The sequence below is a fragment of the Streptomyces sp. NPDC042002 genome (assembly GCF_055588305.1).
In genome coordinates, this window is sequence record NZ_JBVJCT010000013.1 from 132823 (window position 1) to 233292 (window position 100470).

The window sequence follows — 100470 nt, forward strand, 5'->3', positions numbered from 1 at the left end:
CTCTCCCCCTGGTGGAAACACACAGGAGGGGGACCTTCCCCCCCCCCCCCCCCCCCCCCCCCCCCCCCCCCCCCCGCGTCACCTCATCGCCCGGAGAGGGGCACGGGCGTCACAGGACCTCGGTCTCACCGCGGGAGGTCTCGCCCCACAGCGTGTGGAAGCTTCCCTCGCGGTCGGTGCGCCGGTAGGTGTGGGCGCCGAAGAAGTCGCGCTGGCCCTGGGTGAGGGCGGCGGGCAGCCGGTCGGCGCGCAGGGTGTCGTAGTACGACAGGGCGGCCGAGAACGCGGGCACCGGAACGCCTCTGCGGGTGGCCGTGGAGATGACCTCGCGCCACGGGACCTGGGCGTCCTTGATCTCGGTGGCGAACCCCGTGTCGGAGAGCAGGCTGACCAGGCCCGGATCGACGGCGTACGCGGCGCGGATACGGTCGAGGAACGCCGCGCGGATGATGCAGCCGCCGCGCCAGATCTTCGCCACCTCGCCGAGGTCGATGTCCCAGCCGTACTCGGCGGCGGCGTCCAGGATCATCTTCCAGCCCTGGTCGTAGGCGATCAACTTCGATGCGTACAGGGCGTGTTCGACCTGGCTGGTGAACCGCTCGGCCTCGGTTCCGGACAGGTCCCAGTGGGTGCCGCCGGGCAGGTCGCGGTAGGCGGCACGCAGTCCGCCCTGGCTGGAGGCGGCGCGGGCGAAGGTCGCCTGCGCGATGGCGGTGACGGGGGAGCCGAGGTCCAGGGCGGTCTGCACGGTCCAGCGGCCGGTGCCCTTCTGCCCCGCGGCGTCCACCACGACGTCCACGAACGGCTCCCCGGTGGAGGCGTCCGTGTGCGCGAGGACCTCGGCCGTGATCTCGATCAGGTACGAGTCGAGGCGGCCCTTGTTCCAGCGCCGGAAGATCTCCGCGATCTGCGCCGGCGTGTACCCGCCGACGCGGCGGAGCAGGTCGTACGCCTCGCCGATCAGCTGCATGTCGGCGTACTCGATGCCGTTGTGCACCATCTTGACGAAGTGCCCGGCGCCGTCCGTGCCGATGTGCGTGGCGCAGGGCTCGCCGTCCACCTTGGCGCTGATCGACTCGAACATCGGGCCGAGCGAGGCGTACGACTCCGGGGAGCCGCCGGGCATGATGCTCGGCCCGTTGAGGGCGCCCTCCTCGCCGCCGGACACACCCGCGCCGACGAAGTGGATGCCGCGTTCGCGCAGCGACTGTTCACGACGCCGGGTGTCGGTGAAGTGGGCGTTGCCGCCGTCGATGATCACGTCGCCGGTTTCGAGCAGCGGGGCGAACTCCTCGATGACGGCGTCGGTGGCCGCACCGGCCTGCACCATGATCATCAGACGGCGGGGGCGCTCCAGCGCGGCCACGAAGTCCTCGGCCGACTCGGCCGCCACGAAGGCACCCTCGTGCCCGAACTCCTCGACCAGTGCCTTGGTGCGCGCTGGGGTGCGGTTGTGGACGGCGACGGTGTAGCCGTTCCGGGCGAAGTTGCGGGCCAGATTGCGGCCCATCACCGCGAGCCCTGTGACGCCGATCTGCGCGGTCGCCTTCATGGTGTGCTCCTTGGATCCGGATCTGCCTCCCCGCGTACCTGACGGGCGGGCAGACGACTGTCGCTGTGCCGATCAGTACGCACGACAGGGGTCGAGGTGTTCACCTTTTCGGGCAGGTGGTGCGCCGGATCGCGGCCGGGGTCTCCGGGCGACGGGCGGACGCCCGCGCTCCGGAACCGCTGGTCGCGATCGGACCCGGCCATTCCGGGTCGGGATCCCGGGTGCGGCCGGACGCTCCGGAACTCCGGCCGACGGTCAGGGAGTCAGCCGTTTTGGCGCAGTCGCCACCCGTGGTCCACCGGCCCGATGCCGGCGCCGAGCGCGAAACCGGCCTCGATCGCGGCGGTCACATACTCCTTGGCCCGTCGTACGGCCTCCGGCACCGAAAGGCCCTCGGCCAGGCCCACCGCGACGGCCGAGGCGAGCGTGCACCCGGTGCCGTGCGTGTGCCGGTTGTCGTGGCGCGGCGCGCGCAGCCAGTGCTCCGCCGTTCCGTCGGTGAGCAGATCGACGGCCTGCCCCGGCAGATGGCCCCCCTTCACCAGCACCCAGCGGGGACCGAACGCGAGCAGCCGGCCGGCGGCCCGGCGCATGCCCTCCTCGTCCTTCACCTTCACTCCGGTGAGCTGGGCGACCTCGTCGAGATTCGGGGTGGCCACGGTCGCCCGCGGCAGCAACAGGGTCCGTACGGCATGCAGAGCGTCGTCGGCCAACAGCCGGTCCCCGTGCTTGGAGACGCTCACCGGGTCCACGACGACCGGGGCGCCCACGTCGGACAGCAGCTCGGCGACCGTCGTGACCAGGCCGGGCGACGAGAGCATCCCGGTCTTCACGGCCTGGACGCCGATGTCGTCGACCACACTGCGGTACTGGGCGCGTACCGCCTCCTCGGAGAGCTCCCAAGCACCCTGCACACCAACGGAGTTCTGCGCGGTCACCGCGGTGAGCACGCTCATCCCATGGGCGCCCAGCGCGAGCATGGTCTTCAGGTCGGCCTGGATTCCGGCGCCTCCGCCGGAGTCGGATCCGGCGATCGTCAGGACGCGGGGCGGCGTGGTCATACGAGGTGTTCCTCTCGGGTACGGGTTCGGGCGCGAGGCCCTCGACCGGCGGAGCGACGGACAGCCCTCAGGCGCGGCGCCGCAGTCGCAGCGGGGCGTAGAGGGCGAGGGCGACGAGGAACGCCACGTAGTAGGAGAGGTCGGCGCCGTGCAGCGCGTCGGCCACCGGACCGACGTACAGGCCGGTGTCCATGAACGGCACGGCCGCGCCGAACGCCACGACGAAGGCCACCGACGAGGGCCATCCGGAGCGTGGACGGGAGATCTCGACGGCGACGTCGACCGGTGCGCCGCCGCGCTCCCGCCCGCGGGCGATCCAGTCGACGACGACGATCGCGACGAACCCGGGGATCCAATAGCCCACGAACAGCAGCACGTTCTGGAACCGGGCCGTGGTGTCGGCGGCGTGCATCCACAGCACCAGCGGGAAGCCGAGCGCGGCGGCCAGGGCGGCCGCGACCGGGCGCGGTATCCGCACGCCCAGGGTCTGCAGGGCGAGCGAACCGCTGTAGTCGTTCATCGCGTTGCTGCACACCGCCGCAAGGGCCACGGCCAGCAGCCCGAACGCGCCCGCCGTCCCGCCGCCCAGCAGAGCGTCCACGCCCGCCGCCGTCTGGTCGGTCAGCACCGACGCGCCCCACAGTCCGAGGACCTGCACGGCGACGAACGACACGACGAGGCCGAGCAGGGTGCACCAGAACATCCGCGGACGGGACGTCGTACGCGGCAGGTAGCGGCTGAAGTCACCGGCGTACGGCGCCCAGGACAGCGAGAGGCTGAGCGCGATGGTGCTGGTGAGCACGAACGCGCCCGCGCGGTCGGCGCCGGTCGCCGCCCCGGTCGCGGCGGGGTGGACGCCGTCGAGCATGCGCCAGGCGATCACCGCGAAGGCGACGGCGAGCACGAAGGTCATGACGATCTGCAGGCGGTGGATGGCCTCGTAGCCGAGGACGCCGAGAGCCCCCTGGGCGAGCATCATGACGAGCACGCCGAGCCAGAACGGCCAGCCGCACAGCCGCGCCAGCGCGTCCCCGCCGAACAGCCCGATCAGCGCGTCCCAGGCGACCGAGGACAGCCACTGGAGCATTCCGGGCAGCACCACCGCCCGGCCGAACGCGAGCCGTGCGAGCGGGAGTTGGCCGGTGCCGGTGAGGCCGCCCCAGGTGCTGAGGTAGGCGGTGGGCAGCGCGCCGAGCACGGTCCCGAGGACCACCGCCGCGAGGGCGGTACGGAAGTCCAGGCCCAGCGCGATGCCGATGGTGCCGGTGAACACGCCCGTCATCGTCAGGTTCGGGGCGAACCACACGGTGAACAGGCGCCCGGCGCCGCCGTACCGGTTGTTCTCGGGGACCGGCTCGATGCCGTGTCCCTCCACCCGCAGGTCGCCGGGTGCGGCGGGCATCCGTCCGTCGAAGACGGCGGGCCGGCCGTCGGCGGGCACCCCGCCGGAAACATGCGCCAAAGGCATGGAAGACATCCCTCCGCCAGTACGAACTGGTTCAGGTTCGACGGGTGTGATCTCAGCCCTCGGACGGGGCACCCCGTGTCCGGTACGACGGACACACTAACCGTTCCCGTGGGCCGAGCGGGAGTGGGGCCGGTGGCCCCGCCGTTCCTGGGCTCACCCGTCCGGACGACGGCTCCGGCCGCGGCCCCCCCGTTTCGTCCGAGGGGCCCGAACGGTCCTTTCGCAGCGCGGCGCGTGCCGCCCCTCGGTACTGTCGGAAGTGATCGCCGCTCGCTCTCCGCTCCCGGGTTCCCGGACCCCGGTGGCCGGGCGGAAGGAGGCAGAGTGCCGTGACCGTGATCTCCCTGAAGTCAGCGCAACTGCGGTACGGGCCCACCCTCCCGTACGCCGAGGCCGGTTACCCCAGTGGTACACCGGTCGTCTTCGTGCACGGGCTGGCCGACTCCTGGTGGTCGTTCGAGCCCCTGCTGAGGCGTCTTCCGGCCTCCCTGCACGGTTACGCGCCCACGCAGCGCGGTCACGGTGACGCCGACCGGCCCCCGGAGGGCTACTCTCCCGACGACTTCGCCGCCGACCTGGTGGCCTTCCTCGACGCCGTCGATGTCTCCCGCGCCATCCTGGTCGGGGCGTCCAGCGGCGGTGTACCGGCCCGGATCGTCGCCGGCGGCTATCCCGACCGGATCGCGGGTCTGGTACTGCTCGGCGTCCCCGGCACCCTCGCGGACAAGCCGGTGGTGGCCGCCATGGGAAAGAGCCTCGAAAACCTCTCCGATCCGGTGCCCCGCGCGTTCGTCGAGGACTTCATGGCCGGGACGGCGGCACGCCCGATCGCCCGCGGTTTCATCGAGACCATGATTGAGGAGAACCTCAAACTCCCCGCGTACGTCTGGCAGGAGACCGGCCGCGGCCTCCTCGACGCCGATCTCGGCGCGACCCTCGGGGGCATCCTGGTGCCCACCCTCGTCATCTGGGGTGAGCAGGACGAGTTCCTGCCCCGGGACGACCAGCAGACCATCCTGGACGCCGTCCACGGCGCCGACTTCCTCGCCTACGAGGACACCGGCCATGTCGTCCACTGGGAGCAGCCCGAACGCGTGGTCTCCGACATCGCCGCGTTCGCCGCCCGGATCGAACACCCCGGTACGTCTTCCGGCCCCGCCTGACCTCGCCGCCCGCGGGGTGAATGGCCGGTCGGCGAAGCCGCGTCGGACGCGAGTGGCGTGTCCGCCCTGCGTATCTGTAGCCGCATCCGTAGTCCACATCCGTAATCCGCATCCGTAGTCGGGCGAAGCGAGACCGCCCACGCGGTTGACGCGGTTGATGCGGTTGACGCGATCCGTAGCACCGGCGCTCCGAGCCGCATGGCATGCTCATGCTCCCCACAGGAAGGGATCACGTGCCATGAGACCGAGCCGCCGCTCCCTGCTCGCCGCCACCGCCGTACTGGGCACCGTCTTCGCCGTCCCCGCGCCCGCCGACGCCACCGAAGTGCCCGCCGCGGGCGCCTATTTCGTCCAGAGCGCCACCACGGGACTGAACGCCGCCGACAGCTCGGGGGCGATCGTCCAGCACAACCCCAAGGGCAACGAGGACCACCAGCGGTGGACCCTCCGCCCGAACGGCTCCTCGTCCGTGCTCGAAAGCGCCGACACCGGCGGCAGTTGTCTGGGCCGCGCGGGTGATCAGGCCCGGACCGTGTCCTGTTCGAGCGCCGACGCCGCGTGGGAGGTGACACCGGCCGGAGCCGATCAGTTCACGCTCAAGGCCCCCGGAACGGACCGGTACCTGACGGTCGCGGCGAAGCCCTCCGGCTCCAACTACCCGGCGCAGTTGGCGATCGGCTCGCCGGGCGCTCTGGCCTCCTGGTACCTGACACCGGTCGAGGCCGCGACCCGCCCCATGCCGCCCCAGGACCAACGCACCCTGGACCAGGTCACGTTCCTCACCGCCCACAACGCCTACGCCAACGGTGTCGACGGCGGATTCGCCCCGCCGTTCGTCAATCTGGTGCCCAACCAGACCCGGGGTATCAACCAGCAACTCGCCGACGGAGTCAGGGGGTTCATGCTCGACCTGCACCAGACCTCCGACGGCGCGATCCTCTGTCACGACAGCTGCACGCTCGTCAGCAAGCCGGTCGCGCTCTGGGTCGACCTCCAGCGCATGGTCGACTTCCTCAAGCAGCACCCCGACCAGTTCGTCACCGTGTTCCTGGAGGACTACGTCGACCCGGGCGTCCTGCGCGCCGAACTCGCCCGCGTGAACGGCCTGTCCGACGTCCTCTACCGTCCCGACCAGACCGGCGTGCGCGAGAACGGCTGGCCGAAGCTCGCCGATCTGACCGCCGCGGGCCACCGCCTGCTCGTCTTCACCGACCACAGCCGTTCCGCCGACGAGTCCGCCGGACTCACCCGGGACAGCTTCGGCGTCATGTACCAGCGCGAGTGGACCGTCGAGAACTACTGGTCCATGGGCTCGGGCCTCGGCTCCTCCGACTGGTCCTGCTACAGCCGCTGGTACGACGCGGGCACGAACGTACCCCTCACCCGCACCGAGCCGGGCTTCCGTCCCCTCTTCGTCATGAACCACTTCCGCGACGCCACGATCTCCGGAACGGCCGGCACGGACAACACCAAACTCGCCGACCGGGCCCGCCGCTTCTGCCAGCCGGCCGCCCGCAAGAAGCCCAACTACCTGGCTGTGGACCGCTACGACCTCGGCGACCCCGCCTCCGCGGTGAACACCCTGAACACCTACGTCTATCCGTAGCCCGGGCGAGGCCGTGCTACTCGCGGCGGCCTCACCAGCGGGGGCGTGGGCGGCCGTTCCGCAAGACGTGCGGTCTCCGGAGTCCCGTTTTCCGGCGAGCGGGGTACGGTGGGGGAACCGAGGGCACGTCGTACGCCGGTGATCGGGCCGGTCTCGTCCACGGCGCAGAACGACGCCGGGTGGCTCAATCGCCCGGAGCAGGTGCCGCCGTACGACGGCCGAAGGCGTTCGCCCACCACTCGGTTCCGCGGCGGCCGGACCCACTCGGCCCGCTCGAGCCACGCTGTGCGGGCCGACGCACGGACCCTGCGGCCGACGTCCACTCCGAGGCGGAGTGTCGAGCCGTCACCCGCACTTTCGCCGATGCCTTGTCGACGACGAGCAGAGCGGCAACGGGAACGCGGCTGTCGACCGAGGGCCCGCCCGCCCTGTACGAAAGCCTCCCAGCCCCCGGCCGTTCGGCTCGCATCGGGGCCATCGGGGCGGCGGAGGCCATCGAGTTCAGCGAGTTCAAGGAGTCCTGCCCGTCGCTCGGCGCGGCCGAGCCGTCCCGCTCGCCGCCGGGTCACGGCGCGAGCCATCGGTACGCCGAGGCGTGCCCCCAGAGCGGAGCTTCCATGGCCACTGTCCTCGAACCCCTGCCCTCCCTGCCTCTCGCCCGCGTACGACTGGCGCCGCACAGCGCCCTGCCCCGGCGCATCGACGGGGCATGGTGGCCCCGCTCGCGCGATCTCCTCGGTGAACTCCCGCTCCTGATCGGCGCGTTGCCGCGCATGTGGGGACAGATCACCGCCGTGAGCGTCAACACGGCGATGTGGCCGATGTCGCCCGGACGCATGCTCGTCGCCAACCACGTCGTGCTGCTGCGCAGGTCGGCCGGTCCGCATGGCCGGCACACCATCAGTCTGCTCAGCCAGGGCCGGGGCCGCAGGGACCTGCTGGTCGTGCCGCCGGAGGTCGACGCGGCGGACGCCGAGCCGCTGATGGCGGCCGCCGCGGCCGGCACCCGCTGACGAGCCGCGGCTCCGGCCGCGCGCGCCGCACACCGGCACGTGGGATCACTGGGGCGGCCTGCGGATCCACACCTCCCGAGCGGCCGCGCCCCGGCCGGAACCAACGTCCGGTCCGGAGTCCGAAAGGGCGTGGGAGTCGAGATCGCCGAGCTTCGACCAGCCCCAGGCGTGCAAGGTCTCCGCCGCCGCGCTCGCGCGGCCGTCGTCGCCGGACCGGTCCACGGCCGCGACGACCAGATCGGTGTCGAGTCGGGACAGCAGCCACTCACCCAGGCGTGTTGCGACGCCGGCGCGGCGGTGGGCCGGCAGGACCATCAACTCGGCCAACAGAAACGTACGTCCCGAGGCGGTGAGCTCCTCGATGTCCGTGGGCAGTTCTCCTCGAAAGCTCGACCACCAGTCCCCGGTACGGGCGATCGGGAACCCGTAGGCGCAGCCGACCAGGCCGCCCATGTCGGCGACCGCCATGTCGAAGGCGGGGCGTTGCACATGCTCCTCGAAGCGGCTCAGAAAGACCTGGCGGTCGCGGTATTCGGCCCCCGCGGCCCCGTGGTAGGCCGCGACATGGACGTCCGCGACGGCCTCCCGCTGCTGCTCGGCCTGCCATCGGGACAGCCTGCGCAAGTACACCTCTGCCATCTGGGCCTCTCCCCCCGGGGCCGTGGGAAAGACATCCCCGGACTCGGCATCGTGACAGCAGGAACCGACGGGGTAAACCAGGCATCCGGCGCCGGGAGCTCAGCCGGCCCCGGCCGGCGCCCCGGCTGCCGCGCCGGGGGCCGGACAGGACGGGGCGGGCGGAGAGTCCCGAAGGTGGTTGACCGACGGCTTGTCCGGGATGGTCCTCCCGGCCGGTGGGCTGCCGGTGACCGTGACGCTCATTTCGCCGTGATCAGGAGGCTGGGCCGGGCGGCGGCGGTCCGGTAGGAGGAGGCGTCGTCCCCGTCCTCCCAGACTTCCTCGGCAGCCTGGCCCCGGTCATCCACGGAATCGCCGTGGACGGCGTGTTCCGCGGCCACGAGCGCGCTCGCGGTCGTCGCGGGGCCGCAGCTGTCGCTCGCGGCGGTCATCAGTCGGCCGGCTGCCGCCGCACTGGCCTCCGGCGGTACCACCAGCAGGTTCCAGCTGCCCGTGGTGTGGGAGAGCAGCAGGATCTTGTGGGGGTCCAGCTCCGTTGTGAACCAACGGACCTTCACCAGGTGACCGTTGACGGGCACGCTGCTCGGGACGGCCGGCCAGTACGTCTGGTTGACGGCGATCCGGGTGATCCGTCCGGACAAGGGGTCCAGTACGTCGGCCAGAGCGGAGAGTTCGTGAGCCAGGTTCCGCGAGCGGGGCCACCAAGCACCGTCGAGAGAACCTCGGGACGTACCGACGCTCTTCAGAGCGAGACGAGCGGTCGGAGCCCTGAAGGGCGCGATCCGCAGCGGGGGTTGGTGGGTGGTCGCGGACATCGCGGGCACCTGTCTCCCGGCCGCCGCTCGGGGTGGCGGCCCGGTGTCGTCACTCGCCGAGAACGACACAGGCAAGGCGGCCGGTGTGCGAAGTACTCTCGATGCCTCCACGTTACTCCGAGGCCACGTCGGACGGACCGTGTCGAGGCACCGGTTCCGAACGCCGCCCACCACGCGGCGCAACAGTTCGCCCACGCTTGGCGCGGCACCCTCACGAGGCGTGACTCAACGGCTCCGGCGCAAACACGCCGGAGCCGCCCTTCCGGGCGGTTGCACGTGAGAGTGAACCAACCCAAGACCAACGGTACTGCGGTCAGTGCATTTCGGTCGGAGCGGGCCGTACGGCTTCAGTGCTCGTCGGGTCCCGGACCGGCCGCGCGGGTGTCGTCGTCATGGGTGAGGGCAGGGTTGCGCGGGGGTCCGAAGCGCAGGGTCGGCCCGCTGCTTCGGCCGCTGTCCCGGACCGGTCCGCGTCCCACGAGTACGGCCGTCGTGGCGAGGACGATCAAGGAGGCGATCACGACAATGAGCACGGCTGCCATTCCGCACTTCCTCCCGGAGAACTCCGCGTCGGTGGCGACAAGATGATGTTCGTGCGACGGATGCACCCCTCAAGGCCTTCGCGGTCACCGCCTGAAGGCCTGTCGCGCCTTCTCGCCCGCCTGCCTCAGGTTGCCGGAGACCCGTTCGGCCTTTCCCCGCCGTTCCAGTTTCCTGTTACGGGTGGCCCGGCCCAACGCTTCGGTGATCCAGCCCTTGATCTCTTGTGTCCTGTTCTTGACGGTTCGTCCAACACTCGTGGTCGGCCTCGTCGTTGAAGGTGGACTACCCGCGGCCGCGGTCGGAACGGATCCGTGTAAGGAGAGGGATCCGTGACATCGCCGAACCTCCGGATCGCGGGAGGATTTCTTGAATCCGCGGGGGCAGGGCGGAGGGGAAGCGGGAAACGCGTCGCCGGAACCATTCAGCGAGGCATGGCCTTACGCCACTTGCTGTCAGTGAACGCCCGGTGCCCTCCAGTGTCAACATGACGTCGGTACAGGGGAGTTCCTGGAGACGGCCCGGCACCGCTGGAGTGAAGGGGGCTGGGCCGTCACATCGACGCCGGTCCATCGGCATTTCCTCGACAGGTGTCAAGTGGCCATCGCCGTCCGGCAGTAGACGATGTGTCGCGCGCCTTCGGTGTCGTCAGGCAAGGACTACGCTGTGGGGAAAGGCCCCAGTCCCCGGTTCCGATGCTGTGTTCCGCTCTCGGGGAGGCCCGCTGTGTTCTTTCTGCTTCTCGTCCTGATCGTGGTCCTGTTCGGTTTCGGCTTCCTGAACCCCATCTGGTGGGTCGCCGCGGCTGTGCTGGTCTTCGGATCCACCCGTTACGGCCGCGGGGGCCGGCTCCGAGGCCGTGGTGACGGGTCGGACTTCGCTGAGTACCAGGACTACCGGGACCGCCGGGAACGTCAGGACCGCTGGGACCGCCGCTACAGCCGCCAGCACCGAGCGCGCTGGAACCGCGAGGACCGGCGGGACCGCGGCCGCCGCGGGTGAACCGACGCGGTGTCCGGACACCCGCTGCCGGTCATGCCTGTCGCGTGCCGAAGCCGCCGCGAGGCGAGAACACGTACGTCATGCCCTGTTCCGCTCGTCCTGCAACTGCTCTAGGCTCCCAACAGGGCAGACGGGACTTCGTGTCGGGTATCGACGGAACCGGCAAGTCCCCGCCCAGGCTCCCAGCCCCCGAGTCGCAATCGAGGCCGGCCGGAGCCGCATCGTCGGAGTACGCGGCTCCAGCTCCCGTCCTCCTGGCGTTTTCCACTCGGGGTGCTCCCGCAACCCCGCCGCCGCGGAGGGCAGCGCGTGAGGACACGATGGCTGGGGGGCCTCGCGTCCTCGCGACCACGGCCGCCGCCGCGCTCCAGCGGCGGCGGCTGTCCGGCCCATGAACCGGAGTCCGTGAACCACAGCCCGCGAACCGCCCCCGAGCAACCTGCGAACCACCGAGGCACCGCCCGGGATTCGCCGACGGGCTGCGCCCCAGGTCAGGACCGCAGGCCGGGCAGGGGCTCGGAGTCGTCGATGAACGCGCGGGCCAGGTCGGACAGACGCCGGTTGTGAGCGCGGGCGTAACCGCGCAGCGTGGTGAAGGCCTGCTCCATGTCGATGCCCCGGCGTTCGGCGAGCTTTCCCTTGGCCTGTTCGATCAGGACCCGGCTGTTCAGCGCGCTCTGCAATTGCTCGTTGAGGACGGTGCTGCGGTGTGCCGTGCGCTGCTGCAGCAGGCTGATGGTGGCGACGTCGGCCAGGGCCTGGGCGAGCGGCATGGCGTCCGGGTCGAACGGGCCGGGGCCGTCGCGAAAGAGGTTCAGCGCTCCGACGACCTCGTCCCGTAGCCGCATCGGCAGGGCCTGGACCGACCCGAACCCGCTGCGCTGGGCCGCCGCGACGAAGCGTGGCCAGCGGTCGGCCTCCGCGCTCAGATCGGCGACGATCACCGGGGCACCGGTACGGAAGCTGTCCAGGCAGGGCCCTTCGTCGTTCTGCAGCTGGAAGAGCTCCAGCAGGCGCACTTGCTCGCTGGAGGCGGCCATGACCCGGAGTTCGCCGTCGCGGTCCGCGAGCAGCACGCCCGCGGCACTCGCGCCGAGCATGCCCACACAGCGGTCGGTCAGCAGGCGCAGGAAATCGATCAGGTCGAAGTCGGCGACCAGGTTGTCCGCCAGCTCGACGAAGGTCTTGGCCAGGAGTTGCTGATTCATCGTGCACACCCTCTGTCGACTCTCATCCCGGCCCGAATGCGGGGACGGGAGGCGCAACTCACTTCTTGTCCGGTTTCCCGGATCGGTTCTCGGCCGAGATTCTCGGGTTCGGGTCCTGGTCCGGATTCCTTGGCGCGGTTCCCTGGTCCGGCAAAGGCGTCAGGCCTCGTCGTCGGTCTGGTCCGTGCCCGTGCCGGCAGGGAACGTGAGCCGGTGGGCGACCACGTCGGCGGCCACCGCGGCGAGGCGGCGTCCTCTGGCGTAGGCGTGGGCCCGCAGCCGGACGAAGGCGTCTTCGGCACTGACTCCGAGCTGGGCCGTGAGCATGCCGGTGGCCTGGTCGATCTCCGCCCGGTACGCGCCCAGGTCCTCGAAGCGACCGTCCGTCGACCGTTCGTCCGCCAGGCCCGCTTCCCCGTCGATCCGGGAGTCGAGCAGGACCAGAGTGGCGGTGTCGGCGAAGGCCAACGCGTCCGCCAGCTGCTCCGCGTTCAACCGGCCCGGGTCCTCGGAGTACAGGTCCAGCACTCCGGGGCTGATCGCCCCCATCTGCAGTGGGAAGGCGAAGACGGCGCGTGCCCCGGCTTCCGCGGCCGCGTCGGCGAACACGGCCCAGCGGTACTGCACTTCGGCGGTGAGCAGATCGGGCGTCAGTACGGCAGCGCCCTGGACGAAGGCATCCACGCACGGCCCCTCGCCCAGGGTGAGCTGGAGTTCCTCCAACTGCTCGCTGACATCATCGGTGCTGCACAACGGATGGCTTGCCGCGGATCTGGACATCGCGGAGAGTCCGGCCCCGCCGACCGGGAGCGCGGCCACGGCCGCGGTGCACACGTCCACCACGCCGACCCGGGCACCTCGGCGGGCCGCGTGCTCGGCGACCAGCGCCTGGATCCGGGCCGACCTGCTGTGGGACCTCACCCCGGCCACCGGGTCACAGCACACCGCCCGAGAGGACGGGTACGGGCGGAACCGGCCGACGCGGCGGGACCGGAGACCTCGTGGCCAGGGTGTTCCTCGGGCGAGACGGCCGATGTCCGAGCGGGGGGCCCACGAACAGGAGTGCGCAGCCGACGATGTCGACCATGAGAACCAGCGTTCGCGGTGGATGGTGCAGGCGGAGCGTCCCCCCGGCCGCGGTGACGCGCTGTGAGGCGTGGAGGAAGGCGTTGAGGCCGCTGCAGTCGCAGAAGGTCACCAGGGTGAGGTCGACATCGATCGTGCGGATGCCGTCGCGCAGACACGCTTCCACTGATGCGCGTACCAGGGGCGCCGTCCGCAGGTCGATCTCACCGACCAGTGTGATCAGTGCCCGTTGTTTTCGGTCGTGACGGTAGACGGCGAGCGGCGGAAGGGGCATGACGCCTCGGTTCGGAAGACCGTCCGGCAGGGGATTCGGCGGCGCCGGGATCCAGACGCCGCCCCACCACTTCCGGCAGCGGAGTACGTTCGGCGGAGGCTGGGCGACGGTCGACTCGCCGGCCTGTGCGGCAGGACTGCGGACCCACCCGGTTTCCTCCAGGGACGTGCCGGGCGACGGGCGAAGAGCCCGCTCCCCGTGGCGATCCGTGCTCGGCAACGACGTGCCGCCGGGGTCTGGGACGTCTGCACAGCAGGGTAGTCCTCGCCCGGCGGAACGGACGGTCGGTACAGGTCAATCCCAGCATGTGGACAGTTCCGAGGCTCGGTGTCGTGCCCATGTCTTTTGCATGGCGCGGCACTTGGGAGTCGGTACGGCCGGCCCGATGCCGTGAGATGCCCTACGACCGTTCCCCACGGCTCCGCGGACGGCATGCGAAACGTCGTGCCGTTCTTCGCCATCGCGGGAAACGGCGGCTCTCTGGGCCCCGAGGGCGGCGACGAGGCGGAGGTGATCGCCGCCGCCGAGGCGCACGAGGCGACGGCCGCCCAGATCCGGCTCGCCTGGACCCTTCACCAGGGCCCGCACGTGCTCGCCATCCCCGGCACCGGCAACCCCGACCACCTGGCCGAGAACATCGCGGCGGGCGCCCTGCGTCTGACGGACGCGGAGCTCGCCGGCCTCGACGCGCTGCACACCCGGTGTATCGGGGACGAATGACGCCGAGGGAGCCATTGCCCTGCGGGGCAGGGGCTGTTCCCGCCCGGCCCCGGCCCCGGCCCGAGCCCGAGCGCGGACTCGATCAGCGGGCAGCGGCGCGGTGACCCGACCCCGTCAGGTCCGTGCACGAGAGCGTCCTCCGGTCCGTACGACCCGCCCTGCGGCCACTTTCTGCAACAGGCTGTAGGCGAGCACCGGCAGCAGGACGTGCGGCCGGTCGGGCAGTGCCGTCGTGATCAGGACGGCACTGGCGCTGCTGTTGTTCATCCCGCAGGCCAGGGTGACCGACGCGCCCGCGGGTGCGTCGAGACGCAGCGCGCGGGCGGTGACCAGGCCCAGCGCGAACGACAGCCCGCAGACGGTGGCGGCGACGGCCACCGCGGCGGTGAACAGGACCGGCTCGGGATGGGCGAGGAAGGGGCCGAGGGCTCCGCTCGCGTTGACGTACGTCAGGAGCAGTGAGGCGAGTATCGCCGCGGGAGCCGCCGCCCCGAGCAGGAGGGCGGTGGGGCGGCGGGGCAGCACCAGCCGGCACAGGATTCCGGCGCCGCAGGGCAGCAGTACCCCCGTGAGGGCGAATCCGCTGCCCGCGGTCCGGGCCGCGTCCGCCAGTGAGCCCGCGTACGCGCCGTGCAGCAGTGGGCACAAGGTCGTCAGGGTCACCGGGAAGGTGAGCGGACTGACGATCGTGGACGCCAGTACCAGGCCCACCGCCGTCGGCTGACAGCCCTCGCCTTTGCCGGTCCACACCGTGGCCCCGGCCGCGACGGGCATCGCCACGATCAGGATCATCGCCGTGATCAGCCCGCTGCCGCCGTCGCTGTCGGGGGACTGCCGCAGCGCGAACGCGACCCCCGGGATGATCACCAGGGGCGCGACGAGGTGAAGGGCGAGGCCCGTCAACAAGGCGGTGGGACGGCCGAGAAGCACCCGCAGTTCGTTCAGCGGCACCTGCAGGCCGGCGGTGAACAGGACCAGGGACAGCAGGAACGGAGCTGTCCTGAAAGGGAGTTCGAGTATTCCGGCCGGGCCGAGCCAGTGAGTGCGGCGCAGCCACAGGCCCGGGGCGGGCACTGTCGCGGCGGCCAGATAGGCGATGCCCACCGCCCAGCCGAGATGCCTACGGAGCAGAGTGAGGGGGGACGTCGCGCTGGTCGTGGGGTGCATCGTGGCGCTCTTCCGTCGTGGGGCCTGGGCGGAGACGGGGCGCCGATATCGCGGAGAGAGCGCGGGGGAGGAACCGCGCGAGGACGTAGAAGAGCAGGCTCAGCCAGCAGATGGCGAACAGCCAGCCGCCGACGACGTCGGAGAACCAGTGCACACCCAGGTAGACGCGGGAGAGGCCGACCAGCACGGCCCAGCCGCCGATGAGCAGGACGAGGGTTCTCTTGCACTGCGGCGCCCGGGTGAGCACCGCCAGGATGAGCAGTCCGCCGGTGACGGCGGAGGTGGTCGTGTGACCGGAGGGGAAGGAGAAGCCCGAGGCGTGGGTGGCCCAGTCCGACATGGGGGGCCGGGGGCGGGCGACCAGTGACATCACGGTGAACCGCGCCGCCTGCGCGGCCGCCAGACAGCCCACGCAGGCGGCGACCGCGCGGACCCGCTGACGTGCGTTCCGTCCGAGGAGAAGCCCGGCCACGACGACCAGCGCGTACGCGGTGACTCCTGTGCCGGTGTACGTCACGCCGCGTGCCAGGGCGAGGGCCACGTCCGGGCGGTGCGCGAGCGACCAGGAGGCCAGCTCCTCGTCGCCGAACAGAGGGGCACCGTCGTGGCCGGTCACGATCAGCGTCAGCAGTACGAACGCGACCAGGCTTCCCACCGCCGTCGAACCGGCGATGTCGCCGGTGTCCTGGCGTTTCACGGCCGAGCCGGAGGGGCATCGGCCTCGCGCGAGGGTACGGCGGCCGGGGCGGCGGCGGACATGGATGTGGCCCCTTTCCACGGCAGGCGCGCACGCGGCAGGACACCTCGCCCGCGCCGACTCCATTGCCGTAATCGTCTACACAACTGTAGACGATTGGGGGACCGAGATCGTTCCCGTATCGCCCAACGAAGATCGCCGCCGCGCTCCCCGACGGAGACCGCCACCCTGTCCCCGGTGGAGAACGCCGCCGTAATCCCTGGTGGAGTCCGGCCTTGGGGCACATCCGTACAGCGGTTGACGCCAAGCCGGTGGTCATGGACTTGGGGCCCGCCGTAGACGGGCCTACCGCAGCTCGGAGTTCGGGTGGGGCTGGGCCTGGAGGCGGACGCGGACGGGCTCGGGTCGTATTGGCAGGCCGTCGTCCGCCGTGGCGGCCTCGGCGTCCGCGAGGGCCCGGTGGAGCGAGGCGACCGAGGGGTGCTTGCCCGCGTTCTTCCCGGTCCTGATGGTGAGCTTCATGGCGATCTCGGGGACGGGGACGCCCTTGTCCTTGAGCGCGACGGCGAAGGTCGGCATGTCGTCGTCGATGACCTTCGGCCGTCCGCCGTGGTTGCCCTTGGAGCCGGCGATGACCTGGCCGTCGAGGGTCTTCCCTTGGCCCGGGTGCTGATCTGCTCCTGGAAGACGTTGTGGCACTCCGCGCGGTGGAGGGCTTCGAGCCGGCTCGCCAGCTCCTGCCGGGCGGTCGATGTCCTCGCGTACCCGATCCGGACCGGGCGCTCGGCCCGGGGCGCGGGCACGACGGCGAGCGCCGGGCCCTGCTTCCACGCGCGGCCCGGGTGCCGGTCGGCGGGGACGAGGATCTTTGCGAACGGCGACCCGCGGAAACGTGGTCGCTGCGGGGGCTCTCGTAGAACTCTCACAGATGAACATCTGGGAGAATGCCCCGCGGTCCGCGCTCAGACGGTAGCCGCTTCGGAGCGGGCGGTGGTGGGGCGCCTGCCGCGCCGGTCGGCGAGGAGAGCGAGGGCGACTCCGATGCCGGCCCAGATGGTGAGGGTGAGGGCGGGGAGTCCGGCGCCTGAGCTGCCGAAGAAGGCGTTGGCGCGCAGGAGGCTGCCGGAGGCGCCCGGGGGGAGGAACTGTCCCAGGGTGGCCCAGCCGGTGGGGAGCCAGTGGGGTCCGGTGGCCAGGCCGGAGAGCGGGTTGCCCAGGAGCATCATCAGCGCGCCGCCGAGGGCGAATCCGGCCATGCCGAGGAGGGCCTGGAGGCCCAGGAGGGTGGTGGACAGGGCAGCCGTGCCGAGGGTGAGGCCGAGGGCGGTGAGCCAGTAGTTTCCGTCGACCGAGTGGGTGGCGAACTGGAGGACGGCGGCGATGGCGGCGCCTGCCACGAGGGAGAACAGGAGGGCTCCCGCGATGCGGGTGCGCAGTCCGCGGTGTCCGGGGAAGACGCTGCCGAGGATGAGGGCGGGGAAGATTCCGCCGAAGATCATGGGCAGGAGTGCGGCGGTCAGTCCTGCGCCGCGGGGGTCGTCCTTGGTGAAGGGCACCAGGTCGTGGACGGTGGCCCGGCTGGTGTGCCGTGCGGCGATGCTGTCGCCCAGTGCGGTGAGGGCGGCGGTGGCGGAGGGGCCGCCCGCGGTGGCCGTGTAGACGTCGACGTGGTGAGCGGTGACGGCGAGGCCGCCGGCTATGTCCCGGTCCTTGACCGCATCTTGGAGGGCGGCGGTGGTCGGGTAGAGGCGGACGTCCCAGGCGTCGCGGTCGGTGCTCTGCCGAAGGGCCTTCGTGGCCTCTTCAGGGCCGGTGACGCCGACGGGGACGCGGTGCGGGCCGCTGTGGAGCGAGGGCAGCGCGAAGGCGCACAGCATGGTGGTGATCAGGGCCGCCAGGCCGAGGACGACCAGAGTCAGCTTGCGCCCCGTAGCGGACAGGGTGTGGTTCGACATCGTGGATCTTCCGTTACTTCGGAGAGCGCGAAGAGGGCCGCACCCTTGGTCGACCGGGCTGTGGGAGGTGGACCGTACGGTCCTGCGAGCCGGATGCGGCGAGTACGGGTGGGCGGCCCGTACGCGGCTTGCCGGTCGGACGCCGGGGCGGCCCCGGCGTCCGACCGGGGGTTTCAGGCGCGGGCGGCCGCGGCGGCGACGATCCAGTTCCGGAACTCGACGGCGTAGTGCCGGAGGTGGTGGTCCAGGACCTCGTCCGGGCAGGTGACGGGGAAGTAGACCGTCAGGTTCGCGGTGAAGCCGTCGGCGGTGTCGCCGAACTGGATCAGCGCCCGCCCGACGACGGTGCCGTCGGCCAGGAAGAGGTTCGAGGACATCTTGCGCGGGAACTCCGACTCCGGGAGGAGCTCGTCAGCGTCCTCGGCCCAGGCCAGCTCGGCCGTTCCCCAGCCGCCCATGTAGAAGTCGGCGACGTGGGGGCCGATGTTCTCCACCACGCGCGCTCCGATGGAGTCGGTGCCCATCACGTAGTGCTCGGGGTGTGCTGCGAGGAGCGCGCGCTCGTCACCGGCGAAGGCCTTGTCCATCCAGGCGAGGAAGGCGCCGGAGGTGAGGCCCTTCGCCGCGAGCACGGTGGTGCCCGCCTTGAAGGTGCCGTCGGAGGTGCGGGCGCTCTCGCGCAGGAAGGCGTTGCCTTCCTCGATGGCCGCGGCCAGGAGGTCGAGGAGTCCCTGGCGTCCCAGCAGCGTCCGGAAGCGGTCCAGGGCGCGGCGGGCGTAGAAGAGCTCGAAGTCGTCGATGCTCCCGGCGCCGGCGGGTCCGGCCTCAAGCGTCACGGTGACGAGCGGGAGAGTCTGGTCGTTGGTCATGGTCGCACCTCCGATAAGATGCGAATGTGAATTCACGTTCGCATCGTGAGAATACGCCGAGGAGTGCACCAGTTGTCAAAAGGCCCTGTTGAGAGTGCCGTGGATACCATGCGGGACATGACCGAGGAGCTCGAGCGCCCAGCGTCCTACCGGGAACCCCAGCAGGCCCGCAGTGCCGCGACCCTGGCCCGCGTACTGCGGGCGGCCGAGGAGATCGCCTCCGCCTCCGGCCTGGAGGAGATGACGATCGCCGGTGTCGCGCAACGCGCCGGCGTCGCCGTCGGCACGATCTACCGCCGCTTCGAGGACAAAGAACAGCTGATCACCGCCCTGACCGAGCGGATGCTGGAGCGCCGCGAGGAGTACGTGGCCGAGCGGCTGCGCACGGCCGAGCCCTCGCTCTCCGGCGTCATGGACACGTACGCGCACGCCCTGCTGCAGTCCTTCGCCGACAGCAGCAGCCTCTTCCCCGAGCTGCTGCGCACGCGGGGGACCAGGTCACTGGACCGCGGGGCCCGCACCATCACCGAGCTCCACCGCCTCCTGCTCGACGCCGCAGCCCCGTACACCGACCAGATCCGCCGCTCCCAGCCCCGGCAGGCACTCGACACCGCGGCCCGCGCCATCCTCGGCGCCTGCTTCCACAATTCCGTGCGCCCCGATCCCGCCACCGGCGAAGCGGCCAGGCGCCGGTACGCGGACGAGCTCGGAGACATGGCGATCGCCTACCTCCTCACTCCCGACCGGCGTCGCAGCGCCGACACCTGAGCCGAACGCGCTGCCGCACGGCTCCCACGCCGCAGAGGTCGCCTGCACCCCGGATCGTCGTACTCCTGGTACTCGTAGGTGCCCCGGATCTCCCACGCGTGCTCGTACGCCGTCGGCTTGCGCTCGGTGTACTGCTTCACGCACGAGACGTCCTCGATCCCGAGCTGCTCCGCCAGGTACTCCACCACCACCCACGGGAGGTCGAGCGGGTCGTCGGGGGAGGAACCGGCCGATGTGGCGCACGGCGCACCTCTGGAGAGCGAACCCGGGCCGGCTGTGGTCACCGCGACGCTTCGCGACCGGCTTGCGGTCCTCGTCGTCAAGGACGAAGAACCGCTCCAGCTCCGGCCGGGTCGGCTCCTCGCCGAACCTCCCGTACGAAGCCGCCTGCTCGTCGGTCAGAACTCCACTGGCGTGGACCTGACGCTATTGGCGTCCGCAGCCGCTCAGGGATCTTCCGCCGAACCCCGTCGTCGGGCCGACCGCCCCTGTTGGACGCTCAAGATCACTGGCTTGGCGTTAACCGCTGTACGGATGCGCCCCATGGCCGGAGTCCCCGCCCTCCCCTCGGTGAAAGATCGCCTCCGGACCGCTCGGCAGGATGCCGTACCCTACGTGTTACGTATAACCCTGGAGAGGTCCGATGAGACGCATCGCCCTGGTCACCCTCGTCGTCGACGACTACGACGAGGCCATCCGCCATTACACCGAAGCCCTCGGCTTCCGCCTCGTCGAGGACACCCCGAGGCCCGACGGCTCCCGCTGGGTCGTGGTCGAGCCGGGGACGGACGGCGGCAGCGGACTGCTGCTGGCCCGCGCCAAGGACGATGCGCAGCGCGGCCGGGTCGGCGACCAGACCGGCGGACGCGTCGGCTTCTTCCTCCACACCGACGACTTCGCCCGCGACCACGCCCGGATGAGCGCCGCGGGCGTGACCTTCCTGGAGGAGCCGCGCCACGAGCCGTACGGCTCGGTCGTCGTCTTCCAGGATCTGTACGGCAACCGCTGGGACCTCCTCCAGCCCGCCGGCTGACCGGGATCCGGCACACCTTTTCGCATCTCGCAGTACTTGCCCGACCCGAAATCTCCCTGCCCGAATCCACCTGCCGAGGAACACCGCACATGAGCGCGCCCCGCATCGACATCGACACCATCCGCCGCCTGCCCAAGGCGGTCCTGCACGACCACCTCGACGGCGGTCTGCGCCCGGCCACCCTGGTCGAGCTCGCGGAGAAGGTCGGCCACACCCTGCCCACCACGGACCCGCAGGCGCTGGCCGACTGGTACTACGAGGCCGCCAACTCCGGTGACCTGGTGCGCTACATAGCCACCTTCGAGCACACCCTCGCCGTGATGCAGTCCCGCGAGGGCCTGCTGCGCACGGCCGAGGAGTACGTCCTCGACCTCGCCGAGGACGGCGTCGTCTACGGAGAGGTGCGCTACGCGCCCGAGCTGATGGTGAACGGCGGGCTCACCCTGCCCGAGGTCGTCGAGAGCGTGCAGGAGGGCCTCGCGGCCGGCATGGCCAAGGCGGCCGCCGCGGGCACCCCGGTGCGGGTCGGCACCCTGCTGTGCGGCATGCGGATGTTCGACCGGACCCGGGAGATCGCCGACCTCGCGGTGGCGTTCCGGGACGCCGGAGTCGTCGGCTTCGACATCGCCGGCGCCGAGGACGGCTTCCCGCCGGCCGACCACCTGGCGGCCTTCGAGCACCTGCGCGGCGAGAGCGTCCCGTTCACCATCCACGCCGGTGAGGCCCACGGTCTGCCCAGCATCCACCAGGCGCTCCAGGTCTGCGGTGCCCAGCGCATCGGCCACGGCGTGCGCATCACCGAGGACATCGTGGACGGCAAGCTCGGCCGGCTCGCGGGCTGGGTCCGCGACCGCCGGATCGCCCTGGAGATGTGCCCGACCTCCAACCTCCAGACCGGCGCGGCCGACTCCATCGCCGAGCACCCCATCACCGCCCTGCGCGACCTGGGCTTCCGCGTCACCCTCAACACCGACAACCGTCTGGTCTCGGGGACGACGATGACCCGCGAGATGTCGCTGCTCGTCGAGGAGGCCGGCTGGGGCATCGAGGACCTGCGCACCGTCACGGTGAACGCGGTCAAGAGCGCGTTCATCCCCTACGACGAGCGCAAGGCCCTCATCGAGGACGTCGTGCTTCCCGGCTACGCCCGCTGAACCAGTCCGCGTACGTAGGCGGCCTGTCCGACGTGCTGGAGATCGTCGGACAGGACGCTGACCAGGCGTACGCCCAAGGTGACCGGGGGGTCCCAGCGTTCGTCCACGACGCGCTCGAAGTCCTGGGCGGCCAGTCCGCCGACGAACGCGAGGGTCCGCTCGTGAACGGCGTCGTAGTAGCCGAGCAGCAGGTCACCCGACTCCACCCGTACCCGGGCGACCTTCGCCGACGTGTGGCCGTACCCCGTGTCGCGCAGCGGCAGGTCGAGCCCGAAGCGCTTGGCCCAGTCGTCGGTGAGCCAGACCTGGTCGGTTCCGGCGGCGTCGGCGACATGGTCGTCCTGGACGCGGGTGAGATGCCAGACCAGCCATGAGATCGAGTTGGCGGTCTCGCTGGGGCGGGCGTTGAGCTCGTCCGGCGGGAGGCCGTCGACGGCGGCATGGACTTCTTCCCGGATGCGGCTGAATCCGTCGATGAGGATGTCCTTGGCAAGCATGGACCCACCATCGCGCATCGCGCCCGTCCCTGCGTCCGGAACCCCGAGCGTTGGGCCCGCGGACACGAGCGCGACACCGGCCGCACAGCGGGCAGGCGTGCGCGGCGCCCGCGGCAGTGACGCGCACAGGTCGCGACACCTCGGCCCACCGCGACATGCAGGCGTGCGCGACACCCGCCGCAGTCGCGGGCTGGTCTGCGCGTCACCTGCCGCACCCGCGGGCTGGCGTGCGCCGCAGCCGGCACAGCGACGCGCGGAGGTGGGGACACCTCCGCCCACCGCGACACGCAAGGGCTCGCGGTATTTGCCTCAGCGGCGCCCGCGAAGGGGCGTCCGCGCGTCCGTGAGGCCCCGCCCGGGGTTCGCGCGCCTCCGCGACGCCTCGCCCGGCTGCCGCGCGACGCGGTCGCTTCGCGCGTCGGCCGCTGGTCCCGGCGGGCTCAGACGCCTTCCCGGGAGGTGTCGAGGAGCGTCATCAGGGCCCGCGCGGCCGGGCTCGTGGCCTCCGGGGGCGGGAGCATGGCGACGGTCTCGTACGACCCTTCGACGGGACCCTTGAAGGGGAGCGCGGTCAGAGCGCGGGCCTCGCGCTTGAGGCCGAAGTGGCGTGGTACGACGGCGATTCCGAGGCCCTCGTGGACGAGCTCCAGAAGGCTGTGGACGTCGTTGACCTCCAGGGTCACCGTCCGCTGCACGCCCGCCGCCGTGAACGCCGCGTCGGTGGTGCGCCGCGGACCCCAGTCGGGGTGGAAGTCGACGAAGGCCTCCTCGCCCAGTTCCTCGGGCGTCACCACGGCGGCGGTCGCGAGCCGGTGCTCCGGGTGACAGAGCACGGTCATCGGCTCACCGGCCAGCGGAACCGACCGCAGATGCTCGGAGTCGGCCCGCGTCCGCACGGCGAAGGCCAGGTCCAGACGGCCCGCCGCGACCTCCTCCGCCAGGGCTTCGGAACCCGCCTGCCGCAGCCGGATCTCCACGTCCGGATGGCGCCGCCGGAACGCGGCGAGCAGCTTCGCGCAGTGCACGCCCGCGATGCACTGTTCGGTGCCGAGGGACAGAGTGCCGCGCAGCACGCCCTGCACGGCGGCCACGGCGTCGTGCGCCGAACGCACCTGGGCGAGGATCCGCTCCGCCTCGACGAGCAGCGCGCGACCGGCCTCCGTGAGGGTGACCCGGCGGGTCGTACGGACGAACAGCGGCGCCTGAAGCTCCCGCTCCAGCGCGCGGATCGACGACGACAGGCCCGACTGCGACACCATCAGCCGTTCCGCCGCCCGGGTGAAGTGCCGGTCCTCGGCGACGGCGACGAAGTGCTGAAGATGGCGCAGTTCCATGAGGCACAAGGGTAAGGGCCCTGGTGAGGGCGCAGGCCCCATTGAGAAGCCGGATCGCTCAATGCCATCCGATCCTCCCGTTGGACCGCTGCCCCTGGGGCGCGCGAGAGTGGAAGCCTGTTTCCCCGGCCCCCAGGAGTACGCGTTGTACACCCCACACCCCGACCGTTACGCGGACATGCCCTACCGGCGCACCGGACGCAGCGGCCTGAAGCTTCCCGCGCTGTCGCTCGGCCTGTGGCACAACTTCGGCCCCGACCGGCCCGTGGACGTCCAGCGCGCGATCCTGCGCCGCGCCTTCGATCTCGGCGTCACGCACTTCGACCTGGCGAACAACTACGGCCCGCCGCCCGGTGCCGCCGAGTCCGCCCTCGGTGACGCCCTGAAGGCCGACTTCGCGCACCACCGCGACGAGCTGATCGTCTCGACCAAGGCCGGATACCTGATGTGGCCGGGCCCGTACGGCGAATGGGGCTCGCGCAAGTACCTGCTGTCCTCGCTCGACCAGAGTCTGGGCCGGATGGGCCTCGACTACGTCGACATCTTCTACTCGCACCGCCCCGACCCGGAGACTCCCCTGGAGGAGACGATGGGCGCCCTGCACTCGGCGGTCCAGCAGGGCAAGGCGCTGTACGTCGGCGTCTCGAACTACTCGGCGGAGCAGACCCGCGACGCCGCCCGGATCCTGGCCGAGCTGGGCACCCCGCTGCTCATCCACCAGCCGCGCTACTCCATGCTCGACCGCCGTCCCGAGGAGGAGGGCGTCCTGGACGCGCTCGACGAGCTCCAGGTGGGCTCCATCGCGTACTCGCCGCTGGAGCAGGGCCTGCTCACCGGCCGCTACCTCGACGGCATCCCGGAGGACTCGCGGGCCGCGAGCGACAGCCCGTTCCTGAGCGCGGACAAGGTCACCGAGGATCTCGTGGGCCGGCTGCGCACCCTTGACGAGATCGCCAAGTCCCGCGGTCAGTCGCTGGCCCAGCTCGCGCTGGCCTGGGTGCTGCGCGGCGGCCGGGTCACCTCCGCCCTGATCGGCGCGAGCAGCCCGCGGCAGCTGGAGGACAGCGTCGCGGCCATCGGCAACCTGGACTTCACCGAGGACGAGCTCGCCCGGATCGACGCCGTGGTCACCCCGTAGGACCGTTCGGCCGAGGAGGACCAGGACGTACGGCGACGGGTGGGCCCGCGGGCCTTCGCCGAGGTCCCCGGGGCGGCCGTCCGCCTCGGGGACCTCGCGGGCGGCGGCCACCGTAACGGCCCACCGGCGCGGACGCCTCACCGGCGCCGGCGTCCCATCGGCGGGGACACCCCAGCCGCGCCGGCCACTACCCGGTGATCCGTTCCTCCAGGCGTACGGTCACCGTGTCGCCCTCCTCCTTCCCGATCGCCTTGCGCACATCGGCCTTGACCGGCAGCTTGTGGGTGCCGTCGCCGAGTGCCATGAACGAGCTGCGGAAGGGGCGGCCGTCGATCGTGCCGCTGACCTTGACCAGTCCCCGGGTTCCGAAGAAGGCGACGGACTCGGGCCAGACCACGTACGTCCAGCCGCCTTTCGCGGGGCTCTTCCGCAGCACCGCGGTGAATTCCGTGTCGAGCCTGCTCGCCGTGCTCATGTGGTCCTCCCGGTCCGGTGGCCGCCATCCGATGGTCGTCCTCTTCAAGAGACCACCGGGAGAGGGGAAACTCATCGCGAGCGGTCGGGCGCCGCCCCTGGGCTCAGGCCGGGACGCGGTCCAGGAATCCGTGCACGCTCCGGATCCGGCCCTCGCCGTCCAGGACGATCACGTCGCATCCGGCGACGGGCGCCGAGCCGTCCGTCCCGTCGACCAGCTCCCAGCCGAACCGGACCGTGTCGTGGTGGCCGTCGACCGCGCCCAGCGGGCGGAAGGCGAAGCCGGGGAACCGCTCGTGCGCCGCGGTGATCACGGCCGCGATCCGCTCGTGCCCGCGGACGTCGGCGAGCGGGTCGGTGTACGTGCCGTCCGCGGTCCAGGCGGCGGCCACCGCCTTCGTCAGCGTGTCCCCTCCGCGCGCGTTCCAGGCCTCGAAGTAGCGGGTGACGGCGGTCTCGTAGCGGTCGGTGTTCGCGGACATGGTGAACCAGCCTCCATCGAGGAACGTATCCATGGTCAAGGTCCGTATCCCGAGCCGGAGTTGCCGCTCCGGGATGCGATACGGCCACCCTGGCGGGCGCCGCTCGAAGCGTCGATTACCTGCGGGGTAAGGCCGCGGGCCAGGAGGCCCGGGACGCGGGCGGTGCCGTTTCGGCCAAACCCGGCGGTGAATATGCCAAGAGACTGGCTGGAATCACATGGTGACAGTGTGTCAGTAGTGACGATACTCAATCAGTAGGGCAATTCAGCCACGCCCGTGCACCAGCACGGTGCACCGCATACGAGCCGCAGGGAAAGTGAGGCCGGACCGGCGACGAGCGACGCCAATGGGGGAAGATCGTGCACGACGAATTCCTGTGCCATGTCACCGCGTACGGCATCTGCGGCGGTCAGCGAGTCGGCGTTCCCTTAGGCACCTATCGCGCGCCGACCCTCGCGCTGGCCCTGTGGTGGATGCGGGACCGGGCGGCCTGGATGGCCGAACGGCTCGATCCGCAGCCGGAGGACCCGACCTTTCCGCCCAACTCCATCGCGCCGGTGGGGGAGGGCGTCCCCGACGTCCCGACGATGCTGCGCGCCTGGTGCGGTGACTCCGGGCAACAGGAGCTGGTCGCCGAGGAGTTGGCCGCGGGAAAGCTCGTTCGCGTCTCCACCAACGACGACACCACCGAATACGAACTGCTCGCGGAATCGGTGGACGCGCTGCGCATGCACCGCACCGCCGCGGTGCTCGGCATCTCCGCCGCCTGACCGTTCGGGCGCTCCGGCCGCGTAACGCTGATCAGGCGCACATGTGGGCGAATCGTTAGAATTCTGGCATGGCACAGAGGCCGGTCGCGGCGACTGCACCCGAGCTCGTCCTCGAAACCGAGGCGGGCTCGACGGTCATGAGTCCGAACCACGACTACCACGTCGGGCGCGATCCCCTGTGCGACGTCGTGATCGACGACGTCCGGGTCTCCTGGCACCACGCGGTGCTGCGGCCCCAGGCCGATCACTGGACGCTGGAGGACGAGAACAGTACGAACGGCACGTACGCCGACGGCCGGCGCGTCCACGAATGGGGCGTCGGACCCGGCAGCGTCATCCGCTTCGGGAGTCCCGCCGACGGCCCGCGCGCCGTCCTCGTCCGCCGCCCGCCACCTGCCGCGGAGCGCCCCTCGGCCGTCTCCATGCCGGCCACCACCGGCACCTTCAGGCAGCCGACCACCGTACGGCCGCTGCCCTCCCGCACCGTCCGCATCGGCCGCGGCGCCGACAACGACCTGGTCATCGACGACCTGATCGTCTCCCGGAACCACGCGGAGCTGCGGGCCCGGCCCGACGGGACGTACGAGATCGTCGACCTCGGCAGCCACAACGGCACGTTCCTCAACGGCCAGCCGGTCGAGAGCGCCCCGGTCACACCGGGTGACATCGTCGGCATCGGGCACTCCGCGTTCTGTCTCGTCGGCGACCAGCTCCAGGAGTACGTCGACAGCGGCGAGGTCTCCCTCGACGTGCAGGACCTCACCGTCGAGGTGGACAAGGGCCGCAAGACACTCCTGGACCAGGTGTCGTTTCCCGTCGGCGAGAAATGTCTGCTCGCCGTCGTCGGCCCGAGCGGCGCCGGAAAGTCCACGCTCCTGAACGCGCTCACCGGACAGCGGCCCGCCGACCACGGCACGGTGCTCTACGACGGCCGTGACCTCTACCGCGACTACGCCGAACTGCGCCAGCGCATCGGCCTCGTCCCGCAGGACGACATCCTGCACGCCCAGCTGACCGTCCGCCGCGCCCTCACCTACGCCGCCGAACTGCGCTTTCCGCAGGACACGGCCAAGGAGGAGCGCCTGGCGCGGGTCGACGAGGTGATCGGCGAGCTGGGCCTGGAACAGCGCGCGGACCAGCCCATCCACAGCCTGTCGGGCGGACAGCGCAAGCGCGTCAGCGTGGCCCTGGAGCTGCTGACCAAGCCGTCGCTGCTCTTCCTCGACGAGCCGACCTCCGGTCTCGACCCCGGCATGGACCGCTCGGTGATGCACATGCTGCGCGGCCTCGCCGACGACGGCCGTACGGTCATCGTGGTCACCCACAGCGTGCTCAGCCTGGACGTCTGCGACCGGCTCCTGGTCCTCGCGCCCGGCGGCAAGGTCGCCTACTACGGGCCGCCCGACGACACCCTGGCCTTCTTCGGCTACCGGCAGTGGCCCGAGGCGTTCGAGGCCTTCGAGCGCGACACGGACCGGGACTGGGCGGGGGAGTACCGCGACTCGCCGTTCCATCGCCAGTACATCGACAAGTCCACCTCGCAGCCGAGGATGCCGGACGCGGCCACCGGAGCGCTCGTCGGACCGCCGCCCAAGGCCCAGAGCTGGGGCTCCCAGCTCCGCACCCTGGTCCGCCGGTACGCGGCCGCGCTGGGTGCCGACCGGACCTTCCTCGCCATCATGATCGCCCTGCCGTTCGTGATGGGCGCGATGGCGCGGGCGCTGGCCGGCGGCAAGCTCACCCGGGACACGGCGATGAACGCGCTGCTCATCCTGTGCGTCGGCGGCGTACTGACCGGCGCGGCCAACGCGGTGCGGGAACTCGTCAAGGAACGGACGATCTACCAGCGAGAACGGGCCGTCGGCCTGTCCAGATCGGCGTACCTGATGTCCAAGGTCGTCGTCCTCGGCACCATCACCGTGCTCCAGGCCATCGTGCTCACCCTCGTCGCCCTGTTCGGCGTCGACCTCAACGCCCCCGGCGGCAAAGGCGTACTGATGCCACCACTCGTGGAGATCACGCTGGCCGTGGCCCTGCTCGCCTTCACCGCGATGATGCTCGGCCTCCTCGTCTCCGCCGTGGTGCACAAGGAGGAGGTGACGATGCCGCTGCTGGTGCTGCTGGCGATCGTCCAGGTGGTGTTCTGCGGCGCCCTGCTGAAGCTGAACGGCGTGCCCGGCATCGAGCAGCTGTCCTGGCTGGTGCCCTCCCGGTGGGCCCTGGGCGCGATGGCCGGGACCATCGGCCTCGCCCGGATCGTCCCCGGCGAGCTGACCGGTGACCCGCTCTTCCGGCACTCGACCGGCGTCTGGCTCCTCAACATGGGGATGCTGATCGTGCTCTCCGTCGTCTTCGGCTGGCTGGTGGCCCGGCTGCTGCGGCGCCACGAGCCCGCGGTCATGCGGAAGTAGCGGCCGATGACGAGTCCCGACTTCCGCCCGACGCATGTCGTTCCGCAGGACGGGCTGCCGGCCTGGGAGTCGCCGGACCCGTCCAGGCCCACCGCCCCCCTCGACGCGCTGCTGCCGGTCGAGCTCGTCGACCGGCTCGGGGACTGGGGGCGGGTCGTCTGCGCGAACGGCTGGTCGGCCTGGGTCGACGGGCGCCTGCTGATCGCCGTACCGCAGGTACCGCCCGCGGCTACCCGGCCACTCGCCCGCACGGCCGATCCGCGCCCGCTGCTGGCCCGGGTCGAGGAGGCGCTCTCCGAGTACAGGAAGGCCGCCGAGGAACTGGCGTCCGGGCAGCTCGAGGCCGAGACCTTCCGGGCCCGGACACAGGGCAACCGGATCGGGGTGGTCGTCGACGGCGAGTCGCTGTGGCTGTACGACGGCGAGCACGAGCGCTGGGTGTACTGCGACGGGACGCGGCTGAGCACCTTCGCCGCCGAGCGCACCCCCGGGGCCGTACGACCCCGGACGGCGGGGCAGTCCCAGGAACAGGAGCCGGAGCGTGACCGGGGCCCGGAGCGGGACCGGGACAGGGAGCCGGGGCCGGGGCCGGGGAAGGCGCACGAGCACGCGGCGGACCCGACGCGGATCGTGAGGGAAGTCCCTCCCGGCGGACCTCCCGGCGGACACGAACCCACCCGCCTGGTCACCTTCGACGGTGACGACCGGGGCGAGGACTGATGGGCCGCGCCGGGCGCGACCGGGGTGACGGCTGATGGGCGAGGACTTCCGGCGCGACATGAGCGTGTTCTCGGGGCGGCCCTCCGATCTCATCGGACAACAGATCGCCGGCTACCGGATCGAGCGGGAGATCGGGCGCGGCGGGATGGCCGTCGTCTACCAGGCCAAGGACCTGCGTCTGGACCGCACGGTCGCCCTCAAGCTGCTCGCCCCGGAACTCGCCCGCAACGACACCTTCCGCGGCCGCTTCACCCACGAGTCACGGGTGGCCGCCGCGATCGACCACCCGCACATCGTGCCGGTCTTCGAGGCGGGCGAGACGGACGGTGTCCTCTACATCGCCATGCGCTACGTCGCCGGTCGCGACCTGCGTCATCTCCTCGACCGCGAGGGGCCGTTGCCGGTCACGGTGGCCGCCCGGATCGCCCTCCAGGTCGCCTCGGCGCTCGACGCGGCCCACGACCACGGCCTGGTGCACCGGGACGTGAAACCCGGCAACATCCTGGTCGCCCAGGGCACCGACAGCGACCACCCCGAACACGTCTATCTCACGGACTTCGGGCTGACCAAGAAGTCCCTGTCACTGACCGGGTTCACGAGCGTCGGACAGTTCGTCGGCACGCTGGACTACGTGGCGCCGGAGCAGATCTCCGGCAAACCGGTCGACGGCCGCTGCGACGTCTACAGCCTCGCCTGTGTCGTCTACGAGACGATGGCCGGCAAGCCGCCCTTCCAGCGCGACGACGACATGGCGCTGCTGTGGGCCCACCAGTACGACCAGCCGCCGGCCCTGACGACCAAGCGCCCCGACATCCCGGACGCCGTCGACGCCGTCCTCGCGAAGGCGCTGTCCAAGAGCCCCGACGACCGCTACGACTCGTGCCTGGCCTTCGTCAGCGCGCTGCGGATCGCCGCACGCGGTCCGGTGACGGGAGGCGGCGGGTCGCCGACGGACGCCGAGGCCACAGCGGGTCCTCCCGGGCCGCCTCCGGAGCCGCCCGCCTGGGCCCGGCCGGTGTTCCGGCACTGACACGAGCGCACCATGTCCGTCGACTCCGAGGGATCGCACCGCGTCCGCCGGGCCCGGTGTCCTCGGGCGGTCTCCCACCGAGGCGCCCCGCGCGCGCCCGGCCTCAGCCGGAGGACTTGACCTCACCCCTGCGCCGGACACCCTTCGCGAGCAGCGCGCCCAGGAAACCGGTGACCAGCCCCCACAGCACGGCGAAGCCGAGGGCGCCCCACACCTGCGGTTTCAGGAAGAGCTCCCCCTTCAGACCGCCGCCGACGTCGCCGAGACCGAGGATCGACAGGCCGTAGTGCGCCGAGATCCGGCCGAGCAGACAGATCATGAGCACCGTCAGCGCGAGCGCGACCGCCATGTGGACGGCGTGCTGCCAGGCGCGCACCCGGGCCGGTGAGCGGGCCGCCATCAGGAACGCCGCCCCGAGCAGCAGGACGGCGTCGACGGCCACCAGCCACCAGATCCTGCCGTCGTGGTCGGCGAGGGTGCCGAGGTTGACCGCGGAGACGTCCGGAGTGCGCAGCACCTCGTCGAGCAGATGCGGCATGGGCAGCCCGAACGGCCCGTCCACCCGGCCGTTCCAGGTGGCGCCCAGCCCGATGGTGAAAGCGAGCCAGACGACGTTGGGAAGGCCGAGGAGCATCACGGCGAACGTCTCGGCCGGATGTCCGCGGGTCGCCGCCACCACCAGTCCGATGACCACACCGAGGCCGACGCAGGTGAGCAGCAGGACCACCATGGCGTACGCGGCCGGGCGCACCGATTCCTGGAAGCGCAGCAGCCGGGCGGGGAGCGGCGCGCCCCGCGAGACCAGCAGCGCGATCACGAACACACCCGCGAGCCACAGCACTCCGAAGACCAGTGTCTGTGCCACGGCGGCCTTGAATCCCACCTCGGGCGTTGCGCCGAACAGGTCGCCGATGGCGCCGATGGTGCCGTTCCCGAGGTCGACGGTGAAGTTCTGGCGGGCCGCGAGCGCCAGCCCGATCAGGGCGAGCAGCCACAGGACGAGGAGCCGTCCGGCCCAGCCGGCCAGTTCCGTCGCCCCGGCGACGGCGCGGTGCCGCAGCGGCCGCAGGAATCCCGCCCCGAGCACCAGCGCTCCGGCCAGGGTCACCGACAGCGGAATCACCGTCAGGCCCGCCTTGGTCTGGGCGATGGCCCCCGCGTCGCCGGTGAACCCGATGGTGCCGCCGACCGCCGTGACGACGGTGGCCGCGACCACCCGCGGATAGGCGTTGTCGGGAAGGTCGGTGGCGCCGGACGCCCACAGTCCGAGCGCGGCGACCACCCCCATGACGACCAGCCCGGCCAGTACGGCCACGAGGGCCTGGACCCAGCCGTGACGGGCGGCAGGACGCGCACCGCTGCTGTCGACCGGCTGGGCGGACGGTGTCTGGGGACTCACGCTGCCACGCTAAGCAGCGCCGACACCGTCCGCCCCTCGGGAGGGCCGACCGCGTCGGCTTGCGGGCACCGGCGGACCGGGGCACACAATGGGTTCGCTGTGGAAGAAAGCGGTGCGAAGCGCCTGGGTGCCGCTGCATCCCTCCATCGGGAAGAAGAGCTCGTGAGCGTCGAACCGCCGTCCTCCGGCCGTCCCACCGGACCCCCTTCGGGCCCGCTGTCGGGCCCGTCGCAGCCGAGCCCGACCCAGCCCGTAAACCGCCCGCCCGCCGGACCGCCCAGCGGCGCGTCCGGCGGGGGAAGCGGAGCCGGCGGTACGGGAGGCGGCGGTACAGGCGGTGGTGGTACGGATGGTCCGTCCGGGCCCGGCGGTGGAGCCGGCGGGTCCGGCCGACCGGGCAACGGACCCGAGCGGCCCTGGTGGCGGTCCGCGCCGCGGGTAGCACTGATCACCGGTGTCGTGGCGGCGGCGGTGATCCTGGGCCTGGTCTTCACGAACAGCGGCGGCGGGTCCAAGAACACCGGCAGTGAGGTCTTCCTGCAGTCCGCGGACAAGACGGGGCCCGACCCGTTCACCGAGTCGACCGCCAACGACAGTTCCACCGCGCCCCAGACCCCCGCGACGCCGGCCCAGTCGGCGCCCGCCAACGCGACCCGCGCCGTCAGCGGTGACGCGCCCGGCCTCTACGGCGGCACCCGCGACGTGGCCAGCTGCGATGTGGAGAAGCAGGTCAGCGCGCTCCGGGCGGACCCCGCGAAGAACAAGGCGTTCGCCTCGGTGGAAGGCATCCAGCCGGACGCGGTCCCCGCGTATCTGCGCTCCCTGACGCCCGTACAGCTGCGCATGGACACCCGCGTCACCAACCACGGTTACCGCAACGGCGCCCCCACCAGCTACCAGGCGGTCTTCCAGGCCGGCACCGCCGTCCTCGTGGACGCCCGCGGTGTGCCCCGGGTGCGCTGCGCGTGCGGCAACCCGCTGCTCACGCCGGTCCCGCAGCAGGGAACCCCCAAGCCGACCGGCGACTCGTGGCCGTCGTACCGCTCGCAGAACGTCGTGGTCGTCGCGCCCTCGACGACGATCATCAACGTGTTCGTGATCTTCGACCCGGACAACAACGAGTGGATCGCCCGGCACCGGGGCGACAACGTGCACCACGACAAGAAGACGCATCCCCCGGTGAATCCCTCGCCGTCGGTCAGTGTCTCGGGCTCCGCTTCGCCGTGCTCCTCGCCCGGCGACAAGAAGTCGGCGTCCGGCGGTCCCTGCCCGTCGGCCTCGGCCTCGGCCTCGCCGTCGTCCGAGAGCCCGTCTTCGTCCTCCCCGCCGTCGTCCTCCTCGCCGTCCTCGGCGCATCCGGAGCCCCCGTCCAGCGAGCCCCCGTCGACCGCGACGGAATCGGCCCCGGCGTCCGGTTCGGCGTCCTCCGATCTGACGACGCAGTCGGCGGCCTCCTCAGCGGTCACCCCCTCCGCATAGGCCAACGGCGTTCCGTCGCTTCACCGAGAGCGGAACGCCGGTCCCTTCCCGTACGGCCCGGCGCTTCTAGGCTGAAGGGGTGAGCAACCACGCGCCGAACGAAGCCCACGTCATCCCCCTGCGCCCGGCGGCAGCACGGGAGCCCTTCCGGACCCAGGCGGTGGCCGACGCCCCTGCCCGGGCACCGCGTCCGCCGGTCCTCGCGCCGCACCGGGGACCGACAACCCCCGCGGCTCCCGCTCCCAGGGGCAAGGAGCCGTTGTGGCGCGACCTGGTCGGCGACGTCCTGCGGCGTGAACGCCTGGCCCAGGAGCGCACGCTCAAGGACGTGGCCGACGCGGCCCGTATCTCCATGCCCTACCTCTCCGAGGTGGAGCGCGGCCGCAAGGAGGCCTCCTCCGAGGTCCTCGCGGCCGCCGCGCGCGCCCTCGGTCTCGGCCTCACCGAGCTGCTGTCGCTGGCCCAGCGGGAGCTGACCCTGCACACCCGGGCCGAGTCCCACCAGGGCCGCTCCCGTTCGGCCCCGACCTCCCGGTACGACGGCATGTGCCTCGCCGCCTGACCCAGGCCGGCCCCCGGGGGTGACCCGGGGGCGACCTGGAGGTCAGAGCACGGCGAGCCGTCGGCTCAGGATCTCGTCCGCGAGCCCGTACGCCACCGCCTCCTGCGCGGTGAAGATCTTGTCGCGGTCCATGTCCGCGCGCAGCGTGGCGACGTCGTGGTGGGTGTGCCGGGACAGGACCTCCTCGACCTGCGAGCGGATCCGCAGCATCTCCTTGGCCTGGAGGGTGAGGTCCGACACCGTGCCCTGGCGTCCGCCGCTCGCCGGCTGGCCGAGCAGCACGCGCGCGTGCTCCAGGACGAACCGCCGTCCGGGATCGCCACCGGCCAGCAGCACCGCGGCCGTGGAGGCGGCCTGCCCGACGCAGAACGTCGAGATCGGCGCCTGCACGAAGGTCATCGTGTCGTAGATCGCCATCAGCGAAGTGAACGAGCCGCCGGGCGAGTTGATGTAGATCGCGATCTCGCTCTCCGGACTCGACGACTCCAGGTGGAGGAGTTGCGCGATGACGACGTTGGCGACACCGTCGTCGATCTCCGTGCCGAGAAAGATGATCCGCTCGGAGAGCAGCCGGCTGAAGACGTCGTACGACCGCTCGCCCTGCGGGGTCCGCTCGACGACGTTCGGGATCGTGTACGTACCCATGTCAGAGTCCCGTCCGTCGTCGTGACGCGGCCGGGCGGACATCGTCGAGCGACTCCACGACCCGGTCCACCATGCCGTACTCCTTGGCCTGTTCGGCCGTGAACCAGCGGTCGCGGTCGCCGTCCCTGGAGATCGTCTCCTCGCTCTGGCCGGTGTGTTCCGCGGTGATCCGTTCGATGGCCCGCTTGGTGAACTCGTGGTTCTGCGCCTGGATCTCGATGTCGGCGGTGGTGCCGCCGATGCCCGCGGACGGCTGGTGCATCATGATCCGCGCGTTCGGCAGCGCGAAGCGCTTGCCGCGCGACCCCACGCTGAGCAGGAACTGCCCCATGCTCGCGGCGAATCCCATCGCGAGGGTGGAGACGTCGTTGGGGATCAGCCGCATGGTGTCGTAGATGGCGAGGCCCGCGGTCACCGATCCGCCCGGGCTGTTGATGTACAGACTGATGTCGGTGCGCGCGTCCTCGGCGGAGAGCACGAGCAGTTGGGCGCACACCCGGTTCGCGGAGACCTCGTCGACCTGGGTGCCGAGCAGGACGATCCGCTGGGCGAGCAACTGCGCGGCCAGATGGTCGTCGAACCGGGTCGCGGGGGTGTCGCCCTCCTCGGCCCGCGGTGCGCGGGCCGGATCCCGGCCGGTGATGAGGGGAGTCATGGTTCCTCCTGGTCGTGACGCGGCGGGCGTCGCCGCTGACTCCACTCTCGGTCCGGTGGCGGTGGCGGTCCGGCTTTCTCGGCCCGCAGCAGATTCGCTGGCGGCAGAGCGCGAACACCGTTTACCGGGCACGAGCAGGCTCCGTGAGGAAGGCGTCGTGTTCGCCGGGGGCACCGATTGATTTCCCCGGGTGTGCCGACCGAGCCCGGGACCGTCTGCTCGGCCTTCGGCCGCGGCGGACCCCGCGGCACCGAGGATCGACTCGACCTCACCGGGCGGTACCCGTCGCGTTCGCTCGCTGAGTCCGAGGGCGACGGGCCGCACGGAGAGTCCCGTGCGGCCCGTCCTCAACTCCCGGCGTCCTGCTGAGCCGGCCGCGGGCCGCTGTCCTGTCGCGGGCGTGCGTCGGATGGAGACCCCTCGGCGGCATCATCGTTCGAAGCCGGAAAGCACAGGGCAGGATTAGGGCGCGGAAACCTCTTCGGTGAGGCGGCCGGTCCAGGGGCACCAGTAGAGGCCGGGGAGGAAGGGCCCGCCGGCTTCGTCCAGGTGGTCCTCGACGTAGGGGATGGTGGCGTCGCAGACCTCGATGGCCCCGTCGGCGAAGCTGATGGTGTCCGGGTTGTAGTGGAAGTCCCACGTGGGGTTGTAGCTGGCCGCGCGCTTGATGATCCGGCCGATGACGATCTTGCGGTCCCCGTTCGCGACGATCTCGCGGGCTTCCTTGATGACCTCCGGCCTGGTGATCTCGATGACGAAGTTGTGGCCGGTGATGTCTCGCATGTTGAAGTAGGCGGCATCGCCGGCGGCGCCGGCCTGTCCGCTCTGACCCGTGGCCAGGGCGAGCAGGGCGGTGACCGCGAGGGTGCCGATCCGGGTGGTGATTCGTCGCATGAGGGCAGCTCCGTGCCTGGGGTCGTGACGCTCACGACCGTACATCACGCAACGTAGCCGACTGACTATTCTAAGTAAACGATCACACTCGGAACCTGGCTCTTCAAGATCTTCGACGGCACCCGGAGCTCACTCCGACCCGCACCCGGAGCTGGAGCGCGCGCGATGACCGCTCTCACCCGGGCGGGCGGCCGAGTTGGCGGAAGAACGCCCGGATGTCGGCGACCAGCAGATCCGGTTCCTCCATCGCGGCGAAGTGGCCGCCCCGGTCGAACTCGGTCCAGCGGACGATCGTGTCGGCGCGTTCCGCGACATGGCGCAGCGCGACGAAGTTCTCCCCGGGGAAGACGGCGAGCGCGGTCGGGGCGGTCGACGGTTCGGGCGGTGCGCCCCGATAGGCGGCGTGGGCGCGCTCGTAGTAGATCCGCGCGGACGAACCGGCCGTGCCGGTAAGCCAGTACAGCATCACGTTCGTCAGCAGCAGATCCCGGTCCACGGCGTCCTCGGGATGGTCCTCCGAGTCCGTCCACTGGCGGAACTTCTCGGCGATCCAGGCGAGTTGACCGACCGGAGAGTCCGTGAGGGCGTACGCGAGCGTCTGCGGCCGTGTCGACTGGAGCGCGGCGTATCCCGCTTCCTCGCGGTTCCATTCCTGGCCCCGCCGCCAGGAGACGAGGGTGCGCTCGCGCTCGTCCGGGGTCAGCGCGGCCAGTTCCTCGGCCGTCGGCTCGGTGACGGCGTACGCACCGGGCAGCAGGTTGAGGTGGACGCCGGTCACCCGGTCGGGGTAGGCGCGTCCCAGCTCGCGCGAGACGGCCCCGCCCCAGTCCCCGCCCTGCGCGCCGTAGCGCCGGTAGCCGAGTCGCCCCATCAGCTCGGCGAACGCGGCGGCCACCCGGGTGAACTCCCAGCCGGTGTCCCGCGTCGGCCCCGAGAGCCCGAATCCGGGAATGCTCGGCACGACCAGGTGAAAGGCGTCGGCCGGATCGCCGCCGTACGCGCGCGGATCGGTCAACGGCCCGACGACATCCGTGAATTCGACGATCGACCCGGGCCAGCCGTGCGTCATGATCAGCGGGGTCGCCCCGGGTTCCGGCGAGCGGATGTGCGCGAAGTGCACACGCGCGCCGTCGATCTCGGTGGTGAACTGAGGCCACGCGTTGAGGCGTTCCTCGGCCGCGCGCCAGTCGTAGGTGTACCGCCAGTACCGTACGAGATCCTGGAGGTAGTCCTTCGGGACTCCGCGGGCCCAGCCCACTCCCGGCAGTTCGTCGGGCCAGCGGGTGCGGTCGAGGCGTCGGTGCAGATCGTCCAGGTCGCTCTGCGGGAAGTCGATACGGAACGGACGGACGCCCGGTGTGTCGGTGAAGGTCATGTCCGCGGATGCTAACTCGGCGGGCGGGGCGTCCGGCAGCGGTTTTCCCTGGTGCCGGCAGGTCTGGGGGATCGGTGCTACCGGCCGCAAGTACCCCTGCGGCCGGGCCTGGGAGGAGGTGACCCCGGGCCGTCGCGGGTGAGTTCGTGCGCGCGCGGCAGATGAGTTTTCGGACGAGGATCAGTCGACAGAAGTGACGATGTTCCCGCCCGAGGAGGTACACATGCCCGCCGACGGTTTCACCACCTGTCTGTGGTTCGACGGCCAGGCCGAGGAGGCCGCCAACTACTACGTCTCGGTCTTCAAGAACTCCAGGCTCGGCAGGATCGGCCGCTACACCGAGGCCGGGCCGGGCCCCGCAGGTTCGGTGCTGGCCGCAGAGTTCGTGGCCAACGGCCAGAAGTTCGTCGCGCTCAACGGAGGCCCGCAGTTCACGTTCGACGAGGCGATCTCCTTCCAGATCGACTGCGCCGACCAGGAAGAGGTGGACCACTACTGGAGCAGGTTCATCGACGACGGCGGCGCGGCGGGTCCCTGCGGCTGGCTCAAGGACAAGTACGGACTCTCCTGGCAGGTCGTCCCCGTCCGGCTCATCGACCTGATCGGCGACCCGGACCAGGAGAAGGCGGGCCGCACGTTCCACGCGATGCTCCAGATGTCCAAACTGGACATCGCGGCCCTGGAGAAGGTGTTCGCGGGGGAGTAGCCGACCCGCGTCCCGCGCGCGGCCGGGCGGACACCACCGCGGCACACGCCTGGGTCCGTCCACGCACGGCGGCGGCGCGCCCGCGCGCTCAGCTCGTCGGCGGGAGGTCGTTCACCAGTACGGCCGCCCCGTCGAAGCGGCCCGCCTTGAGATCCCGCAGGGCCGCCGGCGCCCGCTCCAGCGGATAGGCGTGCGTCGTGGCACGGATGCCGTGGCGGGCCGCGAGGGCCAGGAAGTCCCTGCCGTCCTCACGCGTGTTGGAGGTGACGCTGCGCAGCTCCTTCTCGTAGAACAGGTCGCTCTCGTAGCGCAGTGGCGGGACGTCGCTCAGATGGATGCCCGCGACCGACAGGACGCCGCCCCGGTCCAGTGCCCGCAGGGCGACCGGGACCAGATCGCCGACCGGCGCGAACAGGATCGCGCTGTCCAGCGGCTCGGGCGGCTCGTCGTACGCCCCACGGGCGGACGCGGCCCCCAGGTCCAGAGCCAGCCGTCGCGCGGCCGGATCCCGCGTCAGTACGTGCACGGTGGCGCCCTCGGCGAGCGCGAGCTGCGCGCACAGGTGGGCGCTGCCGCCGAAGCCGTACAGGCCGAGCCGGCCACCCCGCGGCAGCGCGGCCCTGCGCAGCGCCCGGTAGCCGATGATGCCCGCGCACAGCAGCGGCGCCAGGGCGATGTCGTCGACGTCGTCGGGCAGCCGGTAGGCGAAGGCGGCCGGCACCGTCGTGTACTCCGCGTAACCGCCGTCGGCGTCCCAGCCGGTGTACTCGGACGCCGGACAGAGGTTCTCGGCCCCTCGTACGCAGTACCCGCAGGTGCCGTCCGTACGGCGAAGCCAGGCGACCCCCACCCGGTCGCCGGTGGCGAAGCCGCTCACCCCGCCGCCGGTCCCCTCCACCACGCCGACGACCTCGTGGCCCGGTGTCACCGCGGGGCGGTGCACGGGCAGGTCGCCCTCACCGACGTGCAGATCGGTGCGGCACACCCCGCAGGCGCGGACGTGCACCAGGAGTTCGTCGGGTCCGGGCGTCGGCACCGGTCTCTGGACGAGGCGCAGCGGCTCCCCCTCGATCGGCCCCGGCCGGATCACTTCCCACGCCCGCATCATCCCGTGCCCCGTCCCGTCGACGGCCAGGTCGGCCCGTTCTCCAGTGTCGTGCAGCGCCCGCGCTTCGGCGCGCGGCCCGCGCGATGGCTGGCTAGCGTGAACAGCGCAACCGTTCACCGGACAGGAGAAGGTCGGGTCATGGCCGTACAGCCTGAAGGAACGCCCTGCTGGGCGGACGCGATGTTCAGCGATGTCGAAGGGGCCAAGAGTTTCTACGGGGACGTGCTCGGCTGGACGTTCGGCGAGGCGTCCTCGGAGTACGGCAACTACACGCAGGCCTTCTCCAACGGCAAGGCGGTGGCCGCCGTCGTGCCACCGATGCCGGGGCAGGAGGGCCAGTCCGCCTGGTGCCTGTACTTCGCCTCGCCGGATGCCGCCGCGACCGCCGCGAAGATCAAGGACCAGGGCGGTGAGGTGCTGATGGAACCGATGCAGGTCGGCGAGTTCGGCACCATGACGCTGGCCCGGGACCCCGGCGGGGCCGTCTTCGGCGTCTGGCAGGCGGGCGTCCACGAGGGCTTCGCGTCGATCGGTGAGCCCGGCGCGTACGCCTGGGCCGAGGTCTTCACCCGCGACACGGAGAAGTCCGACGCGTTCTTCCCGGCCGTCTTCCCCTTCACCGCCCAGCAGGTGCGCGACGACGCCGTCGACTTCCGCGTCTTCAACCTCGACGGGAAGCCGGTCCTCGGCCGGATGAAGATGACGGACGACTTCCCGCCCGAGGTGCCGTCGTACGTCAACGTCTACTTCGCCGTCGAGAACTGCGACGCGGCGGTGGCGAAGGCGACCGAGCGCGGTGCGGTCCTGCGTTTCGGGCCGATGGACAGCCCGTTCGGCCGGTTCGCCGCGCTGAGCGACCCGCAGGGCGCGTCGTTCTCCGTCATCGACATGAAGACGACCGAGGGCGAGATGCCCGAGATGGCGGACGTGTCCTGACGACGGACTCCCGCGCACGGGCGGCACGCGAGCAGACAGCCTCCCCGGCACGCGCGACGCGCGCCTTCCGCCGGTCACCGGCCATCGGCGGCGTGGCGCCGTCCCGGTCGCCGGCGGGGTGGCGCCGCACCGTCACGGCCCGCGCCCGCCGGCCGCCGCGGGGTCCGCGGGGTGCGCCCGCCCCGCGGCCCGTGCGCGGTGTCCCCGCCGGGGCGTGGCATGATCGGGGCCATGCCTGAACGCGTTGTGGCCGCCTGTGACGGGGCTTCGAAGGGAAACCCGGGACCCGCCGGATGGGCCTGGGTCGTCGCCGACGGGGACGAGACCCCGACCCGCTGGGAATCGGGACCGCTGGGCACGGCGACCAACAACGTCGCCGAACTGACCGCGCTGGAACGCCTGTTGACGGCGATCGCGCCGGACGTTCCGCTGGAGATCCGGATGGACTCCCAGTACGCGATGAAGGCCGTCACGACGTGGCTGCCCGGCTGGAAGCGCAAGGGCTGGAAGACGGCCGCGGGCAAGCCCGTCGCCAACCAGGAACTGGTCGCCCGTATCGACGAACTGCTCACCGGCCGCACGGTGGAGTTCCGCTACGTCCCCGCCCACCAGGTCGACGGCGACCGGCTGAACGACTTCGCCGACCGTGCCGCCAGCCAGGCCGCGGTCGTGCAGCAGCCCGCGGGCAGCGACCTCGGGTCCCCGGAGCCGCCCGCGTCACCCGACACCCCGGTCTCCTCCGGAGCGGCCCGCCGCCGTCCCGCGTCCAAGGGGTCCGGTCAGGGCGGGGCGAGCCGGCCGGGCACGTCGAGCCGCACCATCAAGGCCAAGTTCAACGGCCGTTGCGTGTGCGGCCGTTCGTACGCCGCCGGCGAGCTCATCGCCAAGAACGCCCAGGGCTGGGGTCACCCGGAGTGCCGCACCGAGGAGCCGGGCGGCGCCTGACGCTCCGGCGTCCCCGAGACGTGAGTGTCCCTGGGCCGCGGGTGTTCCCGTGCCGCGAGCGTCCCCGCGCCGCAGGCATCGCCGCGCTGCGGGTGTCCCGTGACGCAGACTCGCCGTGCCGCGGGCGTCCCGTGACGTTGGTGATCCCGTGCCTGCCGGGCTGCCGATGACCGGTCGGCCCGCGAAAGGGTCCGCCGGTCACGGGCGCGGCCGGGATCAGGCCGTGTCGAACGTGTAGAACGCGGTGTGGTCGAGCAGATCGGCCGGCCGGGTGTCGTTCCACGGCTTCATCGTCTCGTCGAGGTCGACGACGTCCGGGGTGCCCGCGAGCGGCAGATAGCCGGAGCCGGGGTGACGGCGCTGCCACTCGGCCCACAGCTTGTCTATGAAGGCGTGGTGGAGCCAGAACACCGGGTCGTTGGGGGATACGCCGGTGCCCATCTGACCGCCCACCCAGACATGCACCCGGTTGTGCAGATTGACGCCCCGCCAGCCTTCGAGGTGATTGCGGAAACCGTCCGAGGCGCTGTTCCAGGGCGCCATGTCGTACGTCGCCATGGCGAGCACGGACTCCACCTCGGCGCGGGTCGGCAGTTCCCGGACCCCGTCGCCGAGCGATCTGCGCAGATAAGTCCGGCTGTCGACGCGGACGTTGATCGGCCAGTTGCCGGACGCGGCGGCGAACGGCCCGTCCATCACCCGGCCGTCCAGACTGCGTCCGGTGCCGCCGAGGAAGTCGGGCGCCCACAGCGACGAGCGCGCCGTGCGGTCGCTGCTCCAGTCCCAGTAGGGCAGCGCCACCGAGGAGTCCACGGACTGCAGGGCCCGCTCGAACTCGAGAAGGAACCTGCGGTGCCAGGGCAGGAACGACGGTGAACGGTGGCCCGTGCGCTCGCCGTTGTCGGTGTCGCCCATGATGAAGGCGTTGTGCGTCGTGACCAAGGCGTCGTACTTTCCACTGCGCTTGAGCTGGATCAGCGCGTCGACGAAGCGCCGCTTCTCGTCGGCGGTCAGGCTCGCCTGGTTCTTGCGTACGGTCATGTGCGGGACTCCACGATCTGCTTGCTGGGTGGTTCAGTTGGCGGCGAGGGGCACGAGCGGCGCCCCTTGCAGCTCCACGACGGCGGCGCGGGCGGCGGCGCGCGGGGTGGGCACGGGGGCGTAGTGGCTGACGACGCTGATCCAGCTGCCGTCGGCGTTGCTCATCACGTGCAGCTCCGCGCCGTCGATGAACACGGCGTATCCGGCGCTGTGATGGTGACCGCCCCCGGTGACCGAGCGGCCTTCTATGCGGCGCCCCTGGAAGACCTCGTCGAAGGCTTCCGGGCCGCCGTGGTGGTGCCCGGCCATCGAACGGCCCGAGCCGGCAGGCCCGTTGGGTGACGCGGACGCGGAAGGCGCGGCGAGGATCTGGGCAGCGCCTGCGCCCGCGGCGAGCGCGGCGGCGGCCCCGAGGGCGCGGCGACGAGTGAGCTCCGGCATGCGGAGACCTCCTGTGATCAGTTGTGTTGATGACCCGATATGCCTATCGGATCATCAAACAGCGGGAGAAATCGGCGAATGTCGGTTGGCCGTGATCCGGACAATCGCGCACATGTCGTGCAAGATTGAACGAAGATGATCTTGCTGTCCGGGGTGCTCGCGGTGCGTCGGCGGGCGGAAATCCTCCGGCGGGGAGGTCTCGCGTCGATGATCTTGCGGTCGTGGCCGCCGGCTCGTGGCGTGGCTCACGCCCGTGATCTGGCGCGAACCGTGGGCGGGTCGCCCACTGCTACTCTTCGTGATCAATTGACCGCATTGTGCAACATAGGGGAGTGCGCGTGAAGATCGCGTGCGTCGGTGGCGGACCCGCGAGCCTGTATTTCTCGATCCTGATGAAGCTCCAGGACCCGTCCCACGACATCACCGTCCATGAGCGGAACCCGGCCGGATCGACGTACGGCTGGGGAGTGACCTACTGGGCGGGCCTGCTCGACAAACTGCGTGAGGGCGATCCGGCGTCCGCGCTCGCCGTCAGCGAGAACTCGGTGAGCTGGAGCGACGGTGTCGCCCATGTCGGCGACCGCATGACCGTGCACCCGGGCGACGAGGGATTCGGCATCGGCCGCCGCCGGATGCTCGAACTGCTCGCCGAGCGGGCCCGCTCCCTCGGCGTCAGCGTCGAGTACGAGAGCGAGATCGCGGCCGACCGGCTGCCCGACGCCGACCTCGTCGTCGCCGGGGACGGTGTCAACAGCGCCCTGCGCGAGCGTCACGCCGACCACTTCGGCAGCGAGATCAGCCTCGGGCGCAACTACTACGTCTGGCTCGGCACCACCAAGGTCTTCGACTCCTTCTCCTTCTCCTTCGTGGAGACGGACCACGGCTGGATCTGGTGCTACGCCTACCGGTTCAGCGACGACCGGAGCACCCTCGTCATCGAGTGCTCGCCGCGGACCTGGACCGGCCTGGGGCTCGACGCGGCGAGCGAGGCCGATGGTCTCGCGCTGCTGGAGAAGCTCTTCGCCGGCCTGCTGAACGGGCACGGACTGATCGGCCGGGCGCAGTCCGACGGCACCGCCCAGTGGCTCACCTTCCGCACCCTGACCAACCGGACGTGGCACCGCGGCAACCTCGTCCTGCTCGGCGACGCCGCCCACACCACCCACTACTCGATCGGCGCCGGCACCACCCTCGCCCTGGAGGACGCCATCTCCCTGGCGGGAGCGCTGCGGGAGCACACGGACCTCGAAACCGCGCTCACCCACTACGAGCGGCAGCGCCAGGCGGAGCTCCTGTCGGTACAGAGCGCGGCCCGCCACAGCGCGCGGTGGTACGAGAACCTGCCGCGCTACATCAGCCTTCCGCCGGCGCAGATGTTCGCCCTCCTCGGGCAACGGCACTCACCGTTGCTGCCGTACGTCCCGCCGCAGCTGTACTACCGGATCGACCGCGCGGCCGGGCGGCTGGAGGCGCTGCGCCGCTTCAAGCGCTGGCTCGGACCGAAGGTGGCCCGCGGCGTACAGGCCCGCGCCCGGCGCTAGATTCCCGTCCCGGTGCCCCCGAGGCGCCCCCCGGGCGCCTCGTGAGAAGCGGACCCCGCTTGGGGTGAATGACAATTCACCGCTAAGGTGAATTGTCATTCACCCCTTTGTCGCGTCTACTTCTGGAGTGCCGATGGCGGCTCTGCGCGAGCGCCTCACGATCCCCGTCCTGGCGTTCGGCGGGATTCTCATGGCCGTCATGCAGACGGTGGTCGTCCCGCTGCTGCCCGACCTGCCCCGGCTGACCGGCGCCTCGGCCGGAGCGGTCTCCTGGATGGTGACGGCGACCCTCCTCGCCGGAGCGGTGCTGACCCCCGTCCTCGGCCGCGCCGGAGACATGTACGGCAAGCGGCGTGTGCTGCTCATGGCCCTCGGGATGATGACCGTCGGCTCGCTGATGTGCGCGCTCACCTCGGACATCGGCGTCCTGATCGTGGCGCGTGCGCTGCAGGGCGCGGCGGCCGCCGTGGTCCCGCTGTCGATCAGCATCCTGCGCGACGAACTGCCGCCCGAGCGCACGGGTTCCGCCGTCTCGCTGATGAGCTCCACCGTGGGCATCGGCGCCGCTCTCGGCCTCCCGCTCGCCGCCCTCGTGGTGCAGTACGCCAACTGGCACGTCATGTTCTGGGCGACGACCGCGCTCGGCGTCATCGGGCTGGCGCTGGCCTGGTGGGCGGTGCGCGAGTCGCCCGTCCGGGAGCCGGGCCGCTTCGACACGGTGGGCGCGTTCGGCCTGGCCGCCGGACTGGCGTGTCTGCTGCTCGCCGTGTCCGAGGGCGGCACCTGGGGCTGGTCCAGCCCCAGGATCCTCGGCCTGTTCGCCGCCTGCGTGGTAGTCCTCACGCTGTGGTGGCGACAGCAGCTGCGTACCGAGCGCCCCCTCGTCGACCTGAAGCTGGCCGCCCGTCCGCGTGTCGCCCTGCCGCACATCGCCGCGCTCCTGACCGGCTTCGCCTTCTACGGCAACTCGCTGGTCACGGCGCAGCTGGTGCAGGCGCCGAAGGCCACCGGCTACGGGCTCGGCCTGTCCATCGTGGCGACCGGCCTGTGTCTGCTGCCCGGCGGGGTGACCATGCTGCTGCTCTCGCCCGTCTCGGCGCGTATCTCGGCGACCCGTGGTCCCCGGGTGACGCTGGCCCTCGGCACGGCGATCATCGCCTCCGGCTATGTCCTGCGGATCGCCGACAGCCGCGACCTGTGGATGATCATCGTGGGCGCCACGGTCTGCGCGATCGGCACCACCTTCGCCTACTCCGCGCTGCCCACCCTGATCCTGCGCGCGGTGCCCGCCGGGCAGACCGCGTCCGCCAACGGCGTCAACGTCCTGATGCGCACCATCGGGCAGGCCGTGTGCAGTGCCGCCGTGGCCGCCATCCTGGTGCACCACACGAGCCCCGTGGCAGGCGCTCCGGTGCCGACCCTGCACGGCTATCTGCTGGCCTTCGTCATGGCGGGTACCGTCGCACTGGTGGCCTGTGCCGCCGCACTGTCGATACCCACCGACCGCGCCTCCCGCGAGACCCCGCGCACCGGCCGCCGTACCGGCGCGTCCCGCGACGAGGCCCTCGAAGGAGCTTGAGCACCGTGACCACCCCGCACTCCGGTCTCACGGCGTCCCCCACCGTCCCGGGGCCGGGTGAGCGGCCGGCCGCCGCGGCTCCTCCGCACCGGGAGCCGGAGGCCGCGCCCGCCGCACCCCGCCGCGACGCCGGGGCGAGCAAGGCGGAGATCCTGCGCGCGGCCCGGTATCTGCTGGCCCGGCACGCCCACGCGGACATCACCCTCAAGGCGGTCGCCGACCGGGCGGGGGTGAGCGCGCCGCTGGTCCTCAAGTACTTCGGCAACAAGGACGCGCTGTTCGCCCGCGTCATGTCCTTCGAGTCCGACGCCGACGCCCTGCTGGACGCCCCGCTGGAGGAACTGGGCCGGCACATGGTCCGCCACCTGCTCGAAGGCCAGACCCAGCGCGGTGCCGACCCCGTCCTGCGGATCGTCTTCGCCCCGCTCCAGGGGGAGCAGGGCGAGATACTGCGCGCCAACTTCCGCGCCCAGATCAGCGACCGCCTCGCCCGGCGCCTGAGCGGAGCCGACGCGGGCCTGCGCGCCGAACTCGCCGTGAGCACGCTGCTCGGCCTCGGCGTGATGTACGGCATCGCGCGGGGCCCGCACCTGCGTGCCACGACCATCGACGACATCGTCGACCGGTACGCGCCGGCGGTGCAGGCCCAGCTCGCGCCATGAGCCGGTCGGCCCTCGCGAACGGCCGCAGGGGTCAGTCGACCCCGTCGGGGCGGAACCGGACGCTGATCCTGGGCCCCGCCGCCCGCGCCGTCCTGGGGATCGCGTGCTCCCAGGTGCGCCGGCAGGAGCCGCCCGTCACGATGAGGTCGCCGTGCCCCAGCGGGCGCCGCACGGTTTCCCCGCCGCGGAGAGGCCGCGGCAGGAGATCGCGCGGGGCGCCCACGGACACGATGGCGACCATCGTGTCCTCGCGGGCGCCCCGGCCGATCCTGTCCGCGTGCCAGGCCACACACCGTCGCGGCCGTCCCGGTATTGACGCCCTCACCTGCCCGAGGGCAGGTGATTCCGGTCCGTGCTGCTCCGCAGCACCACCATGGGTTCCTGTTTCACGGGCCTCTGCCGACCGGTGAGGGTCGGTCTTAGGTGGCCTCCGCGGGCCTGACTTCCCGCCCGTCCGGCGGTAGGTCGGACAACTCCGTTGTCCGACAAGGCGAATCCAGCCGTGCCGCTGCGGAATTCGGGTCGCTAACAGGCCGGATGCCCTTCACCTCCACCTTGAAGGGTGGGTACTGGGCAACTGTTCGACAGTGGAGCCCGGTCGTGGTGGACGCCTCGCCCGGTTCCTCGGCGTAGTGCGCCGACAGCGCGTCCCGGGCCTCGTCCAGGACCGGGTGGACGGGTGCCGTGGTCACCAGGGGACGGGGCCCGTCGCGTCGAAGTAGCCGCCGGTCGGTCCGTCCGGGCCGATCCGCGCCATGCGCACGATGATCTCGGCGCCCTCCTCGACGGTCTGCGTTCCGGTGTTGCCGTTCAGGTCGGTGGCGGTGTAGCCCGGCTCCACCGCGTTGACGCGGATGCCGGGGAACGCCTTCGCGTACTGCACGGTGATCATGTTGACGGTGGTCTTGGACGCCGGATAGGCGACGCCCGGGTAGGGGTGGGCCGGGCTCGCGGGGTCGGTGATCCGGGTCAGCGAGGCCAGGCCGCTGCTGACGTTCACCACGACCGGGGCGGCGGACCGCTGGAGCAGGGGCAGGAAGGCGTGGGTGACCCGTACGAGACCGAAGACGTTCGTCTCGAACAGCTCGCGCATCATCCCGGCGGTCATCTCCGCCGCCCCGATCACGCTGTTCCCCTCGCCGCGTCCCTCGATGCCGGCGTTGTTGACCAGGACGTCCAGGCCGCCCTCGGCCTCGACGGTCTTCGCCGCGGCGGTGACCGACGCGTCGTCGGTGACGTCGATGACGACCGCGCGCGCTCCGAGCACCTCGGCCGCGCGCCGGCCGCGCTCCGGGTCCCTGCTGCCCACGTAGACGGTGTGGCCCGCCGCGACGAGCCGGCGGGCGGTCTCGAAGCCGAGGCCCTTGTTCGCTCCGGTGATGAGTGTTGTGGTCATGCGTCCAGAGTCCGGCAGCGCGGCGCGGACAGCCAGGAGTCCGGTCTTCCTGGGACTGCCGGTACCAGGCAGGTCCGAGCGCTGGGGTGCACAGTTGGTGGCATGGCGAACACGGAGTTCGGTCGGACGGTGCGGCGCTGGCGGGACCGGGTCACGCCGGAGGCCGCCGGGCTGCCCGGCGGCGGGAACCGGCGCGCGGCCGGCCTGCGCCGCGAGGAGCTGGCCCTGCTCGCCGGCATCTCGGTCGACTACGTCACCCGCCTCGAACAGGGCCGGGCGGCCCACCCCTCGGAGCAGGTCGTCGAGGCCCTGGGCCGGGCGCTGCGGCTGTCCGGGGCCGAACGCGAGCACCTCTTCCAGGTGGCCGGGCTGGTGCCGCCCGGCCGGGGCATGGTGCCCGCCCACATCACCCCGGGTGTCCACCGGCTGCTCGACCGGCTGAACAGGACGCCCGTGGCGGTGTACGACGCCGCGTGGACCCTGCTGCTGGCCAACCCGCTGTACGCGGCCCTGCTGGGGGATCCCTCCGGGTGGCGCGGCAACGAACGCAACGGCGTGTGGCGCAACTTCGTCGGCCCCGCCGGCCGGGTGCGGCACACACCGAGGGAGCGGCGCGCCTTCGAGGCGACGCTCGCCGCCGACCTGCGCGCCACCGCGAGCCGGTACCCGACGGACCGGCGCCTGACCCAGCTGATCGACGACCTGTGCGCGAACAGCGTGCGGTTCGCGGAACTGTGGGAGTCCGGAGCCGTCGCCCGCCACGACGCGTCCCGCAAGACCATCGACCACCCCCAGGTCGGCACGGTCACCCTGGACTGCGACGTGCTCAGCGTCGCGGGCAGCGACCTGCGGATCATGGTCTACACGGCCGAGCCCGGCACGGAGGACGCCGAACGCGTCACCCTCCTCGGCGTCCTCGGCACCCAGGCCCTCGTGGAGTGAAGTCGCCTACAACACCCCCCGGTCGGCCAGCACTTCGCGGATCACGTGCTCGGCGTTGGCCGCGATCACCGGGTTCGTGCCGCGGTAGTACGGGAGTTGGATCAGGGCCATGGGCGGCCCCGCGCCCAGCCGGCGTCGTCGGCTCCCGCCGACTCCCGGAAGACGGACCGGGCTTCGGCCGGCAGGAGGTTCCAGGCGGGGATGAAGTCGCAGGCCGGATCGCCGGTGCCGAGGGTGCCGAAGTCGAGGACGGCCGCGAGGCGGCCCCCGCGGATCAGGAGGTTCATCGGCATCAGGTCCGAGTGGAGCCACCGCGCCGGGCCCGTCCACGGCGGTGCCGCGAGCGCCTCCTCCCAGGCCGCCGTCGCGGCCCGCGTGTCGATCGTGCCGCGCAGGTTCTCGACCGCCGAGCGCGTCTCGGCGTCCACCGTGGTGAGCGGAACGCCGCGGTAGGCGGTCGGGCCGCCGGGCAGGTCGATCCCGCGCAGGGCGGCGACGAACGCGCCGAGGCCGGCGGCCAGCGCGTACGGGTCGGTGAGGGCGTCGGCCACCGGGAGATCGCCGTCGAGCCAGCGCAGTACGGCCCAGTGCCACGGATAGCCGGCAGCGGGAGTACCGAGGCCCAGGATCTCGGGGACCGGGAACGGGAGCGCCGGGGCGAGCCTCGGCAGCCACGCGTGCTCCTTGGTCACGTCGTCGGCGCCGTCCGCGATACGCGGGAGACGGACGGCCAGGTCGTCGCCGAGACGGTAGAGCGCGTTGACGGTTCCGGCCGACTCCACCCGCTTCAGGGGCAGTTCGGCCCACCGCGGGAACTGCTCGGCCAGCAGGCGTCGTACGAGCGAAGCATCGATCCGTGCCTCGCCGACGTGCATCGGGGCTGCTGACACGGCGGCCTGCTTTCCGGGGAAGAGGGTCGGTTTCCGCCATCCTGCGTCCCGTTCGGACCGCCTCGCAACGTGTTTCGGGCGGCCAGGCAACCTCGCGGACACGATCGTCGTCTTGATCGGCAACGGGCGGACGGCGCGCCGACCTCCAGGAAGCAGTAATTCGCTGATGGAAATCGGACACATTATACCCTTTGTGTATACATGCTGTGTATACGTCGAGTGTATAGCTGGATCGTCGCACGTCACCGCCTTGAAGGAGCCAACTACAGCATCACCACCGGGCCATGACCGTATGCGGACGGACGGTGGCAGACGGAAAGGCATTCATGTACGGCAAGGCCTTCGCCCCGGAGTACCAGGGCGCTTTGACCACCCTGTCGGTGAACTCCTCGCTGACCGACGTCCTCGCGGCGGGCACTGAGCAACTGCGCGCCGCCGAGCGCGCCGGCGCCCACGCCGAGGCCGCCCGCTCGGGCCTCGCGGTCGCCGAGGCGCACCGCCGGCTCGGGCAGGTGTCGGACGCCGACCGGGCCTGGAAGGCGAGTTACCGCACCGCCCGGGAGGCCGGTGACGGATCCGCGATGGCGTGGGCGCTGTGGAGCGGCGGCACGCTGGCCCGCCAGCGCGGAGCGTTCCCGCTGGCGTGGCGGCTGCTGCGGCTCGCCGCCGAACTCGGCGGTCTCGCAGGGGACGTTGTCGTACGCGGCTACTCGCTGGCCGGGATGGCGGAGACCGGCCGCATCCAGGGCGACTACGCGGCCGTGACCGCCCTGCACGAGCAGTTGCTGGCCGAGGCCCGCAAGCGCGGCGAGGCCCGGCACACCGTCTGGGCCCTGGAGGGCATCGCCCAGATCCACCGCAACACCGGCGCGTACGAGCGTGCTTACGCCATGTTCGAGGAGGCGGCCGGGATAGCCGCCCGTGCCGAGGACCGGCGCGGCCACGCCTGGGCGCTGAGGGGCCTCGCCGACATCGTCTCCGTACGGGACGGGGACGTGGAGCGAGCGCTGGAGCTGCTGAGCGAGGCGGAGGTGTCCTGCCGCGCGATGAAACTGTCCGGCGCACTCGCCTACAACCACAAGATGCGCGGCAACGTCCTCTACCGGGCCGGGCGTTACGAGCAGGCCCGTGAGGTCTACGCGGGCGCCCTCGCCGAGTTCGAGGCGATGAGCGAGCCGCGTGGCCGGGCACTGTCCCGGCTCGGACTGGTCAAGTCCCTCGCCCGCCTCGGCCGCGACCACGCCGAAACCGCCGCCGAACTCGACGAGTTGGCCCTGGCGCTGGAGGGCATCGGGCTGCGGCACGCCCGGCAGATGGTCGAACGGGCGCGGACAGAGCTCGGGTTGACGTCCGGGACCGGCGAGGCGGAGGCCGAGTGATGACCTCGACAGCCCTGCACCGCTCGAAAGTCCCGTCAGGCTCGGCCGGTTCGACGGCCGGGGCCGCCCAGTCGCCGCCCACCGCCCCGCAGGTGCTGCGCCGCTGCCGTGAACTCGCCGCCCCCGCCCTGTCGGAGGCGATCGACACGCTGCACCCCTGGGTCGCCGAGATGGCCCGGTACGCGCTCGGCCGCTGCGAGGTCGGCGGCGCGCCCGCCGACCACAGCCAGGGCAAGGGCGTACGGCAGGCGCTGGCCGTCCTCGGGGCGGAAGTCGTCTGCGGCCCGGCCGACGCGGGTGTGCCGGGGGCCGTGGCCGTGGAGCTCGTCCACGTCTTCTCGCTGCTCCACGACGACATCATGGACGGGGACGCGCTGCGCCGCGGTCGCCCCGCCGTGTGGAAGGCGTACGGCACCGGTCCCGCCGTCCTCGCGGGCGACGCGCTGTTCGCGCTGGCCGTGGAGACCGTCGCGATGACTTCCCAAGCCGGTTTCGCCGTACGGCAGTTGACCACGGCTCTGGGTGACCTGGTCCGCGGCCAGGCCGACGACCTGCTGTTCGCCGACCGGCCCTGGACCGGGCCCGGGGCGGTGAGCGCGCGGGAGTACGAGACGATGGCCGAGCGCAAGACCGGTGCGCTGCTCGGCTGCGCGCCGGCGCTCGGCGCCCGGCTGGCGGGAGCGCCGGAACGCACCGTGGCGGTGCTGGACCGCGCCGGACGCCATCTCGGCGTCGCCTTCCAGATCGCCGACGACGTGCTCGGCATCTGGGGCGATCCGTCGGTCACCGGCAAGCCGGTCCACAGCGACCTGCGGCAAGGGAAGAAGACCCTGCCGGTTCTCGCCGCGCTCGGCGCGCCCGGGCATGCCGAACTGGCCGAACTCCTCGCGGCCTCCCACGCTCTCGACGACACGGGCGTCCGCCGCGCGGCGGCCCTCGTCGAGCGGGCCGGCGGTCGCACGGCGGCCGTCCGCGAGGCGCGCCGCCGGCTGGCCGAGGCGGACACGCTCCTCGCGGGCCTGCCGCTCGCCCCGGGGCCCGCGGCCCAACTGCGCACGCTGCTGTCCGCCCTCGCCGACCGCACGATCTGACCCCTGCGCGCGGTGCGACATGGGTCACATACGCGCGCCGATCGACCCCACCAGGCAACCGCCTCATTCCCCCTCACATCTGTCCGGTCGGTGCACTGTTGGTCACTCATCGATCACCGAGAAGCAAACATTTGTAAAGAGATGCCTTGAAAAGCAAGAAAAGGGATCTTCCTCCTTTACATGTACATGAGGAATCGGTGAGGGTGACGAATCGGGGCCCGACAGCCCCCGCGGCGCCCAACAGCGCCGCGCCGTATGGCGGTTGGTGATCCCGGCCGCCCTGTGCAAAGGAACTCAGTGCGTAGACCCCACATACGCCGCGTGGCGATCGCCGTCGCGGTGACGACGGCCGCCACGCTCCCCGGCCCCGCCTTCGCGTCCGCCCCCGACGGGCCCGCCCTCGTGGCGACTTCGGCCTCGTCGCCGGTGGCCGCCGCCAGGGCGGCGGCGTTCGCGCACGCCTCGGCCACCGGTGTCACCCAGGGCGACACCCTTCAGGTCAAGGACGTGATGACGGACCCGGACGGAAAGCAGCACGTCCGCTTCGTCCGCACCCACCAGGGCCTTCCGGTCCTCGGCGGCGACATGGTCGTCCACCTCGGCAAGCGGGGGGAGTACCTGGGTGTGACCCGGGCCGCCGACCACGTGGTGAAGCCGTCCACCGTCGAGGCGAAGCTGACGCCCGAGCAGGCGGAGCGGAAGGCCGAGGCCGTCGCGAAGGGTGACGCGGGCAGCGCCCGGCTCGTCGTGGACGCCCGCGACGGCGCCGCCGCCCTCGCGTACCAGGTGCTCGTCACGGACAGCGGTACCACGGAGGCGGGCGGCTCCAGCACCGTCGTCGTGGACGCCCACACCGGCCGGATCCGCAGCAACACCCCGAACACCGACGAGTTCATATCCCCGTCCCTGGCGGACACCCTCCGCAAGCGGGGCGAGAGCGCGACCCCGCGGACCGGTACGGCCGCCGGGCTGTCCGGGCTCACGAGTGCGGCCGCCGCGGGCCACTACCCGGTCAAGGCCACCGGCAGCGGGGCCTCCCTCTTCGCCGGCAAGGTGGCGCTGACCACCACCCGGACCGCGCGGACCAGCTATCTCCTCAAGGACCCGACCCGGTGGAACACCGAGACCCGGGACGCCAAGGGGCAGGAGCTGGAGTCCTTCGCGCGCGGCAAGACGTTCACCGACGGCGACAACAAGTGGGGCACCGGCACCACGGCCGCCCGGACCACCGCCGCGGTCGACGCCCAGTACGGCATCACCCAGACCCTGGACTTCTACAAGAAGGCCTTCGGCCGCAAGGGCATCAAGAACAACAGCGCCGGCGCCCGGGGCATGGTCCACTTCGGCAACAAGGTCGGCAACGCCTTCTGGGACTCGACGTGCGGCTGCATGCTGTACGGCGACGGCGACGGCGATCTGTTCAAGAAGCCGCTGGTCGTCCTCGACGTCACCGGTCATGAACTGACCCATGGCGTGGTCGACGCCACGGCCGCCCTCGAACCCACCCGCGTGGACCAGGACGGCAACCAGTACGGCGAGCCCGGCGCCCTGAACGAGTCGCTCGCCGACATCTTCGGCTCGAACGTCGAGTTCTCGGCGAACAACCCGAAGAACCCGCCGAACTACCTGGTGGGGGAGAAGCTGGGGCTCGCCCAGAAGTTCCTGCGCCGCCTCGACCACCCGTCCCTCGACGTGCTCGAGCGGACCATCGACTACTGGTCGCCCGCCGCCTACGACACCGAGGTGCACGCCGGCTCCGGTGTGTCCTCGCACGCGTACTACCTGCTCGCCGAGGGCAGCGGCCGCAAGACGATCGGCGGCGTGACCTACGACTCGCCGACGTACGACGGTTCGCAGGTGACCGGGATCGGCCGCGCCAAGGCCACCGCCATCTTCTACCGGGCGCTCACCCGTTACATGGTCTCCACGACCGACTTCCATGACGCGCGCACGGCCACGCTCAAGGCCGCCGCCGACATGTACGGGGCGAACAGCACCGAGTACAAGGCGGTGGACACGGCCTGGGCCGCCGTCAACGTCACGGTCGCCGACACCCCGGCCGCCGACCACTGACGGACAGCCCTGACAGACGACCGAAGGGTGCCCCGCCGGACGGCGGGGCACCCTTCGCCGTTCCCCGGATCAGTGCTGCTGCGTCTTCTGCGGTGTCGCCTCACTGGGACGTACGACGACGTAGCCCTCGCCCTCCAGCTTCAGCTGCACGGCCTCGCCCGAACCCCCTCGGATCATCGATCCGATCGACTGCGAGCGGTGCAGCGAGGTCCGCAGATGTGCCGTCCAGCCGACGACCGCGTCGGTGTCGACGAAGACCGGCTGGTGCTGCGAGACCGGAATGACCAGCGGGTTGCCCTCGCAGATAAGACCCAGGCTGCCGTGGCCGGTGAAGACGCTGTTGAACAGACCGCCGCCGGTGATGCCCGCGCCTTTCACGGTCTTTATCTCGTACGACAACGACGCGTCGAAGCACAGGACGTTGCGGCCGTTGACCGTGAACACATCGCCGGGCTCGATGCCCACGATGAAACAGTTCTGCGCCTCGTGCGCGAACCAGGCCTCGCCCTGCCCGCGTACGGCCATCAGCGGAAGTCCCTCACCGGTGACCGCCCGCTTGAGCATGCCGCCCACGCCCTGGCCCTTGCGCTCGAACTGGAGACTGCCCCGGTAGGCGACCATCGCGCCCTGGCGCGCGAACATCTCGCCCTGGACGGCGTACTTGATGGACTTGGCGTTCTGGACGGTCATGCCCGCCGCGACCGCGGGCTGCACCATGTGGTCACTGGAGAAGAGATCGCTCTGCATGCGGGCATCCTGTCGCGGAGGGTGACGCTCCGCCAGAGGCGTGGCGATCTTGCGACACGCGGTGACCGAGTCGCGACACGCGGAAGGCCGGCCCGGGTCGACCGGACCGGCCCACAAGGGAGTTGTCAGGCGGCTTCGGACGCGCCGACGTGGCTGTGCAGACGGTTCACGACCTCGGCGATCTGAGCGGCGACCTCGGCGTCGTCGACCGGGTGCGTCTCCGCGAAGCGGACCACGGAGCCGGGGACGGAGAGCTTGACGTCCTCCAGGACGGTGCCGCCGGCGATGCCCACGGCCTTGCGCGCCTCGTCCTGCGCCCAGACGCCGCCGAACTGGCCGTACGCGGTGCCGACCACGACGACCGGCTTGCCGGTGAAGGCACCCGCGCCGTACGGACGGGACAGCCAGTCGATGGCGTTCTTGAGGACGGCCGGGATGGTGCCGTTGTACTCCGGCGAGAAGAGCAGGAAGGCGTCGGCGCCGTTGGCCGCCGCGCGCAGCCGGGCGGCGGGGGCGGGCACGTTGCCCTCGACGTCGATGTCCTCGTTGTAGAAGGGGATCTCGGCGAGGCCCTCGAAGAGCTCGACCTCGGCACCCTCCGGGGCGACCTTGACGGCCGCCTCGGCGAGCTGACGGTTGTGGGAACCGGCGCGCAGACTGCCGACGAGCGCGAGGATGCGTACGGACATGGATATCTCCCGAAGCTGGAAACGCTGAACCGATGAAATACTGCCGCAACAAAACGGACCGAGGTCCGCTTAAAGGTGTACCACCGAAGCGGACCGCAGTCCAGTTGACCCTGTTGCCGTTACGCTGGCGCCATGTCCCATCCACTTCCGCCGTTTCCGAAGCGACCGGAATCCGCCGACGAGCCCGTACTGATGGAGCTCACCGCCCCTGATGACGCCCCGCTGCGCGCCGACGCCGCCCGCAATCGCGCGCGGCTCCTGGAGGCTGCCGCCCGGCTGGTCGAGGAGCAGGGAGTGGCCAGGCTCACGATGGAAGGCGTCGCATGCGCGGCGGCGGTGGGCAAGGGGACCGTCTTCCGGCGCTTCGGCGACCGCACCGGTCTGCTGATGGCGCTGCTCGACCACACCGAGCAGCGTTTCCAGACCGCCTTCATCAGCGGTCCGGCCCCGCTCGGCCCCGGCGCGTCCCCGGTGGAGCGGCTGCACGCCTTCGGATGCTACGTCCTGCGCCAGACCTCCGAACAGCTCGACCTGTACCTCGCCGCCGAGCCCGAGGTCACCCGCCGCTTCACCTCCGCGCCGTACCGGGTCCGCTTCATGCATGTGTGCATGCTGCTGCGACAGGCGGGCCCGGGCTCGGGCGCGGACACCGAGCTCGTCGCCCAGACCCTGATGGGATACCTGGACCCCGCCTTGATCGGTCATCTCACCCGCCAGCGCGGTATGTCGCAGGAGCGCCTCGCGACCGGCTGGCGCGACCTGGTGGACCGCAGCGTCGGCCCGCTTCCCGCCCCGCCCGCTGCCTAGCGCCGCCCCCCGGTGCAGGCGGACAATGGATCCATGGGGCATCGCCTCGAGGACATGAGCGCACCCGCCCGGCTGGCCGGCCCGGACGAGGGCGTCAGCGCCGAGGAGCTGGCTCTCGCCGCCCGGAACCACGGACTGCCGCTGGAGGCCCTGCGGTACGAGGTCACACCGCCGGGGCTGCACTATGTGCTGACGCACTACGACATCCCGTACGCGGAAGAGGTTTCCTGGCGGCTCCTTGTCGGCGGGCGGGTGCGGCGCCCGCTGCTGCTCCCGGTCGACGAACTGAAGGCGTATCCCGCGGTCAGACAGCGGGTGACCATGGAGTGCGCGGGCAACGGGCGGGCCCTGCTGACACCCCGCCCGGTGAGTCAGCCGTGGCTGGTCGAGGCGGTCGGGACGGCCGAGTGGACGGGAGTGCCGCTGCGGGTGCTGCTCGCCGAGGCCGGGGTCGAACAGGGTGCCGTGGACGTGGTGTTCACCGGCGCGGATCACGGGGTCGAGCGCGGGGTCGAGCAGGACTACCAGCGTGCCCTACCGCTGGAGGTGGCACGCGGCGACGAGCCCGAGGTGCTGGTGGCCTACGCGATGAACGGCGCCCCGCTGCCGCCGCAGCACGGGCAGCCCCTGCGACTCGTGGTGCCGGGCTGGTACGGGATGGCGCATGTGAAATGGCTCCGGGAGATCACGGTGACGAAGACGCCGTTCCGGGGATTCCAGCAGGCCGTGGCCTACCGGCTGCGGCAGGACGCCGGCGACGAGGGCGAACCGGTCACCCGGATCGCCCCGCGCGCCCTGCTGGTCCCGCCGGGCTTCCCCGACTTCATGTCGCGTGAGCGGGCGGTCCGGCCGGGCACCGTCACCCTGACGGGACGGGCCTGGTCGGGGCGTGCGCCGGTGACCGGGGTCGAGGTCAGCACGGACGGGGGGCGCTCCTGGTACCCGGCCGAACTGGACCGGGCGAACGCGCATCGCTGGGCCTGGCGCGCGTGGCACTTCACCTGGACCGCGATCCCCGGCCGCCATGTCCTCAGCGCGCGTGCCACCGACGCCGAGGGCCACACCCAGCCGCTCGACCAGCCCTGGAACCGGGGCGGCTTCGAGAACAACCTCGTCCAACGGGTCCCCGTGCTCTGCCTGGATGCCGACGGCGAGATGTGATGCCGTGGCGGCGTGCGGCGCGTGACGTCCACGAGGACCCGGTCACCAAGGGATGGGGGGCAAGTCCCGAGCGGGACCTGCCCCCCATCCCGTCCTCGGCGGAAATCCCGTCAGTTGAACGGGTCCAGCGTGACGAAGGCCTGCTGCGGATTGCCGTCGTTGACGAGGGACTCGTGGTTGCCGACGTCGTCGAACGCGAACGCGTAGGCCTTGCCGTCGGCCATCTGCGCGTGGAGGTTGCGGGCGTACTGGTTGGTCACCGCGTCCGCGTAGAAGTTGGCGGAAGTGGTGTCCGGCTGGCTGGGGTTGGTCAGCAGCGTGGTGCGGTTGAAGCCCGCGCACAGGGTGCGTGAAATGGGGCCGCGCACGAGGTCGTTGGGCGCGTCGAGCAGTTTGTAGCAGCCGAAGATGCTGTCCGCGTCGGGCTTCTGGAAGCTGGTGACGACAGCTCCGGAGCTGTTGGTGAAGTTCATGACGTTGCCGGAGACCCGGCCGAAGTACTTGGTGTTCGGCTGGTCACCGAACGGTGTCACCGTCAGGGTCGACGAACTGTACTTCTGCCAGACGCGGTTGATGTAGTCGTCCATGACCGTGGCCGGAAGCGCGCCCGACTCGATGCCGTGCCCCGGGGCGAGCGCCCGCAGGACCGTGCCGTCGGACCGGGTCTGGATGAGGTTCGCCCAGCCGCCCGGCTGACTGCGCAGCGCGTTGTAGAAACCGTTGTAGCCACCGGCCTTGAGGTGACCGGTGCTCTTCGTGGTCCCGTCGGCGAGCTTGACCCCGACGGCGTACGGAGCGGAGAACATGTCGACCTGGGTGCTGTTGAGCCACAGGCCGGAGTCGTTCAGCGTGTACTCGGACCAGTTGAAGAGGATGTTGTGGTTCGGGTCGCTCGGATTCTGCACGGCCGGCTGCACGAGACCGCCGGTCGTCACCCGGAAGTCGAGCTTCTGCCCGAACGAGAAGTAGATCCGTCCGGAGAACTTGGGGAGCTGGATCGTCTTCGACTGGCCGTTGGCCGGTCCCGCGATCGACGCGTCGGGCGCGGGCGTCGGAGGATTGCCGCCCACGGGCCACGCGTGGAAGGTGCCGTTCGCGTCGGCCCAGCCCTGCTTCCCCGTCGAGAGCTGCGTGCCGAGGTCGTATACGTAGACCTGTTCGCTGCGGCCGGAGTTGTTCGTGAACGTGAGGGGGATGGTCGCCGGGACAGCGGCTTCGGCACGGGAGGGCGCGCCGAAGGTGAGCAATGCCGCGGAGAGCGTGGCCGAGGCCAACGCCCAAGCCGGCCATCTGGTGTGTACGCGCACTCTCTGCCTCCTTGATGTGGGGGTTCAGCGAGGTGGAATACCGCGGACGGGAATCGTCCGCTTCCTCTTGAGAGCGCTCTCAGAATTACGCTCGGGTGACGTGCGTGTCAACGATTCACGCAAAGTTGGTCCGGTCCAACTTGCCGGTGCCGATGGTGAGTTCGGGCGAGATGCGGGTCCGGGCCGCCCTTCCCCGCGTCCGACGACCAGGCCTGACCCCTCGTGCGCAGGGTCTCGGCGGCGCGAGCGCGACGCAGACGGTTCGTTCGCGGTCGTCGCCCATGGCCCTTTGCCGTCAAGGGGGTTGACCGCGAAAAGCCTTCACTGGTTCAGTGGCTCATCCACTCATCCACTCATCCACTCAGCCACTTGCCCGGAGGGGGAAACGTGGAGGCTCTGCCGCGCGAGACCATCGTGGACGTCCTGGAGAACCGGCTGCGCACGGACATACTCGACGGCCGTCATCCGGCGGGGAGTTACCTTCCCCCCGAGCGACGGCTGGCCGACGGGTACGGCGTCACGCGCACCACGCTCAAGCACGCCTTCGGACGGCTCGTGCAGGCCGGGCTGCTGGAGACGCGGCACGGAGTCGGGACCCGGGTGCGGGACTACGCCCGGCTCGGCGGGGCGGATCTCCTTCCCATGCTCGTGCGGCACGACGCCGGCTGGGTGCGCGAGGTGTTCGAAGTGCGGCGCGGGGTGGGCGCGTTGATCGCCGAGCGGGCCGCCGAGCGCGGCACCCGCGTACAGCGGGCCGAGTTGAGCGCGCTGCTCGCGGCCGTACGGCGTGCCGAGGGCGCCGACGCGGTGCAGCTGGCCGATGTGGAGGTGCACCGCGCGCTGGCCCGCGCCACCGGCAACCGCGTCTACGTCCTGCTGACGAACACGCTCTTCAACGCCTACCTGCCGGTCCGGTCCCTGCTGAAGGGACCCTTCATCGACGCGGAGGCCGCCCACGAGCGGCTGGCGCCGCTCGTGGAGGCCGTGACCGCGGGGGACGCCCGGCGAGCGCACGCGGCGGCCGACGACTACCTCCGGGTCACCGAGCGCATCATGCTGGAGGGCCTCGCGTGAGGGGCACGGTGTTCACCGAGACGCTGCTCGGCACGGTCCGCCTCGACGGCGAGCCGGGGGAGCGGCGCATCCGGCTCGACCTGCGCGCCGCCGCCGACCGGGTCCTGCGCCCGCACCGGACGACACCGGCCCGCCTGGCCGGCCGGGTGCGGATCGCCGGACACGCCGACGACCGCTGCGTCGAGGGCGAGCTGGAGGTGTCGCCCATCGCCCGGCGGCGCATCCGCTACCGGCTCACGTTCACCGCCGGCGGGCGCCGTCTCACCCTGGACGGCTGGAAGTCGGTGACCCCGCGCCGGCCGATCGCGTCGATGACCGTGCTGCCGTTCACCGTGTACGAGGGCGGCGCACGGGTGGGCGAGGGCGTCCTGCGCTTCCCCTTGGCCACCGGCCTCGCCCCCTTCCTGCTCAGCTTCCGCTTTCCGCGCCGCGAGAACCCCGCGGAACACCTGGCCCCGCGATGGAACGGCGCCCCCGGCCGCACCGAGGTCTGGTACACCACCCTCACCGACCCGGCGAGCGGCACCGGAGTCTGGCTGCACCACGAACTCACCGCACCCGCCGACGGATCCGAGCCGTTCGCCCACGGCTGGGCCGCCGTGTTCCCCCGCGAGGGCGAGGTACGGCACGCCCGCTTCGGGCCCGTCCCCTGGACCCGGCCGACGGACGGATTCGCGACCGACGGCGTGACATGCACCGCCGGGCAACTGACCGGTAGTGCGGGCGACTTCCGCTGGAAGCTCGCCGAACGGCCCCAGGGACCACCGCTGTTCACCTTCCCCCGCTGGTCATGGCGTCACCCCGTGCTGCCCGCCGCCCAGATGCTCCCGGCCGCCCGCGCCACGTACGAAGGCGAATTCTCGTACGGGGGAACGACCTTGGACCTGCGCGGCGCACCCGGCGCCACGGCCCGGATCTACGGGCACGGCAACGCGCACCGGTGGACCTGGCTGCACGCCGACCTCGGCGACGGAGACGTCCTGGAGATCGTCGCCGCCGTGTCCACCCGGCCCGCCCTGCGACGGCTGCCCCCGCTCGTCTTCCTGCGCCTGCGCCGGAACGGTCGTACCTGGCCGCGGCGACCGGAGCGTTCCGCGATCGGCCGGCTGGGGCTCGGACGCTTCCGGGCCGCGTTCGGCCTGCCCGAGTGGACGGTCACGGGCCGGACGGCAATGCGCCGCATCCGCGTCGAGGTGAACCAGCCCGCGGAGCGGACCCTCACCCTCGAGTACCGCGACCCGGACGGCACCCGCGCGGTGTGCCGCAACAGCGAGTCCGCCGACGCCCGGATCGTCCTGGAACGCTGGTGGGGCCACTGGCGCCCGGAAGCCTCCTGGGTGCTGGACGGCACCGCGCACGCCGAGGCGGGCGGACGATGACCGCCGCCGGACTCGTCGCCGCGCTCCTCGCCGACGAGGGCGACGCCGAGTGGGCCGCCCGCGTGCCGCACCGCCTCGACTCGGTGCTCGCCGCACTGCCCCGGCCCGCCCGCGCCGGGATGCGTACCGCCGTCGCCGCCCTGGACACGTACGCCGTGGCGCGTACCGGAAGACGACTGGCGGCCCTCGGCCCCGACGAACGCGAGGACGTGCTCCGCTCGCTGGCCGCACGCCCCCGGCTCGCGCCGCTCCTCGACCTCCTCAAGGTCCCCGTGCTGCTGGCCGCGGGCACCGAACGGATGCCGGTCCCGCCCGCCCCCGCGCCCGCCCCGGTGGATCCGCCCCTCGACTGCACCCCGGCGGAGGAATGGCCCGCCCGCGGCACCGCCGACGTGGTCGTCGTCGGCTCCGGCGCGGGCGGCGCGATGGCCGCACGGACCTTCGCGCGCGCCGGACTGAGCGTGATCGTCCTGGAGGAGGGCCGGCACCACTCGACCGCTTCCTTCGGCCGCCGGGCACCGCTCGACCGGTTCGCCGAGCTGTACCGGGACGGCGGCGCCACGGTGGCCGTCGGCAGTCCGCCGATCCTGCTGCCGGTCGGCCGTGCCGTCGGCGGCACCACCGTGGTCAACTCCGGTACCTGCTACCGGACTCCGGACCATGTCCTGGAACGCTGGAGCAGCGCGTTCGGGTTCGGGCTCGCCGACCGCTTCGGGCCCTGCCTCGACGAGACCGAGCGAACCCTGCGCGTGGCACCCCAACCCCTCGACGTCCTCGGCGACAACGGCCTCCTCGCCCTCGCCGGCGCCGAACGCCTCGGCTGGCGGGCCGCCCCGCTGCGCCGCAACGCCCCCGGCTGCAAGGGCTCGTGCCAGTGCGTGGTGGGCTGCCCCACCGGCGCCAAACAGAGCGTGCAACTGTCCGTCCTGCCCGACGCCTGTGCCGCCGGCGCCCGGATCGTCACCGGCGCACGGGTCCGCCGCATCCTGCTGGACCACGACGTGCCGGGCCCGCCCCGCGCCGCCGGAGTCCGGGTCCGCCGCCTGGACGGCAGCGAACTGGAGATCCTCAGCCCCCTCGTCGTGACGGCGGCCGGGACCCTGCAGACACCGCCCCTGCTGCGCCGCTCGGGTCTCGGCGGGCACCCCCGTCTGGGCCGCAACCTCAGCGTGCACCCGGCCACCAGCGTCGCCGGACGCTTCGCCGAGCCGGTGACGGCCTGGCGCGGCGTGCTGCAGAGCGTCGGCGTCGAAGAACTGCACGCCCGCGGGATCCTCGTCGAGGCGACCGCGAGCCCGCCCGGCATGAGCAGCTTCGTCCTGCCCGGCCTCGGCCGGGAACTGCGGCGCGAACTGGAGGACGCGGACCATCTGGCGACCCTCGGAGCCATGATCGCCGACCGCCCGTCCGGGCAGGTCCGGGGCCGGGAACGGACGCTCGTCCGCTATGACCTCGACCCCCGCGACGGCGACCGGCTGATGACCGCCGTACGCGCCATGGGCCGCCTGCTGTTCGCCGCAGGGGCGGAGGAGGTTCTCACCGGAGTCCCCGGCGCGCCCCGCGCCCGCTCGCTCGACGCGCTCGACGAACTGCTCGCCTCGGTGGGCGCCCGCGATCTCCATGTGTCGGCGTTCCACCCGACCGGCACGGTGGCCGCGGGCGCCGATCCGCAGCGGGCCCCCGCCGACCCCGAAGGCAGGCTCCGCGGCGTCCGCGGAGTCCTCGTCGCGGACGGCTCGGTCCTGCCGGGCTGCCCGGAGGTCAACCCGCAGCTGAGCATCATGGCGGCGGCCCTGGCCATCTCGGACGCGTGGCTCGACGGAGCGCGGCACGGGGGCTGACGTGCCGGGCGCCCACCCCAATGGGCCCCCGCAGTTCGCCCTCACCCTGCGCGGCACGGAGCATGGGGGAGTCCGTACGGCAGGAAAAGGACGAGCCCCCGTGCCCCGTACGGCAGGAAGAGGCGAGCCCCCATGAGCAGACGCGTTCCCCACGGCCGAAGCGGATCACGGCGTATCGCTGCCCTGCTGTCCGCGATCGCGTGCGGCTCCGTTCTCGTCTCGTGCAGTTCGGACAACGGCGGCGGCAGCAGTACGGCCTCCATCACCCCCCGGCCGACGCCGCCGAACGCGTCCGACTTCACGGGGACGCCGCCGTCCGCCATCGCCTCGGCCGCCTCCTCGATCATCGAGTCCGCGACCGGGCGGGCGTCGTCGGCGGCCGCCTCCGTCTCGGCCAGGGCGTCGGAGTTCGCGGCCTCGGTCTCCGCCGACACCGCCCGCGCCGCCGCCACCGCCGAGAAGCAGCTCAAGAACGTCAAGGGCAGCGGCAACGCGACGTCCGACGTGAGCATGACCGGCCTGCCCACCTCGGAGACCGGCGGGCTGCGCGCCGTGGTCGTCACCATCACCAACAACTCCGGCAAGACGGCGTCGTACGCCGTACAGGTCGACTTCAAGAACCCCGACGGCAAGGTCGTGGAGACGGCGTTCGTCGGCAAGGAGAACCTCGAACCGGGCAAGAAGGCGCAGCCGGTCGTGATCAGCAGGCAGCCCGCGTCGCCCCAGCTGACCCCGGTCCTGGCCAAGGCCCAGCGGTACTGACGAGCCCCCGACGGGCGAGAGCGGCATCGGGCGCACGCCAGCGCGCTGACGGAGTGTCAGTCCTCCCGGACGAGGCGCACCGCCGTGCTGGACCAGTCGCCCGTCGGCAGGTCGAGGTCGAGCCCGTACTCGCCGAGCACCGTGGAGTGGTGCACGGCGCCGGTGCGGGCGTCGCGGTAGCGGCCCCCGGGGGTCAGACCGCGCGGCCGGACCGGCAGCCTCGGCGCGCCGTGGCGAAAGACGCGCCGGTAGGCGAGCAGCAGGGTCTCCGAGGCGTCCGCGGCGGTGTACTGCACCACGCAGACCGAGTCCTCGGCGGGCGGCGACAGGCGGTCCAGCCGGCCGTGCTGGACGAGATGGCGGACCTTCTTGTACGTGGCGACCAGGTCGGCCCCCTCCCGCAGTTCCTCCTCGGACCAGCGGGTGAGATCGCCTCCGATGCCGAGCGCCCCGGCCATCGCGACATGGAAGCGGAAGCGCAGTGGGACCGTACGGCCGGTGAGCTGGTTGGGTACGTCGGTCACCCAGGCGCCCATCGTGCGGGCGGGGTAGATCTGGCCGTAGCCCTGCTGGATCCCCATCCGGTCGGCGGCGTCGGTGTTGTCCGACGCCCACGCCTGGTCCGTGCGGGCCAGAACGCCCAGGTCGACCCGGCCGCCGCCACCGCTGCACGTCTCGATCCGCAGGGCCGGATGGTCCGCCCGCAGACGGTCGAGGACGTCGTAGAGATTGCGCACGTACACGGGGCCGAGGCGGTCGGCGCCGTCCTGCCGGTCGGGCCAGCCGGCCTCGCTGAACGCGCGGTTCATGTCCCACTTGAGGAAGTCGACGCCGTGGTCGCCGACCAGCCGGGTCAGCCAGCCGTGGGCCCAGTCGGCGACCTCGCGGCGGGCGAAGTTGAGGACCAGCTGGTTGCGCAGCTCGGAGCGGGGGCGGCCGGGGAAGCGCAGTACCCAGTCGGGGTGTTCGCGGTACAGGTCGCTGTCCGGGTTCACCATCTCGGGCTCCACCCAGAGGCCGAAGCGCATCCCGAGCCCGTGCACCGCGCGGACCAGCGGGGTCAGTCCGTCCGGGAAGCGGTCGGACGCCGGTGTCCAGTCGCCGAGGCCCGCCCGATCGCTGCGGCGCGCCCCGAACCAGCCGTCGTCCACGACGTAGAGCTCCGCCCCGAGCGCCGCCGCCCGCTCGGCGAGCGCCTTCTGCCCGACCTCGTCGACGTCGAAGCCGGTCGCCTCCCAGGAGTTGTAGAGCACCGGGGCGAACTCGTCGGCGTGGGGCAGGACATGGGCCAGGACGTACGCGTGCCAGGCGCGACTGGCCGCGCCGAAGCCGCCGTCGGTGCACAGCCCCGCGAACGGGGGAGTGGCGAACTGCTCCCCCGGCGCGAGCGGCACGGCCGTGCCGTCCTGGCCGGGGCCGCCGGTGAATCCGGCCCGCCCGTCGGGGGTGCGCTGCACGGTGACGCGCCAACTCCCGCTCCACGCGAGGGCGGCGCTCCACACCCGTCCGTGATCCTCTGTCGCCTCACCCGCGTCGAGCATCAGCCACGGGTTCGCGTGGTGGCTGGTGATCCCGCGACGGCTGGTCAACACGGTCTCGCCGTACGGCAGTCGGTCGCGGCGCAACTGGCTCTCGGCGGACCACTGGCCCGTGACATGGCTGAGCCGGTAGTCCCGCAGCGGCGGCAGGGTCCAGGCGGCGGAGTCGGCACGGAGCAGGGTGACGGGCTCGTCGCCGTCGTTGTGGACGACGGTCCAGCGCTCGATGACGTCCGTGTCCTCGTGCACCCGGTAGTGGAGCGCCACCCGCAACGGGTAGCGGCGGTCGCGGAACGACAGGGTCAGCTCGCCCTGGTCGGCATGGTGGCCGGTCGGCTGCCATTCGAAGGCGCGGGAGCCGTCCGTAAAGCGCACCCGCAGTGACGGCGGTCCGTAGCGCGTGCCGCCGTCGACGGGCAGCTCCTCCCCGACGGGCGGTCTGCCCTCGAAGCTGCTGGCCTCGGGCGCGGGTGGCACGGCGAGTTCCTCGGCCTCCGCGGGCGTCAGCCGTGGGCCCCACGCGACATGGCAGGGCGCTCCGGTCTCGTCGATCCGCAGCGCGTACGAGGTGCGCGGTGTGGACAGGAGCCAGACCCCGGCGTCCGGGGCGAAGGAGATCGGCGACATGGATCCTCGCGTTCGGGTGGTGCTCACGTACGAGACAAGGAAAAGCCAACCCTGACCTTGGATCGTGTGTCAATGGCTCCTTGCATTCCTGAATTCACAGGTCACAGATGCCTCATAGGGCATCCTCAAGGGAATCCTGTTTCTTTCATTGACAGCGGAAAATAAGGGCCATAGGTTCCGGCCATGCGCTCGGCCTCTCTCACCGAGGCGTTCCCGGCCCACACGCCGGCCGCTTCCCAGATCTTCACCACCGTGCTGTCCCACGGCCCGCTCACGCGGTCGGAGATAGCGGGGCGGACCCGGCTGTCGGCGGCGGCGGTCACCAAGGCGGTCCGGCCGCTGATCGAGGCCGGCTACCTCGTGGAGGACATCACCGAGGACGCACGGCAGCCCGTCCTCGGGCGGCCCGCCAACCCGGTGCGGGTCGACGGAGGGAGGGCCCTGTTCCTGGGGATCAAGGTGACGGGCGACGAGCTCATCGCCGTACTCACCGACCTGTGCTGCCGCATCCGGGTCGCCCGGCGCGTTCCGCTCACCTCCCGCGAACCCAAGGCGGTACTGACCTCCGTCGCGGGGCTCGTACAGGAACTGCTGACGGAGGCGGACGGCTTCGGGGTGCAGGTCCGAGGGCTCGGCATCGCCGTCTCGGGTGACGTGGACCGGGCGGCCGGGGTGGTGCGCTACTCGCCGTTCCTGGAGTGGCGCGACGTTCCCCTCGCCGAACTGGCCGCGACCACGACCGGACTGCCGGTCACCCTCGACAACGACGTTCGGGCGCTGACGGTGGCCGAGCAGTGGTTCGGTGCCGGGGTGGGACTGTCCGACTTCGCGCTGGTGACCGTCGGCGCGGGCATCGGCTGCGGTCTGGTGGTACACGGACAGGTGGTGGCGGGAGCGCACGGCGTGGCCGGTGAGATCGGGCACGTGGCGATCGACCCGGCCGGTCCCCGCTGCCACTGCGGCAACCGGGGCTGCGTCGAGGCGATCGCCTCGGACCCCGCGATCGTCGGCCGGATCCGGGAGGTCACCGGCGCGAACGTCGCCGACGTCACCGAGGCACTGGCCCTCGCCCACGCCGGCGACCCCGGCGCCCGGGAGGTGTACGCCCGGGCGGGAGCGGCGATCGGCCGGGGCATCGCGACCGTGGCCAACCTCCTCGGCCCCGAGCGCGTGATCATCTCCGGCGAGGGCCTGGCCGCCTACGACCTGTTCGCCGAGCAGATCCGTGACGCGTTCGCCGCGGCCGCCTTCGGCTCGGCCGCGGACTGCGACGTACAGACCCGGCCGCTGCCCTTCGAGGAGTGGGCGCGCGGGGCGGCGGCCACCGCGATCCAGTCCTTCATCACCTCGGACGCGCGCTGAAGAGCGCCACGCCCTTAGGGGCGGGCGCGCGCCCAACGGCACACGCACCGACCAGCACGTACTGAAGAACAGCCAGAACAGCCATGCACCTCGGCTCGGGCAAGGGCTGAGCCGCCCCAACCCTGAACCCACAGGAGGCACGACCCATGCGGTCACCCTCGTATTCCGTCCTGCCCGCACGCACCCTGAGAACCATGGTGGTGTTCGCCCTCACGGCAGGCCTCGCGGCGACCGTCCCGGCGGCACAGGCCAAGACCCCAGTGCCGCGCGAGACCCCCGCCACCACCCCCGTCGCGGCCAAGCCGTACATGGGCTGGTCGAGTTGGAGCATGCAGTCGTCGAAGTACCCGGGCCTCAACCCGGACGGCGACTACAGCTACCTCACCGAGGCGAACGTCCTGAAGCAGACGGACGCCCTCGCCGCCAAGCTGAAGAACTACGGCTACGACCATGTCAACATCGACGCCGGCTGGTGGATGGACAAGTCCTGGAAGACGGGCTTCGACCAGTACGGACGCCAGAGGCCCGACCCGGTCCGCTTCCCCCACGGCATGAATTCGGTCGCCGACCACATCCACTCCAAGGGCCTCAAGGCCGGCATCTACCTGCCCGTCGGCCTGGAGAAGGGGGCGTACGGCGACGGCGGGACGCCGATCTGGAACGCCACCGGCTGCACCACCGCCGACGTCGTCTACCCGGACCTGCGTACCACCAACGGCTGGGACAACGCCTACAAGCTGAACTTCGACAACCCCTGCGCGCAGAAGTACATCGACTCGCAGGCGCGGCAGTTCGCCGACTGGGGCTACGACTTCCTCAAGCTGGACGGCGTGGGCCCGGGCTCCTTCAAGTCCGGTGACAACTACGACAACGTCCCCGACGTCGCCGCCTGGCAGAAGGCCATCTCCGCCACCGGGCGCCCGATCCACCTCGAACTCTCCTGGTCGCTCGACATCGGCCACGCCGCCGACTGGAAGAAGTACTCCAACGGCTGGCGCATCGACACCGACGTCGAGTGCTACTGCAACACCCTCGTCACCTGGGAGAACTCGGTCGACGACCGGTGGGACGACGCCCCCGCGTGGAGCCGCAAGGCGGGCCCGGGCGGCTGGAACGACCTGGACAGCCTCGACGTCGGCAACGCCGAGATGGACGGCCTCACCAAGGCCGAGCGACAGAGCTACATGACCCTGTGGGCCATCAACAAGTCGCCGCTGTTCACCGGTGACGACCTCACCAAACTGGACAGCTACGGCGTCTCCCTGCTGACCGACAAGGAAGTCATCGCCGTCGACCAGAACGACTCGCCCGTCGCGCGTCCGGTCACCACCGTCGGTGACCAGCAGGTCTGGGGCACCGAGAACGCCGACGGCAGCCACACCGTCGCCCTGTTCAACCTCGCCGACTCCCCGGCGTCCGTCACCGCCCAGTGGGCCTCCCTCGGATTCACCGGCAACGCCTCCGTGCGCGACCTGTGGAACAAGGCGGACCTCGGCACCTACAAGAACAAGATCACCGAGGCGCTGCCCGCACACGGCTCGCGGCTGTTCACCGTCAAGCCCGGCGGCAGCACGCCGACCACCACGGGTTACGAGGCCGAGTCCGCCGCCAACACCCTGTCGGGCAACGCTTCGGTCGCCGGCTGCGACGCCTGTTCCGGCGGCAAGAAGGTCGGCAACCTCTACACCGGCGGCAAGCTGCGGTTCAACGACGTCACGGTGGAGAAGGACGGCATCTACACCGTCCAGGTCGCCTACGTCAGCGGCGACCCCCGCTCGGTGACCGTCTCCTCCAACAGCGGCAACGGCACCAGCGAGAAGTTCCCCTCCACGGGCGACTGGAACACGGCCGAGACGGTCAGCGTCCAGCTGGCGCTGAAGGCGGGCTCCAACACGATCACCTTCGACAGTGGCAGCGGATACGCCCCCGACATCGACAAGATCGTCGTTCCGCGGTCGGTCTGAGCTACGTAGTCGGTTCCGGTTCAGCAGTCCGCCCGACCCGCTTCCCGCGGGGCCCGGTGACACCACCCGGGCCCCGCGGGGACCCGCACCACGCCGACGGTCCGCAGCCGTCGTTCCCGCACGAGCAGCTCCCGGATATGGAGTGCACAACCGTGGACGTTCAGCACACCGCAGCACGCGACAACACCCCCAGCCGCAGAGGCTTCCTCGCCCTCGCCGCCGCGGCCGGCGCGGCCACCGCACTGGGCGGTCCGCCCGCCTTCACCGCCTCGGCCGCCCCCCTGCGCCCCACCGCATCGCCCATGCTGTCCGCGGCCGACGCCGCGAAGAACCAGCTGTGGTGGCAGGCTCCCGGCTCCGCCACGTCGATGATCGAGCAGGGGCTGCCGATCGGGAACGGGCGCCTCGGTGCGCTCGCGAGCAACGACCCCGCCGGCGAACTCCTGATGATCACCGACGCCACCCTGTGGACCGGAGGTCTCAACGACAGGCTGCAGAGCGACGGTCAGTTCCCGTACGGCCGCGACGACTTCGGCTCCCTGACGATGCTGGCCGAGCTCACCGTCGTCCTCCCCGACCACGACCTGGGCAACGTCAACAACTACCGTCGCTCCCTCGACCTGGCCCAGGGTCTGATCAGCACCTCGTACGACATCTCAGGCGTCACCTATCGGCGGCAGATCTTCGCCAGCCGACCCGACGACGCCATCGTCCTGTACTTCTCCCAGCAGGGCGGCGGCTTCTACACCGGTGCCGTCTCCCTCGCGGGCACCCACGGCGAGTCCACCACCGCCAACAGCGCGGGCCGCTACGCGTCGTTCGGCGCCTCCTTGGCCAACGGCCTGAAGTACGGCGCCGCCGTCACCGCGTACAGCGGCACGGGCAAGGTCCGCGCCGACGGTACGTCGATCGTTTTCAATGGCTGCAAGGACCTCACCGTCGTCGTCAGCGGCGGCACCGACTACGTGCCCGACGCGGCGACGAAGTTCCGCGATCCGTCCCTGGCCCCGGAGCGCCTCGCCAGGACCAAGGTCCTGAACGCGGCCGGTCAATCGGCGAGCACGCTGCTGCACACCCATGTCGCCGACTTCCGGGCCGTGTTCGGACAACTGGACATCAACCTCGGTACGTCCTCCGCCGCACAGCGCGAACTGGACACCTCGGAGCGGCTGCGGGCACGCCACCGGGACGACATCCCCGACCCGGAACTCGAGGCCGCCTACCTGCAGTTCGGCCGCTACCTCATGATCTCCGGATCCCGGGGCAGCCTGCCGATGGGCCTCCAGGGCCCCTGGCTGGACGGCAACGACCCGGACTGGATGGCCGACTACCACACCGACGTCAACCTCCAGATGAACTACTGGATGGCCGACCGGGCGGGACTGTCCGACTGCTTCGACGACTTCACCGACTACTGCCTCGTCCAGCTGCCCGAGTGGACGGAGGTCACCCAGCGGCTGTTCAACGACTCCAGCAACCGGTACCGCAACTCCAGCGGAAGGATCGCCGGCTGGACCGTGGCGATCTCCACCAACCCCTATGGCGGGGGCGGCTGGTGGTGGCACCCGGCCGGCAACGCCTGGATCTGCCAGAGCCTGTTCGAGCATTATGAGTACACGCAGGACCGCGCCTACCTGAAGAAGATCTACCCCCTCCTCAAGGGCGCCGTACAGTTCTGGGAGGCCCGCCTCATCACCACGACCGTCACCGACGCGTCCGGGACCGAGCGCGAGGTACTGATCGCCGACAGCGACTGGTCGCCCGAGCAGGGCCCTCTCGACGCCAAGGGCATCACGTACGCCCAGGAACTGGTGTGGAACCTCTTCGGCAACTACCGCACCGCTACCGAGGCGCTCGGGAAGGACGCCGCCTACCGCAGGACCGTCGACGGTCTGCGGGGGCGCCTGTACCTGCCCGTGGTCAGCCCCAGGACCGGCTGGCTGGAGGAGTGGATGTCACCCGACAACCTCGGCGAGACCACCCACCGGCACCTCTCCCCGCTCATCGGCCTCTTCCCCGGCGACCGGATCCGGCCGGACGGCTCCACGCCGAAGGACATCCTCGACGGTGCGACCGCCCTGCTCACCGCGCGCGGGATGAACAGCTTCGGCTGGGCCAACGCCTGGCGCAGCCTGTGCTGGGCGCGGCTGAAGAACGCGGAGAACGCCTACCGGCTGGTCGTCAACAACCTGAAGCCGTCGGTCAACGGCAGCAACGGCAGTGCGATGAACCTCTTCGACATGTACGAGGTGGAGAGGGGCCGCGGCATCTTCCAGATCGAGGCGAACTTCGGCACCCCCGCGGCGATCGTCGAGATGCTGGTCTACTCACGGCCCGGACACGTCGAGCTGCTGCCCGCCCTGCCCGCCGCCTGGGCGGCGTCCGGCTCGGTGTCCGGCGTGGGCGTCCGCGGCGGCTTCGTCGCCGACCTCAGCTGGAAGGAGGGCAAGGTGACCCGGGCCACGCTGAGGAGCGTCGGCGGACGCGAGACGACCGTCGTCGCGGGCGGTGCCTCGCACAAGATCAGCCTCGATCCCGGCGAATCCGTCACCCTGCGGGGCCTCGGATGAGCGGCGCCAGGGTGCGCCGCCGCGCCGTGGGCGTCGTATCGGCGCTGCTCCTCGCGGTCTGCGGACCCCTGACCGCCTCGGCGGCGGCGCGTCCGGGCGTCTCGTCGGACACGCCGGTGACGCCCGTCGCCGTGTCGCGGGCGATGCACTCCGTGGTCACCTGGGGCGCCAGTGCCGACCGGCAGGGCGCGGGACCCGCCGACCGCAGCTACCGGCTGGTCGTGCGTACCAGCGTCGGCGGCACGAACATGCGGATCCGGCTGTCCAACGCCTTCGGCGAGCACCCGGTGACCTTCGCGAGCGCGTACGCCGGGCTGCGGAAGCAGGGTGCGGAACTGGTCCACGGCTCCAACCGGCGGCTGTCGTTCGGCGGGGCCGCGTCCGTCACCGTCCCGGCCGGCGAGACCGTGTTCAGCGATCCGCTGCCCGGAAAGCTGGCCGCCGAGAGCGACTTGGTCGTCAGCCTGTACGTGACCGGTGTCCAGGGACCGACGACCGGCCACGGCATGGCCATGCGGACCAACTACGCGACCGCGGGCGACCACGCGGCCGAGGAGGGCGCTGCCAACTGGACCGATCCGATGGGCTCCTGGTACTGGCTGGACGCGGTCGACGTGGAGACGTCCGCGGCGGTCGGCTCGGTGGTGGCCCTCGGCGACTCCATCACCGACGGATGGGCCTCGACCACGGACGAGAACCGCCGCTGGCCCGACTATCTGTCCCGGCGGCTCCAGGCCGCGTCCGGGCTCACCGTGAAGGGAGTGGCGAACGAGGGGATCTCGGGCAACAAGGTGCTCGCGGACGGCGCCGGGCAGGCCGCCCTGAACAGACTCCAGCGTGACGTCCTCTCCCAGCCCGGGGTCCGCACGGTCTTCCTCTTCGAAGGCATCAACGACATCAAGGCCCATTCCGGCATCACGGTGGACGACATGATCGCCGGCTATCGGCAGATCATCGACCGGGCCCACGCGGCGGGCAAATGTGTCGTCGGCGCGACCGTCATGCCGTTCAAGGGCTGGTCCGAGTACGACGCCGCCTCCGAGGCCGTGCGCCAGGGCGTCAACGACTGGATCAGGAACAGCGGCGCGCTCGACGCCGTGACGGATTTCGACAGGATCACGCGCAATCCGTACGACCCGCGGCTGATCCTGCCGTTCTTCGACGGCGGCGATCACCTGCACCCCAACGACAAGGGGATGCAGGCGATGGCCGACGCGGTGGACCTCAGGAGCCTGGCGTCCTGCTGACGTCAGGCTCCGCGCGGGGCGGTCAGGGGTACGAGACCACGGTGGACGGCACCGTCGAGGTGCCCGACGTGGGTGCGCCGGTCTCGTTGACGACGTGCTCGTACTGACCCTGGCCACCCAGCGAGACGACCAGCAGATCGTGGAACTTCACGCCCGGCTTGTTCGGCGCCGCGAAGCCGTTGTGCTGGACGATCGTCGGGTCGACGTTGTAGTAGCAGTAGCTTCCGAGGCCCCAGCCCTCATGGGTGGTCACGGAGTCGGCGACCTTGTAGGCCGCGTACCCCTTGACGCTCCCGTTCTGGATCGCGGCCTGGTTCGGCGCGTCGTACGCCTTCTCGTTCTGGAAGAAGATCGTGCGGCCCCGCTGGCCGTACCACTGCACGTCGTACTTGTTGAAGTGCTCGACGAAGAGCCCCGTGGCCAGTACGTCGTCGCCGTTGACGCGGATGCCGTAGTCGGCCCGGTTGGTCTCCCAGCCGACGCCCGTGCCGTGGTCGGCCCGCCAGACCCAGGTGTGGTCGACGATCGTGTGCCGGCTGTTGACGACCATGCTGGTCGTCGCCTTGCCGGCGCCCGCCCCGCCGATGCGGACGAAGACGTCCTGCACGGTCGTCGGGTTGGCCGAGTGGTCCGCCGAGGCCCCGGCAGGACCGACCTCCAGGAGGGTCGCGGAGTTGACGGGCCCGGCGTCGACCAGGAAGCCGGCGAGCCGGACCCCGTCGACGTCGGCCGTCCTGAGCACGGTGACGCCGTTGTCCGGGACCAGCGTGGCGTAGCCGAGACCGAGGACCACCGTGCCCGCGCGGTTCACCTGGATCGGCTGGTCGAGGTGGTAGATCCCCGGTGTCAGCAGCAGGTGGAGACCTTGCGTGAGCGCGGCGTTCAGGGTAGCGGCGGTGACACCGGGCTTGGCCACGTAGAACTGGCTGAGCGGCAGCGACGAGCCGCGCGGGGTGCCGTTGCCCCAGGTGACGCCGCGCGCGTTGGTGCGCTTCTCCGGCAGGAACACCCGGTACTCGCTGCCGTTGAGGTACAGGAACGGCTTCTCGCGCGAGACCGGTGTGGTGTCGAGCGTCGTGTACGGCGGGTTCGGGAAGGACTGCGCGGGCGCGCCCTGGACGCCCGAGAACACCATGTTCCAGACGGCGTTGACCCAGCCGCCCACCGAGCTGTCGCGGGTGTACCACTGCTGCTGCGAGTACGGACCGACCGAGCCGTCGATCCGGCTGTCGGCGATGTAGCCGCCACTGGCCCAGCCGTAGCCGTTCGGGGCGAGGTTGAGACCGCCCTTGATGTGCATACGACGGAACGGGGCGGCCTGGGCGACGGCCCACCGGTTGGTGCCGCTGACCGGAGTGAGGGCGAGGTTCTCCGCCGAACGCCAGAAGTTCTGGGTGGCGTTGCCGTTGAACCAGCCGGCGTCGACGGTCACGTCCCCGTTGATCGTCGTGTCGTCCGGTGACAGGCCGAGGCCCGCGATCGAGGTGTAGAAGCCGAGTTGCGCGTTGAGGCCGCTGTACGTACCCGGCTTGAACAGGAACGCGTAGCGGCCCGTGCCGAACTGCGCCGACTCCTGCTGGTGGAAGACCTGGTCGAGCTTGGCCTGGATGCCCGGCGTCGAAGGGTCGAAGACGATGACGTTCGGGCCGAGATCACCGCCGCCGGGAAGGGCCGACGGCTGCTGGGCGGGCACGGCGGGAACAGCGGCCGAGGCGGACGCCGGTGAGGACAGTGCGAGCAGTCCGGGCGCCGCCGCGCCGGCCGCCATCGCACCGAGGACGGTGCGCCGCGCGACGGTGGAACGGCCGGGCTCCGGGACGTCTGTGGGGGTTCGAGACATGGGGGGCGACTCTCCTGGTTCAGGAAGTGAACGATGGGAGGTACGGGGGAGCGCTCTCTCGCCGATGCATGCTTCATCCAGGTGAACGACACGTCAAGACTTGTGACCGGAGTCCCCGATGTTGTTGCCCGGCCGACAGGCAACTCGGCCTGCATTTCGGATGGTTCATAGCTCTTTGTGCCCAAAGGGAGATCGGTGAGGGCCCGGGGATTGTGTTCAAGAGGTGCGCGCATGATTCGCCGCCGTGATCCTTAGTCAACTCCCTTGACACTCTCGCGCAACCGCCACAACACTCCTCAGCGGGAGAGCGCTCTCCCGTTTCCCTCGGCACATGTGATGGACCGTCACGCGGGCGGCCCCAGCGGCACTGTGCTCACCGCCGCTCCCGGCCGCCCGACCCCCACCGTCCCCATCGACGTGGCAGGAGGTCTCCATGGCACGGAGATCGAAGATCGTCTCAGGATTACTGATGTCCAGCGCGCTGGTGCTGACGTCGCTCGGTCTGGCCGGAGTCGCGATGAGCGCCGACCCCGTGTCCGGTCCGGCGTCGTCCGTGGCAGGTTCGACGACCGTCCACGCGGCTCACGCGATGGCCGCCTCGACGCTCTCCTCGCCCGAGGACCCGGACGGCGACGGCTACATCCCGGCGAACCCGCAGGTGACCGGGGTCGTCCCGTCCAAGGCGGATCCGACGCACCGCTACTTCCACGAGTTCCAGGCGAACTGCTCGGTGACCCGCACCAGGCCGGACGACCCGATCGTCTACCCCGGCCAGCCGGGCAAGTCCCACGACCACACCTTCCTGGGCAACACCACGACCGAAGCGGCCAGCACCACCGCCTCGCTCGACGCCGGTTCGACGAGCTGCAAGGCCCCCGGCGACAAGTCGGCCTACTGGATGCCGACCCTGCTCAAGGGCAACACGCCCGTCCTGCCGGTGGGTCCGCAGGTCATCTACTACAAGGCGGGCGTCACCGACTACACCAGTGTGCGGCCCTTCCCGAAGGGCCTGCGGTTCGTCGTCGGCAGCCCGACGCAGTCCGCGGCCGACTTCCGCGGCCACCCCGGGTTCGTCGAGGGATGGGAGTGCGGCAACAGCTACTTCAACGTGGACTTTCCTCAGCAGTGCCCGAACACCGCCGACGTCCAGCTCAACATCCGTTTCCAGGCCCCCAGTTGCTGGGACGGCAAGTACCTGGACACACCCGACCACAAGAGTCACATGGCGTATCCGGTGGTCAACCCCGGCACCAACAACAACATCTGCCCGGACGACCACCCGGTCGCCCTGCCGATGATCGAGTTCAAGATGGCCTTCCCGGTCAACGGTGACATGTCGCAGGTCAGGCTCTCGAGCGGCGCGGGCTACTCCTTCCACTACGACTTCTTCAACGTGTGGGACCCGCCGACGCTCAAGGCGCTCGTCGACCACTGCGTCGTCGGCGGACTCCAGTGCGACGCCCGCGGCTACGACCAGACGCACCCCGAAGCGGGCGCGGCACTCGACGAGAACTACCGGCTTCCCTGACGCGGACGCGTCCCGCCGGTCCGGCCCACACCCCGGACCGGCGGGACGACTCCCCCCACTTCACCCGCACTCCACCGGTTTCCCCCACCTCACCCGTACTCCACTTCACCCGCATCCCCTCACCCGTACACCGGACGGACACTCATGACCGGATCCCGTACCACCCGCCGCCGTATCGCGGCACCCCTCACCGCGGGCCTGCTCGCCGCGGGAGCGCTCGCCCTGCCGTCCCAGCCCGCCCAGGCGGCCGGCGGCGTCGTCAAGGTCACCGGCTCGCAGGGCAACTGGCAACTGACCGTCGACGGAAGCCCGTACCAGGTCAAGGGGCTCACCTGGGGACCCGCAGTCGCCGACGCCGGGCGCTATATGCCCGACCTGAAGTCGATGGGCGTCAACACCGTCCGCACCTGGGGCACCGACGCCTCCAGCAAACCCCTCTTCGACGCGGCGGCGGCCCAGGGCATCAGAGTGATCGCCGGCTTCTGGCTGCAGCCCGGCGGCGGTCCCGGCAGCGGCGGCTGCGTGAACTACCTGACGGACACCGCCTACAAGAACCAGGTGCTCACCGAGTTCCCGCAATGGGCCGCCACCTACAAGGACAACCCCGGTGTCCTGATGTGGAATGTCGGGAACGAGTCCGTGCTCGGACTCCAGAACTGTTACAGCGGCGACGAGTTGGAGCGCCAGCGCGACGCCTACACCACGCTCGTCAACGACATCACCAAGAAGATCCACGCCGTCGACCCCAACCACCCGGTCACCTCGACCGACGCGTGGACAGGCGCCTGGCCCTACTACAAGAAGAACGCCCCCGACCTCGACCTCTACGCGGTCAACGCCTACAACGCCATCTGTGACGTCAAGTCGGCCTGGGAGCAAGGTGGTTACACCAAGCCCTACATCGTCACCGAAACCGGTCCCGCGGGCGAGTGGGAGGTCCCGGACGACGCCAACGGCGTCCCCGCCGAACCCACCGACCGGGCGAAGGCCGACGGCTACACCCGGGCGTGGAACTGCGTCACCGGGCACAAGGGCGTCGCCCTCGGCGCGACGATGTTCCACTACGGGACCGAGTACGACTTCGGCGGCATCTGGTTCAACCTGCTGCCCGCGGGCGAGAAGCGGCTGTCGTACTACGCGGTGAAGAAGGCGTACGGCGCGGACACCTCCCGGGACAACACCCCGCCGGTCATCACCGACCTGGCCGTCGAGGGGGACGCGGGCAAGGTGCCCGCCGGACGCGACCTCACGCTCGCCGTCAAGGCCACGGACCCCAACGGCGATCCGATCACGTACGAGGTGCTGGACAACAGCATGTACGTCGACCAGAGCAAACAGCTGAACTCGCTGCCCTTCACCGACCTCGGCGGCGGCCGGCTCCGGGTGACCGCGCCGGACCGGCCCGGTGTCTGGAAGTTCTACGTCAAGGCCAAGGACGGCAAGGGCAACGTCGGTGTCGAGACCCGCTCCGTGCGGGTGGTGCCGCCCATCCCGAGCGGCACGAACGTCGCCCTCGGCAAGCCGGCCACCGCCTCCTCGTACCAGACGGGCGGCGGCGACTGCCCCTGCACCGCGGCGGGCGCCGTCGACGGCAACCTCAACACCCGCTGGGCCAGCGACTGGAGCGACCCCCAGTGGCTGCGGGTCGACCTCGGCACCCGCACCTCGTTCCGCCATGTGCAACTGGTCTGGGAGACCTCGTACGCCAAGGCCTACACCCTGCAGACCTCGGACGACGGGCAGAACTGGACCACCGTCCGCACGGTCACCGACGGCAACGGCGGCGTCGACGACCTCGACGTGTCCGGCACCGGCCGCTATGTACGGGTCAACGGCTCGGCCCGAGGAACCGGATGGGGTTACTCGCTGTACGAGTTCGGGGTCTACAACTGAATCGCGACATCGAGGGAGAGCGCTCTCCCAGGAATGAGGCCGGACAGGTGCGGAGCATGGACGACGAGGCGGAGCGCGAGCGGCTCCTCGGTAAACTCACGCTCCGCGAGAAGGTCCGGCTGCTGACCGGCGCGACCACCTGGCGCACCCGGGCCGAACCGGCCCTGGGACTGCGGGAGATGGTCCTGTCGGACGGTCCCGCCGGAGTACGCGGGCAGTCCTGGGACGAGCGCGATCCCGCCCTGCTGCTGCCCTCGGCGTCCGCCGTCGGCGCCCTGTGGGACGAGGAGTTGGTGGAGCGTCTCGGCGGCCTGCTCGCCGCCGAGGCGCGCCGCAAGGGCGTCGACGTGGTCCTCGCGCCCACCCTCAACCTCCACCGGACGCCGTTGGGCGGGCGGCACTTCGAGTGCTTCTCCGAGGATCCCGAGCTGACCGGCCGCACCGGCGCCGCGCTCGTCCGGGGCATCCAGGCACACGGCGTGGCCGCCACCGCCAAGCACTACGTGGCCAACGACTCCGAGACCGACCGCCTGACCGTCGACGTGCGGGTCTCCGAGCGGGTCCTGCGGGAGGTGTATCTGGCACCGTTCGAGGCGGCCGTCGAGGCCGGCGTCCGGGTCGTCATGGCCGGGTACAACGGCGTCAACGGCACCACGATGACCGCCAGTCCGCTGCTCACGGACCCCCTGAAGCGGGAATGGGGCTTCGACGGCGTGGTGGTCTCCGACTGGGGCGCCGTGCGCGCGGGCGACCCGGCCGCGCGCGCCGGCCTCGACCTCGCGATGCCGGGGCCGGAGAGCGCATGGGGGCAGGCGTTGGTACGCGCCGTGGAAGCGGGGCGTGTTCCGCGGGCGGCCGTCGACGACAAGGTGCGGCGGCTGCTCGGGCTCGCCGCGTCGTGCGGCGCCCTCGGCGAGCCGACGTCCGCGCCGGAGGCGGCGTCGCCGGTGCGGTTGTCGGAACCGTCGGAGCCGGCGTACGGGCCGCAACCCCCGGTGCCGGTGTCCGCGTTGGAGGCGCCGTCGTCACCTGAGCCGGCGTCGTCGTCGGTAGCGGCGGAGCCGTCGTTCGCGCCGGAACCGTCGGTGCTCGCGTCCGCGCTGGAGGTGTCGTCGTCACGCGGGCCGGTATCGGTGTCGGCGTCGTCACCGGATCCGTCGGAGCAATCGTTCGGCCCGGAGCGGCCGGAGCGGCCGGAGTCGCCGGGGGCCGTCCCGCCCGTCATCAGTCGCCGCGCCGCGCACGCGCTGCTGCGCCGCGCCGTCGCCGCGAGCGCCGTCCTGCTGCACAATCGCGATGTCCTCCCGCTCGACCCGGGCCGGTTGCGCAGCCTCGCCGTGATCGGAGCGCACGCGGCCCTGCCGCGCACCCAGGGCGGCGGCAGCGCGGGGGTCTTCCCCGAGCGGGTCGTCACACCGCTGGACGGCATCAGGGCGGCGCTCGGCGACGACGTGCGTCTCGTGCACGCACCCGGCCCCTCGACCGACGCCCCTCCGGCACCCCTGACCCCGGACCTGTGCACCGATCCGCTCACGGGCAGGCCCGGGGTCCGCCTGCGCCTGCTGGACGCGGCGGGGCTGGTGTTGCACTCCGAACACCGGCGTAGCGGACGCCAGTTGGAGCCACCACTCGAACCCGGCGCGCACACAGTCGAGATCAGTGCCCTCCTGCTTCCGGGAACCTCGGGGGCGTGGACGCTCGGAGTCGGCGGGTTCGGCCGCCTGAGTATCGCGGTCGACGAACACGTCTTCCTGGATGGGGAGTTCGGCAAGGAGACCGACGATCCGGCGGTCGTCCATGTGAACCCGCCCGTCCACTGCGTGCGGGTGCCGCTCACGGCCGGACGCCCGGCGCACGTCGTGGCCCGCCGTGAACTGGCCCCGGATACCGGCCGGGCCACCGTCGTCACCGCGGCCCCACCGCGCCCCGACGACGCGGCGGCCCTGGCCGACGCGACGGGGGCGGCCCGCGACGCGGACGCGGCGATCGTGGTCGTCGGCACCACCGAACACGGCGAGTCGGAGGGCTACGACCGGACGGACCTCGGGCTCGGCGGACGCCAGGACGAGCTGGTCCGGGCGGTGACCGCCGTCAACCCGCGCACGGTCGTCGTCGTCAACAGCGGCGGACCGGTCGAACTGCCCTGGCGCGCGCGGGCCGGTGCCGTGCTGCTGACCTGGTTCCCCGGACAGGAGGGCGGCGCGGGCCTGGCCGACGTGCTGTTCGGCCGCGCCGAACCCGGCGGCCGGCTGCCGACGACCTGGGCGGCGGCCCTCGCCGACGCGCCCGTCACCCGCACCCGGCCCGATCGCGGACGCCTCGACTACGCGGAGGGCCTGCACATCGGCTACCGAGCCTGGGCGCGCCACGACCGTGAACCGGCCTACTGGTTCGGCCACGGCCTCGGCTTCACGACCTGGGCGTACGAGGGGCTGGTCGTCCCCGAGGACATCGTGGCCGGAGAGTCGTTCACCGCGCGGGTCGAGGTGCGCAACACCGGCCCGCGCCGCGGACGCGAGGTCGTCCAGGTCTATCTCGCCGGGCCTCCCGGACCTCTGGACCGTCCGGCACGATGGTTCGCCGGATACACCGCGGTGAGCGCCCGACCGGGCGAGCGGGCCACGGCGTTGGTGCGGATACCGGCCCGCGCGCTGCGTCACTGGGCACAGGACGAGCACACGTGGCGCACACGACCCGGCCCCTACCGCGTGCTCGCCGGCCGCTCCGCGGGCGCTCTGCCGCTGACGGCCACCGTGCTGGTCCGGGCCCCCGAATGAGCGCTGGGGCGGCCGGGGAGAGCGCTCTATCCCGAGGCGGTGCCGTGCGGTTAGGGTGCCGCCATGAGCAGACAGGCTCCCACGCTGGAGGATGTCGCGCGGGTGGCCGGAGTCTCTCGCGCGACCGTGTCCCGGGTCGTCAACGGTGTCCGCAATGTCGACCCAGGGATTCAGGAAGTGGTGCGTCAGGCCATCGAGCGGACCGGATACGCGCCCAACCGGGCCGCCAGATCGCTGGTGACCCGGCGCAGCCAGACCGTGGCGCTGATCGTCTCCGGCGCGGGCGACACCTCGGGGGAGGAACAGAACGCCTTCGCCGCAAGGGTGTTCGCGGACCCCTTCTTCGGACGGGTCGTCAGCGGCGTGGTGGGGTACCTGCGTCCACGCTCGATGCATCCGCTCCTGATGTTCGCCGAGTCCGCGGAGACCAGGAGCCAGGTGCTGAGCGACCTGAGGCAGGGCAGCGCGGACGGCGCGCTCGTCGTCTCCACCCACGCCGACGACCCGCTGCCCGCGCTGCTCGCCGACGCCGGTCTGCCCGCCGTCCTCTTCGCCCGGCCCTCCCGCCCCGTGCGGCTGAGCTACGTCGATCTCGCCCACCGTGAGGGGGCGCGACTGGCGGCCGAGCACCTGCTGAACCGGGGGTGCCGGCGGATCGTCACCGTCACCGGGCCGCTCGGAGTGGCCGCGAGCCAGGACCGGCTCGCCGGGTTCCGCGACACGATGGCCCGCGGAGGGCATCCGTACGTCCCCGTGGCCGAGGGCGGATTCACCCTGGACAGCGGCATGGCCGCGATGTCCCGGCTGCTCTCCGAACACCCCGACGTGGACGGGGTGTTCGCCGCCAACGACCTGATGGCCCAGGGAGTGTGCCAGATGCTGCGGGAGCATGGCAGACAGGTGCCGGACGATGTCGCCGTCGTCGGCTTCGACGACTCCAGCGTGGCGGTGACATGCCGGCCCCCGCTGACCACCGTGCGGCAGCCGGTGGAGGCGATGGCCGCGGCGATGGCCGCGCTCCTCGACGAGCACATCCGGGGCGTACGCACCGAACCCACGTCGTTGATCTTCGACCCGGAACTCGTGGTCCGCGCTTCGGCGTAGCCGGGTGCCGCCCGTTCGGCGTGCCCTCCTGCGGCCGGCCGTGTCCCGGAGCCTCGCCGCCGGCCGTGGCGCGCGCCGGGTGGCGCCCCGCACCACGCGCCCTCCGGTCCCCGGGTTCGCCGGTGCCGGTGGCGGACACTGGACCGGTCAGGATGGACCAGTACCCGGCCGGACAGGCGGGCCGGCGACGGAAGGCAGGCGCATGACCCACCCGATCACCGTGGGCGTGGACGGATCACCCGAGAGCCGGGCGGCGCTGGCCTGGGCGGGCCGCGAAGCCGTCCGCCGGGGTGTGCCCCTGCGGGTGGTGTACGCCTGGCACTGGCCGCCGCACGACATGGTCGGCGGTGGTGACCGGAAGGACCAGGCACGCTGGGCGCGCCGCATGATCGAGGACGCGGCCCGCACGGTCACCGACCGGCACGGCGACCTGTCGGTCACGGTCGACGTGATCGACTCCGTCGGAGGCGAGGTGGTCGAAGAGCTGCTGGGCGTCGCGGCCGAGACCGGGACACTGGTCCTCGGGTCGCGCGGATACGGCGCGTTCGTCGGCTTCCTGCTCGGCTCCGTCGGACAGCGGGTGATCTCCGAGGCGCCCTGCCCGGTCGTGCTGGTGCGCTCGGAGGACCGCCCCGAAGCGGAAGCGGGCGGCCGGGAGATCGTCGTGGGCCAGCAGGGCGGTCCGGAGGACGGCGCGGCCGGTCTCCGTTTCGCGTTCGAGACCGCGGCGGCCCGTGGCGCGGCGGTGCGGGCCGTACGGGCCTGGAGCCTGCCGCCGGTGTTCGCCTACAGCCCCGGCTCGCTGAAGATGCTGGACGAGGCCGGCGGCCTGGAGCCGTACGAGAGGAAGGCGCTGGCCGAGGCGCTCCAGCCGTGGCGCGAACGCTTCCCCGAGGTGCCCGTCACCCAGCACATCGAGATGGGCAGCGCCGGCCAGGTACTGCTGTCACTCTCCGACCGGGCCCAGCTGATGGTCGTCGGGCGGCGGGCCGACCGCTCCGCGGTGGGCGCGCGGATCGGTTCGGTGGCCCACGCGGTGATGCACCACGCGCCGTGCCCGGTGGCGGTGGTCCCGCACTCCTGAAGGCCCGTCGGAGCGCGGCCGACTCGCCGCCGGGCGCTTTCAAGTCTCAAGGAAACACTGGGAGTCGAGGCCAGGTGTGAGCGGTGCCGGCGCGGTCGCAGGCGCCCGGCACCGGTTCACCACGCCCTGACGCGAGGTGACCCGGGCCGGACGTGGCGGTCACGTGTTGTCGGCGCGGGACATCCGCAGGGCGAGATCCTGGAGCAGATCGGCCGTCTGGACGTCGGTCCGGCCGGAGTCGTGGAGGTCGGCGAGTTCGGAGAAGAGGAACGCGAAGGCGCCCACCAACGAGATGGCGGCGGGCAGATAGGCGTCCGCCACCGCCTGCCCGGCCTCGGCGGGGCCGGCGTCGCCGGGCACCTCGACGCGCGGGAACACCTCGGTGACGAGCGCGCCCAGGTTGTTCTCGGCCGACTCGACCCCGTCCTCCTCGTCCTGGGCGATCCTGCGCACCATGGCGTTGGTCTCGGTGAGCACGCCGATGGCGCGCAGGATGATCTCCGTCTGTTCCATGCCGTGAGCCTAAACGGGCGAAGCCCCGCTGTGACGGGGATCTTGGTCTCGGGATGGTAGACAGTGCCCATGAACGACATCTCCCGCGCCCACCGGGCCGACGCGCGATGACCGCGGGCATCGACACCCCCGACCGCCGCGGCCGCACCGGACTCGATCAAGCGGGCCGTGACCTGACCGGCAACCCACGGGTCAAGATCCGCGACGTACAACTCCTGTCCTGCCACTGGTACGTGGAGCGCACCACCACCTTCGACCTCCAGCTCGCCGACGGAACCTGGAGCACCCAGGAGCGCGAGACCCACGACCGCGGCAACGGAGCCACCCTCCTGCTGTACGACACCGAGCGGGAAACCGTGCTGCTGACCAGGCAGTTCCGGTATCCCGTGTATGTCAACGGGCATCCGGACGGCATGCTGGTCGAGACACCGGGCGGCCTGCTCGACGAGGCGGACGAGCACCCCGAGGTCGCGGTACGGCGTGAGGTCATCGAGGAGACCGGGCACACCGTCGGCGCGGTCGAGCACGTCTTCGACGTCTACATGAGTCCGGGTTCGGTCACCGAGCGGGTGAGCTTCTACGCCGCCTCCTACGGCCCGTCCACCCATACCCATGAGGGCGGCGGACTCGACGAGGAGGGCGAGGACATCGAAATGGTCGAACTGCCCTTCCGTGACGCCCTGGCGATGGTCCGCACCGGGGAGATCGCCGACGCCAAGACCATCATGCTGTTGCAGTGGGCCGCTCTGGAGGGCCCGTTCAAGAAGGCCTGACCCGGAGAGCACTTCAGGTTCCGGACTCCCGTTCGGGCCCGGGCACTTCGGGCCCGAACGGGAGGGACTACGGGCGTTCGACACCGCGGGGTGCCCGGCGGGTGGTGAGCAGCAGGGCGATGTCGTCGGGGCGCTCAGTGGCCTGCCGGGCCTCCGCGGTGAGCAGATCGGCGGCTCGGGACAGGGACGGTCCGCCCGATCTGAGATGCTGCGGGGGGCCCGCCTCGGCCAGGGTCGCGCGAAGTGCCTCGACCCCCTCGTCGATGTCCGTGCCGGGCCGCTCGACCAGGCCGTCCGTGTAGAGGGCCAGCACGGCCTCCGGTTCCAGCATCAGATCCGTCACGGGGTAGTCGGCCCGCGGGTCGACGCCGAGCACCACACCGCCGGGCAGGTCCAGGACCTCGGTGCGGCCGTCGGGATGGCGCAGCAGCGGCTGCGGATGCCCGGCCCGCGCGGCCTGCGCGACCCCGGTCAGCGGGTCCACCCGGACATAGCAGCAACTCGCGAACTGGCCAGGGTCGAGGTCGATGAGCAGCCGGTTGGTGCCGCTCATCACCTCGTCCGGAGGATGGTCCCCGAGGGCGAACGCCCGCACCGCGCTGCGGAGTTGACCCATGGTGGCGGCGGCCTGGACACCGTGTCCCTGTACGTCTCCGATGACGAGGGCGAGCCCGTCGCCGGCCTCGACGACGTCGTACCAGTCGCCGCCCACGTCCATGCCGACGGTGCCGGGCAGATAGCGGCCCGCCGTCTGCACCAGAGGGTGCGCCGACAGCCGGTGCGGCAGCAGGGCCTCCTGGAGCCCGCGGGCGAGCGCGGACTCGTTGTCGTAGCGCCGAGCCCGTTCCAGGGACTGCGCGATCAGACCGGCGAGCGCGGTGAGGACCGTACGCTCCTCGGTGCTGAAGGTGCGGGGCCGGTCGAACCCGAGGATGCAGGAGCCGACCGGACGCCCGGAGGCGATCAGCGGAAGGAAGGCACGGGCCCCGACCGTGGCGTCCAGGTCGATGCCCGGATAGGCGGCGGCCAGCTGTTGCATCGACTCGAAGAAGAGCGGCCGGCCGCTGGTGAGCGTCTCGACCCCGGGCAGTTTGGCGTCGAGGCCCACGCCGTCGAAGGGGGCGAGGAAGCCCTGCGGGAAGCCGGTCTCCCAGGCCAGGTAGAGCCGGCGGTCCTGGAGCAGATAGATGGCGAGGCGGCGGCTGCCGAACGCGGGCAGCAGCTCGCGCATCACCACTTCGGACACCTGCCGTGCGGTCACGGCCTCGGTCAGCGCGATCGCGAGGACGATGGGCCGGTACTGAGGTGCCGTGCCCGTGACGCCGTTGTCGGGTTCCTCCAGGTCGGCCCGTACGGCCTGCGTCGCCTCCGCTTCGAACGGGGCGTTCCCGGTGGCGTCCGCGGCCCGCCCCAGCGGCATGATCTTGCAGGTCACACCGCGGGGCCCCGGATAGACGGAGAAACTCAGCCAGGTTCCCGCCGTGTTTCCCGGAGACGTCTCGGTGCCGCTCCCCAGCGGGCTCCGGGCCCGGAAGTGCACCGGGTCGGGCGAGAGCAGCGCGCTGCGCAGATGATCCTCGTACGCGGGCTGGTTCATCCAGGGCACCACGTCCCACAGCAGCCGCCCCAGCAGCTCGCTCCGCGGCCGGCCGAGCAGGCCGGCGGCGCGTGGATTGGCGTAGGTGATCAGCCCGAGCCGGTCGATCGCGAAGACGCCCTCCGGGAGCTGGTCGGCGGCTCCGTCCGCCGCCGCTCCCGGCCCCGGGTCGACGAGCGCGCCGCTGACCCGGTACGGCGGGACGCCGGCTCCTCCCGCGGTCCACAGCTCGAGGAGCCGCAGACCGCCGCTGCCGGTGCGTACGGGCATCGGATGGGGCGGCGGACGGCCGGCGGCCGTCTCGCGCAGGGCGGCCAGCAACAGCCGGGGGTCGTCGTGGGCCAGCGCGTCCGCGAAGGCCTCCGGCGTCCCCGCGAAGTCGTTCTGAGGGATCCCGAGGAGCGCCCACAGGGCGTCGTCGGCGACCAGCGTGCTGCCGCCGGGATCCCAGGTGAAGCCCCCGACGCAGCGGGTGGACGGGCCGTCGGCGGGCGGGCGCGTTCCCAGCGGCTCGCCGTCCCACAGGACCGGGGACCCGTCCTTGTCCAGCAGCGCCAGGGCGGCTCCGAGCTCGTCCGCCACCGCCGTCATCCGGTCGCGGTCCGGCAGGACCTCGGTGGCGTCCGAGGCCGACGGGCGCAGCACCGTGAGGACGCCGTACGGGGTGGAGTCGCCGACGACCGGCACGTAGAGCGAACCGAACTGGAACGGCAGACCGGCCGCGAGCTGCGGATAGCGGCGCATCGTCTCCGCGGGATCGGCGAGCAGTACCTCCACGCCGAGCCGATGGGCGTCCGCGACCGGAAACGGCCGGTCCACGTGCATCCGCCACCAGGGGCGGAAGAGCGGGCTCGGAAGCCCCGCGAGCACGGCGAGACGCAGCAGACCGGGCGTGCCGGAGCGCAGATACACACCTCCCGCGAAGCCGCGGGCGGCCCGGATCGCGTCCGTCACCGCGTCACTGAGCAGGACGGCCAGGCTGTCCAGCGCCTGGCCCTCGCGCTCGGCGCTCCCTGTCATCGGTCTGCCCTCGTCCGCCCGCCGCCAAGGGGGTAACACAGCAAGAATGCGCCTCTCAGGTCGCTGACCGCACCTCGACGTCCTCCGCGGCACCAGGACGTGAGGCCATTCTTCCCGGCCGCGCCCGGATCTGCCGAGCGTGAACATACCGGGTCGGGAGTGGTTCGGGAGCTGTCCGGAGGCGAGTGATTCAGGAAGCCGGTCCGCGCACCAGCGTCTCGTCGGCGACGGCCACCACGGCCTCGGCCAGCGCGCCGAGCGCGGGGAAGTCGAGCTTCCACTGCTGCCAGAACAGCGGAACGTCGACACCCCGGCCCGGTACGAGGTGGACCAGCCTTCCGGCGCGCAGCAGCGGTTCGGCCTGGACCTCGGGCACCATGCCCCAGCCCATTCCGGCCACGACGGCATCGACGAAGCCCTCCGAGGTGGGCACGAAGTGGCGCAGGGCGCTCGCTCCCGGACCGGCGCTCGCTCCCGGACCGCCCGTGAGCGCGCGGACGAAGTCGTCCTGGAAGTCGTCGTTGCGGTCGAAGGCCACCACGGGGGCCGAGCCGATCACCTCGCGCAGCGGGGTACCGGCCGCGGTGCCGAGCCACCGTTCGGCGAAGCCGGGACTCGCCACCGGGAGATAGCGCATCCGCCCGAGGGCGCGGACGGAGCATCCGGCCACGGGGTCGGGCGACGAGGTCACCGCCGCCATCACCGTTCCCTCGCGCAGCAGGGCGGCGGTGTGGTCCTCGTCCTCGCGGCGCAGTTCGAAGCAGAGCCGGAGTTCCGCCGGTACTCGGGAGAGTGCCGGCAGGAACCAGGTCGCCAGTGAGTCGGCGTTCACCGCGATCGACAGCCGTGTGGGCCGGCCGGATCCGGACATGCCCAGTTCGGCGTGCGCGTCGCGCTCCAGCCGGGCGAGCCGGCGGGCGAATCGCACCACGATCTCGCCGGACTCGGTCGGCCGCACCGGCTTCGTCCGCGTCAGCAGGACCCGGCCGGTGCGCTGTTCGAGTGACTTGACCCGCTGGCTCACCGCCGAGGGCGTCACATGGAGCGCCGTGGCCGCCGCGTCGAAGGTGCCCTCGTCGACCACCGCGAGCAGCGTGCGCACCTGGTCGAGGGGAAGTCCCGTCATCACGAACGCTAATGATACGTAAGAATCTTTAGCTGTACTCCTGGCGATTCGTTTTCTAGCGTCGAAGACATGACAGACGCGCTCACCACCGCGGTCGCCGGATTCGGCACCGGTCTCTCCCTCATCGTCGCCATCGGCGCGCAGAACGCCTTCGTCCTGCGCCAGGGCATCCGCCGGGACGCGGTCCTCGCCGTGGTGGGCATCTGCGCCCTGTCCGACGCGCTGCTCATCGCGCTCGGGGTCGGCGGGGTCGGCGCGATAGTGGTGGCCTGGCCCGCCGCGCTCACCGCGGTCGGGCTGATCGGCGGCTGTTTCCTGATCGTCTACGGCGTCCTCGCCGCCCGTCGGGTCCTGAAGCCCTCGGCCCTGCGGGCGGCGACCGTGTCCCCGGGCTCGTGGCGCCGCGCCGTCCTCACCTGCCTCGCCCTGACCTGGCTCAACCCGCACGTCTACCTCGACACCGTGTTCCTGCTCGGCTCGCTCGCCGCCGACCGCGGATCACTGCGCTGGACGTTCGGGTTCGGGGCGGCGCTCGCCAGCCTGTGCTGGTTCGCGGCCCTCGGGTTCGGTGCCCGGCTGCTCGGCCGCTTTCTGGCCCGGCCCGCGTCCTGGCGCGTGCTGGACGGCCTCGTCGCCACGACGATGATCGCGACGGGTGCCACGCTGATCGCCGGCGCCTGAGCCGCCGTACACCGCACCGGGTCGCCGGACACCGTTCCTGAGCGGCCGTACACCGCGCGCACCGCCGAACACCGTGCTGAGCCGCCGAACGGCCCGCCCGCACCGCCGGACACCGTCCCGAGCCGCCGTATACCGGTCGTCCGTCCGTCCCGTGAGAGCTCGGGCGCAGGGTGCCCGGTGCGCCAATCCGGTCCCCCGGGGGACACAAGCCGCTCACGCTCGGCCATAGTGATCCCCGAATCGAAAGATGTATCGAGCAATCAGGGTGAGCGTGGACACGAGCCAGAGCAATACGGACAGCGGCGCCGCGGCGCCCGACCGGAGCGCGGAAGCCGAGCGGCCCGACCGCTCCGGATGGCGCCGCTGGGCGATGGACACCCGGCCGCTGCGCCGCCCCGCCTACCGCCGGCTGTGGACGTCGACCGCCGTCACCTCCGTGGGCAGCCAGCTCACCGCAGTCGCCGTGCCCAAGCAGATCTACGACATCACCGGCTCCTCGGCCTGGGTCGGCTACGCGAGCCTCGCCGGCCTGCTGCCCCTGGTGGTCTTCGCCCTGTGGGGCGGTGCGATCGCCGACAGCATGGACCGCCGCAAACTGCTCCTCCTCACCAACACCGGCATAGCCGTCACCTCGCTGCTCTTCTGGGTCCAGGCCGCCACCGGACTGGAGTCGGTGCTCGTCCTGATGGTCCTGCTCGCCGTGCAGCAGGCGTTCTTCGGCCTCAACTCCCCGGCCCGCAGCGCGTCCATCGCCCGGCTCGTCCCGGCGGACGAACTGCCCGCCGCCAACGCGCTCGGCGCGACCGTCATGCAGACCGGCTCGGTGGCCGGGCCGATGCTCGCCGGTGCGCTCATTCCCCTCATCGGGCTGCCCGAGCTCTATCTGATCGACGCTCTCGCCCTGTGCGTCACCGTGTGGGCCGTCCTGCGGCTCCCCGCGCTGCCGCCCCTCACGGGAGCGGACGCCCGGCGCGCGGGCCTGCGCGAAGTGGTGGCCGGCTTCCGCTACATCGCCCTGCACAAGGTGCTGTTGCTGTCCTTCCTCGCCGACATCATCGCCATGGTCTTCGGCATGCCGCGCGCCCTGTTCCCGCAGCTCGCCGCCGAGACGTACGCCCCGTACGGAGAGGGACTCGCGCTCGGACTGCTGTTCGCGGCGATCCCCATCGGGGCGGTCGTCGGCGGACTGATGTCGGGCACCTTCTCCCGCGCCCGGCGGCACGGTCTGATGGTCATCGTCTCCGTCGTGGCCTGGGGCGCGGCCATCACCGGGTTCGGGCTCAGCGGCAGTCTGTGGGTCGCCGTGGCCTTCCTGGCCGTGGCCGGGGTCGCCGACATGGTGTCCATGGTCTTCCGCGGCGCGATCCTGCTCTCCGCCGCCACCGACGAGATGCGCGGGCGGCTCCAGGGCGTGTTCACGGTCGTCGTCGTGGGCGGCCCACGTGTCGCCGACGTCCTGCACGGCACGGCCGGCTCGGCGTTCGGGGCACCCGCCGCGGTCGCCGGCGGCGGCCTTCTGGTCGTCGTCGCGGTGCTTGCGCTCGCATTTGTCACACCGGCCCTGAGGCGTTACACAATCTGAATAGTGATCTGAATACGGAATGGACCTTGGTGGTTCTAGAGTGACCGCCATGGGGGACACGCGACCTACCTCGGAATTCCACGCGCAGAACGTCAGCGCGGACAGCACCGCCCGTCTGGTGGGCGCCCTGGATGCTCAGGACGTCAACGACGGTGTACAACGCCTGCGTTCCTGGGCACACGCGGCACTGGCCGTACGGCCCGGAGAACGGGCGCTCGACATCGGCGCGGGCACCGGCTCGCAGACCCGGCGTCTCGCGGCCGCCGTGGGTCCCCGGGGCCGCGTGCTCGGCATCGAACCGAGCCCCGGACTGCGCGCCGTGGCCGAACAGCGGGGGACCGAGGAGCGCAGCGCCGCCCGCTTCGCCGACGGTGACGCCCTCTCCCTTCCGCTGCCGGACGCCACCGTCGACGTGGTCTGGTGCGAGCGGGTGCTCCAGCACCTCGTCGAGCCGGAGAAGGCCGTCTTCGAGATAGCGCGCGTGCTGCGCCCCGGCGGGCGGGTCGCCCTGCTGGACACCGACTGGGCGACCACGATCCTGCACCCGGGCGACCCCGAGACGATCGCCGCGCTCACCACCGGCGCGCTGTCCGCGGCCACCGACCCGTACTCCGGGCGCAAGCTGGTGGGACGGCTGACGGCAGCCGGGATGGTGGTCGACGACCGCGGATCCCAGGCCCTGCTCCAGGACCACAAATCGGTCGCCTGGCCGCTCATCCGCATGCTGGGCGATTCGGCGCTGCGCCGTGGACTCATCGGCGAGACGCAGCGCGACCGCCTGTACGAGGACCTCACGGAGGCCGCGCGAGAGGGCGGTCTGCACATGTCCGTGACGATGTTCGGGGCCGTGGCGCACCGTCCGGAATGATCCGGTCCGGGTTCGCGGCGTACCGTCCGGAATGATCCGGAATACAATGGAATGGCCGTCGCTGACGGACTAGTACGCAGATTTCCCCTGGTATTGGGGGTACGCGAACACCATGTACACCGCGAGCCATGATCTGATCGCAGCAAGTTCGACGCTGAACGCGGGCGCCGCCTTCATCGGCGGCCTCATCATCGCCGGCGCGCTCGTCTGGGCCGTCCGGATGGGCATCAGGGTACGGAACCTGGAATCGCGCCCGCCCACTCCCGAAGAGCAGCCCAGGCTGCCCGACGGCGGGGCGGTGCACGAGGAGCGGGAGATGCGAGAACCCGACGAGGTTCCGCACGCCGCGGACGAGAGCGAGCGGCTGATGCCGTACAACATGCACTCCGCGAGTACCAAACACGCTGATGACCAGCATCGCAAGCGCTGGCAACCGGGATCCAGCGGGTCCTTCGGCAGCGGCGGACCCGGCAGAACCTGACCGGGACGCGAAGGAGCCGACCGCCGCGCGCGGCCGGCTCCTTCACGTGCGCACGGGAGAGCGGCTTCTCGCGCCTGTCGTACGGGAGGCCAGTTCCCCGCGCGTGGCGCGCAGGGCGAATCCTTGCGTACGGCGCAGGGCCGGACCTCGTGTCACGCCTCCGGGAGATCGCCCCCCCAGACGCGTCACGTCGAACAGGACGAGATGAGCGGGGGCCTGATCCGCGCGCCGGGCGGCCCTGCCCGGCGACCGGGCGAGACCCGTCCGCGACTGCAACAGCTGGAAGTCGCCCCGGTCCTGTTCGTCCAGGACCAGCACCTCACCGTCCAGGACCGCCGCGGTCGTACCGAGAACGCCGCCGAGGCCCCGCAGTTCCGGATGGACCACGGAACGCTGGCCGTCCTGCTTCGTCTCGTACGCCCAGCGCGTGTCCTGTCCGGAGGCCGGCAGGGTTCCGGGGATCGCGAGCATCGGCGCGATCAGCGGCAGCTTCGGCAGGTTCACAGCTGTTCTGTCGACATGCCGCCCACCGCACACGCTTCGCCGCAGCCCCTTTCGCCTGAACGGCCGCGCCGGGTGCCCGGGGAGCGCCGGGTGGTCCGGACGCGGCCCCTAACGCTCCAGCGCCTGGGCGATGAGCGTCTGTAGGTGCAGTCCCCGGTGGGCGTCGAGCTCTCCGGCCCTGCCCGACCGGACGGCCGTGGCGAACTCGCGGCGCAGCACGGGCCAGGACTCCTCGTGGTCGAGGGCTCCGCCGTCGAAGACCAGCTCGGGGTGCCGGCCGAAGAGCTCGACGCGGGTGATCCCGCGCTCGACGTCGACCGAGCCCGACAGGGAGGCCTGGCTCACGGCGCCGCTGTCGTGCTCGCAGGTCAGTTCGAGCCAGCGGCGCGGGTCCCCGGCGCCGCGCACCCGGACGATCGGGCCGAGAGCCGCGTCCAGCAGATCGAGGAGGTGCGGCCCGAGGTCCAGCAGCGCCCCGTGCTCAAGACGCCACGGGGTCGCGAAGTCACCGCCCAGGAAAGCGCCGCTGAGACAGCAGGAGCGCGCGCCCGAGACGTCCAGGGCCCGCGCCTCGGCGAGGAACCGCCGAGTGGCCGGGTGATAACGGTTCGTCAGGACGAGCTGGGAGACCACGCCCGAGGCGTCGATCGCGTCCACGAGCCGCCGCGCCGCGGGCAGATCGAGCGCGAGCGGCTTCTCCAGGAGCAGGGCCTTGCCCGCCTCGGCGGCCCGCACGGCCAGTTCGGCCTGGACGGCGGGCGGCACCGAGAAGGCGACCGCCTCGCAGTCGTCGAGCAGTTCCTCGAACGTCGCCGCGACGGTCGCGCCGAGCGGCACCGCCGTCTCGCGGGCGGCCTCCGGCCGGCGTGCCCACACCGACGTCAGCCGGGTCTCGGGACCGGCGGCGAGCACCCGGGCGTGCACGGCCCGCGCCCAGGGCCCCGCGCCGACGAGCCCCACCCTGACGGGGGCATGAGTCCAGGTGGGCGAGGTGCTGGTCACGGGCATCTCCTCTGTGCTGTACGGGGCCTGACGCGCCGTCGGACCGGCGGCGGCGCCGACGCGGGGGAGCGGTGGAGGCGGCCAGGAGCCGGATCTTCGGACGTGTGGACAGACTTCACCACGGTGTCCCGGTGTCCGGCCAGCGGATGGACCCCGCGGGCACGCCCCGTCCGCCCCTGGCTCCGCCCCTCCCAGGGCACAAGGGGGCGCGGGAGCCCGGCGTACGAACACGGAAAGCGCGCCTCTGTCCGTCCCGACCTGCCACGCGCCATCATGCGGGGCATGGATCCCACACAGGACAAAGCAGGCTTCGCGGGCGGTTCCGGCCTGCCCGTACTGCCGGAGGACTGGCAGCGATGTCTCGCCGTGGCCGCTCACCCGGACGACATCGAGTACGGCTCCGCCTGCGCCGTCGCGCGCTGGACGGCACAGGGCAAGCAGGTGAGCTATCTGCTGGCGACCAGGGGAGAGGCCGGCATCGACGGCCTGCACCCGGACCGGGCGGCACCGCTGCGCGAGGCCGAGGAACGGGCCGGTGCACGGCAGGTCGGCGTCGAGACCGTCGAGTTCCTCGACCACCGCGACGGTGTCGTCGAGTACGGGCTCGGACTGCGCCGGGAGATCGTGCGCGCGATGCGCCGCCACCGGCCCGAGGTCGTGGTGTCCGGCGCGTTCACGGTGCGGATGATCGGCGGCATCACCAACCAGGCGGACCACCGGGCGGTGGGCCTGGCCGCACTCGACGCGGCCCGCGACGCGGGAAACCGCTGGGTCTTCCCCGAACTCGGCGACGAAGGTCTGGAACCCTGGAACGGCATCCGGATGGTGTGCTTCGCCGGACCGGAACAGCCCACCCATGGCGTCGACGTCACCGGTGAACCCCTCGAACGCGGCATCGCCTCGCTGGAGGCGCACGCCGAGTACACCAAGGCCCTGGGTGCGGGCGCCTTCGAACCGCGGCCGTTCCTCACCTGGGCGACCGGCATGGGCGGACCGGCGCTCGGCGTCGAGTCCGCCGTCCTCTTCGACGTCCACCAGCTCATCCTCGACGGCCCGCCGCCCTGGGTGTGAGCACGACACGTCCACCGGTCGGTACGGGCCCGTCCTCGATCTGCTCCCCGCTGACGGAGTGCCACGCGGGCCCGTCCCGCACGGGCGCAACTTGACCTGATCGTGAGGGTTGTCGCGGGGAGGGACTCATAGGCTGTGCGCGAGTGATCACCGTCGAACCGGAGGAGCGAACGTGACACCACGCCCGCAAGAGGCCGCACGACGCACAACCGTCCTTCGCCGCGAAGCCGTTGTCGCGGCCGTCCCCGTAGCGCTCGCCGCGCTGCTGACCGCGGCCGGACCGGCCACGGCGGCCGGGAGCGTGGGCTCCGCCGGCGCGGGAGACCCGTACTTCCCTCTCTCGGGCAACGGCGGCTACGACGTCCACCACTACGATCTGACGCTCGGCTACGACCCGCACGGCCGCCACCTCGACGGCAAGGCGGTCATCACCGCCAGAGCCACCCAGCGGCTGACCCGCTTCGACCTCGACCTCAGCGGGCTGAAGGTCACCGGCGTCACCGTCGACCACGCCAAGGCGGCCTTCCGGCGCGACGGCCAGGAACTGGTCGTCACCCCGCACAAGGCTCTGAGCAAGGGTCAGGAGTTCCGCGTCACCGTCACCTACTCCGGCACCCCGAAGCCGGTCACCGACCCCGACGGTTCCCTCGACGGTTGGATTCCCACCGACGACGGCGCGTTCGTGGCCGGCGAGCCCCAGGGCGCGATGACGTGGTTCCCCGCCAACAGCCACCCCACGGACAAGGCGTCGTACGATTTCACGCTGACCGTCCCGAAGGGGCGCACCGCCGTCGCGAACGGTGTCCTGGTCGGGCAGCGGACCGCCAACGGCCGGACCACCTTCCGCTGGCGGCAGTCCGAGCCGATGGCCGCCTACCTCGCCACGGCGACCGTCGGCACGTTCAAGGTCGAGCAGTACACCACCCGCGACGGCCTCAAGGTCTACAACGCGGTCGACCCCCGCGAGGCGACCGCCGCCGCGCCGGTCCTCAAGAAGCTGCCGTCCGTCCTGGCCTGGGAGAGCAAGCTCTTCGGCCCCTATCCCTTCCGGGCGGCCGGAGCCATCGTCGACCGGGCGCCGCAGGTCGGTTACGCCCTGGAGACCCAGACCCGGCCCCTGTACGACTCCGCGCCCGACCTGGGCACCCTCGTGCACGAAAGCGCCCACCAGTGGTTCGGCGACTCCGTCACCCTCACCAGATGGAAGGACATCTGGCTCAACGAGGGATTCGCCACCTATGCCGAGTGGCTCTACACCGAGCAGCACGGCGGCAAGAGCGCGCAGAAGACCTTCGACGCGCTGTACGCCACCCCCGCGAGCAAGGACCTCTGGGCGTTCCCGCCCGGCGATCCCGGCAGCGGCGAGCACATCTTCGAGACGCCGGTCTACGCCCGCGGGGCCATGGTCCTGCACAAGCTGCGCACGGCCGTCGGCGATCCCGCGTTCTTCCGCGTCCTGCGCTCCTGGACCGCCGGCCACCGTGACGGGCACGGCACGACGGCCCAGTTCATCAAGCTCTCCGAGCGGGAGTCAGGCAAGGACCTCTCCGGCCTCTTCCACACCTGGCTCTTCACGGCGGGCAAGCCCGCCTCTTCCTGAGGCGGGCTTGCCCGGTGTGGCTGCGGGTCGGCTCAGGCCGGCCGCAGCCACACCGTCGCGAGCGGAGGCAGTGTCAGCTCGATGCTCGTCGGACGGCCGTGCGCAGCGATCGCCTCGGCCTTCACCGGCTCGGGGTTGGTGACGTCGCTGCCGCCGTAGCGAAGGGCGTCGGTGTTGAGGACTTCGTGCCAGGCGGGGATGTCCTCGGGGACGCCGAGGCGGTAGCCGTGCCGGACGGCGGGGGAGAAGTGGGAGACGGCGAGCAGCGGAGTGCCGTCGGCGGCGTGGCGCAGGAACGCGAACACGTTGTCGTCGGCGGCGTCGCCCACGACCCAGGTGAACCCGGAGGGATCGGTGTCGCGCTCCCACAGGGCGGGTTCGGCACGGTAGCCCGTGTTGAGGTCACGGACGAGATCCTGGACGCCGCGGTGGTCGGGTTCGGCGCCGTAGGCGGGGTCGAGGAGCCACCAGTCGGGACCGTGGGCCTCCTTCCATTCGCCGCCCTGGGCGAACTCCTGTCCCATGAAGAGGAGTTGCTTGCCGGGGTGGGCCCACATGAAGGCGAGGTAGGCGCGCAGGTTGGCGCGTTGCTGCCACCAGTCGCCGGGCATCTTGGAGACGAGTGACTGCTTGCCGTGCACGACCTCGTCGTGGGAGATCGGCAGGACGTAGTTCTCGCTGTACGCGTACACCATCGAGAACGTCATCTCGTCGTGGTGGTACTTCCGGTGGACCGGCTCGTGCTGGATGTACTCCAGCGAGTCGTGCATCCAGCCCATGTTCCACTTCAGCCCGAAGCCGAGGCCGCCCTCGGAGGTCGGGCGTGTGACCCCGTCCCACGCGGTCGACTCCTCCGCCATGGTGACGATGCCCGGGTTGCGGCGGTAGAGGGTGGCGTTCAACTCCTGGAGGAACGCCACCGCGTCGGGGTTGTCCCGGCCGCCGTGTTCGTTGGGGGTCCACTGGCCGGGTTCGCGGGAGTAGTCGAGGTAGAGCATGGAGGCGACGGCGTCGACGCGCAGGCCGTCGATGTGGAACTCCTCGCACCAGTAGGTGGCGTTGGCGACGAGGAAGTTGCGGACCTCGCGGCGGCCGTAGTCGAATTCGAGGGTGCCCCAGTCGGGGTGGTCGGCGCGCTGGGGGTCGGCGTGTTCGTAGAGGGGCCGTCCGTCGAATGCGGCCAGGGCCCAGTCGTCGCGGGGGAAGTGGGCGGGGACCCAGTCCATGAGGACGCCGATGCCGGCTCGGTGGAGGGCGTCGACGAGGTGTCTGAAGTCGTCGGGGGTGCCCAGGCGGGCGGTGGGGGCGTAGAAGCCGGTGATCTGGTAGCCCCAGGAGCCGCCGAAGGGGTGTTCGGCGACGGGCATGAGTTCTACGTGGGTGAAGCCGAGGTCGGCGACGTAGGCGGGGAGCTGGTCGGCGAGCTGACGGTAGGTCAGACCTGGTCGCCAGGACGGCAGATGCACCTCGTACACCGAGAACGGCGCCTCGTGCAGCGGACGGCGCTTCGCCCGCTGCTTCATCCACGCGGAGTCCTTCCAGGTGTGGGACGACCGGGTCACGACCGAGGCGGTCGCCGGAGGCACCTCGGCGCCGCGGGCCATCGGGTCCGCGCGCAGGGTGTGGGAACCGTCGGGGCGGGTGATGTCGAACTTGTAGCGCGCTCCCTCACCGAAGCCGGGCAGGAACACCTCCCACACACCGGACGATCCGAGCGAGCGCATCGGATATCCGGCGGCGCCGTCCCAGTGGCAGAAGTCCCCGCAGACCCGCACCCCTTGGGCGTTCGGGGCCCACACGGTGAAGCGCGTTCCCTCGACACCCTCGTGGGTCATCGGCTCGGCGCCGAGCGCCCGCCACAGCTCCTCGTGCCGGCCCTCGCCGATCAGATGCAGGTCCAGCTCGCCGAGCGCGGGAAGGAAGCGGTACGGGTCCTGCGTCTCGGACTCGGTGCCGTCGTACGTCACCAGCAGCGTGTACGCGGGAAGCGCGTCGAGCGGCAGGACGGCCCCGAACAGTCCGTCGCCCAGGTCGTCCAGCTCGGTACGCCGCCCGTCCACCATCACCGCCACACCCTGGGCGTACGGCCGCAGCGCCCGGAACACGACTCCGCCCGGCACCTGATGGGCACCCAGCAGCGCGTGCGGATCGTGATGGGCGCCGGACAGCAGCCGCCCCCGGTCCGTGGGGTCGAGCGCGGCGTGCTGCGCCGACGGGGCGGCGGGCTTGGCCCGTCGTACGCGGGTGGATGCGGTGCGGGTCACGGCTTGGGCCTCTCGAAGTGGGGGTGTTGAGGGTGGTCGGCGGGGGTGTTGAGGTCGGTCGGTGGTCGTGGTCTGGGTCAGGGGTGGTCGGCGAGTCGTCCGACCGCCGCCATGGGCACGGGCAGCCAGTCCGGACGGTGCCGTGCCTCGTAGAGCACTTCGTACACGGCGCGGTCCGTCTCGTACGCGCGCAGCAGTTCGGGTTCCTCGCGCGGATCCCAGGACGCCGCGACGGCGTAACCCGCGCAGAAGGCCTCGCGGCAGCGTTCCGCCCACTCCGGACGCCAGGGCTGCCGGGAGCGGGCCGCGTAGTCGAAGGACCGCAGCATGCCCGCGACATCGCGTACGGGCGACTGGACACGCCGACGTTCGCTGATCGGGCGGGCGGGTTCACCCTCGAAGTCGATGACCGACCACCGCTGCCCGGCCCGCAGCACCTGGCCGAGGTGGAGATCGCCGTGGATGCGCTGGGCGGGCCGGACCGCCGAGTCCAGGGCGGCGAGCGCGTCGAACGCCGACCTCAACCCGGCCGTGTGCGGGCGGAGTTCGGGGACGGAGCGAACGGCGGCGTCGAGGCGTTCGTGCATCGCGTCCGCGAGCCGCTTGTTCCGGTACGGACTCGGCGCGTCCACGGGGAAGGCCGTGGCCAGAGCCAGATGCACCTCGGCGGTGGCCCGGCCCAGTTCGTACGCCTCGCCGGTGAAGTCCTTCCGCGAGCCGAGGGATTCGAGTGCCAGGGTCCAGCCGTCGGCGGCGTCCCGCAGATACGGCTGGAGGACGCCGAGGGTCGCCTCCTGCGGCTCCGAGGTGTGGAACCACGCGGCGGGGGCGGGGACGCGGTTGCAGCCCTGCCGGGCCAGTGCGCGCGGCACCTCGAGGTCCGGGTTGACGCCGGGCTGGACGCGCCGGAAGACCTTCAGTATGAACGCGTCGCCGTACACCAGCGAGGAGTTGGACTGCTCGGCGTCGAGGAGCCGCGGCGCGAGACCGGGCGGCACCGTGAAGCGCGGATCGCGCTCGAAGCGCAGCGGTCCCGCCGTGCCCGAACGGCGCAGCCGCTCCAGGAGAAGTCCCGTGGCCTTCGGGTCGTGGAAGGCGTCGTACACGGTCAGTTCGGCCAGCGGGCCGGCGCTCGCCCGGCCGATGAAGGCGTGGGCGAGCCGCGGCGGCAGGACTTCCCGTACGCCGAGGAGCAGTTGGTAGCAGTCCTCGGCCGCGGGAGTGCCGGTTCCGCCGTGGGCGGGCGGGCCGGGGTGCTCGGTGCGGACCAGCAGATGCAGACACCCCGGGTACAGCTCGGTCGTCGAGAGCAGCGTCAGATCCGTCACCGGCCTGCCCTTGCCCGCGAACCAGCGTTGCCGCGGCAGCCAGGCGCGCAGCAGCTCGGCCAGCGAGGTCAGCAGCGGAGCGGTGTCGAGGCCGCTCGGACGCTGCAGAGCGGTGTTCGCCATGACGACACGTCCTTTCAGAGGCGGGCGGGCTGTCGAGGGGCACGGAGTCACGATCGCCTCGTGGTGCCGGGCCCGACCGCGGGGCGCAATCTGAACCAGTAGAAGCCGTGGCCGGCGAGGGTCAGCAGATAGGGCAGTTCGCCGATGGCCGGGAACCGCACGCCGCCGATCAGCTCGACCGGGTGTCTGCCGTTGAACTCGCGCAGGTCGAGTTCGGTGGGCTGGGCGAAGCGGGAGAAGTTGTGCACGCA

Annotated in this window: 85 protein-coding genes, 5 pseudogenes and 1 riboswitch; of the genes and pseudogenes, 47 read left to right on the top strand and 43 right to left on the bottom strand. The window is 71.6% G+C overall.

Translation table 11 applies throughout. From position 1 onward, the window contains the following. Positions 1 to 109 precede the first annotated feature (109 nt). The 3 genes from gndA to ACZ6KY_RS20985 form a co-directional block, all read right to left on the bottom strand. A complete protein-coding gene (gndA, locus tag ACZ6KY_RS20975; RefSeq protein WP_469311784.1) occupies positions 110 to 1552 on the bottom strand; it encodes an NADP-dependent phosphogluconate dehydrogenase in 1443 nt (480 codons plus the stop codon). A gap of 263 nt (positions 1553 to 1815) precedes the next feature. Beyond that, positions 1816 to 2613 carry a bifunctional hydroxymethylpyrimidine kinase/phosphomethylpyrimidine kinase gene (gene thiD / locus ACZ6KY_RS20980; RefSeq protein ID WP_469311785.1) on the bottom strand — a complete coding sequence of 266 codons (798 nt, stop codon included), beginning with the start codon at positions 2611 to 2613 and terminating at the stop codon, positions 1816 to 1818. Between the two features lie 67 nt (positions 2614 to 2680). Continuing rightward, a complete protein-coding gene (locus ACZ6KY_RS20985; protein ID WP_469311786.1) occupies positions 2681 to 4081 on the bottom strand; it encodes a purine-cytosine permease family protein in 1401 nt (466 codons plus the stop codon). Further along, a riboswitch (TPP riboswitch) is annotated at positions 4073 to 4167 on the bottom strand. (Overlaps the previous gene by 9 nt.) Positions 4168 to 4410: 243 nt before the next feature. On the opposite strand from ACZ6KY_RS20985, the gene ACZ6KY_RS20990 reads away from it, so the two are divergent. From ACZ6KY_RS20990 to ACZ6KY_RS21000, 3 genes are all read left to right on the top strand, one after another. Beyond that, positions 4411 to 5244: an alpha/beta fold hydrolase gene (locus tag ACZ6KY_RS20990; protein ID WP_469311787.1), complete on the top strand. Its 834-nt coding sequence runs from the start codon at positions 4411 to 4413 to the stop codon at positions 5242 to 5244. Between the two features lie 238 nt (positions 5245 to 5482). Then, positions 5483 to 6850, top strand: coding sequence for a phospholipase (locus ACZ6KY_RS20995; protein WP_469311788.1), 1368 nt, complete (start codon positions 5483 to 5485; stop codon positions 6848 to 6850). A 617-nt stretch (positions 6851 to 7467) separates the two neighbouring features. Then, the gene (locus tag ACZ6KY_RS21000) at positions 7468 to 7863 is read left to right on the top strand and encodes a DUF5994 family protein (RefSeq protein ID WP_469311789.1); all 396 of its coding nucleotides are present in this window, start codon (positions 7468 to 7470) and stop codon (positions 7861 to 7863) included. A gap of 45 nt (positions 7864 to 7908) precedes the next feature. On the opposite strand, the gene ACZ6KY_RS21005 is transcribed toward ACZ6KY_RS21000, so the two are convergent. From ACZ6KY_RS21005 to ACZ6KY_RS21015, 3 genes are all read right to left on the bottom strand, one after another. Further along, entirely contained in the window at positions 7909 to 8502 is a 594-nt protein-coding gene (locus ACZ6KY_RS21005; RefSeq protein WP_469311790.1) for a GNAT family N-acetyltransferase, read from the bottom strand. A 239-nt stretch (positions 8503 to 8741) separates the two neighbouring features. Continuing rightward, complete coding sequence (locus ACZ6KY_RS21010) at positions 8742 to 9317, bottom strand: DUF5994 family protein (RefSeq protein ID WP_469311791.1); 576 nt, start codon at positions 9315 to 9317, stop codon at positions 8742 to 8744. Between the two features lie 347 nt (positions 9318 to 9664). Beyond that, the gene (locus tag ACZ6KY_RS21015) at positions 9665 to 9859 is read right to left on the bottom strand and encodes a hypothetical protein (protein WP_469311792.1); all 195 of its coding nucleotides are present in this window, start codon (positions 9857 to 9859) and stop codon (positions 9665 to 9667) included. A gap of 724 nt (positions 9860 to 10583) precedes the next feature. On the opposite strand from ACZ6KY_RS21015, the gene ACZ6KY_RS21020 reads away from it, so the two are divergent. After that, positions 10584 to 10859 (top strand): hypothetical protein, encoded by a 276-nt coding sequence (locus ACZ6KY_RS21020; RefSeq protein WP_469311793.1) that lies wholly within the window; start codon positions 10584 to 10586, stop codon positions 10857 to 10859. A 491-nt stretch (positions 10860 to 11350) separates the two neighbouring features. Here the strand turns inward: ACZ6KY_RS21020 and ACZ6KY_RS21025 are convergent, their stop codons facing one another. From ACZ6KY_RS21025 to ACZ6KY_RS21035, 3 genes are all read right to left on the bottom strand, one after another. Next, entirely contained in the window at positions 11351 to 12067 is a 717-nt protein-coding gene (locus ACZ6KY_RS21025; RefSeq protein ID WP_469311794.1) for a GAF and ANTAR domain-containing protein, read from the bottom strand. A gap of 159 nt (positions 12068 to 12226) precedes the next feature. Next, on the bottom strand, positions 12227 to 12988 hold the full coding sequence (locus ACZ6KY_RS21030; RefSeq protein ID WP_469311795.1) for an ANTAR domain-containing protein: 762 nt from the start codon (positions 12986 to 12988) through the stop codon (positions 12227 to 12229). Positions 12989 to 13001: 13 nt separating this feature from the next. Further along, complete coding sequence (locus ACZ6KY_RS21035) at positions 13002 to 13427, bottom strand: STAS domain-containing protein (protein WP_469311796.1); 426 nt, start codon at positions 13425 to 13427, stop codon at positions 13002 to 13004. 444 nt (positions 13428 to 13871) lie between these two features. Here ACZ6KY_RS21035 and ACZ6KY_RS21040 point away from each other — a divergent pair. Next, positions 13872 to 14147, top strand: a pseudogene (locus ACZ6KY_RS21040) (aldo/keto reductase); the annotation flags it as partial. Between the two features lie 114 nt (positions 14148 to 14261). On the opposite strand, the gene ACZ6KY_RS21045 reads toward ACZ6KY_RS21040, so the two are convergent. The 5 genes from ACZ6KY_RS21045 to ACZ6KY_RS21065 all read right to left on the bottom strand — a co-directional run bounded on the left by ACZ6KY_RS21045 (position 14262) and on the right by ACZ6KY_RS21065 (position 18835). After that, positions 14262 to 15314 (bottom strand): bile acid:sodium symporter family protein, encoded by a 1053-nt coding sequence (locus tag ACZ6KY_RS21045; RefSeq protein ID WP_469311797.1) that lies wholly within the window; start codon positions 15312 to 15314, stop codon positions 14262 to 14264. Further along, the gene (locus ACZ6KY_RS21050) at positions 15268 to 16011 is read right to left on the bottom strand and encodes a phosphatase PAP2 family protein (RefSeq protein WP_469311798.1); all 744 of its coding nucleotides are present in this window, start codon (positions 16009 to 16011) and stop codon (positions 15268 to 15270) included. Before ACZ6KY_RS21050 ends, ACZ6KY_RS21045 begins: the two co-directional genes overlap by 47 nt. Positions 16012 to 16356: 345 nt before the next feature. Beyond that, on the bottom strand, positions 16357 to 16710 hold the full coding sequence (locus ACZ6KY_RS21055; RefSeq protein ID WP_469311799.1) for a hypothetical protein: 354 nt from the start codon (positions 16708 to 16710) through the stop codon (positions 16357 to 16359). A gap of 263 nt (positions 16711 to 16973) precedes the next feature. Further along, on the bottom strand, positions 16974 to 17966 hold the full coding sequence (locus ACZ6KY_RS21060; RefSeq protein ID WP_469311800.1) for a hypothetical protein: 993 nt from the start codon (positions 17964 to 17966) through the stop codon (positions 16974 to 16976). Between the two features lie 173 nt (positions 17967 to 18139). Next, on the bottom strand, positions 18140 to 18835 hold the full coding sequence (locus ACZ6KY_RS21065) for a hypothetical protein (RefSeq protein ID WP_469311801.1): 696 nt from the start codon (positions 18833 to 18835) through the stop codon (positions 18140 to 18142). Between the two features lie 117 nt (positions 18836 to 18952). On the opposite strand from ACZ6KY_RS21065, the gene ACZ6KY_RS21070 reads away from it, so the two are divergent. After that, positions 18953 to 19603 (top strand): TetR/AcrR family transcriptional regulator, encoded by a 651-nt coding sequence (locus tag ACZ6KY_RS21070; RefSeq protein ID WP_469311802.1) that lies wholly within the window; start codon positions 18953 to 18955, stop codon positions 19601 to 19603. A 29-nt stretch (positions 19604 to 19632) separates the two neighbouring features. Here ACZ6KY_RS21070 and ACZ6KY_RS21075 read toward each other — a convergent pair. Beyond that, a pseudogene (locus ACZ6KY_RS21075) lies at positions 19633 to 20005 on the bottom strand (DUF4158 domain-containing protein); the annotation flags it as partial. 241 nt (positions 20006 to 20246) lie between these two features. On the opposite strand from ACZ6KY_RS21075, the gene ACZ6KY_RS21080 reads away from it, so the two are divergent. Next, a complete protein-coding gene (locus ACZ6KY_RS21080) occupies positions 20247 to 20636 on the top strand; it encodes a VOC family protein (RefSeq protein ID WP_469311803.1) in 390 nt (129 codons plus the stop codon). A gap of 89 nt (positions 20637 to 20725) precedes the next feature. After that, a complete protein-coding gene (locus ACZ6KY_RS21085) occupies positions 20726 to 21790 on the top strand; it encodes an adenosine deaminase (protein ID WP_469311804.1) in 1065 nt (354 codons plus the stop codon). Here ACZ6KY_RS21085 and ACZ6KY_RS21090 read toward each other — a convergent pair. Further along, the gene (locus tag ACZ6KY_RS21090; RefSeq protein WP_469311805.1) at positions 21778 to 22287 is read right to left on the bottom strand and encodes a mycothiol transferase; all 510 of its coding nucleotides are present in this window, start codon (positions 22285 to 22287) and stop codon (positions 21778 to 21780) included. The genes ACZ6KY_RS21085 and ACZ6KY_RS21090 overlap by 13 nt on opposite strands. A 440-nt stretch (positions 22288 to 22727) precedes the next feature. Then, positions 22728 to 23621 (bottom strand): LysR family transcriptional regulator, encoded by an 894-nt coding sequence (locus tag ACZ6KY_RS21095; RefSeq protein ID WP_469311806.1) that lies wholly within the window; start codon positions 23619 to 23621, stop codon positions 22728 to 22730. A gap of 145 nt (positions 23622 to 23766) precedes the next feature. Here ACZ6KY_RS21095 and mgrA point away from each other — a divergent pair, with 145 nt between their 5' ends. Next, a complete protein-coding gene (gene mgrA, locus ACZ6KY_RS21100) occupies positions 23767 to 24759 on the top strand; it encodes an L-glyceraldehyde 3-phosphate reductase (RefSeq protein ID WP_469311807.1) in 993 nt (330 codons plus the stop codon). 187 nt (positions 24760 to 24946) lie between these two features. Here mgrA and ACZ6KY_RS21105 read toward each other — a convergent pair whose 3' ends face one another. Beyond that, complete coding sequence (locus ACZ6KY_RS21105; protein ID WP_469311808.1) at positions 24947 to 25234, bottom strand: DUF1905 domain-containing protein; 288 nt, start codon at positions 25232 to 25234, stop codon at positions 24947 to 24949. 103 nt (positions 25235 to 25337) lie between these two features. Beyond that, positions 25338 to 25715 carry a nuclear transport factor 2 family protein gene (locus ACZ6KY_RS21110; RefSeq protein WP_469311867.1) on the bottom strand — a complete coding sequence of 126 codons (378 nt, stop codon included), beginning with the start codon at positions 25713 to 25715 and terminating at the stop codon, positions 25338 to 25340. Between the two features lie 359 nt (positions 25716 to 26074). Here ACZ6KY_RS21110 and ACZ6KY_RS21115 point away from each other — a divergent pair, with 359 nt between their 5' ends. The 4 genes from ACZ6KY_RS21115 to ACZ6KY_RS21130 all read left to right on the top strand — a co-directional run bounded on the left by ACZ6KY_RS21115 (position 26075) and on the right by ACZ6KY_RS21130 (position 30646). Beyond that, complete coding sequence (locus tag ACZ6KY_RS21115; protein ID WP_469311809.1) at positions 26075 to 26485, top strand: hypothetical protein; 411 nt, start codon at positions 26075 to 26077, stop codon at positions 26483 to 26485. A gap of 68 nt (positions 26486 to 26553) precedes the next feature. Next, the gene (locus tag ACZ6KY_RS21120) at positions 26554 to 28896 is read left to right on the top strand and encodes an ABC transporter ATP-binding protein/permease (protein ID WP_469311810.1); all 2343 of its coding nucleotides are present in this window, start codon (positions 26554 to 26556) and stop codon (positions 28894 to 28896) included. A gap of 6 nt (positions 28897 to 28902) precedes the next feature. Next, complete coding sequence (locus ACZ6KY_RS21125; RefSeq protein WP_469311811.1) at positions 28903 to 29616, top strand: hypothetical protein; 714 nt, start codon at positions 28903 to 28905, stop codon at positions 29614 to 29616. Positions 29617 to 29650: 34 nt separating this feature from the next. Next, positions 29651 to 30646, top strand: coding sequence for a serine/threonine-protein kinase (locus tag ACZ6KY_RS21130; protein WP_469311812.1), 996 nt, complete (start codon positions 29651 to 29653; stop codon positions 30644 to 30646). A gap of 103 nt (positions 30647 to 30749) precedes the next feature. Here ACZ6KY_RS21130 and ACZ6KY_RS21135 read toward each other — a convergent pair whose 3' ends face one another. Then, positions 30750 to 32045, bottom strand: a complete 1296-nt coding sequence (locus ACZ6KY_RS21135; protein ID WP_469311813.1) for a streptophobe family protein — start codon at positions 32043 to 32045, stop codon at positions 30750 to 30752. A gap of 162 nt (positions 32046 to 32207) precedes the next feature. Here ACZ6KY_RS21135 and ACZ6KY_RS21140 point away from each other — a divergent pair, with 162 nt between their 5' ends. After that, entirely contained in the window at positions 32208 to 33524 is a 1317-nt protein-coding gene (locus ACZ6KY_RS21140) for a DUF6777 domain-containing protein (protein ID WP_469311814.1), read from the top strand. Positions 33525 to 33603: 79 nt separating this feature from the next. Further along, positions 33604 to 34086 carry a helix-turn-helix domain-containing protein gene (locus ACZ6KY_RS21145; protein ID WP_469311815.1) on the top strand — a complete coding sequence of 161 codons (483 nt, stop codon included), beginning with the start codon at positions 33604 to 33606 and terminating at the stop codon, positions 34084 to 34086. Between the two features lie 42 nt (positions 34087 to 34128). Here ACZ6KY_RS21145 and ACZ6KY_RS21150 read toward each other — a convergent pair whose 3' ends face one another. The 4 genes from ACZ6KY_RS21150 to ACZ6KY_RS21165 all read right to left on the bottom strand — a co-directional run bounded on the left by ACZ6KY_RS21150 (position 34129) and on the right by ACZ6KY_RS21165 (position 37655). Then, a complete protein-coding gene (locus tag ACZ6KY_RS21150) occupies positions 34129 to 34731 on the bottom strand; it encodes a ClpP family protease (RefSeq protein WP_469311816.1) in 603 nt (200 codons plus the stop codon). Position 34732: 1 nt separating this feature from the next. Beyond that, complete coding sequence (locus ACZ6KY_RS21155) at positions 34733 to 35386, bottom strand: ATP-dependent Clp protease proteolytic subunit (protein ID WP_469311817.1); 654 nt, start codon at positions 35384 to 35386, stop codon at positions 34733 to 34735. A 462-nt stretch (positions 35387 to 35848) separates the two neighbouring features. Further along, complete coding sequence (locus ACZ6KY_RS21160) at positions 35849 to 36280, bottom strand: BP74-related protein (protein ID WP_469311818.1); 432 nt, start codon at positions 36278 to 36280, stop codon at positions 35849 to 35851. A gap of 175 nt (positions 36281 to 36455) precedes the next feature. Then, positions 36456 to 37655: an epoxide hydrolase family protein gene (locus tag ACZ6KY_RS21165; RefSeq protein ID WP_469311819.1), complete on the bottom strand. Its 1200-nt coding sequence runs from the start codon at positions 37653 to 37655 to the stop codon at positions 36456 to 36458. 223 nt (positions 37656 to 37878) lie between these two features. On the opposite strand from ACZ6KY_RS21165, the gene ACZ6KY_RS21170 reads away from it, so the two are divergent. After that, positions 37879 to 38361: a VOC family protein gene (locus tag ACZ6KY_RS21170; RefSeq protein WP_469311820.1), complete on the top strand. Its 483-nt coding sequence runs from the start codon at positions 37879 to 37881 to the stop codon at positions 38359 to 38361. 88 nt (positions 38362 to 38449) lie between these two features. Here the strand turns inward: ACZ6KY_RS21170 and ACZ6KY_RS21175 are convergent, their stop codons facing one another. Next, positions 38450 to 39466, bottom strand: a complete 1017-nt coding sequence (locus ACZ6KY_RS21175; RefSeq protein ID WP_469311868.1) for a zinc-binding alcohol dehydrogenase family protein — start codon at positions 39464 to 39466, stop codon at positions 38450 to 38452. Positions 39467 to 39607: 141 nt separating this feature from the next. Here ACZ6KY_RS21175 and ACZ6KY_RS21180 point away from each other — a divergent pair, with 141 nt between their 5' ends. Then, positions 39608 to 40405: a VOC family protein gene (locus ACZ6KY_RS21180; RefSeq protein ID WP_469311821.1), complete on the top strand. Its 798-nt coding sequence runs from the start codon at positions 39608 to 39610 to the stop codon at positions 40403 to 40405. Between the two features lie 219 nt (positions 40406 to 40624). Continuing rightward, positions 40625 to 41350: a ribonuclease H family protein gene (locus ACZ6KY_RS21185; RefSeq protein WP_469311822.1), complete on the top strand. Its 726-nt coding sequence runs from the start codon at positions 40625 to 40627 to the stop codon at positions 41348 to 41350. A gap of 216 nt (positions 41351 to 41566) precedes the next feature. Here ACZ6KY_RS21185 and melC2 read toward each other — a convergent pair whose 3' ends face one another. Continuing rightward, positions 41567 to 42391, bottom strand: a complete 825-nt coding sequence (gene melC2 / locus ACZ6KY_RS21190) for a tyrosinase MelC2 (RefSeq protein WP_469311823.1) — start codon at positions 42389 to 42391, stop codon at positions 41567 to 41569. 33 nt (positions 42392 to 42424) lie between these two features. After that, positions 42425 to 42832, bottom strand: coding sequence for an apotyrosinase chaperone MelC1 (gene melC1 / locus ACZ6KY_RS21195; protein WP_469311824.1), 408 nt, complete (start codon positions 42830 to 42832; stop codon positions 42425 to 42427). 338 nt (positions 42833 to 43170) lie between these two features. Between melC1 and ACZ6KY_RS21200 the strand changes: the two genes are divergently transcribed. From ACZ6KY_RS21200 to ACZ6KY_RS21210, 3 genes are all read left to right on the top strand, one after another. Further along, complete coding sequence (locus tag ACZ6KY_RS21200; RefSeq protein WP_469311825.1) at positions 43171 to 44373, top strand: FAD-dependent monooxygenase; 1203 nt, start codon at positions 43171 to 43173, stop codon at positions 44371 to 44373. 133 nt (positions 44374 to 44506) lie between these two features. After that, a complete protein-coding gene (locus ACZ6KY_RS21205) occupies positions 44507 to 45952 on the top strand; it encodes an MFS transporter (RefSeq protein ID WP_469311826.1) in 1446 nt (481 codons plus the stop codon). A 149-nt stretch (positions 45953 to 46101) separates the two neighbouring features. Further along, positions 46102 to 46614, top strand: coding sequence for a TetR/AcrR family transcriptional regulator (locus ACZ6KY_RS21210; RefSeq protein ID WP_469311869.1), 513 nt, complete (start codon positions 46102 to 46104; stop codon positions 46612 to 46614). Positions 46615 to 46645: 31 nt separating this feature from the next. Here the strand turns inward: ACZ6KY_RS21210 and ACZ6KY_RS21215 are convergent. Continuing rightward, positions 46646 to 46926: pseudogene (locus ACZ6KY_RS21215) on the bottom strand (alpha-ketoglutarate-dependent dioxygenase AlkB); the annotation flags it as partial. 376 nt (positions 46927 to 47302) lie between these two features. Further along, positions 47303 to 48010: an SDR family NAD(P)-dependent oxidoreductase gene (locus tag ACZ6KY_RS21220; RefSeq protein ID WP_469311827.1), complete on the bottom strand. Its 708-nt coding sequence runs from the start codon at positions 48008 to 48010 to the stop codon at positions 47303 to 47305. 102 nt (positions 48011 to 48112) lie between these two features. Here ACZ6KY_RS21220 and ACZ6KY_RS21225 point away from each other — a divergent pair, with 102 nt between their 5' ends. Next, positions 48113 to 48952, top strand: coding sequence for a helix-turn-helix transcriptional regulator (locus ACZ6KY_RS21225; RefSeq protein WP_469311828.1), 840 nt, complete (start codon positions 48113 to 48115; stop codon positions 48950 to 48952). A 6-nt stretch (positions 48953 to 48958) separates the two neighbouring features. Here ACZ6KY_RS21225 and ACZ6KY_RS21230 read toward each other — a convergent pair. Beyond that, positions 48959 to 49827: pseudogene (locus ACZ6KY_RS21230) on the bottom strand (aminoglycoside phosphotransferase family protein). A gap of 341 nt (positions 49828 to 50168) precedes the next feature. Between ACZ6KY_RS21230 and ACZ6KY_RS21235 the strand changes: the two are divergent. From ACZ6KY_RS21235 to ACZ6KY_RS21245, 3 genes are all read left to right on the top strand, one after another. Beyond that, entirely contained in the window at positions 50169 to 51221 is a 1053-nt protein-coding gene (locus tag ACZ6KY_RS21235) for a tetratricopeptide repeat protein (RefSeq protein WP_469311829.1), read from the top strand. Next, a complete protein-coding gene (locus ACZ6KY_RS21240) occupies positions 51221 to 52312 on the top strand; it encodes a polyprenyl synthetase family protein (protein ID WP_469311830.1) in 1092 nt (363 codons plus the stop codon). Before ACZ6KY_RS21235 ends, ACZ6KY_RS21240 begins: the two co-directional genes overlap by 1 nt. A 297-nt stretch (positions 52313 to 52609) precedes the next feature. Further along, complete coding sequence (locus tag ACZ6KY_RS21245) at positions 52610 to 54385, top strand: M4 family metallopeptidase (RefSeq protein WP_469311831.1); 1776 nt, start codon at positions 52610 to 52612, stop codon at positions 54383 to 54385. A gap of 69 nt (positions 54386 to 54454) precedes the next feature. Here ACZ6KY_RS21245 and ACZ6KY_RS21250 read toward each other — a convergent pair whose 3' ends face one another. Both ACZ6KY_RS21250 and ACZ6KY_RS21255 read right to left on the bottom strand, forming a co-directional pair. Next, a complete protein-coding gene (locus tag ACZ6KY_RS21250) occupies positions 54455 to 55132 on the bottom strand; it encodes an AIM24 family protein (RefSeq protein ID WP_469311832.1) in 678 nt (225 codons plus the stop codon). 125 nt (positions 55133 to 55257) lie between these two features. Then, positions 55258 to 55821, bottom strand: a complete 564-nt coding sequence (locus ACZ6KY_RS21255) for an NAD(P)H-dependent oxidoreductase (protein ID WP_469311833.1) — start codon at positions 55819 to 55821, stop codon at positions 55258 to 55260. Positions 55822 to 55953: 132 nt separating this feature from the next. On the opposite strand from ACZ6KY_RS21255, the gene ACZ6KY_RS21260 reads away from it, so the two are divergent. Both ACZ6KY_RS21260 and ACZ6KY_RS21265 read left to right on the top strand, forming a co-directional pair. Further along, the gene (locus ACZ6KY_RS21260) at positions 55954 to 56628 is read left to right on the top strand and encodes a TetR/AcrR family transcriptional regulator (protein ID WP_469311834.1); all 675 of its coding nucleotides are present in this window, start codon (positions 55954 to 55956) and stop codon (positions 56626 to 56628) included. Positions 56629 to 56661: 33 nt separating this feature from the next. Continuing rightward, positions 56662 to 57789 carry a sulfite oxidase gene (locus ACZ6KY_RS21265; protein WP_469311835.1) on the top strand — a complete coding sequence of 376 codons (1128 nt, stop codon included), beginning with the start codon at positions 56662 to 56664 and terminating at the stop codon, positions 57787 to 57789. Positions 57790 to 57899: 110 nt separating this feature from the next. On the opposite strand, the gene ACZ6KY_RS21270 is transcribed toward ACZ6KY_RS21265, so the two are convergent. Next, the gene (locus ACZ6KY_RS21270) at positions 57900 to 59096 is read right to left on the bottom strand and encodes a glycoside hydrolase family 64 protein (RefSeq protein ID WP_469311836.1); all 1197 of its coding nucleotides are present in this window, start codon (positions 59094 to 59096) and stop codon (positions 57900 to 57902) included. Positions 59097 to 59483: 387 nt separating this feature from the next. Here ACZ6KY_RS21270 and ACZ6KY_RS21275 point away from each other — a divergent pair, with 387 nt between their 5' ends. From ACZ6KY_RS21275 to ACZ6KY_RS21290, 4 genes are all read left to right on the top strand, one after another. After that, positions 59484 to 60170: a FadR/GntR family transcriptional regulator gene (locus ACZ6KY_RS21275; RefSeq protein ID WP_469311837.1), complete on the top strand. Its 687-nt coding sequence runs from the start codon at positions 59484 to 59486 to the stop codon at positions 60168 to 60170. Next, entirely contained in the window at positions 60167 to 61549 is a 1383-nt protein-coding gene (locus ACZ6KY_RS21280; RefSeq protein WP_469311838.1) for a hypothetical protein, read from the top strand. The genes ACZ6KY_RS21275 and ACZ6KY_RS21280 overlap by 4 nt, the downstream gene beginning before the upstream one ends. After that, positions 61546 to 63390: a GMC family oxidoreductase gene (locus ACZ6KY_RS21285; protein WP_469311839.1), complete on the top strand. Its 1845-nt coding sequence runs from the start codon at positions 61546 to 61548 to the stop codon at positions 63388 to 63390. The genes ACZ6KY_RS21280 and ACZ6KY_RS21285 overlap by 4 nt, the downstream gene beginning before the upstream one ends. 132 nt (positions 63391 to 63522) lie before the next feature. Beyond that, on the top strand, positions 63523 to 64152 hold the full coding sequence (locus ACZ6KY_RS21290) for a hypothetical protein (RefSeq protein WP_469311840.1): 630 nt from the start codon (positions 63523 to 63525) through the stop codon (positions 64150 to 64152). A gap of 56 nt (positions 64153 to 64208) precedes the next feature. Here the strand turns inward: ACZ6KY_RS21290 and ACZ6KY_RS21295 are convergent, their stop codons facing one another. Beyond that, positions 64209 to 66317: an alpha-galactosidase gene (locus ACZ6KY_RS21295; RefSeq protein WP_469311841.1), complete on the bottom strand. Its 2109-nt coding sequence runs from the start codon at positions 66315 to 66317 to the stop codon at positions 64209 to 64211. Between the two features lie 183 nt (positions 66318 to 66500). Here ACZ6KY_RS21295 and ACZ6KY_RS21300 point away from each other — a divergent pair, with 183 nt between their 5' ends. The 4 genes from ACZ6KY_RS21300 (at position 66501) to ACZ6KY_RS21315 (ending at position 73460) form a co-directional block, all read left to right on the top strand. Continuing rightward, entirely contained in the window at positions 66501 to 67679 is a 1179-nt protein-coding gene (locus ACZ6KY_RS21300; protein ID WP_469311842.1) for an ROK family protein, read from the top strand. A 146-nt stretch (positions 67680 to 67825) separates the two neighbouring features. Further along, positions 67826 to 69643: an alpha-galactosidase D gene (locus ACZ6KY_RS21305; RefSeq protein ID WP_469311843.1), complete on the top strand. Its 1818-nt coding sequence runs from the start codon at positions 67826 to 67828 to the stop codon at positions 69641 to 69643. Between the two features lie 137 nt (positions 69644 to 69780). After that, complete coding sequence (locus ACZ6KY_RS21310) at positions 69781 to 72213, top strand: glycosyl hydrolase family 95 catalytic domain-containing protein (RefSeq protein ID WP_469311844.1); 2433 nt, start codon at positions 69781 to 69783, stop codon at positions 72211 to 72213. Next, positions 72210 to 73460, top strand: coding sequence for an SGNH/GDSL hydrolase family protein (locus tag ACZ6KY_RS21315; RefSeq protein WP_469311845.1), 1251 nt, complete (start codon positions 72210 to 72212; stop codon positions 73458 to 73460). The genes ACZ6KY_RS21310 and ACZ6KY_RS21315 overlap by 4 nt, the downstream gene beginning before the upstream one ends. A gap of 22 nt (positions 73461 to 73482) precedes the next feature. On the opposite strand, the gene ACZ6KY_RS21320 is transcribed toward ACZ6KY_RS21315, so the two are convergent. Continuing rightward, complete coding sequence (locus tag ACZ6KY_RS21320) at positions 73483 to 75300, bottom strand: coagulation factor 5/8 type domain-containing protein (RefSeq protein WP_469311846.1); 1818 nt, start codon at positions 75298 to 75300, stop codon at positions 73483 to 73485. A 433-nt stretch (positions 75301 to 75733) separates the two neighbouring features. On the opposite strand from ACZ6KY_RS21320, the gene ACZ6KY_RS21325 reads away from it, so the two are divergent. The 5 genes from ACZ6KY_RS21325 to ACZ6KY_RS21345 all read left to right on the top strand — a co-directional run bounded on the left by ACZ6KY_RS21325 (position 75734) and on the right by ACZ6KY_RS21345 (position 83686). After that, positions 75734 to 76828 carry a DUF1996 domain-containing protein gene (locus tag ACZ6KY_RS21325; RefSeq protein ID WP_469311847.1) on the top strand — a complete coding sequence of 365 codons (1095 nt, stop codon included), beginning with the start codon at positions 75734 to 75736 and terminating at the stop codon, positions 76826 to 76828. A gap of 144 nt (positions 76829 to 76972) precedes the next feature. Then, positions 76973 to 78721 carry a discoidin domain-containing protein gene (locus ACZ6KY_RS21330; protein ID WP_469311848.1) on the top strand — a complete coding sequence of 583 codons (1749 nt, stop codon included), beginning with the start codon at positions 76973 to 76975 and terminating at the stop codon, positions 78719 to 78721. Between the two features lie 56 nt (positions 78722 to 78777). Then, positions 78778 to 81498, top strand: a complete 2721-nt coding sequence (locus tag ACZ6KY_RS21335) for a glycoside hydrolase family 3 C-terminal domain-containing protein (RefSeq protein ID WP_469311849.1) — start codon at positions 78778 to 78780, stop codon at positions 81496 to 81498. Positions 81499 to 81561: 63 nt separating this feature from the next. After that, entirely contained in the window at positions 81562 to 82602 is a 1041-nt protein-coding gene (locus tag ACZ6KY_RS21340) for a LacI family DNA-binding transcriptional regulator (RefSeq protein WP_469311850.1), read from the top strand. A 202-nt stretch (positions 82603 to 82804) separates the two neighbouring features. Next, on the top strand, positions 82805 to 83686 hold the full coding sequence (locus ACZ6KY_RS21345) for a universal stress protein (protein WP_469311851.1): 882 nt from the start codon (positions 82805 to 82807) through the stop codon (positions 83684 to 83686). 159 nt (positions 83687 to 83845) lie between these two features. Here ACZ6KY_RS21345 and ACZ6KY_RS21350 read toward each other — a convergent pair whose 3' ends face one another. Then, entirely contained in the window at positions 83846 to 84199 is a 354-nt protein-coding gene (locus ACZ6KY_RS21350; RefSeq protein ID WP_469311852.1) for a hypothetical protein, read from the bottom strand. A 107-nt stretch (positions 84200 to 84306) separates the two neighbouring features. On the opposite strand from ACZ6KY_RS21350, the gene ACZ6KY_RS21355 reads away from it, so the two are divergent. Continuing rightward, complete coding sequence (locus ACZ6KY_RS21355; protein ID WP_469311853.1) at positions 84307 to 84972, top strand: NUDIX domain-containing protein; 666 nt, start codon at positions 84307 to 84309, stop codon at positions 84970 to 84972. 67 nt (positions 84973 to 85039) lie between these two features. On the opposite strand, the gene ACZ6KY_RS21360 is transcribed toward ACZ6KY_RS21355, so the two are convergent. Together ACZ6KY_RS21360 and ACZ6KY_RS21365 are read right to left on the bottom strand one after the other, a co-directional pair. After that, positions 85040 to 87589: a SpoIIE family protein phosphatase gene (locus ACZ6KY_RS21360; RefSeq protein WP_469311854.1), complete on the bottom strand. Its 2550-nt coding sequence runs from the start codon at positions 87587 to 87589 to the stop codon at positions 85040 to 85042. Between the two features lie 190 nt (positions 87590 to 87779). Continuing rightward, positions 87780 to 88718: a LysR family transcriptional regulator ArgP gene (locus ACZ6KY_RS21365; RefSeq protein WP_469311855.1), complete on the bottom strand. Its 939-nt coding sequence runs from the start codon at positions 88716 to 88718 to the stop codon at positions 87780 to 87782. Positions 88719 to 88784: 66 nt separating this feature from the next. Here ACZ6KY_RS21365 and ACZ6KY_RS21370 point away from each other — a divergent pair, with 66 nt between their 5' ends. From ACZ6KY_RS21370 to ACZ6KY_RS21385, 4 genes are all read left to right on the top strand, one after another. Next, positions 88785 to 89396: a LysE/ArgO family amino acid transporter gene (locus ACZ6KY_RS21370; RefSeq protein WP_469311856.1), complete on the top strand. Its 612-nt coding sequence runs from the start codon at positions 88785 to 88787 to the stop codon at positions 89394 to 89396. A gap of 271 nt (positions 89397 to 89667) precedes the next feature. After that, positions 89668 to 90978, top strand: a complete 1311-nt coding sequence (locus ACZ6KY_RS21375; RefSeq protein ID WP_469311857.1) for an MFS transporter — start codon at positions 89668 to 89670, stop codon at positions 90976 to 90978. Between the two features lie 49 nt (positions 90979 to 91027). Then, the gene (locus ACZ6KY_RS21380) at positions 91028 to 91846 is read left to right on the top strand and encodes a methyltransferase domain-containing protein (protein WP_469311858.1); all 819 of its coding nucleotides are present in this window, start codon (positions 91028 to 91030) and stop codon (positions 91844 to 91846) included. A gap of 112 nt (positions 91847 to 91958) precedes the next feature. Beyond that, positions 91959 to 92327: a DUF6479 family protein gene (locus ACZ6KY_RS21385; protein WP_355857818.1), complete on the top strand. Its 369-nt coding sequence runs from the start codon at positions 91959 to 91961 to the stop codon at positions 92325 to 92327. Positions 92328 to 92492: 165 nt separating this feature from the next. On the opposite strand, the pseudogene ACZ6KY_RS21390 reads toward ACZ6KY_RS21385, so the two are convergent. Continuing rightward, positions 92493 to 92798: pseudogene (locus ACZ6KY_RS21390) on the bottom strand (DNA ligase-like domain-containing protein); the annotation flags it as partial. Positions 92799 to 92939: 141 nt separating this feature from the next. Then, complete coding sequence (locus ACZ6KY_RS21395; RefSeq protein WP_469311859.1) at positions 92940 to 93839, bottom strand: Gfo/Idh/MocA family protein; 900 nt, start codon at positions 93837 to 93839, stop codon at positions 92940 to 92942. A 276-nt stretch (positions 93840 to 94115) separates the two neighbouring features. Here ACZ6KY_RS21395 and ACZ6KY_RS21400 point away from each other — a divergent pair, with 276 nt between their 5' ends. Continuing rightward, positions 94116 to 94904: a PIG-L deacetylase family protein gene (locus ACZ6KY_RS21400; RefSeq protein ID WP_469311860.1), complete on the top strand. Its 789-nt coding sequence runs from the start codon at positions 94116 to 94118 to the stop codon at positions 94902 to 94904. A gap of 172 nt (positions 94905 to 95076) precedes the next feature. Beyond that, a complete protein-coding gene (locus tag ACZ6KY_RS21405) occupies positions 95077 to 96504 on the top strand; it encodes a M1 family metallopeptidase (RefSeq protein ID WP_469311861.1) in 1428 nt (475 codons plus the stop codon). Between the two features lie 32 nt (positions 96505 to 96536). On the opposite strand, the gene glgB is transcribed toward ACZ6KY_RS21405, so the two are convergent. The 3 genes from glgB to ACZ6KY_RS21420 all read right to left on the bottom strand — a co-directional run. Further along, entirely contained in the window at positions 96537 to 98675 is a 2139-nt protein-coding gene (gene glgB, locus ACZ6KY_RS21410; RefSeq protein WP_469311870.1) for a 1,4-alpha-glucan branching enzyme, read from the bottom strand. Between the two features lie 170 nt (positions 98676 to 98845). Then, complete coding sequence (locus ACZ6KY_RS21415) at positions 98846 to 100219, bottom strand: maltokinase N-terminal cap-like domain-containing protein (protein WP_469311862.1); 1374 nt, start codon at positions 100217 to 100219, stop codon at positions 98846 to 98848. A 47-nt stretch (positions 100220 to 100266) separates the two neighbouring features. Then, positions 100267 to 100470, bottom strand: a 204-nt coding sequence (locus ACZ6KY_RS21420) for an alpha-glucosidase C-terminal domain-containing protein (protein ID WP_469311863.1), incomplete at its 5' end; no start/stop codon positions are given.

Bases quoted from the DNA above. Each gene is read 5' to 3' on its own strand.
- ACZ6KY_RS21080 (WP_469311803.1), top strand. From the start codon at position 20,247: ATGAGACGCATCGCCCTGGTCACCCTCGTCGTCGACGACTACGACGAG.
- thiD (WP_469311785.1), bottom strand. From the start codon at position 2,613: ATGACCACGCCGCCCCGCGTCCTGACGATCGCCGGATCCGACTCCGGC.
- ACZ6KY_RS21300 (WP_469311842.1), top strand. From the start codon at position 66,501: ATGCGCTCGGCCTCTCTCACCGAGGCGTTCCCGGCCCACACGCCGGCC.
- ACZ6KY_RS21360 (WP_469311854.1), bottom strand. From the start codon at position 87,589: ATGACAGGGAGCGCCGAGCGCGAGGGCCAGGCGCTGGACAGCCTGGCC.
- ACZ6KY_RS21265 (WP_469311835.1), top strand. From the start codon at position 56,662: ATGGGGCATCGCCTCGAGGACATGAGCGCACCCGCCCGGCTGGCCGGC.
- ACZ6KY_RS21005 (WP_469311790.1), bottom strand. From the start codon at position 8,502: ATGGCAGAGGTGTACTTGCGCAGGCTGTCCCGATGGCAGGCCGAGCAG.
- ACZ6KY_RS21385 (WP_355857818.1), top strand. From the start codon at position 91,959: ATGTACACCGCGAGCCATGATCTGATCGCAGCAAGTTCGACGCTGAAC.
- ACZ6KY_RS21325 (WP_469311847.1), top strand. From the start codon at position 75,734: ATGGCACGGAGATCGAAGATCGTCTCAGGATTACTGATGTCCAGCGCG.
- ACZ6KY_RS21250 (WP_469311832.1), bottom strand. From the start codon at position 55,132: ATGCAGAGCGATCTCTTCTCCAGTGACCACATGGTGCAGCCCGCGGTC.
- ACZ6KY_RS21315 (WP_469311845.1), top strand. From the start codon at position 72,210: ATGAGCGGCGCCAGGGTGCGCCGCCGCGCCGTGGGCGTCGTATCGGCG.
- ACZ6KY_RS21415 (WP_469311862.1), bottom strand. From the start codon at position 100,219: ATGGCGAACACCGCTCTGCAGCGTCCGAGCGGCCTCGACACCGCTCCG.
- ACZ6KY_RS21400 (WP_469311860.1), top strand. From the start codon at position 94,116: ATGGATCCCACACAGGACAAAGCAGGCTTCGCGGGCGGTTCCGGCCTG.
- ACZ6KY_RS21125 (WP_469311811.1), top strand. From the start codon at position 28,903: ATGACGAGTCCCGACTTCCGCCCGACGCATGTCGTTCCGCAGGACGGG.
- ACZ6KY_RS21110 (WP_469311867.1), bottom strand. From the start codon at position 25,715: ATGTCCGCGAACACCGACCGCTACGAGACCGCCGTCACCCGCTACTTC.
- ACZ6KY_RS21220 (WP_469311827.1), bottom strand. From the start codon at position 48,010: ATGACCACAACACTCATCACCGGAGCGAACAAGGGCCTCGGCTTCGAG.
- ACZ6KY_RS21090 (WP_469311805.1), bottom strand. From the start codon at position 22,287: ATGCTTGCCAAGGACATCCTCATCGACGGATTCAGCCGCATCCGGGAA.
- ACZ6KY_RS21150 (WP_469311816.1), bottom strand. From the start codon at position 34,731: ATGGGTACGTACACGATCCCGAACGTCGTCGAGCGGACCCCGCAGGGC.
- ACZ6KY_RS21060 (WP_469311800.1), bottom strand. From the start codon at position 17,966: ATGTCGAACCACACCCTGTCCGCTACGGGGCGCAAGCTGACTCTGGTC.
- ACZ6KY_RS21235 (WP_469311829.1), top strand. From the start codon at position 50,169: ATGTACGGCAAGGCCTTCGCCCCGGAGTACCAGGGCGCTTTGACCACC.
- ACZ6KY_RS21155 (WP_469311817.1), bottom strand. From the start codon at position 35,386: ATGACTCCCCTCATCACCGGCCGGGATCCGGCCCGCGCACCGCGGGCC.
- gndA (WP_469311784.1), bottom strand. From the start codon at position 1,552: ATGAAGGCGACCGCGCAGATCGGCGTCACAGGGCTCGCGGTGATGGGC.
- ACZ6KY_RS21395 (WP_469311859.1), bottom strand. From the start codon at position 93,839: ATGCCCGTGACCAGCACCTCGCCCACCTGGACTCATGCCCCCGTCAGG.
- ACZ6KY_RS21045 (WP_469311797.1), bottom strand. From the start codon at position 15,314: ATGCACCCCACGACCAGCGCGACGTCCCCCCTCACTCTGCTCCGTAGG.
- ACZ6KY_RS21240 (WP_469311830.1), top strand. From the start codon at position 51,221: ATGACCTCGACAGCCCTGCACCGCTCGAAAGTCCCGTCAGGCTCGGCC.
- melC1 (WP_469311824.1), bottom strand. From the start codon at position 42,832: ATGCCGGAGCTCACTCGTCGCCGCGCCCTCGGGGCCGCCGCCGCGCTC.
- ACZ6KY_RS21065 (WP_469311801.1), bottom strand. From the start codon at position 18,835: ATGACCAACGACCAGACTCTCCCGCTCGTCACCGTGACGCTTGAGGCC.
- ACZ6KY_RS21130 (WP_469311812.1), top strand. From the start codon at position 29,651: ATGGGCGAGGACTTCCGGCGCGACATGAGCGTGTTCTCGGGGCGGCCC.
- ACZ6KY_RS21070 (WP_469311802.1), top strand. From the start codon at position 18,953: ATGACCGAGGAGCTCGAGCGCCCAGCGTCCTACCGGGAACCCCAGCAG.
- ACZ6KY_RS21205 (WP_469311826.1), top strand. From the start codon at position 44,507: ATGGCGGCTCTGCGCGAGCGCCTCACGATCCCCGTCCTGGCGTTCGGC.
- ACZ6KY_RS21320 (WP_469311846.1), bottom strand. From the start codon at position 75,300: ATGTCTCGAACCCCCACAGACGTCCCGGAGCCCGGCCGTTCCACCGTC.
- ACZ6KY_RS21015 (WP_469311792.1), bottom strand. From the start codon at position 9,859: ATGGCAGCCGTGCTCATTGTCGTGATCGCCTCCTTGATCGTCCTCGCC.
- ACZ6KY_RS21180 (WP_469311821.1), top strand. From the start codon at position 39,608: ATGGCCGTACAGCCTGAAGGAACGCCCTGCTGGGCGGACGCGATGTTC.
- ACZ6KY_RS21170 (WP_469311820.1), top strand. From the start codon at position 37,879: ATGCCCGCCGACGGTTTCACCACCTGTCTGTGGTTCGACGGCCAGGCC.
- ACZ6KY_RS21035 (WP_469311796.1), bottom strand. From the start codon at position 13,427: ATGCCCCTTCCGCCGCTCGCCGTCTACCGTCACGACCGAAAACAACGG.
- ACZ6KY_RS21010 (WP_469311791.1), bottom strand. From the start codon at position 9,317: ATGTCCGCGACCACCCACCAACCCCCGCTGCGGATCGCGCCCTTCAGG.
- ACZ6KY_RS21340 (WP_469311850.1), top strand. From the start codon at position 81,562: ATGAGCAGACAGGCTCCCACGCTGGAGGATGTCGCGCGGGTGGCCGGA.
- ACZ6KY_RS21330 (WP_469311848.1), top strand. From the start codon at position 76,973: ATGACCGGATCCCGTACCACCCGCCGCCGTATCGCGGCACCCCTCACC.
- ACZ6KY_RS21255 (WP_469311833.1), bottom strand. From the start codon at position 55,821: ATGTCCGTACGCATCCTCGCGCTCGTCGGCAGTCTGCGCGCCGGTTCC.
- ACZ6KY_RS21120 (WP_469311810.1), top strand. From the start codon at position 26,554: ATGGCACAGAGGCCGGTCGCGGCGACTGCACCCGAGCTCGTCCTCGAA.
- ACZ6KY_RS21380 (WP_469311858.1), top strand. From the start codon at position 91,028: ATGGGGGACACGCGACCTACCTCGGAATTCCACGCGCAGAACGTCAGC.
- ACZ6KY_RS21345 (WP_469311851.1), top strand. From the start codon at position 82,805: ATGACCCACCCGATCACCGTGGGCGTGGACGGATCACCCGAGAGCCGG.
- ACZ6KY_RS21290 (WP_469311840.1), top strand. From the start codon at position 63,523: ATGAGCAGACGCGTTCCCCACGGCCGAAGCGGATCACGGCGTATCGCT.
- ACZ6KY_RS20995 (WP_469311788.1), top strand. From the start codon at position 5,483: ATGAGACCGAGCCGCCGCTCCCTGCTCGCCGCCACCGCCGTACTGGGC.
- ACZ6KY_RS21305 (WP_469311843.1), top strand. From the start codon at position 67,826: ATGCGGTCACCCTCGTATTCCGTCCTGCCCGCACGCACCCTGAGAACC.
- ACZ6KY_RS21370 (WP_469311856.1), top strand. From the start codon at position 88,785: ATGACAGACGCGCTCACCACCGCGGTCGCCGGATTCGGCACCGGTCTC.
- ACZ6KY_RS21105 (WP_469311808.1), bottom strand. From the start codon at position 25,234: ATGAGCACGGCGAGCAGGCTCGACACGGAATTCACCGCGGTGCTGCGG.
- ACZ6KY_RS21160 (WP_469311818.1), bottom strand. From the start codon at position 36,280: ATGCGACGAATCACCACCCGGATCGGCACCCTCGCGGTCACCGCCCTG.
- ACZ6KY_RS20985 (WP_469311786.1), bottom strand. From the start codon at position 4,081: ATGCCTTTGGCGCATGTTTCCGGCGGGGTGCCCGCCGACGGCCGGCCC.
- ACZ6KY_RS21295 (WP_469311841.1), bottom strand. From the start codon at position 66,317: ATGTCGCCGATCTCCTTCGCCCCGGACGCCGGGGTCTGGCTCCTGTCC.
- ACZ6KY_RS21225 (WP_469311828.1), top strand. From the start codon at position 48,113: ATGGCGAACACGGAGTTCGGTCGGACGGTGCGGCGCTGGCGGGACCGG.
- ACZ6KY_RS21085 (WP_469311804.1), top strand. From the start codon at position 20,726: ATGAGCGCGCCCCGCATCGACATCGACACCATCCGCCGCCTGCCCAAG.
- ACZ6KY_RS21335 (WP_469311849.1), top strand. From the start codon at position 78,778: ATGGACGACGAGGCGGAGCGCGAGCGGCTCCTCGGTAAACTCACGCTC.
- ACZ6KY_RS21285 (WP_469311839.1), top strand. From the start codon at position 61,546: ATGACCGCCGCCGGACTCGTCGCCGCGCTCCTCGCCGACGAGGGCGAC.
- ACZ6KY_RS21355 (WP_469311853.1), top strand. From the start codon at position 84,307: ATGACCGCGGGCATCGACACCCCCGACCGCCGCGGCCGCACCGGACTC.
- ACZ6KY_RS21165 (WP_469311819.1), bottom strand. From the start codon at position 37,655: ATGACCTTCACCGACACACCGGGCGTCCGTCCGTTCCGTATCGACTTC.
- ACZ6KY_RS21175 (WP_469311868.1), bottom strand. From the start codon at position 39,466: ATGCGGGCGTGGGAAGTGATCCGGCCGGGGCCGATCGAGGGGGAGCCG.
- melC2 (WP_469311823.1), bottom strand. From the start codon at position 42,391: ATGACCGTACGCAAGAACCAGGCGAGCCTGACCGCCGACGAGAAGCGG.
- ACZ6KY_RS21310 (WP_469311844.1), top strand. From the start codon at position 69,781: ATGGAGTGCACAACCGTGGACGTTCAGCACACCGCAGCACGCGACAAC.
- ACZ6KY_RS21350 (WP_469311852.1), bottom strand. From the start codon at position 84,199: ATGGAACAGACGGAGATCATCCTGCGCGCCATCGGCGTGCTCACCGAG.
- ACZ6KY_RS21000 (WP_469311789.1), top strand. From the start codon at position 7,468: ATGGCCACTGTCCTCGAACCCCTGCCCTCCCTGCCTCTCGCCCGCGTA.
- ACZ6KY_RS21185 (WP_469311822.1), top strand. From the start codon at position 40,625: ATGATCGGGGCCATGCCTGAACGCGTTGTGGCCGCCTGTGACGGGGCT.
- ACZ6KY_RS21260 (WP_469311834.1), top strand. From the start codon at position 55,954: ATGTCCCATCCACTTCCGCCGTTTCCGAAGCGACCGGAATCCGCCGAC.
- ACZ6KY_RS21095 (WP_469311806.1), bottom strand. From the start codon at position 23,621: ATGGAACTGCGCCATCTTCAGCACTTCGTCGCCGTCGCCGAGGACCGG.
- ACZ6KY_RS21025 (WP_469311794.1), bottom strand. From the start codon at position 12,067: ATGAATCAGCAACTCCTGGCCAAGACCTTCGTCGAGCTGGCGGACAAC.